Origin of the sequence: Endozoicomonas sp. ALE010, assembly GCF_049310165.1 — a bacterium.
Lineage (GTDB): Bacteria > Pseudomonadota > Gammaproteobacteria > Pseudomonadales > Endozoicomonadaceae > Endozoicomonas.
In genome coordinates this window covers 57672-173014 of sequence record NZ_JBLYNV010000001.1, presented here as the reverse complement: position 1 = coordinate 173014, position 115343 = coordinate 57672, and the positions used below count along the sequence as shown (strand labels likewise).

At 48.5% G+C, this 115343-nt stretch carries 90 protein-coding genes, 4 tRNA genes and 1 pseudogene (2 of these 95 cut by a window edge); 64 read left to right on the top strand and 31 right to left on the bottom strand.

Going from position 1 to position 115343, the window contains the following annotated elements; genetic code table 11:
• The 3 genes from ACO6UY_RS00575 to ppsR all read right to left on the bottom strand — a co-directional run.
• Positions 1-981, bottom strand: the 5' portion of a protein-coding gene (locus tag ACO6UY_RS00575) for a hypothetical protein (protein WP_422488785.1). It extends 966 nt beyond the left edge of the window; 981 of the gene's 1947 nt are visible here — the first part of the coding sequence; the start codon lies at positions 979-981; its stop codon lies off the left edge, out of view.
• A 260-nt stretch (positions 982-1241) separates the two neighbouring features.
• Complete coding sequence (locus tag ACO6UY_RS00570; RefSeq protein ID WP_422488783.1) at positions 1242-4202, bottom strand: hypothetical protein; 2961 nt, start codon at positions 4200-4202, stop codon at positions 1242-1244.
• A gap of 553 nt (positions 4203-4755) precedes the next feature.
• Positions 4756-5577 carry a posphoenolpyruvate synthetase regulatory kinase/phosphorylase PpsR gene (ppsR, locus tag ACO6UY_RS00565; protein ID WP_269674394.1) on the bottom strand — a complete coding sequence of 274 codons (822 nt, stop codon included), beginning with the start codon at positions 5575-5577 and terminating at the stop codon, positions 4756-4758.
• Positions 5578-5867: 290 nt separating this feature from the next.
• On the opposite strand from ppsR, the gene ppsA reads away from it, so the two are divergent.
• Entirely contained in the window at positions 5868-8255 is a 2388-nt protein-coding gene (gene ppsA, locus ACO6UY_RS00560) for a phosphoenolpyruvate synthase (protein WP_422444976.1), read from the top strand.
• Here the strand turns inward: ppsA and ACO6UY_RS00555 are convergent.
• Both ACO6UY_RS00555 and ACO6UY_RS00550 read right to left on the bottom strand, forming a co-directional pair.
• The gene (locus ACO6UY_RS00555; RefSeq protein ID WP_422444974.1) at positions 8240-10372 is read right to left on the bottom strand and encodes a hypothetical protein; all 2133 of its coding nucleotides are present in this window, start codon (positions 10370-10372) and stop codon (positions 8240-8242) included. The genes ppsA and ACO6UY_RS00555 overlap by 16 nt on opposite strands.
• A gap of 346 nt (positions 10373-10718) precedes the next feature.
• Positions 10719-12818 (bottom strand): WD40 repeat domain-containing protein, encoded by a 2100-nt coding sequence (locus ACO6UY_RS00550; RefSeq protein WP_422488782.1) that lies wholly within the window; start codon positions 12816-12818, stop codon positions 10719-10721.
• A 331-nt stretch (positions 12819-13149) separates the two neighbouring features.
• On the opposite strand from ACO6UY_RS00550, the gene rraA reads away from it, so the two are divergent.
• Positions 13150-13629: a ribonuclease E activity regulator RraA gene (gene rraA, locus ACO6UY_RS00545; RefSeq protein WP_269674391.1), complete on the top strand. Its 480-nt coding sequence runs from the start codon at positions 13150-13152 to the stop codon at positions 13627-13629.
• Positions 13630-13944: 315 nt separating this feature from the next.
• Complete coding sequence (gene pykF / locus ACO6UY_RS00540) at positions 13945-15384, top strand: pyruvate kinase PykF (RefSeq protein ID WP_422488780.1); 1440 nt, start codon at positions 13945-13947, stop codon at positions 15382-15384.
• A 133-nt stretch (positions 15385-15517) separates the two neighbouring features.
• Here the strand turns inward: pykF and ACO6UY_RS00535 are convergent, their stop codons facing one another.
• On the bottom strand, positions 15518-16519 hold the full coding sequence (locus ACO6UY_RS00535) for a threonine ammonia-lyase (protein ID WP_422488778.1): 1002 nt from the start codon (positions 16517-16519) through the stop codon (positions 15518-15520).
• Between the two features lie 230 nt (positions 16520-16749).
• On the opposite strand from ACO6UY_RS00535, the gene ACO6UY_RS00530 reads away from it, so the two are divergent.
• Entirely contained in the window at positions 16750-17505 is a 756-nt protein-coding gene (locus tag ACO6UY_RS00530; RefSeq protein ID WP_422459097.1) for a hypothetical protein, read from the top strand.
• Between the two features lie 42 nt (positions 17506-17547).
• On the opposite strand, the gene aceA is transcribed toward ACO6UY_RS00530, so the two are convergent.
• Complete coding sequence (gene aceA / locus ACO6UY_RS00525; RefSeq protein WP_422444963.1) at positions 17548-18864, bottom strand: isocitrate lyase; 1317 nt, start codon at positions 18862-18864, stop codon at positions 17548-17550.
• Positions 18865-19002: 138 nt separating this feature from the next.
• On the opposite strand from aceA, the gene ACO6UY_RS00520 reads away from it, so the two are divergent.
• From ACO6UY_RS00520 to ACO6UY_RS00505, 4 genes are all read left to right on the top strand, one after another.
• Positions 19003-19935, top strand: a complete 933-nt coding sequence (locus ACO6UY_RS00520; protein ID WP_422444961.1) for a LysR family transcriptional regulator — start codon at positions 19003-19005, stop codon at positions 19933-19935.
• Positions 19936-20120: 185 nt separating this feature from the next.
• Entirely contained in the window at positions 20121-20252 is a 132-nt protein-coding gene (locus ACO6UY_RS00515; protein ID WP_269674385.1) for a hypothetical protein, read from the top strand.
• A 171-nt stretch (positions 20253-20423) separates the two neighbouring features.
• A complete protein-coding gene (locus ACO6UY_RS00510; RefSeq protein ID WP_422444959.1) occupies positions 20424-21599 on the top strand; it encodes an alpha-hydroxy acid oxidase in 1176 nt (391 codons plus the stop codon).
• Positions 21600-21757: 158 nt separating this feature from the next.
• Positions 21758-23941 carry a malate synthase G gene (locus ACO6UY_RS00505; protein WP_422444957.1) on the top strand — a complete coding sequence of 728 codons (2184 nt, stop codon included), beginning with the start codon at positions 21758-21760 and terminating at the stop codon, positions 23939-23941.
• 133 nt (positions 23942-24074) lie between these two features.
• Here ACO6UY_RS00505 and purB read toward each other — a convergent pair whose 3' ends face one another.
• The 3 genes from purB to mnmA form a co-directional block, all read right to left on the bottom strand.
• A complete protein-coding gene (purB, locus tag ACO6UY_RS00500) occupies positions 24075-25445 on the bottom strand; it encodes an adenylosuccinate lyase (RefSeq protein ID WP_422444955.1) in 1371 nt (456 codons plus the stop codon).
• Positions 25446-25619: 174 nt separating this feature from the next.
• Complete coding sequence (hflD, locus tag ACO6UY_RS00495) at positions 25620-26231, bottom strand: high frequency lysogenization protein HflD (RefSeq protein WP_422444953.1); 612 nt, start codon at positions 26229-26231, stop codon at positions 25620-25622.
• Between the two features lie 57 nt (positions 26232-26288).
• On the bottom strand, positions 26289-27410 hold the full coding sequence (mnmA, locus tag ACO6UY_RS00490; protein WP_422459101.1) for a tRNA 2-thiouridine(34) synthase MnmA: 1122 nt from the start codon (positions 27408-27410) through the stop codon (positions 26289-26291).
• A gap of 310 nt (positions 27411-27720) precedes the next feature.
• Between mnmA and icd the strand changes: the two genes are divergently transcribed.
• The 3 genes from icd (at position 27721) to clpA (ending at position 32052) form a co-directional block, all read left to right on the top strand.
• Complete coding sequence (icd, locus tag ACO6UY_RS00485) at positions 27721-28977, top strand: NADP-dependent isocitrate dehydrogenase (protein ID WP_422459103.1); 1257 nt, start codon at positions 27721-27723, stop codon at positions 28975-28977.
• Positions 28978-29365: 388 nt separating this feature from the next.
• Positions 29366-29722, top strand: a complete 357-nt coding sequence (clpS, locus tag ACO6UY_RS00480) for an ATP-dependent Clp protease adapter ClpS (RefSeq protein ID WP_101748546.1) — start codon at positions 29366-29368, stop codon at positions 29720-29722.
• A gap of 20 nt (positions 29723-29742) precedes the next feature.
• A complete protein-coding gene (clpA, locus tag ACO6UY_RS00475) occupies positions 29743-32052 on the top strand; it encodes an ATP-dependent Clp protease ATP-binding subunit ClpA (protein WP_422444949.1) in 2310 nt (769 codons plus the stop codon).
• Positions 32053-32089: 37 nt separating this feature from the next.
• Here the strand turns inward: clpA and infA are convergent, their stop codons facing one another.
• The 3 genes from infA to aat all read right to left on the bottom strand — a co-directional run bounded on the left by infA (position 32090) and on the right by aat (position 33834).
• Positions 32090-32308 (bottom strand): translation initiation factor IF-1, encoded by a 219-nt coding sequence (infA, locus tag ACO6UY_RS00470; RefSeq protein ID WP_020583463.1) that lies wholly within the window; start codon positions 32306-32308, stop codon positions 32090-32092.
• A gap of 102 nt (positions 32309-32410) precedes the next feature.
• The gene (locus ACO6UY_RS00465; protein WP_422444946.1) at positions 32411-33118 is read right to left on the bottom strand and encodes an arginyltransferase; all 708 of its coding nucleotides are present in this window, start codon (positions 33116-33118) and stop codon (positions 32411-32413) included.
• Positions 33118-33834, bottom strand: coding sequence for a leucyl/phenylalanyl-tRNA--protein transferase (gene aat, locus ACO6UY_RS00460; protein ID WP_422444944.1), 717 nt, complete (start codon positions 33832-33834; stop codon positions 33118-33120). Before aat ends, ACO6UY_RS00465 begins: the two co-directional genes overlap by 1 nt.
• 374 nt (positions 33835-34208) lie before the next feature.
• Between aat and ACO6UY_RS00455 the strand changes: the two genes are divergently transcribed.
• The gene (locus ACO6UY_RS00455) at positions 34209-34604 is read left to right on the top strand and encodes a hypothetical protein (protein ID WP_066016598.1); all 396 of its coding nucleotides are present in this window, start codon (positions 34209-34211) and stop codon (positions 34602-34604) included.
• A gap of 34 nt (positions 34605-34638) precedes the next feature.
• On the opposite strand, the gene ACO6UY_RS00450 is transcribed toward ACO6UY_RS00455, so the two are convergent.
• Positions 34639-34764, bottom strand: coding sequence for a hypothetical protein (locus tag ACO6UY_RS00450; protein ID WP_422444942.1), 126 nt, complete (start codon positions 34762-34764; stop codon positions 34639-34641).
• 85 nt (positions 34765-34849) lie between these two features.
• Between ACO6UY_RS00450 and ACO6UY_RS00445 the strand changes: the two genes are divergently transcribed.
• Positions 34850-35128 carry a 4a-hydroxytetrahydrobiopterin dehydratase gene (locus ACO6UY_RS00445; protein ID WP_422444940.1) on the top strand — a complete coding sequence of 93 codons (279 nt, stop codon included), beginning with the start codon at positions 34850-34852 and terminating at the stop codon, positions 35126-35128.
• A gap of 528 nt (positions 35129-35656) precedes the next feature.
• Here the strand turns inward: ACO6UY_RS00445 and ACO6UY_RS00440 are convergent.
• Positions 35657-36592 carry a YiiX/YebB-like N1pC/P60 family cysteine hydrolase gene (locus ACO6UY_RS00440; protein WP_422444938.1) on the bottom strand — a complete coding sequence of 312 codons (936 nt, stop codon included), beginning with the start codon at positions 36590-36592 and terminating at the stop codon, positions 35657-35659.
• A 182-nt stretch (positions 36593-36774) separates the two neighbouring features.
• Between ACO6UY_RS00440 and ACO6UY_RS00435 the strand changes: the two genes are divergently transcribed.
• Entirely contained in the window at positions 36775-37368 is a 594-nt protein-coding gene (locus tag ACO6UY_RS00435) for a DUF1285 domain-containing protein (RefSeq protein ID WP_422444936.1), read from the top strand.
• Between the two features lie 22 nt (positions 37369-37390).
• Here ACO6UY_RS00435 and ACO6UY_RS00430 read toward each other — a convergent pair whose 3' ends face one another.
• Positions 37391-39049: an electron transfer flavoprotein-ubiquinone oxidoreductase gene (locus tag ACO6UY_RS00430; RefSeq protein WP_422459169.1), complete on the bottom strand. Its 1659-nt coding sequence runs from the start codon at positions 39047-39049 to the stop codon at positions 37391-37393.
• 427 nt (positions 39050-39476) lie between these two features.
• On the opposite strand from ACO6UY_RS00430, the gene ACO6UY_RS00425 reads away from it, so the two are divergent.
• From ACO6UY_RS00425 to ACO6UY_RS00385, 9 genes are all read left to right on the top strand, one after another.
• Positions 39477-40226 (top strand): electron transfer flavoprotein subunit beta/FixA family protein, encoded by a 750-nt coding sequence (locus ACO6UY_RS00425; RefSeq protein WP_101748524.1) that lies wholly within the window; start codon positions 39477-39479, stop codon positions 40224-40226.
• On the top strand, positions 40226-41155 hold the full coding sequence (locus tag ACO6UY_RS00420) for an electron transfer flavoprotein subunit alpha/FixB family protein (RefSeq protein ID WP_422444930.1): 930 nt from the start codon (positions 40226-40228) through the stop codon (positions 41153-41155). The genes ACO6UY_RS00425 and ACO6UY_RS00420 overlap by 1 nt, the downstream gene beginning before the upstream one ends.
• 159 nt (positions 41156-41314) lie before the next feature.
• The gene (gene uvrY / locus ACO6UY_RS00415; RefSeq protein WP_422444928.1) at positions 41315-41956 is read left to right on the top strand and encodes a UvrY/SirA/GacA family response regulator transcription factor; all 642 of its coding nucleotides are present in this window, start codon (positions 41315-41317) and stop codon (positions 41954-41956) included.
• A gap of 169 nt (positions 41957-42125) precedes the next feature.
• Positions 42126-43970: an excinuclease ABC subunit UvrC gene (gene uvrC / locus ACO6UY_RS00410; RefSeq protein ID WP_422444926.1), complete on the top strand. Its 1845-nt coding sequence runs from the start codon at positions 42126-42128 to the stop codon at positions 43968-43970.
• 155 nt (positions 43971-44125) lie between these two features.
• Positions 44126-44689 carry a CDP-diacylglycerol--glycerol-3-phosphate 3-phosphatidyltransferase gene (gene pgsA, locus ACO6UY_RS00405; protein ID WP_422459173.1) on the top strand — a complete coding sequence of 188 codons (564 nt, stop codon included), beginning with the start codon at positions 44126-44128 and terminating at the stop codon, positions 44687-44689.
• A 140-nt stretch (positions 44690-44829) separates the two neighbouring features.
• A tRNA-Gly gene (locus tag ACO6UY_RS00400) sits at positions 44830-44905 on the top strand.
• Positions 44906-45012: 107 nt separating this feature from the next.
• Positions 45013-45086: transfer RNA gene (locus ACO6UY_RS00395), tRNA-Cys, on the top strand.
• A gap of 60 nt (positions 45087-45146) precedes the next feature.
• Positions 45147-45233: transfer RNA gene (locus ACO6UY_RS00390), tRNA-Leu, on the top strand.
• Positions 45234-45256: 23 nt separating this feature from the next.
• Positions 45257-45330 (top strand) — tRNA-Cys (locus tag ACO6UY_RS00385).
• A gap of 17 nt (positions 45331-45347) precedes the next feature.
• Here the strand turns inward: ACO6UY_RS00385 and ACO6UY_RS00380 are convergent.
• From ACO6UY_RS00380 to ACO6UY_RS00360, 5 genes and pseudogenes are all read right to left on the bottom strand, one after another.
• A complete protein-coding gene (locus ACO6UY_RS00380) occupies positions 45348-45962 on the bottom strand; it encodes a protein DA1 (RefSeq protein WP_422446125.1) in 615 nt (204 codons plus the stop codon).
• Positions 45963-46175: 213 nt separating this feature from the next.
• Positions 46176-46304, bottom strand: a pseudogene (locus ACO6UY_RS00375) (LIM domain-containing protein); the annotation flags it as partial.
• Positions 46305-46476: 172 nt separating this feature from the next.
• A complete protein-coding gene (locus ACO6UY_RS00370) occupies positions 46477-47589 on the bottom strand; it encodes a tyrosine-type recombinase/integrase (RefSeq protein WP_422465389.1) in 1113 nt (370 codons plus the stop codon).
• Entirely contained in the window at positions 47586-48665 is a 1080-nt protein-coding gene (locus ACO6UY_RS00365) for a hypothetical protein (RefSeq protein ID WP_422444920.1), read from the bottom strand. Before ACO6UY_RS00365 ends, ACO6UY_RS00370 begins: the two co-directional genes overlap by 4 nt.
• A 383-nt stretch (positions 48666-49048) precedes the next feature.
• Positions 49049-49378: a MarR family winged helix-turn-helix transcriptional regulator gene (locus ACO6UY_RS00360; protein ID WP_020583484.1), complete on the bottom strand. Its 330-nt coding sequence runs from the start codon at positions 49376-49378 to the stop codon at positions 49049-49051.
• Positions 49379-49950: 572 nt separating this feature from the next.
• Here ACO6UY_RS00360 and xthA point away from each other — a divergent pair.
• From xthA to ACO6UY_RS00330, 6 genes are all read left to right on the top strand, one after another.
• Complete coding sequence (gene xthA / locus ACO6UY_RS00355) at positions 49951-50769, top strand: exodeoxyribonuclease III (protein WP_422444918.1); 819 nt, start codon at positions 49951-49953, stop codon at positions 50767-50769.
• A gap of 148 nt (positions 50770-50917) precedes the next feature.
• Positions 50918-52102, top strand: a complete 1185-nt coding sequence (locus ACO6UY_RS00350; RefSeq protein WP_422444916.1) for a hypothetical protein — start codon at positions 50918-50920, stop codon at positions 52100-52102.
• Positions 52103-52379: 277 nt separating this feature from the next.
• The gene (locus ACO6UY_RS00345) at positions 52380-53489 is read left to right on the top strand and encodes an efflux RND transporter periplasmic adaptor subunit (protein WP_422444914.1); all 1110 of its coding nucleotides are present in this window, start codon (positions 52380-52382) and stop codon (positions 53487-53489) included.
• 6 nt (positions 53490-53495) lie between these two features.
• Positions 53496-56594, top strand: coding sequence for an efflux RND transporter permease subunit (locus tag ACO6UY_RS00340; RefSeq protein ID WP_422444912.1), 3099 nt, complete (start codon positions 53496-53498; stop codon positions 56592-56594).
• Between the two features lie 92 nt (positions 56595-56686).
• Positions 56687-56947 carry an AbrB/MazE/SpoVT family DNA-binding domain-containing protein gene (locus ACO6UY_RS00335; protein WP_269674359.1) on the top strand — a complete coding sequence of 87 codons (261 nt, stop codon included), beginning with the start codon at positions 56687-56689 and terminating at the stop codon, positions 56945-56947.
• Positions 56947-57276, top strand: a complete 330-nt coding sequence (locus ACO6UY_RS00330; protein ID WP_269674358.1) for a type II toxin-antitoxin system PemK/MazF family toxin — start codon at positions 56947-56949, stop codon at positions 57274-57276. Before ACO6UY_RS00335 ends, ACO6UY_RS00330 begins: the two co-directional genes overlap by 1 nt.
• A 45-nt stretch (positions 57277-57321) precedes the next feature.
• Here the strand turns inward: ACO6UY_RS00330 and ACO6UY_RS00325 are convergent, their stop codons facing one another.
• Positions 57322-58119, bottom strand: coding sequence for an MOSC domain-containing protein (locus tag ACO6UY_RS00325; protein ID WP_422444909.1), 798 nt, complete (start codon positions 58117-58119; stop codon positions 57322-57324).
• Positions 58120-58261: 142 nt separating this feature from the next.
• On the opposite strand from ACO6UY_RS00325, the gene ACO6UY_RS00320 reads away from it, so the two are divergent.
• Positions 58262-59092: a TatD family hydrolase gene (locus tag ACO6UY_RS00320; protein ID WP_422488776.1), complete on the top strand. Its 831-nt coding sequence runs from the start codon at positions 58262-58264 to the stop codon at positions 59090-59092.
• On the opposite strand, the gene ACO6UY_RS00315 is transcribed toward ACO6UY_RS00320, so the two are convergent.
• Positions 59049-59933, bottom strand: a complete 885-nt coding sequence (locus tag ACO6UY_RS00315; RefSeq protein WP_422465383.1) for a cation diffusion facilitator family transporter — start codon at positions 59931-59933, stop codon at positions 59049-59051. The genes ACO6UY_RS00320 and ACO6UY_RS00315 overlap by 44 nt on opposite strands.
• Positions 59934-60058: 125 nt before the next feature.
• Positions 60059-60307, bottom strand: a complete 249-nt coding sequence (locus ACO6UY_RS00310; protein ID WP_101748540.1) for a glutaredoxin family protein — start codon at positions 60305-60307, stop codon at positions 60059-60061.
• A 137-nt stretch (positions 60308-60444) separates the two neighbouring features.
• On the opposite strand from ACO6UY_RS00310, the gene ACO6UY_RS00305 reads away from it, so the two are divergent.
• The 7 genes from ACO6UY_RS00305 (at position 60445) to ACO6UY_RS00275 (ending at position 70145) form a co-directional block, all read left to right on the top strand.
• The gene (locus ACO6UY_RS00305) at positions 60445-62412 is read left to right on the top strand and encodes a cation:proton antiporter (protein WP_422488775.1); all 1968 of its coding nucleotides are present in this window, start codon (positions 60445-60447) and stop codon (positions 62410-62412) included.
• Positions 62413-62534: 122 nt separating this feature from the next.
• Positions 62535-64124 (top strand): hypothetical protein, encoded by a 1590-nt coding sequence (locus ACO6UY_RS00300; RefSeq protein WP_422465379.1) that lies wholly within the window; start codon positions 62535-62537, stop codon positions 64122-64124.
• A 431-nt stretch (positions 64125-64555) separates the two neighbouring features.
• The gene (locus ACO6UY_RS00295; protein ID WP_422488773.1) at positions 64556-66121 is read left to right on the top strand and encodes a hypothetical protein; all 1566 of its coding nucleotides are present in this window, start codon (positions 64556-64558) and stop codon (positions 66119-66121) included.
• Positions 66122-66159: 38 nt separating this feature from the next.
• Entirely contained in the window at positions 66160-66399 is a 240-nt protein-coding gene (locus ACO6UY_RS00290) for a DUF2970 domain-containing protein (RefSeq protein ID WP_422444896.1), read from the top strand.
• 318 nt (positions 66400-66717) lie between these two features.
• Positions 66718-68373, top strand: a complete 1656-nt coding sequence (locus ACO6UY_RS00285) for a nitrite/sulfite reductase (protein WP_422488771.1) — start codon at positions 66718-66720, stop codon at positions 68371-68373.
• Entirely contained in the window at positions 68357-68857 is a 501-nt protein-coding gene (locus ACO6UY_RS00280; RefSeq protein ID WP_422444892.1) for a DUF934 domain-containing protein, read from the top strand. The genes ACO6UY_RS00285 and ACO6UY_RS00280 overlap by 17 nt, the downstream gene beginning before the upstream one ends.
• 115 nt (positions 68858-68972) lie before the next feature.
• Positions 68973-70145 (top strand): cation:proton antiporter, encoded by a 1173-nt coding sequence (locus ACO6UY_RS00275; RefSeq protein WP_422446123.1) that lies wholly within the window; start codon positions 68973-68975, stop codon positions 70143-70145.
• 21 nt (positions 70146-70166) lie between these two features.
• On the opposite strand, the gene ACO6UY_RS00270 is transcribed toward ACO6UY_RS00275, so the two are convergent.
• Together ACO6UY_RS00270 and sohB are read right to left on the bottom strand one after the other, a co-directional pair.
• Positions 70167-71420, bottom strand: a complete 1254-nt coding sequence (locus ACO6UY_RS00270) for a hypothetical protein (RefSeq protein ID WP_422488770.1) — start codon at positions 71418-71420, stop codon at positions 70167-70169.
• A gap of 117 nt (positions 71421-71537) precedes the next feature.
• Positions 71538-72587: a protease SohB gene (gene sohB / locus ACO6UY_RS00265; protein ID WP_101745810.1), complete on the bottom strand. Its 1050-nt coding sequence runs from the start codon at positions 72585-72587 to the stop codon at positions 71538-71540.
• Positions 72588-72811: 224 nt separating this feature from the next.
• Between sohB and ACO6UY_RS00260 the strand changes: the two genes are divergently transcribed.
• The 7 genes from ACO6UY_RS00260 to ACO6UY_RS00230 all read left to right on the top strand — a co-directional run bounded on the left by ACO6UY_RS00260 (position 72812) and on the right by ACO6UY_RS00230 (position 79843).
• Positions 72812-73126: an SCP2 sterol-binding domain-containing protein gene (locus tag ACO6UY_RS00260; protein ID WP_422444886.1), complete on the top strand. Its 315-nt coding sequence runs from the start codon at positions 72812-72814 to the stop codon at positions 73124-73126.
• 252 nt (positions 73127-73378) lie between these two features.
• Positions 73379-73903, top strand: coding sequence for a GspH/FimT family pseudopilin (locus tag ACO6UY_RS00255; protein ID WP_422444884.1), 525 nt, complete (start codon positions 73379-73381; stop codon positions 73901-73903).
• Positions 73890-74441, top strand: coding sequence for a type IV pilus modification protein PilV (gene pilV / locus ACO6UY_RS00250; RefSeq protein WP_422444882.1), 552 nt, complete (start codon positions 73890-73892; stop codon positions 74439-74441). The genes ACO6UY_RS00255 and pilV overlap by 14 nt, the downstream gene beginning before the upstream one ends.
• 27 nt (positions 74442-74468) lie before the next feature.
• Entirely contained in the window at positions 74469-75401 is a 933-nt protein-coding gene (locus ACO6UY_RS00245; protein WP_422444880.1) for a PilW family protein, read from the top strand.
• A gap of 6 nt (positions 75402-75407) precedes the next feature.
• Positions 75408-75965, top strand: coding sequence for a hypothetical protein (locus tag ACO6UY_RS00240; RefSeq protein ID WP_422459193.1), 558 nt, complete (start codon positions 75408-75410; stop codon positions 75963-75965).
• 45 nt (positions 75966-76010) lie between these two features.
• The gene (locus ACO6UY_RS00235; protein ID WP_422488768.1) at positions 76011-79424 is read left to right on the top strand and encodes a pilus assembly protein; all 3414 of its coding nucleotides are present in this window, start codon (positions 76011-76013) and stop codon (positions 79422-79424) included.
• A gap of 23 nt (positions 79425-79447) precedes the next feature.
• A complete protein-coding gene (locus ACO6UY_RS00230; RefSeq protein WP_422444874.1) occupies positions 79448-79843 on the top strand; it encodes a type IV pilin protein in 396 nt (131 codons plus the stop codon).
• Between the two features lie 157 nt (positions 79844-80000).
• Here the strand turns inward: ACO6UY_RS00230 and nudC are convergent, their stop codons facing one another.
• Genes nudC through ACO6UY_RS00210 form a run of 4 tightly spaced genes read right to left on the bottom strand, consistent with a single transcriptional unit; the run spans position 80001 to position 82884 of the window.
• Positions 80001-80834, bottom strand: a complete 834-nt coding sequence (gene nudC, locus ACO6UY_RS00225; protein WP_422444872.1) for an NAD(+) diphosphatase — start codon at positions 80832-80834, stop codon at positions 80001-80003.
• Positions 80835-80886: 52 nt separating this feature from the next.
• Positions 80887-81600 (bottom strand): DNA polymerase III subunit epsilon, encoded by a 714-nt coding sequence (dnaQ, locus tag ACO6UY_RS00220; RefSeq protein WP_422444870.1) that lies wholly within the window; start codon positions 81598-81600, stop codon positions 80887-80889.
• 35 nt (positions 81601-81635) lie between these two features.
• The gene (rnhA, locus tag ACO6UY_RS00215) at positions 81636-82076 is read right to left on the bottom strand and encodes a ribonuclease HI (RefSeq protein ID WP_101745800.1); all 441 of its coding nucleotides are present in this window, start codon (positions 82074-82076) and stop codon (positions 81636-81638) included.
• Entirely contained in the window at positions 82060-82884 is an 825-nt protein-coding gene (locus ACO6UY_RS00210) for a methyltransferase domain-containing protein (protein WP_422444868.1), read from the bottom strand. The genes rnhA and ACO6UY_RS00210 overlap by 17 nt, the downstream gene beginning before the upstream one ends.
• Positions 82885-83116: 232 nt before the next feature.
• On the opposite strand from ACO6UY_RS00210, the gene gloB reads away from it, so the two are divergent.
• From gloB to ACO6UY_RS00160, 10 genes are all read left to right on the top strand, one after another.
• Positions 83117-83899 carry a hydroxyacylglutathione hydrolase gene (gene gloB, locus ACO6UY_RS00205; protein WP_422444866.1) on the top strand — a complete coding sequence of 261 codons (783 nt, stop codon included), beginning with the start codon at positions 83117-83119 and terminating at the stop codon, positions 83897-83899.
• A gap of 42 nt (positions 83900-83941) precedes the next feature.
• Positions 83942-85567 (top strand): LysM peptidoglycan-binding domain-containing protein, encoded by a 1626-nt coding sequence (locus ACO6UY_RS00200; protein ID WP_422444864.1) that lies wholly within the window; start codon positions 83942-83944, stop codon positions 85565-85567.
• 119 nt (positions 85568-85686) lie between these two features.
• A complete protein-coding gene (locus tag ACO6UY_RS00195; protein ID WP_422444862.1) occupies positions 85687-87492 on the top strand; it encodes an extracellular solute-binding protein in 1806 nt (601 codons plus the stop codon).
• Positions 87493-87520: 28 nt separating this feature from the next.
• On the top strand, positions 87521-89323 hold the full coding sequence (locus tag ACO6UY_RS00190) for an extracellular solute-binding protein (protein WP_422444860.1): 1803 nt from the start codon (positions 87521-87523) through the stop codon (positions 89321-89323).
• A gap of 119 nt (positions 89324-89442) precedes the next feature.
• Positions 89443-91428 (top strand): extracellular solute-binding protein, encoded by a 1986-nt coding sequence (locus ACO6UY_RS00185; protein WP_422444858.1) that lies wholly within the window; start codon positions 89443-89445, stop codon positions 91426-91428.
• A 12-nt stretch (positions 91429-91440) separates the two neighbouring features.
• On the top strand, positions 91441-92529 hold the full coding sequence (locus ACO6UY_RS00180) for a microcin C ABC transporter permease YejB (RefSeq protein ID WP_422488766.1): 1089 nt from the start codon (positions 91441-91443) through the stop codon (positions 92527-92529).
• Positions 92530-92535: 6 nt separating this feature from the next.
• Positions 92536-93561, top strand: coding sequence for an ABC transporter permease (locus ACO6UY_RS00175; protein ID WP_101745792.1), 1026 nt, complete (start codon positions 92536-92538; stop codon positions 93559-93561).
• A gap of 16 nt (positions 93562-93577) precedes the next feature.
• The gene (locus ACO6UY_RS00170) at positions 93578-95191 is read left to right on the top strand and encodes an ABC transporter ATP-binding protein (protein ID WP_422444853.1); all 1614 of its coding nucleotides are present in this window, start codon (positions 93578-93580) and stop codon (positions 95189-95191) included.
• A gap of 411 nt (positions 95192-95602) precedes the next feature.
• Positions 95603-95926 carry a hypothetical protein gene (locus ACO6UY_RS00165; protein WP_422444851.1) on the top strand — a complete coding sequence of 108 codons (324 nt, stop codon included), beginning with the start codon at positions 95603-95605 and terminating at the stop codon, positions 95924-95926.
• A gap of 47 nt (positions 95927-95973) precedes the next feature.
• Positions 95974-96570, top strand: coding sequence for an RING finger domain-containing protein (locus ACO6UY_RS00160; protein WP_422444849.1), 597 nt, complete (start codon positions 95974-95976; stop codon positions 96568-96570).
• Positions 96571-96611: 41 nt separating this feature from the next.
• On the opposite strand, the gene ACO6UY_RS00155 is transcribed toward ACO6UY_RS00160, so the two are convergent.
• Entirely contained in the window at positions 96612-96923 is a 312-nt protein-coding gene (locus ACO6UY_RS00155; protein ID WP_269674327.1) for an RNA recognition motif domain-containing protein, read from the bottom strand.
• Between the two features lie 247 nt (positions 96924-97170).
• On the opposite strand from ACO6UY_RS00155, the gene ACO6UY_RS00150 reads away from it, so the two are divergent.
• The 10 genes from ACO6UY_RS00150 to ACO6UY_RS00105 all read left to right on the top strand — a co-directional run.
• On the top strand, positions 97171-100338 hold the full coding sequence (locus ACO6UY_RS00150; protein ID WP_422444847.1) for a DUF1601 domain-containing protein: 3168 nt from the start codon (positions 97171-97173) through the stop codon (positions 100336-100338).
• 127 nt (positions 100339-100465) lie between these two features.
• Positions 100466-100948: a hypothetical protein gene (locus tag ACO6UY_RS00145; protein ID WP_422488765.1), complete on the top strand. Its 483-nt coding sequence runs from the start codon at positions 100466-100468 to the stop codon at positions 100946-100948.
• Between the two features lie 77 nt (positions 100949-101025).
• Complete coding sequence (locus ACO6UY_RS00140) at positions 101026-102699, top strand: DUF1601 domain-containing protein (protein WP_422444815.1); 1674 nt, start codon at positions 101026-101028, stop codon at positions 102697-102699.
• Positions 102700-102862: 163 nt separating this feature from the next.
• Positions 102863-105457, top strand: a complete 2595-nt coding sequence (locus tag ACO6UY_RS00135) for a DUF1601 domain-containing protein (RefSeq protein ID WP_422488763.1) — start codon at positions 102863-102865, stop codon at positions 105455-105457.
• 135 nt (positions 105458-105592) lie between these two features.
• Positions 105593-106387 (top strand): hypothetical protein, encoded by a 795-nt coding sequence (locus ACO6UY_RS00130; protein ID WP_422444811.1) that lies wholly within the window; start codon positions 105593-105595, stop codon positions 106385-106387.
• A 39-nt stretch (positions 106388-106426) separates the two neighbouring features.
• Entirely contained in the window at positions 106427-107560 is a 1134-nt protein-coding gene (locus ACO6UY_RS00125) for an RAP domain-containing protein (RefSeq protein WP_422444809.1), read from the top strand.
• Positions 107561-107675: 115 nt separating this feature from the next.
• Positions 107676-110564 (top strand): DUF1601 domain-containing protein, encoded by a 2889-nt coding sequence (locus tag ACO6UY_RS00120; protein ID WP_422488761.1) that lies wholly within the window; start codon positions 107676-107678, stop codon positions 110562-110564.
• A gap of 186 nt (positions 110565-110750) precedes the next feature.
• On the top strand, positions 110751-110915 hold the full coding sequence (locus ACO6UY_RS00115) for a hypothetical protein (protein WP_422459216.1): 165 nt from the start codon (positions 110751-110753) through the stop codon (positions 110913-110915).
• A gap of 226 nt (positions 110916-111141) precedes the next feature.
• Positions 111142-114564, top strand: coding sequence for a DUF1601 domain-containing protein (locus ACO6UY_RS00110; RefSeq protein ID WP_422459218.1), 3423 nt, complete (start codon positions 111142-111144; stop codon positions 114562-114564).
• Between the two features lie 237 nt (positions 114565-114801).
• On the top strand, positions 114802-115343 hold the start of the coding sequence (locus ACO6UY_RS00105) for a DUF1601 domain-containing protein (RefSeq protein ID WP_422459220.1). 3145 nt of this gene lie beyond the right edge of the window; only the first 542 of its 3687 coding nucleotides appear in the window; it begins with the start codon at positions 114802-114804; its stop codon lies beyond the right edge, outside the window.

Sequence of the window (115343 nt, the reverse complement as noted above, 5' to 3'; positions counted from 1 at the left end):
ACGGCTGTCATCACTGAACAACAAGTTACGAATACGGGTTGTAATGCTGCCTTTATTAACCCACTGACCTTCCGCTTCCCGGCCCAGAATGGCAACTTCACGCCAATCGTACGTACAGACCAGTGCGCTGGCATCCGGTGACAGATAGAAGTCATTCATAGGATACAGATAAGCGTCATCCTTCAATATTGTCCTGATTTGAGGAAACACCTCACTGATGGTCAATTGCTGTTGCTCAACCCAGGAGTTATCGTGACATTCATAAACGGACAATAAGTGGTCTTTGCCGATGTATTTGTAGTGCGGTGGTTCTCCCACCAGGCTTTTCGACACCTTCTGTGGGATAAATAAAATATGGTTAGCACGCTGCTGATCAAAATTGCAAATTTCATTGTATTTGATTTCAGCGGACCGGCACCAGTGACCATGACGATCCGGAGTCAGAATATCAATGAACCCCTTCACCCTGATTGCGGCAATCATGCTCAGCTCAAGATCATGATAATGCCCGCTATAGCTATCCAAATACAAGCTCCCAACGGGCTTCAGGGTAAGTGCCGTTGCATCAATAATCTGCTGGCGCGAATGCCGGGTGTAACAGGCATAAAAGGCCGGGCTCAGCTGCACAGGGAAGTGGCGCCTGGAAAATATCGATAACGTCCTGAGGTACTGAAGGAGTTGCCGGTTAGAATGAATGATTGTCTGACACGAATTCTGTTTGTCCTTTGGTAAGGAGAGGAAGTAGCGGACTTCTTCCAGTCCGCAGGCCACCAATCGGCTGGCCACTGCCTTGCATGTTTGGGCGAACGCGCTTATATCTTCAATTGATAAATAGCTGGTGATGTTCTCGAATGGTAACGTCGGCAAGGTAACCCACCAGCGATGGAAGCAGACAGGATCCCGGACTATTTCAGGCCTGATTTCATTACCCACTGCCTGAGTAACAGCAGTCTCAGTATTTAACGGTTTGGCAAGCGGCAATTAATCCCCTCCCATATCCGGGCAAGAGGCCGTATTTATCCTGGCGCATATTGCCCGTTTAGAAGCCTGGTCCGGGAGCTGGCGAATACATCAATGATGACGCATTGACCGATCTCGTTCGGAAGACTGCAAATTGTTGTCAGTTCCGCACCCGGATATACCTTCGATCCGAAGTATAGAGGGTGAATTATGTCTCGCAGTAACAATTCCCGGCCGCAAGAGATGATAAATGCCAACAAAGCGATCATGAGAGATTTAACTCACAAAGAGGTCAGGGCTCCTAAGGCCAGTAGCTTGACGATCACGGCATTCAGAGCAACCAATGGATTTACGCCATATTGAACGCCAAGGTCTGGCTGGTTATCCCATGTAACAAAACCAACGTTGGGAATCAGCTCACGACGTTTCAATATACTGAAATCAGCAATATTGGTACTTTCTGAACAACCCGGATATATGGATTTCGGAATTATGTTTTGTTTTATATCGTTAATGAATCTGGCGTCATGACCACACCAGTAGATGACCTCTCTGACAGCCTGTGACAGCAGCTCATTTTCATCCATGGCCTGATTCACGCACTCTTCTGTGAATTGGGGAAAGGCCTTGTGAAACAGCGTGGTCAGAATTGTCTTTATTTTACGCTCATGATTCAGCATGGACTCCCTGTCGTCAGGATCGAACTGTTGTTGAAAACAGCGGGCATATTGCAATACCAGTCCCTGGGCATTGTTGGCCAGTTCTGAAAATGCCACCTTGGCCCGGTCCTCTGATTGTTCAAAATCAAGAAACTTCTGACATCTTTTGGAGAAAAAGTAATCTTCACCCAGCTCAATCATACTTTTCGTATCACCCGCATTTCGTATGCCTGCGGGACCTGCACTGGGATGTTCTGACGCTTTTTTCCACTGAAGCATCATCCCCTCGAAAGGGGCATCCACATAAGATGAAAGGACATGGTGTTTTCTGCTAGTCATGGAATCACGGTCTGCTGTTATTACTGCTGGAGCATACAATCCGCAACTGAATAAAACACCGCAATCATGGGCAAAGTTACAGAGTCCCGCGAAAATCTGATCCGCCTGTGTTACGGGATCGAGATCGCAGGGGTATAAATGAAAAGGTGAATCTTTGGTTGATTTCAGGTGAAGGCAATAACCTGCCTTGCCTTCAATATCGCGACACTTCTCCCCGGATTTTGACCTTTTGGCTGGAGGCGTAACTGTTGTCGAATCAATTGGCGCATTGCTCCAGTGATATCTGCCGACAACTTGGGGAATCGAGCTTTTCAAGCCATACTGACTGGCTATGGATGCCAACAGGCTGATTTTATTACCCGTTTTTGCCAGCTCTTCCGGTTTTTCCGTATCGCTGAGAAACTCCAGGTAATCCCAGCCATCATCCGTACGCTGAATGGCAAACGTACGTCCGTGCACCTCGGTATATTCTCCCGTTAATGATACTGTCGGGGGCGGCGCTGTCCACTGTTGCGGATTGCCCGGTTTTTTCCAGTCATTATCAAACTGATTTTCCGGTGGTTGATAATCTTTATCCAGTGATAGCAACAACTGCCAAATGTTAGGACTTTCCAAATTATTAAGGGGGTAAACAGTCTGGCGAAATAAGGTTTCCCGCTGTTTTGCACAATCAGGATCAGTTAACCAGTGATTCAGCACATGTATTCGATGGCCGGGAGGGGCAAGGCGTAGAAATGATTCAATGATGTCAAAATGTAATGTTGTGACGACTTTGCTATAGGCTACCAGTAGCTCATCTGATGCTGAGTAGGCCAGTCGCTCATCTATTGGAACCTGACTATGTGGATCCGGCCACAGATCCGGGCGATAACTTTTTTGGCGAGTGGTAAAGGCTGCCTCTTCCTTCCGGTATTCCGGCTCCATTCGAACCAGTGACAGGCCATCGATCAACAGCCAGTCCATGAATTTCATAAAATCATCAGGATGGGTAAGGCCATTACAGCATTTAGCCCTGCTGATCAGGATGTTCCATGCCTCACAATAACGAGGATCTTTCTGTAAAAGCCCCGTAATGTTGGTAGAAATAGTATCATCCAATACCGTAAAAATTTTTGTCGCCCACAGGCTTACATCGCCCAGACGCAAATGTTTGGTATGATCCGGGCCTGACCATTTTTTCGATTCATGATTTCCCTCCTGGTAAATGGACGCTTGCTTCATGGCAAGATGGATAAACGAATGTCCTTTCTTATTGGGAAAAATTGTATCCTTGTACCACTGTAGCCCATCATTATCGGGCAAGGTCCATAAAAATGGAGCTACCCGATTTACTGTATTGATAAATAATCGTTCATTGGTCAATCCAGCCTCTTTGGCCATAAGAAAAGGAGAATTTTTTAAATTAACGGATGCTTCCTTAAACGGCTTGCTGGCGACGGTAATACCCATTCCACATAATAATTCGGTAGATTGATGCAGTCCTCCCAAAAGAGCTGTCATTGCCATCACTTGCTGTTCACGCTGAGAAAATGAACAAATAAGGGTACGGGCTTTATCCGGTGATTGTTGTGCAATGGCTTCAAGAACAAAAAGCAATATTATGCTGTCTTTGTATCTATAAATCTCGCGAAGATTTGAAGTTCGGTGGTTGCTGAACTTATGCCTAAATAAGTCTTCAATCATATCTCTGGCATTACATTTTTGACGGAGGTAATTGAAGAACACCATTAACCTTGTATGTGAAACGGTTGGTATTGATTTAGCGATTGTTTCCTGAAACAGTCCATCATTCATGCGTCGAGTTAAAATCGTCTGGGTAAGAACGTCAAATTGAGGGTCCGCACCAGCGAAAATAGCCTTAACAAATAATAGGTCCGGGCAATACGGGTTGCAGTTGTCTACCAGTTTCATCATTGTATCAAAAGGGAGGTAAACGATAGATTCAGGATTCGGATCCATCCAGGCAGGGCCGTTAATGATGGGAAACCCTTGTTCAATAATATAGGTCAGTACTTTCAGGTTGCTGGTGTTGATCCCTGCCCAAATAGCGATATCCCGAAGTACTCCTTGAATGCCATCCGCTATTATTTTTCTTAATTGAATATCCTTTGAGTAAAAACGTTTACCCACAAGGATTAAGTCCTCATCAATGTATTGCCAGATATTTCTTTTAAGGTTATAGACTTTACCCCTTAAACTGACACCGACGTGTAATTCATCAAGCTGTTGAACAAGTTTCTTCAATTCTTCCTTAACATATTGTTTTTCAACATCTTTTAAGGTGAGCAATGCCTGCAAACCCGTTTGGTTTACCAAGTGAAGGCCAGCGCTGGAAGTCACATTCTGACTGCCTTCGGTGCTTCCTGTAGAACTTCCTGTAAAGCTTCCAGTAGCTTTCGGACCACAAGGTTCAGAATGACTGACTTTGCTGCCAGTAAGGGTAAACAACCTGTTAGAACCTGCTGCACTGGTTTCAGATTCTCCAGTGTTGTCGGAGCCAGAATTGACAGGGTTGAGGTGTACCTCCTTGTCTTCAGTTTGTCGCACTGTCAGAGATTTATAATTTCCTGTCTCGTCGCAATAGCTGGCTTCTGAAGTTAAGTCTGATGCATTAGTCGTATCGGTTTTTATGCCTGTTACATCCACGTTTTCTTCCTCTTGTCAAAGATGCCTTTCCAACCATTCGACAAGGGGAAGGAAAAAAAATTCAATTCCGCGGGCCACAAGGAAAAAATAACTGTTATGCAACAATTTAATTAAGGGCAGTCCTCAGGGCCTGATGAGTTTTGAATGATGGTTATTTCAGCCTTCTTGTCAGATTGGCCTGATCCATGATCCGTGTTGCAATCTCTTCGACAGAAAATTCAGTGGTATCGATATAGCTGATCTGCTCCTGGTTATAGATCTGTTCAACCATCTGTATTTCATATTGACATTGCCTGACTGATGAGTAGCGGCTGTTTGGACGGCGCTCATTTCTGATGCCTGAGAGCCGGGCCGGATTGATGGTCAAACCAAAAAGACGTTCTTTGTGCGGGCGAAGAAAATCAGGCAGCTTGATGCCCTTATCAAAATCATCCTCGGTAATGGGGTAATTGGCGGCATAGATACCAAACTGTAAACCAAGATAGATGCAGGTGGGTGTTTTGCCCGAACGGGAGGCACCCAGCACGATAATATCGGCCTTTTCATAGTGTCGGATGCGGGCACCATCATCATTATCAAGGGCAAACTGCACCGCTTCGATGCGACGGTGATAGCTGGCACTGCTGGTTGTGGAACGCTTCTTGCCAACGGTATACAACGGGTGTGAGCCTAACTCCATCTCCAGGCCGGGAAGGAAGGTAGCAAAGAGGTCAATAATATAAGCCCCGCTGGTGTGCAGCAGTTTGCTGACCTCTTCATTCAACACCGTCATAAAGAGGATAGGTTGAATCACCTCATGCTGATGAGTCTCTTTAATCAGGGTCAGTGCCCGAACGGCTTTTTCGGGGGTATCAATATAGGGCAGGGTGTGGTGACGGAATGTAGGCCCCGAGAACTGGGCCAGCAGACTTTGGCCAAAGGATTCAGCGGTAATGCCAGTACCATCAGAGATAAAAAATACCGATCGCTCCATTTTATCGACTCCAGCAGCATAAATTCAGGGGGTAATAGCTTGAGATCACCTGTTTCTGGTACAGGTAGATCAAAATGATGTGATCCAAAGTAAAAAACTCTTCCAATCAATAACATTTTCAAACAAACTATACCGAAATCTTCCCGGTGAGGTAACCGGTGTCGTCTTATTGGCAGTACTATGACAGCTTTATTTATGGCCCTGGCAGAGTGGAACTCTGACAGCACGGTCGGTGAATTCTCAGCGGTGAAACCCATGGTAATCCTTTGGAGTACAGGCAGGAGAGTGGCTTGAACAGTTCATCTTTACCAGAGTTTGTTGTGGGCCTGGATGCCCTGGGCAATAGTGATGTGGAGAGGGTTGGTGGCAAGAACGCCTCGCTGGGAGAAATGCTCAGCCACCTTGGCAGGGCAGGGGTTCGTGTACCCGGTGGCTTTGCCACCACGGCAGAGGCCTATCGAGACTTTCTGGATGGCTCAGGGTTATATGATCGAATTCATACCCTGCTAGATGAACTGAATATTGATGATATTCAACAGCTCACCCGGGCGGGTGCCAATATTCGTCAATGGATTATGGATGAGCCATTTCGACCGGAATTTGAACAGGCCATTGTCAACAGCTACCGTGAACTCTGTGGTGATCAGGAGGATCTGGCTGTGGCAGTGCGGTCATCGGCAACGGCGGAAGACTTGCCCGATGCCTCCTTTGCCGGGCAGCAGGAAACCTTTCTGAATATCCGTGGTGCACAGAATGTTCTGCGAGCGGTTCGGGAAGTCTTTGCCTCTCTCTTTAATGATCGTGCCATTTCATACCGTGAGCATCAGGGCTTTGACCATCGGGATGTGGCGCTGTCGGCCGGAATTCAGCGGATGGTGCGCAGTGAAACTGGGGCTGCCGGGGTGATGTTTACTCTGGATACCGAGTCGGGTTTCCGCGATGCGGTATTTATCACCTCCTCCTATGGCCTGGGAGAGACCGTGGTTCAGGGGGCAGTAAACCCGGATGAATTTTATGTTTACAAGCCCGCACTTGAAGCAGGGCGCTCTGCCATTCTCAGGCGGAATATGGGCAGCAAGGCGATTCAGATGGTTTACGGTGATGCTCCAGAGACCGGAAGATCGGTGCAAACCGTGGACGTTGACCTTAAAAAGCGCCAGCAGTTCTCCATCAATGATGCCGATGTGCTGGAACTGGCCCGTCAGGCCATGGCCATTGAAGCCCATTACGGCCGACCCATGGACATCGAGTGGGCCAAAGATGGCGATGACCAGCAGCTCTATGTGGTTCAGGCCCGGCCTGAGACAGTACAAAGTCGAACTGAGTCCAGGACGCTGGAACGTTATCGCCTGTTGCAACAGGGTAATGTTCTGGCAGAAGGCCGCAGTATTGGCCAGCGCATTGGTCAGGGGCGTGTCTGTCTGGTGGATGATCTGGCGGATATGGACCGGGTTCAGGATGGCGATGTGCTGGTTACCGATATGACTGATCCGGACTGGGAGCCGGTTATGAAACGGGCTTCAGCCATTGTCACCAACCGGGGTGGGCGTACCTGTCACGCCGCTATTATCGCCCGAGAGCTGGGTATTCCAGCAGTGGTCGGGTGTGGTGACGCTACCCGCCGACTGAAAGATGGTCAGGCGGTAACGGTTTCCTGTGCCGAAGGGGATACCGGCTTTATTTATCAGGGTGAGTTGCCGTTTGAGCACCAGAAGAAAGATCTGGATCAAATGCCTGAGTTGCCCTTCAGGATTATGATGAATGTGGGGAATCCTGACCGGGCTTTCAGTTTCTCCCGACTGCCCAATTCGGGTGTGGGGCTTGCTCGACTGGAATTTATTATCAACAAGATGATCGGTGTTCATCCCAAGGCTTTGCTGAACTATCAAACTAATCCGGACAGCGTCCCCGATGCTGTCAGACAGCAGATTGATGAGCGAATGGCGGGCTACGGCAATCCTGTCGACTTTTACGTTGAAAAACTGGTTGAAGGCGTCGCTTCTATTGCTGCCGCTTTTGCCCCGGAAAAAGTTATTGTCCGACTCTCAGACTTCAAGTCTAACGAATATGCCAACCTGATTGGCGGCAAGATCTATGAGCCCCATGAAGAGAACCCGATGCTGGGCTTTCGTGGCGCTTCCCGCTATATCTCGGAATCCTTCAGGGACTGTTTTGAGCTTGAATGCCGGGCCATGAAGCGGGTCAGGGAGGAGTTCGGTCTGACCAATGTTGAATTGATGGTGCCATTCGTCCGAACGCCGGATGAAGCCCGTCAGGTCATCAACATTATGTCTGACTTTGGACTTCGTCGTGGTGAACATGGCCTGAAGATTATTATGATGTGCGAACTGCCATCCAATGCGCTGCTGGCTGATGAGTTCCTGGAATATTTTGATGGCTTCTCCATTGGTTCCAACGATATGACTCAGCTGGCCCTGGGGCTTGATCGGGATTCCGGCTTGATTGCTCACCTTTTTGATGAGCGTAATGCCGCCGTCAAGCAGTTGTTGTCCATGGCGATTCAGGCCTGTCGCCGACAGGGGAAATACATCGGTATTTGCGGCCAGGGGCCCAGTGATCATCCTGACTTTGCCCGCTGGTTGATGGAAGAGGGTATTAATACCGTTTCCCTGAACCCCGATTCGGTTCTGGAAACCTGGCTCTATCTGGCGGAATGACTTGATAGTCCCTGTGTAGGGTTGTGCAAAGATTGCCCTGGGGGGCTGACAGGAATCTTCCAGAGAAGTACTGTGTCCCCTTTGGGTACCCCCCCGGGGTTCTTTTTGCAGTGGATTATTAAATGACCACCATCGGGGCTAAAATCGGCCACTTTAACGGGATGATCCAGTTTTATCATCTCTCTTTCTGCCCATTTTCCATCATCACCGATACTCCAGAGTTGCACAAAGCCCGGCTTGTCATGATCTTTGTAATCTTTGCCAAAGATCAGGAAATGGTTCTCCCATTTATTAAACTGGGCGCATTTGATCAAATAGGGACCGGGTTTTGTCAATGCCTGTTGTGTCCATTTGCCCTTGTCGTCTCGCCCCATGATGCCGGCGGTACTGTCCTGGCTAACGGAAAATGCCAGACGGCCTGATCGGGAAAATTGGGCAACATCAATTGGTTTTTGATGCTTAACCTCCAGCTGCTCCAGCCATTCATCGTCTGTGTCAAGCCCCTGAATTTTCACAGTGCAATCATGACCGACGGTCAGTACACTGTCTTCCTTAAGATTGAAGTGAGCAATGATAATCCCTCCCTGATGACATGCCCGTGCTTTCTCAATCAGGTTACCTTCCCTGTCATCACCCCAAATGCAAGCGTAATTTGTTTCATTGCCATAGCTCAGGAGCTGTTTTTCTGAACGACTGAAGATAGCTCTGTCACTGCCGGGGTGCTCAAGGATTTGGGGTTTGTTCAGATTGCCTGAACCGCAATCCCAGATTTTAAAAGAGCCACCACCGAAGTCGGCCAGTACTTTGTACCCCGAGGTGCTGAAGGTGGCATTATCACAACTCGGGATCTCTATTTTTTCTACCCAGTCAACATTAGCGTTATAACCGGAAATTTTTGTTTTTCTGGCTAAATCACGGGTAAGTGCAAATGTCGCTGAGGGATTGAAGGAGGCTGAGCAAATACGGTTGGTCCCTCTAACGCCCTGGTTAATTTCTACGGGTTGCTCAGAATGATGGACCTCTCCGACCTGCGACCATTTGCCGTAGGCATCGTGAGCCAGAAAGAAAACCCGGTTATCCAGGAGGACAAGGGCATGGCTCTCATCCCAACTCAACTGACAATCAGAAATTACACGGTCGCAAGCCTTGACAAATACACGAGCAATACAGTTGCGCTGCTCATTAAGGTGCCAGATGGTCGCTTTTTCAACATTGTGAGTCATTAAAAAAGTATTCGTGGGGACGAAGTTCAGTGCTCTTGGCCCACATTGTCTGATCTTTACTGGCTGGTCTAGCAGAGTCCACCGGCTGCCATCCAATCGCAAAACATTGATGCTGCCGGCGCACTGATCGTAGGTCATAATCTTGTCCTGCACCGGGTTGAAGCTTGCCATCACTGGTTCGTAGCCATCTTCAAGTGGCGAGTGCTCAAGCACCCGCGACTCCACCCAATGGCCATCACTATTGAGTGTACTCACCTTGACCTTGCCATCCTCGCTGCAGCAAGTCAGAAGCGTGTTTTCCGACCGGTTAAGCTGGGGAATAATCTGCTGGGCCCCAACCCTGCTCCTGCTGTTCTCCAACCAGTTACCATCCGCGTCTTGTCGCCAGCTTACCAGGCTATGATCTTTCAAACTGTCGCAACCGCTGATGAAGAGGTGCTTACCCGAAGGGCTGAAGTAGGTTTGAACAATATAACAACTGAAGTGGGCCTTCTTTTGGAACGTAAGATAATTGGTCTGGCACTGGAAAATTTCACTCGTCGCCGGGTCAATATTGCCCGGCTCAATACGACTATCGCACTGTATCGTACTGATACCAGGCTGTTGCGATGTGCTGCCTGGTGATAAACGATTCGTGGACAAATGCAGCCCGACAATTTCCAGCTTACGATGCTCAATATCTATATCTATGCTGGTCGTCCATTCGGAGGGTAAATGCTGTTTCAGTCGTTTGAGCGATTGATCCTGACCCTGTTCAGAGGCTTCTCTGATACGTTTATTAAAGTTAGCCACTAACCCGGATATTGGCTTCAGGCCGTTAATTAACGCCTCTTCATCTTTTTTCAAGCCGCTTCCATCTAAACTTGTGAGACAACTCTGCTCTATTGGTTGCATGGTTACTCCTGCCTTATTGGTACATAAGTAGTTAACCAAATGGAATCATATATTTCTGACTAAGTTGTCAGTCACTCTGCGGCGTTGCAACTCCGGTCACATAGCTACGGCTATGCTCCCTACGTTGCGCCTTGCATAGCAACTGCCCACTTAGCCAGAAATATACGATTCCATTTGGCCAACTACTTAGATGGTTTATTTATACGACCATTGATCATTAGCATCCTTTGGGTCTTGGTCTCATCCTGCTATTACCTGTCTAAACATTCAGGAACTGAGCTGTAGATTATTGAATTTGGCAAAAGTTCCTGCTCTAAGGTTTGTTTAAGTAGAACTGGCTATTTTTTCATGCTGAGAGGCTGGCAGGAATCTTCCAGAGTAGCGCGGTAGCACCTCTGGGTAAGGTGGCACTCCCGGAATTATTCTGGCAGTGGATCATTATATGATCACTATCAGGGCTGAATTTGGCAATTTCAACGGGATGAGCCAGTGTTATCAGTTCTTTTTCTGCCCATTTGCCATCATTACCAATGCTCCAGAATTGGACAAAACCCGACTTGTCATGATCTTTGTCACTGCAACCAAAAGTCAGAAAATGGTTATCCAATTTATTAAACAGAGCGCCCTGGATCACATAGCCATCATGCCTTGTTATGGCCTGTAGCGTCCATTCGCTATTATCGTCACGCCCCAGGATGCAGGCGGTGCCGTCCATGCTAACGGTAAAGGCAAGGCGACCGGAGATGGAAAAATCGGCAAAATCGATTCTTTTTTGATGTTGAACCATCAGCTGTCCCTGCCATTTGCCATCTCTGTCAAGCCATTGGACTTTCACAGTGCAATCACGGCTGATGCTCAGCACACTGTCCTCCTGACCATTGAAGCGAGCAAAGTTAATCCCCCTCTGATGACATATCCTTGCTTTCTCAATCAGGTTACCGTCTTCGTCATCACCCCAAATGCAAGCGTAATTCGTCAGATTGCCAAAGCTCAGGAGCAGATTCTCTGAGGGACTGAAACAGGCTCTGTCACTGCCGATGTGCTCAAGGGGCTGACCTTTGTCCAGACGGTTACCGCTATGGCAACCCCAGATTTTAAAAGAGCCTCTGCCGAGTCTGGCCAGTACTTTGCGCCCGGAGATGCTGAAGCTGACAAGATCACAACTCGGAATCTCTCTTTTTTCTACCCATGCACCATTATCGTCATAACCGGAAATTATACATTTCTTAGCTAAATCATGGGTCAGTGCATACTGCCCTGAGTTATTGAGGTAGGCTTTACAAATACGGTTGCAAACATTTTCGTTGCAGTGATTTACTATCTGCGCGGAATGACGAACCTCTCCGACCTGCGACCAGTTGCCGTCGACATCGCGAGCCAGGAAAAAAACCTGGTTGCCCCGGGGGAAGATAAGAGCGTGCTGCTCATCATCACTCATCTGGCAATCTTCAATTGAACTGTCGTAATTTTTTTCAAATTTATTCTCAAGGCAGTTGCTCTGATCATCACATCCCCAGATGGTCACTTTTGTGCCATTGTAAGTTATTAAATAATTATTCGTGGCATTGAATTCCGGTGCTGTTAGCCCAACTTGCCTGATATCCCCCAGCGGGTTTAGCAGGGTCCACTGGCTGTTACCATCCACGTGCAATACGTTGATTTTGCCGGTGAGCGGATTGCAGGACATAATCTTGTCCTGCAACGGACTGAATCTTGCCTTCACCTGCTCATCGCCATCTTCAAGTGGGGGGTGCTCAAGCACCCTCGTTTTTTTCCAATGGTCATAACTATTTAGCGTACTCACATTGAGATGGCCTTCAGGGGTGATACTCAAGAGCGTATTTTCTAACCGGTTGAGCTGGAAAAGAATCTCCTCGGAATCTTCGACCTTACTCCTGCTCTTCTCCGACCAGTTGCCATCGTCACCTTGCCGACAGGTTACCAGGCTATGATCATTCAAACTGTCGCAACCACTGATCAAGAGGGTCTTTCCTGTCGGGCTGAAACAGGCATCAAGAATATAACCACCGAAGCTGGCCATCGTTATGAATTCAAGATTATTGGCCTGGCATTGAAAAATTTCACTCTTCGCTGGGGCAATATTGCCCGGCTCAATACGACTATCGCACTGTATCATCTCGATATCAGGCTGTTGCGATGTGGTATCCGGGGATAAATGATTCGTGGAAAAACTGAGTCCGACAATTTGCTGCATCTTACGATGATCAATATCGGTTTCTGTACTGGTCGTCCATCCGGCTGGTAAATCCTTTTTCAATCGTTTGATTGTGTGATTCTGATCCGTTTTAGAGGCTTCTCTGATACATTTATTAAAGTTAGCCACTAAACCGGATATAGGCTTCAGACCGTCAGCTAACGCATCTTTGTCTTTTTTCAAACCGCTTCCATCTATACTTCTGAGACTACTCTGCGCTATTGGTTGCATGATAACTCCTGCCTGATTGGCTCATAGATGGTTTATTTATACGACCATTGTTAAGTAGCACCTTCTGGATCCTTGTCCCATCCTGCTATTAACTGTCAGAGTATTCAGGAACTGAATTGTAGATTGTTGAGTCTGGTAAAAGTTCCTGCGCTGAGTTTTTAGTTCAGGTTGATAAAACCACTGGGAAAATGCCGAGCGATAGTGGGCATTGCACGTTTATGGTGTGGCATTTAATTGTGCAGAGAAGTAATCCGCATTTCACAGAGGAAAAGCTTTTCTCGGTGTTTTTTTTGGTTATCATGCCAGTCTGAATTGTCATGGGAGAATAATAATGAGTTTTACCACCCCCGATTTGTGTGATGATTTCCCGGGAAGCCTTCAGGTCGTTGACCCGGGTTTTAACAGCTTTGGTGGCAGGGATATTTTTGGTGGCGAAATTGTCACCATTAAATGCCATGAAGATAATTCCAGAGTTCGGGAGCAGGTGTTCAGTGACGGTCACGGTAAAGTGCTGGTTGTTGATGGCGGCGGTTCCCTGAGAAGGGCCTTGTTGGGTGATATGCTGGCAGAACAGGCCGTAAGCAATGGCTGGCAGGGTATTATTGTTTATGGCTGTATTCGTGACGTTGAAGTGATTTCACAACTGCCGCTGGGGGTTCAGGCGCTTGCTGTACACCCGATGAAAACGGATAAAAAAGGGCAGGGAGAGGTCGATATTCCTGTTCGGTTTCATGGCGTGGACTTCATTCCCGGCCATTTCCTGTATGCCGATTTGAACGGGATTGTCGTTTCTGCTGAACGACTGGTTTGATGCCTGGTCCTGTTTCTTTCGATCCTGGCATTGTGGAAGCAGGGCAATCCCAGTCCTTCATAAATAACGAATCTTTCTATAATAAGTCACTGTTTCACAAGCATTTTCATAAGTTATTATGGTTGGTGATTAATTAAACATATTTTCGGAAAATACTGATCTAAAACAACGGATTTATTGTAAAAAGGCCAAGGTTTTCTTTCGTTTTTGCGGTAGTATCCGCACCCACCAAAGTGTCGGGACTTCGTATACCTGACCGTCAATCACACTGGGAGACTCTCGGACTTATGCCCGACAGGCTCCCGGAAATCCCCTATGACGGAGAAAACTCCAGTGAGAAAGACTAAGATCGTCTGTACCATCGGCCCAAAGTCTGAATCCCATGAGATGCTGACCAAACTGGTCGACAATGGCATGAATGTGATGCGACTGAATTTCTCTCATGGTGACTTTGACGAGCATGGTGCCCGTATTGCCCGTCTGCGCGAAGTCATGGCTGAAACCGGTAAGCGTGTTGCCATTCTTCTGGACACAAAAGGCCCTGAAATCCGAACTGTTAAACTGCACAGTGGCGACGACGTCATGCTGAGCGCAGGACAGGAATTTACTCTGACTACCGACACGTCTGTTATTGGTGACAGCACGCGTGTAGCGGTTACCTACGCCGGCCTGACCGATGACCTGAAGCCGGGTAACACGGTTCTGCTGGACGATGGCCTGATTGAACTGACGGTAAAAGAAGTCAAGGCTCAGGAAATCGTCTGTGAAGTCAAGAACAACGGTGAACTGGGTGAAAACAAAGGCGTAAACCTGCCTGGTGTTAAAGTTAACCTGCCAGCCCTGTCAGAAAAGGATAAGGCTGACCTGGTCTTCGGTTGTGAGCAGGGCGTTGATTTTGTAGCGGCTTCCTTTATTCGTAAAGCCAGCGACGTTAACGAGATCCGTGAACTGCTGGATGCCAACGGTGGTAAGGAAATCCAGATCATTTCCAAGATCGAGAACCAGGAAGGCGTTGATAACTTCGACGACATTCTGGCCGTTTCTGATGCCATCATGGTGGCCCGTGGTGACCTGGGTGTAGAAATCCCGGTTGATCAGGTGATCTTTGCTCAGAAGATGATGATCAACAAGTGTAACCATGCCCGTAAGCCGGTTATCACGGCTACCCAGATGCTGGATTCGATGATCAAGAATCCCCGTCCAACCCGTGCAGAAGCCGGTGACGTAGCAAACGCTATTCTGGACGGCACCGATGCCGTTATGCTCTCCGGTGAGAGTGCCAAAGGTAAGTACCCGGCAGAATCTGTGGCGGTTATGGCAACCATCTGTAACAGCACGGATGGCAGCATGGAACTGCGTGTTGAAGAGTTCGATGCCGAGATCGACAATTATCGCAGTATCACCCAGGCGGTTTGCCGTGGTGCGGTCAAGACGGCAGATATTCTGGCTGCCAAGCTGATTATCGTTGCCACTGAGCAGGGTAAGTCTGCACGTTCTCTGCGTAAGTTCTTCCCTAAAGCCCAGATTCTGGCGCTGACCTCTTCCGAGAAGACCGCTAACCAACTCAGTCTGAGCAAAGGGGTGACCACCAGCCTGGTACCACAGCAGGAAAACACCGACGCATTCTACAAGCTGGGTAAAGAGCTGGCGGTGAAGCACAACTTTGTTCAGTCTGGTGATCTGGTTGTCATGGTTTCCGGTGCCCTGGTTGAGTCCGGTACTACCAATACTGCTTCTGTGCACGTGATCGATTAATATCTGAGCTCTTTTTGATTACACCCTCTTGCCTGTCCTTCCCACTGCGGGGGAGGGCTGGCAGGCATTGCTACAGGTTGGATATATTTTCACCAGTTATGCCTGCCCAACGACCAGCCGGTCAATCGGATACTCAGACAGCCTCTAATATTGCAGCGTACTTATCCGGATCAACGTTACCTCCACTGCCAATCGCCACTACGGTTTTATTTTCAAACAGTGCCGGGTTATCCATAATCGCGGCAATGGCCACCGCACCGCTGGGTTCCAGCACCAGGTTCATCTCCTGAAAACCGAGTCTGATGGCGTCATGGGATTTTTGCGGATTGACTGTTATACCCCTGACACCGGTTTGCAGAACGATGTCCAGGTTGGCAATGCCAGGCTCAAGGGCCAGTAAAGCATCACAGTCACACAGGATATGACCTTTGGCTCGAGAGCGCCTGCCGTTTTCAAGGGAAATGCCCATGCCCTGGTAACCATCCACTTCAACGGCCCATACCTGGGTGTTGCTGCCAAACACCAGGCTTGATCCTGCCACCAGGCTGCCACCACCAACGGGGCAGAGAATGTGATCACAGGATTTCCCGGACATCGCCAACTGCTCCTGCAGCTCCAGCGCTACAGATGCCTGGCCAATGATGATCTCGTGGTCATCGAAAGGGTGCAGCAGAACTGCGTCGTGGTCTTTGGCTATTTGCCTGGCCATAGCGCTGGCAGCTTCCTCCCTGGAAGGTTTATTGCATTGGCAGAGAATAATCTCTGCGCCGTAACGTCTGGCATTATTGACTTTTGATTTGGGGGCATCATGGGGCATTACCAGCCTGACCGGTATGTCCAGAAGCTGTCCGGCGGCTGACAGGCCTGCTGCAAAATTTCCTGAAGAATAGGCTGTAACACCTTGTTTTTTCTGGCCATCCGTTAAATTTAACAGTCGGTAGAAGGCCCCCCGGAATTTAAAGGCCCCGGTAATTTGCAGAGACTCGGCTTTGATCAGCACTTCCCCGCTGATCAGTTCACTCAAGACATCGGATTTTAACAGCGGGGTGGTGCGCACATTGTTTCTTATTTGCTGAAAAGCATGGTTTAACTTCAGATAATCAGGAAGCTGGTTAACATTGGGTACTGCTGACATAACCTCAACATCTTTAACTTATTAAAGGCAAACTGGCTTTGGTGCTACCATCGCCTTTAAAAGATAGTCAAGATTGGCTGTGAGGTCTGAAAAGTTCAGTGCCGGGCGGTTTTCCCGGGCACCGGGATAGCGTGGGCTGTGACAGTTATCACTTAAAAATTGAACTTATACATAAAGAACAAGTCTATGTAAATGATGCAGTTATAATAATTATCTAAAGGATTGTGTGAATGTTTCCGAAGATTCCCGGGGTACCAGCCTTCGTATCATCTGAACGGGCTAATCAAGGTTCAGGTGCAAGCAAAGGAAATAGCTCAAAAACAGCAAAGGATTTTTACTCGAAATTCAGTTCGCCTTATGCATATCAACGTGCTGTCTGGATTCTTGATGATATAAAAAACTTCATTAATTCCACACAGTCAACACTCAAAGATGTGCAGGCACTTCGGAGGGCAATACATGAAAGAAATTTTTCACCCTCTGCCATTGGTAAAAAGTTTGTTCCTAAACAACCCTGCACGCCATACGCAGAGCAGCAGACAGCAGAAATCCTTACAGACTTCGATTCTTTCAGGTGCTCCCGATACACAACCCTTGGGGATGGTGCCGCCCTGCGTCGATTAATCAATGCTAAATTTCGGAACAACGAATTATCAAAAAGTGGCACTACTGTTTACCACACTGCACATTCGGAGTCGTCAGACTATCAAAAATTAGTGGAGAACTATGATAAAGCGGTGGATGGCCTGTTTGCTCATCAGGTATCAATACTGACCAACAATCTGGCGCATAAACTTACTATTTCCAGTGCTGAGCTTGAGAGTATCCAGCGTAAAAGTAACAAGTCAGCGAAAGTCAGGTCACTTCTCGATACGTTAATAACGCCCAGTAAGCTCAGGAAGTCACAGGAAAAAACAGCTCTCAGTTTTAAGAGTGCGCTAAAGAGAGTGCATCCTGAACTGGCCAGAGATATGTTTCATCGCTAAAAATGAGCCCCGTCATCCATCAGGGGCTCAAGCATTTACGATCTAGAACTGCTCTTCTTCAGTAGAGCCGGTTAATGCTGTTACTGAAGACTGACCACCCTGGATAACCGTTGTCATATCATCAAAATAACCGGTTCCGACTTCCTGTTGGTGGGCAACAAACGTGTAACCTTTTTCCGCAGCACCAAACTCTGGCTCCTGGACCATCTCGACATAATGCTTCATACCTTCGCCCTGGGCGTAGTTATGAGCCAGTTCAAACATGTTGTACCACATGTTATGAATGCCTGCGAGGGTGATGAACTGGTACTTGTAGCCCATATCACTCAGTTCCTGCTGGAATTTGGCGATGGTTTCATCGTCCAGGTTCTTCTTCCAGTTAAAGGAGGGTGAGCAGTTATAAGCCAGCAGCTGATCCGGGTACTCAGCTTTGATCGCTTCTGCAAATTTACGGGCTTCATCCAGGTCTGGAGTGGCGGTTTCACACCACAGCAGATCCGCGTATGGCGCATAGGCAAGACCACGGGCAATTGCCTGATCAATACCGGCCTTAGTCCGGAAGAAACCTTCAGGGGTTCTTTCGCCAGTCAGGAATGCTGCATCGTAAGGATCGCAGTCAGAGGTAATCAGATCAGCAGCGTTGGCATCGGTACGGGCCAGAACAATGGTCGGTACATCGGCAACGTCAGCAGCCAGTCGGGCCGCAATCAACTTCTGAACAGCTTCCTGGGTGGGAACCAGCACCTTGCCGCCCATATGGCCACACTTTTTAACGGAAGCCAGCTGGTCTTCAAAGTGCACTCCGGCAGCACCGGCTTCAATCATGCCCTTCATCAATTCATAGGCGTTCAGTACACCACCAAAGCCTGCCTCTGCGTCCGCCACAATCGGGGCAAACATGTCAACATAGCCTTCATCACCCGCTTGCTTACCGGCTTTCCACTGAATCTGATCAGCACGACGGAAACTGTTGTTGATGCGCTTGACTACTGCCGGCACGGAGTCAACCGGGTACAGAGACTGGTCAGGATACATGGTGCTGGCGGTATTATTATCTGCCGCAACCTGCCAGCCGGAAAGGTAGATCGCTTCAATACCTGCTTTAACCTGTTGTACTGCCTGGCCGCCAGTGAGGGCACCGAGACAGTTGACATAACCTTTTTTAGACTGGTTGCCATACACCAGGTCCCAGAGTTTCTCGGCACCCTGTCTGGCAATGGTGTTTTCGATTTTCACCGAACCTCTCAGACGGACGACGTCTTCTGCACTGTAGGTCCGTTTGACATTTTTCCAGCGTGGGTTCTCCGCCCAGTCCTTTTCAATGCGGGCAATTTCTTCAGAGCGGTTATAGCGAGCCATGTTATTTTCCTCCCCCGGACAGCGAGGTGTAGTTATGCGACTGTTGAAATTCAAACAAATGTTTGATTTACGTCGCACATCCTAAACACCTGAGAAAGATTCTGGTAATTTATAAGAGTTATCTCGGGTATTTATAGAATGAATATTGCACGCGTTGATCTGAATTTGATGGTTTACCTGGATGTTCTGCTCAGGGAGCGCAACGTAACCCGTGCCGCGGAACAGTTGGGAATTACCCAGCCCGCCATGAGTAATGGGCTGCGCAGACTGCGGGAGTTGTTTAATGATCCTCTGTTGATCCGGACCAGCGAGGGGATGACCCCAACAGAGCGTGCACTTGAACTCCAGCCACTGATTCGTGAGGCATTACTGGCCATGGAGAAAACGATTCAGCCAAGAGAGAAGTTTGATCCTGAAACCAGTCAGCGGGTTTTCCGGATCATGGCTTCTGATTATGCTGAATCAACCCTGATCCCTCTGGTGTTGAAGCAGGTTCGCTCACTGGCTCCGAATGTGACGCTGGATGTCCTGACGCCCAGTGATGTGAGCTTTCATGACGTGGAGCAAGGTTGGGTGGATATGGCCATTAACCGTTTTGACAGTCTGCCTCAGTCGTTTTATCAGTCGCGGATCTGGCAGGATGATTTTTCCTGTGTGATGAGCAGGGAAAACCCGATACTGACTGATTTTACCCTGGACACCTATCTTCAATCCCAGCATATCTGGGCCAGCAAAACCGGAATGGGGATTGGCGTAGGGGTTAATCCTGAGGATGTACAGCGACTGGGCTGGGTCGATGAAGCGCTCGCCGCTGTTGGCAAAAAACGTAAAATCAGTGTTTTTACCCGTCATTATCAGGTGGCGATGCTGTTGTCTGTCCAGAATGATCTGATCGCTACGCTTCCCAGTCGGCTTGCAGATATTGAACGATTCAGTACCAGGCTCGCTGTCGTCAGGCCCCCGTTTGAAATTCCATCATTTGACCTGTCCATGGCCTGGAGCCCTTTGCTGCATCACGACTCTGCCCATCAGTGGCTGAGGCAGATTATTAAATCCGTGGCGGGAAAGTGACCTTGTCGTTTGTTTTCACACAGGCCAACAAATAACACCATAAACTAACAGTCGCGACTGTTATTCTTTGTTTATCTGTGTTCTAATTTGCCTGCTTTCGCTGATTTGCGCGAAACAGAAGAGGAAAATAAGACATTATCCTCCGTTAAAGAACTACAAAATCAGTTGGATTATTGGAGATAAAAATGGATTGGCTGAGTGATCTGGAAGCAGAGCATGCACTGTTTGATGTTGCCGAAGAGTGCAAGGAATTTATCGCCGAGTCATACTACTTGTTAATCTCTGAGCAGCAGCAGGGTGTTGTCCTGGACGACTGATTGACCAGAGCAGACGTTATTGAAAAAGCCCTTTTCTTTTTCCCAAAAGAAAAGGGCTTTCTTTTTTCCCTTCACAGAATTTGAAGCCGGACCAGACAGAACTCCCGGATTTTGCACATTTGTTTTTGCCCGCTAGATTTAACAGACTCCTACAAAATTTGGGCAGATCCTATGTTTGCCGCTCACTCCAATCTTGCACAAATATGCTCTATTCATGACTTACAGGCTCTGGCCAGAAAACGTGTGCCAAAAATGTTCTATGACTACGTAGACTCAGGTGCCTGGTCTGAAAGGACTTATGACAGTAATCACTCTGACTTTAACCATTTACTGTTTCGACAGCGGGTTGGGGTGGATGTAGCCCAGAGAAGTACCGCATCTCTTATGGCGCAGACTCCGGTGACAATGCCGGTGGCGCTGGCTCCTGTTGGGTTGGCAGGGATGCAGTATCCTGATGGTGAGATTCTGGCTGCCAGGGCTGCAGAAGCATTTGGTATTCCCTTTGCACTGTCCAGCTTGAGTATTTGTTCAATTGAAGACGTTGCCCGGCAGACCCATCAACCTTTCTGGTTTCAGTTGTATGTATTTAAAGACCGGGATTTTACCCTGCAACTGATGGAACGAGCCAGAAAGGCAGGTTGTAAAACACTGGTTGTCACCATGGATCTGCCCATCATGGGGCAAAGGCATAAAGATGTTAAAAACAGGCTTTCAGCCCCGCCCCGGATAACCGCCACATCGCTGATTCAGTTCCTTAATCGCCCGGTCTGGTGTTTGAAGATGGCTTTCTCATCACATCATACTTTCGGGAATATTGTCGGTCACGCAAAAGGAGTCAACAATCTGAGCTCTCTTGCCATGTGGACATCAGAGCAGCTGGATGCCTCATTAAGCTGGAACGATATACAGTGGATTCGTGATCACTGGGATGGTTATTTGATCATTAAGGGAATACTGAATGCCGAAGACTTATATCGCACCATTGATGCAGGTGCCCAGGCCGTGGTGGTCTCTAACCATGGTGGACGCCAACTGGATGGTGCTCCGTCAACCATCAGAACTGTGGCAGGTCTTGTAAAAGCGGCAAACCAGCAGGTTGATGTGTTGCTGGATAGTGGTGTGCGCAGTGGCCAGGATGTACTGAAGGCGATTGCGCTTGGCGCTCAGGGGGTTCTTGTTGGGCGAGCCTTTGCTTATGGGCTGGGGGCTGCCGGTGAAGCTGGTGTAAACCGTGCTCTGGAGATCATTTATAAAGAGCTTGAGTCCACCATGGCACTGATTGGCGAGACGAAAATCTCCAGCCTGGGCGCTCATAATTTGATTATTCCCGATCAATTTTCCATTTAACAGCCACCATTCACAGGATAAATAGCCGTCATTGCGGGCGTTAATTGGACATACCTTCTCGCTTCGATAACATTGACAGTTGGATTGTTGTGCTTGTACATGGTTGCAGCATAATGTATACGTCAGTTGCATAATAATGATCAGGAAGTGAGGTTGAAATGACTGAACGCATCCAGAAAGGCGGCCTGCAAATCGCCCCGGTACTCCATGATTTACTGGTAAATGACATTGTTCCGGGAACTGGTGTGGACCCGGAGAAGTTCTGGCTGTCCCTCGAAGCGTTGGTTAATGACCTCGCCCCTGAAAACAAAGCGCTTCTGGCTCGTCGGGATGAACTTCAGCAGAAGATTGATGCATGGCACCAGCAAAACCGTTATACCGAAGAAACTAAGTCTGAGTACAGGTCTTTCCTTGAGGAAACAGGATATCTGCTGCCTGAAGGGGATGACTTTGCCATCTCCACCAGCAAGGTCGACAGCGAAATAGCTCGTCAGGCAGGGCCCCAGCTGGTAGTTCCTGTTATGAATGCCCGCTTTGCCTTGAATGCAGCCAATGCCCGCTGGGGCAGCCTGTATGATGCGCTGTATGGAACGGACGCTATTCCGGACAGCGAAGGAGCAGAAAAGGGCAAAGGGTATAACCCGGTTCGTGGCAGAAAAGTGATTGAGTTTGGTCGTGAATTGCTGGATACCGCGGCTCCACTGGCTTCCGGTAGCCACAAAGACGCCGTTCGCTATCAGGTGTTGGAGAACAGTCTGGCCATTTCACTTGAGGATGGTTCAATCACATCCCTGAAAGAGCCGGAAAAGTTCTGTGGCTATACCGGAACACCTGAAAAGCCCGACTCAATACTGTTGAAAAATAATGAGTTACACATTGATATTCAGATGGATCCTGAAGGTGTGATCGGCAGGGATGACGCTGCGGATGTACAGGATCTGATCGTTGAGGCTGCCATTACCACCATAATGGACTGCGAAGATTCCGTGGCGGCAGTGGATGCAGACGACAAGGCCCTGGTCTATCGCAACTGGCTTGGACTGATGAAAGGTGATCTGGAAGATACTTTCGTTAAAGGTGGCAAGCCGGTGACCCGAAAGCTGAGTTCTGACCGGATTTACACGGCACCAGACGGCAGTGAGCTGATCTTGCCCGGCAGAAGCCTGATGTTTGTCCGAAATGTCGGTCACCTGATGACCAATGATGCCATTCTTGATGCTCAGGGTAATGAAATACCGGAGGGCATTATGGATGGTATGTTCACCTCCCTGATTGCCATCCACGACCTGAAGAAAAAAGCAGGTAATCAGCAGAACTCCCGGGAAGGCAGCATTTATATCGTCAAGCCCAAGATGCATGGTCCCGAAGAAGTCGCCTTTACCTGCAAGCTGTTTTCACGTATCGAAGCGGCGCTTGATCTACCTGCCAACACCTTGAAGGTGGGCATTATGGATGAAGAGCGCAGAACTTCCATAAACCTGAAAGCGTGTATCCGTGAGGCCAGAGATCGTATTGTCTTTATCAACACCGGTTTCCTGGACCGTACCGGGGATGAAATACACACCAGTATGGAAGCCGGACCTGTTATTCCCAAAGGGGAGATGAAGCAGTCGACCTGGATCCAGGCCTATGAAGATCAGAATGTTGATATTGGTCTCCATACAGGACTGCCCGGCAAAGCCCAGATTGGTAAAGGCATGTGGGCAATGCCGGATGAGATGGCCAAAATGATGGAGCAGAAGATTGCTCACCCCCTGTCAGGGGCCAACACCGCCTGGGTGCCGTCTCCCAATGGCGCAACACTTCATGCCGTTCATTATCACAGAGTTAATGTTCTGGCCCGTCAGGAAGCGCTATCCCGTCGTCAACAAGCCAGTGTTGATGACATTCTGCAAATTCCGGTAATGACCGATCCGGGTAAATTATCCGCAGAGTTGATCCAGAAAGAGCTGGACAATAACGCCCAGGGCATTCTTGGCTATGTGGTGCGCTGGATTGACCAGGGTGTTGGCTGTTCCAAGGTTCCGGATATCAACGACGTTGGTCTGATGGAAGACCGTGCCACGCTGCGCATTTCCAGTCAGCACATTGCCAACTGGCTTCGTCATGATATCTGTTCAGAAGCGCAGGTAATGGCAACCATGAAGCGTATGGCTGTGATTGTAGACCGACAGAATGCCGCTGATACCGCTTACCGGCCCATGGCACCAGACTTTGATAAGAGTATTGCCTTTGCTGCGGCCTGCGACCTGGTTTTCAGGGGTTGTGAGCAGCCTAACGGTTATACCGAGCCTGTACTTCATCAACGGCGGAAAGAGTTTAAAGCGGCTGGTTTGGCTTAAAGACTGGCTGCCCGGGCGAATAAAAACGCTCTCAATCAACCGGTTAGCTGGTTAATTGAGAGCGTTTTCTCTATTGGGTCAACGATTCTCCCTGATCTTCTTTAACATTATTTTTGATGACTATTTGTCAGTGTTAAATAGCCAGAGCCTGCTCTACCGCATTACCAACATAGGTGGCTGGTGTCAGCGCTTTTAGCTCGGCCTTTACATTGGCAGGAAGCTCCAGACCATCAATAAACGTTGCCAGAGTCGCTTTGGTAATGCCTTCCTGACCACGGGTCAGTGCTTTCAGCTTTTCATAAGGCTGTTCGATACCATAGCGGCGCATGACGGTTTGAATGGGTTCTGCCAGCACTTCCCAGGCGTTATCAAGGTCTTGCTGAAGACGGGCAGGGGAGGCTTCCAGCTTGCCAATGCCTTTCAGGGTCGCCGCGTATGCAATCAGACTCTGACCCAGACCAACGCCCATATTGCGCAGCACGGTGGAGTCCGTCAGATCGCGCTGCCAGCGGGACACCGGCAGTTTGGCAGCAAGATGCTGCATAATGGCGTTGGCGATGCCCAGGTTACCTTCAGAGTTTTCAAAATCAATCGGGTTGACTTTGTGGGGCATGGTGGAAGAGCCTACCTCACCGGCAACCGTCTTCTGCTTGAAATACCCCAGAGAGATATAGCCCCAGACATCCCGGTCAAAGTCGATCAGAATGGTGTTGAAACGACAGATGGCATCATAAAGCTCAGCAATGTAGTCGTGGGGTTCGATTTGGGTGGTGTAGGGGTTCCACTCCAGACCCAGACTGGTAACAAACTGCTCGGCATGTTCAGCCCAGTCCACTTCCGGGTAGGCCGACAGGTGGGCATTGTAGTTGCCGACAGCACCATTGATTTTTCCCATGGGGACAATGCTTTCGATGTGTTTCAGCTGACGCTTCAGGCGGTAAGCCACATTGGCCATCTCTTTGCCCAGGGTGGTCGGGGAGGCGGTCTGGCCGTGGGTTCTGGACAGCATGGGCTGGTCGGCATGGGTCCTGGCCAGCTGTTCAATGGCTGTGATGATGTTACGCATCTCAGGCAGCACGGCTTCGCTCATACCGGTTTTCAGCATCAGGCCATGGGCGAGGTTATTGATATCTTCCGATGTGCAGGCAAAATGGACAAACTCACTGATCGCTGACAGCTCATCATTACCCTGAAAGCGCTCTTTGATCAGGTATTCCACCGCTTTCACATCGTGGTTGGTGGTGCGCTCAATCTCTTTCACCCGCTCAGCTTCGGCCATGGAGAAACTACTGACCAGACTGTTCAGCAACTGGCTGGCTGGTTCAGACAGTGCCGGAACCTCGGTAATGGCAGAATGGCTGGCCAGAGATTGCAACCAGTGAACCTCCACCGCAACCCGAAAGCGGATCAGTCCATATTCACTGAAAATGGTTCTGAGGGATTGGGTCTTATCACCATAACGTCCATCAATGGGAGAGACGGCGGTCAGTGCATTCAGCTCCATGTTTTATGCCTTAAGCTCGGGGGAAAAGGGCGCATGATAACGGATCCCTCTGTCAGATTCTAATCATTGGCCGGTTGGCCTGAAGCAGAATGCTGATCAGGAGGGAGATCACAGGCAGTTTTCCGATGCAGTGGATGGGTCAGGCACCGGGAAGTGCCCTTTGAAATTCAGCTATTACAGTCGCTTGAGGCCATCAAGTAACTTGCTTCGGCTGATGAACAGGTGCCAGCGACTGCCACCACACTGACGCCAGAGGGCGGCAGAGCGGATACCGGCTAGCAGGATGGCTCTGATCCGGTTAGCGTTAACCGGGTTCTGCAGGTGACGCATATCGCCAGCCACCTGTATCCGGGTTTTAAAGGTGCTGATGGTATCCAGGTAGATGCTGGCCAGGCTGGCAATCACATTGTCATGCAGCATGCCAAAATGTTCGACCTGTTCTTTGGTTCTGTTGAGACGCTCACCGATGGTGTTCAGCATCTTCCGGTTACGACTCAGCTTTTTCTCAATGTGAATCAGGGCCAGGGCATAGCGGATAACATCCCCCTGAATCGCGGAGCTGTCCCTGCTTAACACGGACTCCAGGGTTTTTCGCCCCTTGGACAGACCATTGAAACCACCGTAAACTTGGGAGACATCATCCGGTGAGGTGACAAAAATACTGTGGATGGATGGGGTCAGAGCCTCTTCACTCCATTGCCCGGTCCTGGCCAGCTTGTCTACCAACTCTGCGGCCTGGAACACGCCAGATAATGCCGCCGCCTGGTCCTTTGTAGAATATCGCACCAATCTTCTTCTCTGGGATTTCCGTTGTCGTTGATAAGATTTTCAGGTTCGTGAAGGTCAAGCTGACGCTTGTGTTCGTGTTTCAATAACACCGCCGCCAAGGCAAACATTCTCACCATAAAGGTCATCATAAAAGACCACCGACTGGCCCGGGGTAACTGCCCGTTGCGGCTGATCAAAGATAACCCGGTAATCACCGCTGGCTTCCTGGGTAAGCGTGCAATCCTGATCCTGCTGGCGATAACGCACTTTTGCCTTGAGCTGACAGGGCATCTGTGGCGCTTTTCCTGAAACCCAGTCGATGTGCGAGCAGGTCAGGCTATCTGAGAAGAGCAGGGGGTGATCCTTGCCCTGGCCAGCGATTAGCACATTTCTTTCAAGGTCTTTATCAAGTACATACCAGGGCGCTTCATCGGCATTTTTCAGTCCGCCGATCCCAAGCCCCTGTCTCTGGCCAATGGTGTGGTACATCAAACCCGAGTGTTCACCAATCACCTTGCCATCTTCCGTTTCAATAACGCCAGGTTGTGCTGGCAGGTACTGCTGCAAAAAGTCCTTGAATCGGCGCTCGCCGATGAAGCAGATGCCGGTGCTGTCCTTTTTGTTATGGGTGATCAGACCGTGCTCTTCGGCAATGCGTCGAACTTCAGTTTTTTCCAGGTCACCGACCGGAAAGAGAGTGCGGGCAATCTGTTGTTCGCTTACCGCATGGAGGAAGTAGGTTTGATCTTTACTGTTATCAACCCCTTTCACCAGATAGCTATGACCATCACGATCCACACGACGGCAGTAATGCCCCATCGCTATGTAATCGCTGCCGAGGGTGAATGCGTAATCCAGAAAGGCTTTGAACTTGATCTCTTTATTGCACAGGATATCCGGATTCGGAGTTCTGCCGTTTTTGTATTCATTGAGAAAATGTTCGAAAACATTATCCCAGTATTCAGCGGCAAAATTGGCTTTATGTAAATGAATGCCAAGTTTGTCACAGACGGCCTGGGCATCGGCCAGATCGGTCATTGCGGTGCAGTATTCAGACCCGTCATCTTCCTCCCAGTTCTTCATAAAAAGTCCTTCCACCTGGTAGCCCTGCTGTTGCAGAAGCAAAGCGGATACGGACGAGTCAACACCGCCGGACATGCCAACAATCACTTTGGTTTGGGAGGGATGTTTTATCACTGGGGTATACTGCCACCTGTCAAAAATAGCTGGCCATTTTACCTTTCCCGCTAAATAAGCGCCATACCGATGGAAATTTATAGTGGTAAACGCAGATGCCGGTTTCGCTTTTGTAACAAAACTTCGTTTATTCCTGGCTAAGGATGGTATATGGTATACGCGTTTTTGTGCGGTCAGCTTGCCGTTGTCAGCAGTGCTTTTATCCTGCTGACACTGCTGTTGGATATGGCTGCATGCTTTAAATAACGACAAGAAGCGTTGAACCAGTCTTTGATCTGGCTAAACCGATGATTAGAGAACGGAGTTGATAATGGGATACCAAAAGATCAAGGTGCCTGCCAACGGTGACAAAATCACTGTCAACGAGGACCTCTCCCTGAATGTTCCCGATACCCCTGTCATACCTTATATTGAAGGTGACGGTATTGGTGCTGACGTTTCACCAGCAATGCTGAAAGTTGTTGATGCTGCTGTGAAGAATGCCTACAAAGGGCAGCGCAAAATCGAGTGGATGGAGGTTTTCTGCGGTGAGAAGGCTACTCAGGTTTACGACGATAACACCTGGCTTCCGGAAGAAACACTTGAGGCTCTCAAAGAGTATGTTGTCAGCATTAAAGGCCCACTGACAACGCCGGTTGGTGGTGGTATTCGCTCGCTGAACGTGGCTCTTCGTCAGGAGTTGGATCTGTTTGCCTGCATTCGTCCTGTGCGCTGGTTCAAGGGTGTGCCAAGCCCGGTAAAAGAGCCGGAAAAAACGGATATGGTGATCTTCCGTGAAAACTCGGAAGATATCTATGCAGGTATCGAGTGGCAGGCTGGCAGTGCTGAAGCCGAAAAGCTGATCAACTTCCTGCGCAATGACATGGGCGTTACCAAAATCCGGTTTGAGCAAGATTGTGGTATTGGGGTCAAGCCTGTTTCAAAAGAGGGCACCGAACGTCTGGTGAAGCAGGCAATTCAGTTTGCCATCGATAACAACCGTAAATCCGTTACCCTGGTTCACAAGGGTAATATCATGAAGTTTACGGAAGGTGCCTTCAAGGATTGGGGCTATCAGACAGCTGTTGAATACTTTGGCGGCCAGCCTCTGGATGGTGGTCCATGGCATACTGTCAAAAACCCGAATACCGGTGAAGATATTGTTATCAAGGATGTGATTGCTGACGCTTTCCTGCAACAGATTCTCCTGCGCCCGGCAGAGTATGATGTCATTGCCACCCTGAACCTGAATGGTGACTACATTTCTGATGCGCTTGCTGCCCAGGTAGGTGGTATCGGTATTGCTCCTGGTGCCAATATCGGTGCGCCAACGGCCGTTTTTGAAGCCACCCACGGTACTGCTCCAAAGTATGCAGGCCAGGATAAGGTAAACCCGGGTTCCGTCATTCTTTCTGCTGAAATGATGCTTCGACACCTGGGTTGGAGTGAGGCGGCAGATCTCATTATCAAGGGTATGGATGGTGCTATCGGTGCCAAGACCGTTACCTATGATTTTGAGCGACTGATGGAGGGTGCAACGTTAGTCAAGTGCTCAGAGTTTGCCGATGAAATAATTAACCACATGTAAGTTTTCAGTTAACTTTTCATCAGTTAAAGCCGGAAATTCATTTCCGGCTTTAATATTTTATCCCCCCTTTTTTTATTGTACTTTCCACGTTTATCTCCTGTTGTTGTGAGTCGCCCGATCAATTTTCGAAAGTCGGTCATTGTGATTTGCTCCAGTATCTTTAGAATGAGAAGAGAAATCCTGGCAAATTTGTCAATTTCTTAGTAGGTGTGCACTAATTTATCTTCTGTCATCAAATGTCTGTAAACCGTGCCGATCAGTATTTTGTGCTCGTTGTTTTTATGATTAGCTTTTATGATTGGCAGTAGTAAATACTTGCGGTGCCCTGAGTGTGCTGTTGGTTACCAGACAGTTAAGTTACAAATCGAAGGTTGGCAGTCATAAAACCATGAGTAATCTCGAACTGTTTCGTCTAAGCTTGCAAAAAGAGGGAGAGGAACAGGAAGGTGATCTGAGCGTTGCAGTCGTTCCGGAAAAAACCAGACTGGCTCCCCCTCCCATGTATCAGGTCTTGCTCCTGAATGATGATTTTACACCAATGGATTTTGTTGTTGAGGTACTGGAGAAGTTTTTCAGTATGCCAGAAGGGAAGGCGACTCAAATTATGCTGATGGTACATACCCAGGGAAAAGCCGTTTGTGGTGTATACAGCAAGGATGTCGCGGAAACCAAGGCTCAGCAGGTTAATGAATATTCCAGAGAAAACGACCATCCCCTGCTGTGCAAGACAGAAAAGGCCGATTAGCGTTTTCAAGGTTACACCATATGCTTAACAAAGACCTCGAAGCAACACTGAATAATGCATTTAAAGACGCCCGCGATAATCGTCATGAATTTATGACGGTTGAGCATCTTTTACTTGCTTTGCTTGATAATGAATCCGCAGCCAGAGTCCTGGTTTCCTGCGGAATTGATCTTCATAAACTTCGCCAGGACCTCACTGAGTTTGTCAGCTCAACGACCCCATTAATCCCCGGCGATGACCATGAGCGTGAAACGCAGCCAACACTTGGCTTTCAGCGAGTACTGCAGCGTGCTGTTTTTCATGTGCAAAGCTCCGGTAAAAAGGAAGTGACCGGTGCTAATGTACTGGTCGCTATTTTCAGTGAGCAGGAAAGCCAGGCTGTCTACTTCCTGAAGCAACAAGATGTGGCCCGCATAGACGTTGTTAATTTTATTGCCCACGGAATATCCAAGACGCCGGGTCAGGAGCTCGAAGAGCTTGGTCATGATCTGTCTGATGATATGGAGCCGGAGAGCAACAGTGGTGGCAGCAGCAAGAACCCCCTCAAACTGTATGCCACTGATCTGAATGATCAGGCGCGTCTTGGCAGAATTGATCCCCTGGTTGGTCGGGCTGAAGAAGTAGAGCGGGTCTGCCAGATTCTTACCCGTCGCCGGAAAAACAACCCTTTGCTGGTTGGCGAGGCCGGGGTAGGGAAAACGGCCATTGCTGAAGGCCTGGCCCGTCGGATTGTTGATGGTGACGTGCCTGAGGTTTTGTCCAAGGCTGTTGTTTACTCCCTTGACCTGGGTTCGCTTCTGGCCGGGACCAAGTATCGTGGTGATTTTGAAAAGCGTTTCAAGCAGTTACTGAGTGAACTCAAGAAACTGGATCATGCGATTCTCTTTATCGATGAAATTCATACCATCATTGGTGCAGGTGCAGCTTCTGGCGGAGTGATGGATGCCTCAAACCTTCTGAAGCCAATGCTGACTTCCGGCGAGCTGCGCTGTATCGGTTCTACCACATTCCAGGAGTTTCGTGGGATCTTTGAAAAAGATCGGGCACTGGCAAGAAGATTCCAGAAAGTGGATATTGTCGAACCCAACGTTGAAGACACCTTCCAGATACTGCTGGGACTGAAGAAGAAATTCGAAGAGCATCATGCTATCAAGTATCAGGATGAAGCCCTGAAAGCGGCGGCCGAACTGGCAGACCGCTACATTAATGATCGTCATATGCCCGATAAAGCCATTGATGTTATTGATGAAGCAGGGGCGTATCAGCGGCTTCAGCCTGAGTCCGAACGGAAAAAAGTTATTGATGTCGATGATGTGGAAAGGATTGTCGCCAAGATGGCCAGGATTCCGCCAAAGTCTGTCTCTTCCTCTGACAAGGAATTGCTTGGCAAGCTTGAGCGCAATCTGAAAATGGTGGTGTTCGGACAGGACGAGGCGATCACTTCATTATCCACTGCTATCAAGCTTTCAAGAGCAGGCCTCAAGGCACCTGAAAAACCCGTTGGCTCCTTCCTGTTTTCCGGACCAACCGGTGTCGGCAAAACAGAAGTTTGTCGCCAACTGGCAAAGGCCCTGGGTATTGAGCTCGTGCGCTTTGATATGTCTGAGTATATGGAAGCCCACACTGTCTCACGCCTTATAGGGGCACCCCCGGGTTATGTCGGGTTTGACCAGGGCGGTCTGTTAACAGAGGCCATCAATAAAACGCCGCACTGTGTGCTGTTGCTCGATGAAATAGAGAAAGGCCACTCCGATGTGTTTAACCTGTTACTGCAGGTTATGGATCATGGCACCCTGACGGACAACAATGGTCGTAAGGCTGATTTCAGAAATGTGATTCTGATCATGACCACCAATGCCGGTGCTGAAAACATGACCAGAAGCTCCATGGGCTTTCTTGAGCAGGATCATACCACTGACGGCAATGAGGCCATTAAGAAAACCTTCACGCCTGAATTCAGAAATCGTCTGGACGCCATTATTCCTTTTGCCTCACTCAATGATGAAATTATCAAGCATGTGGTTGATAAATTCCTCACTGAGCTCCAGGCTCAGCTGGATGAGAGGCGCGTGCAGCTGGATGTTGATGACAAGGCTCGCAGCTGGCTGGCGGAGAAAGGGTTTGATCGCCAGATGGGTGCAAGGCCTATGGGGCGGGTTATTCAGGAACACTTGAAAAAGCCCATGGCGGAACAGATTCTGTTCGGAAAGCTTGCCGAGCATGGTGGTAATGTAAAAGTAACCGTTCGCAAGGGAGAGTTGTACCTCAAGTTTGAGGCAGCGAAAAGCCGTGCTTCCGATCTGGAGGCAATTGATGGTGGGGCAGGTTAGAAGACAGCGGGTAGGTGCTCAGGGGTGAGCACCGCTGTTAGCGAGAACGGTAAGTGATACGGCCTTTCGTCAGGTCGTATGGCGTCAGTTCTACCTTTACCCGGTCGCCAGTCAGAATGCGGATGTAGTTCTTGCGCATTTTTCCGGAGATGTGCGCGGTAACAACATGGCCATTTTCCAGTTCTACACGAAACATCGTATTAGGAAGGGTGTCAATAACGACACCCTCCATTTCCAGACTCTCTTCTTTTGCCATTAAATAACTACCTCAAAGGGGTTGGTACGGCTTGGTTAAATTTGTTGGGCATTCTGCCTGAAAACAATTGGTAAAGCAAAGCACCCTTTACTGTCAGTCGTATTATTTCAGTTGTCGCCATTCCTGACTGACATAAAGCTCCAGAGGGCGGTATTCGATTTTGTAATTCATTTTCTGGCATTTCCGGATCCAATAACCCAGATGGAGATAGGGTAGCCCGAGTTTTCTGGCATGATCGATAAGCCATAAAATACAATATCGACCAGGGCTGCGTTGTGAGCAATCCGGATCGTAGAAGGTGTAAATTGCGGAAAGACTGCTGCGTAAATGATCTACCACCGATACTGCAAGCAGTTGTCCGTCCAGACGGAACTCATAAAATGCGGTAAATTCGGTGCTTTCAACCAGAAAAGAGGTGTACTGGTCAATCGTTGCAGGATACATATCACCATCCTGGTGGCATTGATTGATATACTTTTCATAGAGCAGATAATGCTCATCCTGAAAGTCTGCAGACACCTTGGCAACCCTGAGTGCAGAGTTGCGATTCCAGGTCTTTCGCTGCGTTCTTCTCATTTGAAAGGCATCTACAGGGATTCTTGCCGGTATGCAGGCCCTGCAGCGGTTGCAGTGTGGGCGGTAAATATGCTGGCCACTTCGTCGAAACCCAACGTCGGCAAGATCACTGCACAACTCTTTGTTCAGCGGAATTTCCGGATCCATAAATAGTGTGGTTGCCTGCTCCTCTGGCAGGTAACTGCATTCATGGGGTTGTGTGGCATAAAATTTGATATTTTTGTACTGGCTCATTATCGAAGGTCATTCCATTGCCATTCCTGTTTCCAGTCTGAACAGGAAGGTGTCTGTGAGCAATAGCGGTCCAAATAATCTACAAATCTGGATCTTGAAATCAATTTTGCCCCAAGAGAGTCCAAATGGTCTGAATAGACCTGACAATCAATCAGTTCAAACTGCCAGGCTAAAAGTTGTTCAGAAAGGGCTGCCATGGCGATTTTGGAAGTATTGCTCTCTCGGCTGAACATGGATTCCGCGAAAAAAATTCGCCCTTGAGCTACCCCATAAAGCCCTCCAACCAGCCTGTCTTCTTGCCAGACCTCAACAGAGTGTGCATGCCCGGCATCATGCAAAGCTGTGTAGGCGTCAATCATCTCATCGGTAATCCAGGTTCCTTCTGAGTCCCTGCGGATACTTGAGCAGGCCGTTATAACCGCTGCAAAGTCGTCATCAAAAGTAACCCGGTAGAGCTCTTTTCGCAGCAGCTTGCGTAATGATCTGGATAAATACAGCTCTCCCGGTTTCAACACCATTCGTGGGGAGGGTGACCACCATAAAATAGGATCGCCCTCATTAAACCAGGGAAAAATGCCTTGCTGGTAAGCCATTACCAAAGTGTCCACCGCAAGATTGCCCCCAATAGCCAAAAGCCCGTCCGGCTGTTTAAGCGCATGCTCAAGGGGAGGAAAGCTGATAACATGGTCCGGCAAAAGTGTTATTGTCTCAGGCATTGTCTAACGTGTTGTTTTATCAAGCTGTTGAGTGCATTGGTGCAGTATCAGGATTACTGCTCCCATCAGAATACCCTATAACCCGGGCTTAGCCCATGAATTTGCAAGTTGGCCATGTATGGCTGCAATTTGGTAAAAAATTCCCTAGACAGGCAAAGTTATCTGTTCATTTTTCAGATAAGCCTTTCAATATGTCTTTTTATGTATTAGACTCCGCCACCTAGTCTACTGATATTCTGCTTTTAACCAGCCGCTTAATGAAGAATAACTCATATCTTCTTAATATTTCTCTCGCTTCAGTGCGTAACTCTCGCGCTGGTGGAAGCTTTTTATTAATTCCTATCTTATAAAACTCCCCGGAGGTAATCGAATCTATGGGTACCCTGAGCATGGGCGGAAGCATTGATACAAGCAGTGAAATGGATATCATTGAACAGCAACGCCTGGCAGCTCTTATTGAAATTACAGAGCAACACAATCGGGAAGTAAGCCAGCTCAAATCGCGCCTGGAAACTGCCGAGAAGAAAGCTGAAAAAGCTGCTGCCCAGCTGAAAAACATGGAAAATGAACTGAAAGATCTGAGAGCCAGCAATCCTGATCGAATGAAGAAGCAGATCAAGCGTCTTCAGGAACAGAATCGCACGCTTACTGGTGAAAACAGTGGTCTGAAAACCAAACAAAAGCAGCTTACCCAGCAGCTGAATACCGCAACTCAGGAGCTTGAGCAGCTGAAGTCTGAAGAGGCTGAAGCAGAAACTGAGAAGGCGTAATTCCTAACCTGGATTACTGGTGACTCCTGGCAGTTCAGTAGGCATCCGGCAACCGCTTACCCCGTGCTTTGGGTTGTTGCCGGTAAGGCACCGCAAGCTTCTTGCAGGTATAGACTGCCTCGCAGGGTCTGTGCACTTTCTCCACAGCATGACCAGACAATTTGCATACCTGCATTTCTGATGCCATCCCCTTATATTTGAATTAGACTGAATTTCGGTTTTTATTCAATAACAGGAGTGCACGTATGAATGACTGGGTTTCCTGTCAGTATGACAGCATTGATCATATTGAAAAATCCTTCGACTTTAAAAAATACTCTCGAGCTTTGGCATTCTGTAACGCCATTGCCTGTCTGGCCGAATCTCATGTCCACCATCCGCGAATTGTTATTGAGTGGGGCAAGGTAACTATTGCCTGGGGAACCCATCAATCCGATGAGGGCAGTGGCGTGCTGGCTATTGATCGGGCATTGGCACAGCGTTGCGATACTTTATATGAACAGATGAATACCCCTGTTTCCTGATTCTTATAGCTCTGGGTATTCTGCCCAGAGTTCGCTCCGTCTCAGTTCATGAATCGGTGCCTGTGTCCTCATGTTTTGAGAGTGGTTCTCCTTGCTTAAAATCACACGCCCAAATGGCGAGTGTGAGCCGTGAGCTATTGATTTCTTTGAATTTCTCTTAATATTATAAAATGATCTTAATCTTCAATGGACGTATTTTGATTCTGAATCATACTTACGATGCTGGTTTGATCGACTTCCCCCTACGAACAGATCAGTCTAGGTCAGTAATGACCTTGGTACTTGGATTGTGTACCTATGTTTCACTCCTAATGGTCTTAGCCCGTGTCTTCTTCCCCCAGAAGCGCGGGTTTCTTTTTGGTTGCCTTTTATGTTTCAGCTCTTGATCCTCGTGGCTCTTAAAGATCTTTAGTTGGTCAGGCGAAGAGTAAGTTGGCCGTGTCTACTTTTGTCTGCATGAACGGCTTTTCGTTTGTTATGCATCAAAAACCTGGAAAATGATTAAATGGCAGCATGCGCCTGGAGTGATCAGTGAGTTGAAACAGAGCCGCTCTCACCACTGTTTTTCTTATCAGGAGAGAGGGGAGCCGCATCACCCAAAACCTCATGATCCACAGTGCTTTCTTTCTGTAGCTGCTCAATTTGCTGGGAAGACATATAAAAATCCGCTTCTCGACCCTCCAGAACCCGCTGACCATGCCAGGGCAATAGTCGATAATCTGCGTGATGACTGTAATCGAGAAATGGATACTTGATAATCTGAAAGTAGGGGGAGTAATCAAAGTCACGGGGCGTGCACAGCTTTGGATTTCGTTGAAAGAGTTGTACGCCGGCATCGCCATCGTGTTTAACCAGGGGCAGGATGGGAAAGTGGATAAAACTAAAAGCTTCAGCAATCATGGTTGAGCAGACGGTTTTTGTTTCCTGACCCGGAGAATGCTGAAATAACGAGGAGCCAAGTCTTCTGGGCAGGAAAGAGTAGGGGAAGAAGAACCGGGCAAGATCAAGAATCTGCCTGACATTGTAATCCATACCCAGGCGGCTGGTTGCGTAGTGTATGACTTTCTGGCTGTCACTGTAGCTCAGACCTTTAGGTCGGCATATCCGCAAATGCTCCCCTTCATAGTTTTTCAGGGGCTGGATGGCGGTACCGATTCCCAGTTCACTCTCAATAATCAGTTGTTCATCAGGGGAGCCGCCATAGGATTCACTGACAATCTGGCGAATTCTGTCATCCTCAATGTCGTGTAGTCGGCCAAGGTAGAGCATGGCATGGGACCAGGGGCTTTGAGTTGTTTGCTTAATAACCCGGCTGACTCTGGATCTTCCTTCAACCAACAGAACATCGCAGGGCTTAATTTCATGCCTGACACGTTCAAAATCACACAGGGGGCTTGTTCTTTCCTGAACGTTGTGGCTTAGCCAGTCTGTAAGGCATCCCGCAACCATTTTGAAGAGTTCCATACTCCAGTCCTGAGCCAATCTTTATTTCTTTATGTTAGCATTGGTTATTCTTGACATTATGAATTGAGATAAAATTGACATTTTTTCATGAGTACATCTGCTTGATGGCAAGCACCCTGAAAAACATCAAAAAGCTGTTATTACCAAATAAGGCATAATAATGGGCTGAATAGCCAGCAAGCATGGGAGTATGCTTTGTGAACAATGGATCAAAGCCGGAAAATATTGTGGCAAATCTGCAGTTTTTGAATAAGAAAAAAGGATTGCCTCCTGTACACAGTTGGAACCCTCCTTTCTGTGGTGATATTGATATGCGCATCAGTCGGGATGGCCGTTGGCACTACAATGGCTCCCCCATTGGCAGGGAATCAATGGTGAAGCTGTTTGCTTCAGTTCTCAGGCATGATGATGATGGCCATTACTACCTGGTTACTCCGGTAGAAAAAGTAAGAATCCAGGTGGATGATGCGCCATTTGTCGCGGTTTCTGCAGAGGTTCGTGATGGTGCGAATGGTCCTGAATACCTTTTTACCACCAATGTTGGTGATGAGGTAGTGCTAAGCAATGAACACGATCTGAAAATGATCAAAAGTATGAAAACCGGAGAATTCGTGCCTTATATCCGGGTTAGAGATCGACTGGATGCATTGGTAAATCGCAATGTGTTTTACCAGTTAGTGGCAGAGGCCGTTGAAACCCGGGTGACTGAGGGGATAGAGTTAAGCATTCGCAGTCAGGGGCAAAACTATTCCCTGGGAGTTGTTGAGGGTGGCTGAGCCACCCTCATTGCAGGAAAACTCACATGTTTGGATAATTCGGGCCGCCAGCACCTTCCGGGGCAATCCAGGTGATATTCTGAGCGGGATCCTTGATGTCACAGGTCTTACAGTGAACGCAGTTCTGGCTGTTGATCTGAAACCGGTTTTCTCCGCTATTCTCGTCCACCACAATCTCATAAACCCCGGCAGGGCAGTACCTTTGTGCTGGCTCATTATAAGCCGGAAGGTTTTGCTTAAGCGGAATGGTTGCGTCTTTAAGCTTCAGGTGACAAGGCTGATCCTCCTCGTGATTGGTATTCGAGAGGAACACTGAACTCAACCGGTCAAAGGTGATCACACCATCAGGTTTTGGATAGTTGATGGGGCTGGACTCTGCCGCTGGCTTGAGCTGGGCGTAATCCGCAGTGGTATCGTGCAGGGTGAATGGCAATTTGCCATTGAAAATATTGAGGTCTGCAAAGGCAAAGGCAGCACCAAAGATGTTACCAAATTTATGCATGGCCGGACCGAAGTTCCGCTGTTGATGCAGTTCTTTATAAAGCCAGGACGCTTTGAATGCCTCATCAAAGGATTCCAGTTTATTGCCGCCCTCAGAGCCTGCACTCACCGACTTGAACACTTCTTCTGCCGCAATCATGCCGGACTTCATGGCGGTATGGGAGCCTTTTATTTTGGCACCATTCATGGTTCCAGCGTCACAACCAATCAAGAGTCCGCCCGGAAAAGTCATCTCAGGTAATGACTGTGGCCCACCTTTGGCCAGTGCTCTTGCACCATAGGAAACCCGTTTTCCACCTTCCAGGTATTGTTTGATAACAGGGCTCTTTTTGAACCTCTGGAACTCTTCAAAGGGGCTAAGATGCGGATTTGAATAGCTCAAATCGGTAATAAGGCCCAGTACTACCTGATTATTCTCCAGATGGTAGAGGAATCCGCCACCGGTAGACCCGCTTTCAGCCAGTGGCCAGCCGGCAGTATGAACCACCAGGCCCTGTTGATGCTTCTCGGGTGCGATATCCCACAGCTCTTTAATGCCGATGCCGTAATGTTGAGGATCACGCCCTTCATCCAGCTTAAAATGGCTGATAAGTTGCTTGCCCAAATGCCCGCGGCATCCTTCGGAAAAGAGTGTGTATTTGGCGTGCAGCTCCATACCTGGCATAAAGCTGTCTTTCTCGTCACCGGAAGCTGAAATCCCCATATCTCCGGTGGCAATGCCCCTGACACTGCCATCGTCGTTAAACAGCACTTCCTGGGCGGGGAATCCCGGGAAAATTTCCACCCCAAGTGACTCGGCCTGCTCCGCCAGCCAGCGGGTGAGATTGCCGAGACTGATGATGTAATTGCCTTCATTGTGCATGGTTTTAGGCACAAACAGGTTGGGTACTTTTATGGATTTTTCTTCAGAACGAAGTACATAAATATCATCGGATGACACTGGAGTATTTAACGGCGCACCCAGCTCTTTCCAATTGGGAAACAACTCATTAAGCGCCGTTGGTTCAAAAACTGCCCCCGAGATGATATGAGCGCCAACTTCGGAGCCTTTCTCAACAACGCAGACACTGAGTTCTTTGTCCTGCTCCTGAGACAATTGCATCAGCCGACAGGCGGCTGACAAGCCGGAAGGGCCTGCACCCACGATAACGACATCAAATGCCATGGATTCGCGTTCCATGATGAGCTTCCTCCCTGTCGGAGTGTTATTTTCAGAACGGTATTCAAACAACTGTTTGAAATTGTTTGGCATTATACTCAGTGTTTCCCTAAATGGACAACACGTCATTAGTTATTAATACCTATACACAGCAATGTTCCGGCTGCTGAACAGCTGCTATCTTGTCCTCCACAGCTATTCTACAACCAGCAGGATCAGGTGTATTTCCGGTAATGCATAGTAACAGACACCTGTCTTAAATAAGAATATCTGAGTGAACTGACTGAAACATACGTTTGAACCCTTATTGACGTACTGGTAGACTGCGCTCCAGCAGATGTGTGAACACAGGTTGCTGAATGATAATAAAATTTGTCTGTCCGGTTGTTCGTTATCTGCTCGACAATTCAAGACCTAGCCAATAACGAGAAGGGAAGGCTGCGAACTCATGAAAATATTAGTAGCCGTCAAAAGAGTCATTGACTATAACGTCAAGGTTCGAGTGAAGGCGGATAACACTGACGTCGATCTCACCAACGTCAAAATGGCAATCAACCCTTTCTGTGAAATTGCTGTTGAAGAAGCAGTAAGACTCAAAGAGAAAGGTGTCGCTACAGAAATCGTTGCCGTATCCCTTGGTGCCAAAGAGTGCCAGGAGCAGATACGAACAGCGCTGGCTCTTGGTGCAGACCGAGGCATTCAGGTTCAGACTGATCAGCCCCTGGGTTCCCTGGCAGTTGCCAAACTGCTAAAGGCCATTGTGGATGAAGAAAAGCCTGACCTTGTTCTTCTGGGTAAACAATCCATCGATAGTGACAATGGCCAGACCGGTCAGATGCTTGCGGCACTTGCCGGTATGTCTCAGGCAACCTACGCCTCAGAAGTCAATGTTGACGGTGATAACGTTAATGTTACCCGTGAAGTGGACGGCGGTTTACAGACGTTAAGCCTGAAGCTGCCCGCAGTGATTACCACGGATTTGCGTCTGAATGAGCCGCGTTACGCATCACTGCCCAATATTATGAAAGCCAAGCGTAAGCCTCTGGATGTCAAATCACCAGAAGATCTCGGTGTAGCAGTGTCGTCTACTTTAACGACGATCAAAGTAGAACCACCGGCTGAACGACAGGCGGGTATCAAGGTGGCCAGCGTGGATGAGCTGGTAGAAAAATTAAAAAATGAGGCGAAGGTGATCTAATGGCCATATTAGTCGTTGCTGATCATGATAACAGCACGCTCGGAGCGGGAACGCTGAACACGGTTGCAGCTGCCACCGCAATCGGGGGAGAGATTCACCTGCTGGTTGCAGGGTCCGGGTGTAGCGGAGTTGCAGAGCAGGCCTCTGCTGTAGCGGGTGTATCAAAAGTCTTGCTGGCCGAGAATGCTGCACTGGAAAACCGACTGGCTGAAAATGTCAGCCTGCTGGTTGCTGAACTGGGCAAGGATTACTCTCACGTACTGGCATCCACCTCAACCGATGCCAGAAATATGATGCCACGGGTGGCAGCTTTACTGGATGTTGATCAGATATCTGACATCATCCGTGTGGAAAGCGAAGATACCTTTGCTCGTCCGATCTACGCCGGTAATGCCATTGCCACGGTTCAGTCCAGTGCATCTATCAAGGTTATTACCGTTCGGAACACAGGTTTTGACCCGGTTTCTGCGGAAGGTGGATCTGCCAGTGTAGAAACCGTCGCCAGCAGTCATGATGCGGGAGTGTCGAGCTTTGTCAGCGAAGAGCTGGCTCAGTCTGACCGTCCTGAGCTGGCGGCTGCGGACATCATTGTGTCCGGTGGTCGTGGCATGGGTAATGGAGAGAACTTCGAGTTACTTTACAAAGTAGCGGACAAGCTTGGCGCTGCAGTCGGTGCTTCCCGTGCTGCCGTGGATGCAGGCTATGTACCCAATGACATGCAGGTCGGACAAACCGGTAAGATTGTTGCTCCCAAGCTGTACGTCGCCGTTGGTATCTCCGGAGCCATTCAGCATCTGGCTGGAATGAAGGACAGTAAAGTCATTGTTGCTATCAACAAAGATGAAGAAGCGCCCATATTCCAGGTTGCAGACTATAGTCTGGTAGCAGACCTGTTTGAAGCTATTCCGGAACTTGAAGGCAAGCTCTGATCAATAGGGCAGCTGCCTTTTAAAAAAAATACCACTTTCTTTGAAAGTGGTATTTTTCTACTGGTTTTATGCCTTTTTTTTCTCCCGGGGTTTTAAGCCCCATCAACTCTGTGCATAATCTTTCACAATAAAACGATAAGAAACATACCGGAGTAGATTTTGATACGAGTTCTGGTTGCGGATGATCATGATTTGGTGAGAACTGGAATTTCTCGCATGTTAGCTGATGTTGAGGGTATTGAAATTGTAGCCCAGGCTGTCAGCGGTGAAGATGCTATCAGCCTTTATCGGGAACTCACTCCGGATGTCACGTTAATGGATGTCAGAATGCCCGGCATTGGCGGGCTCGAAGCCACCCGGAAAATCTGCCAGATCAACCCTCATGCAAAAATCATTGCCGTAACCGTCTGTATGGATGACCCATTTCCCACCAGGCTGCTTGAAGCCGGCGCGTCAGGTTACGTCACCAAAAGTTCAAATATTACCGAAATGGTTACAGCCATTCGCACGGTATTTACCGGAAAGAAATACATTTCCCCGGAAATTGCCCAGCAAATGGCTTTGAAAGCTATAGAGCCAGACAGCGCGTCACCCTTCAATCAGCTCTCTCATCGCGAAATGCAAATAGCTCTTATGATTGTTAATTGCGAGAAAGTACAGACCATATCCGATAAGTTATGCCTTAGTCCCAAAACGGTGAATAGCTATCGCTACCGGATGTTTGAAAAGCTGAATATCACCAGTGATGTCGAGCTGACACACCTGGCTATTCGCCATGACCTGGTAGATACCATAGAGTGAACGCTGCCTTACAGGCTCTGATGAACCTCTTGTTGAGTTCCTTTCGCTACTCCCGGTGCTGATGCCCGAAAATCCTGTTACCTGTACTGAAAAATGCAGGCTTATTCGTTTCTACCGCGCTGTGAAGATATAATGAGCAGGTGATTTGATAACCGTTGTCTGGTGGTTCATGACAGGTAGTGAAGAAAGCAAAAAGTTTGATCACAAATCATTTCTGGAAAAGGTGTCGAGCCGTCCGGGGGTCTATGATATGCGTGATCACAGTGGCAAAACACTCTATATCGGTAAAGCGAAAAATCTTAAAAATCGTCTCTCAAGCTACTTCCGGGCAACCGGCCTTACCACCAAAACCATGGCTTTGGTAAGCAAGATTGCTGATATTCAACTGACGATTACCCACACTGAAACTGAGGCGCTGCTGCTTGAGCAAAACCTGATAAAAGACAGAAAGCCACCCTACAACATTTTGCTGAGGGACGATAAGTCATACCCCTATATCTATATTTCCGGAGATGATGATTTCCCCAGGATGGACTCCTGTCGTGGACGTAAACGACAGAAAGGCCAGTATTTTGGGCCTTACCCCAGTAGCGGAGCGGTTCGGGAAAGCCTGCACCTGCTGCAGAAGATTTTTAAGATACGTCAGTGTACTGACATCTATTTCAACAATAGAACCCGGCCCTGCCTGCAATATCAAATCAACCGTTGCAAGGCCCCCTGTGTTGGCCTGGTCTCAAAAGAAGAGTACCAGCAGGATCTTGAGGATACCCGGCAATTCCTGGATGGCAAAAACCAGCAGTTAATTCGTTCGCTGATAAAGCGCATGGAAGATGCTGCGGAATCCCTGGATTTTGAAGAGGCGGCGGCAACCCGGGATAAAATCAACCACCTCCGGGCTGTTCAGGAACAGCAGACGGTGACCAAATCGGCCGGTGATATTGATGTGATCGGGTTTGCCCAAATGGGTGGCAATACCTGTTTTGACGTGCTCTTTGTTCGTTCTGGCAGGTTGCTTGGCCATAAATATTACTTTCCTGATTTTAAGCTGGAAGCTGAACGGTCTGATTACCTGGAAGATTTTATGGCCCAGTTCTATGTCAGGCTGTTTGCCAGTCGTGATTTTCCCGAGGAGATCGTGGTTCCGTTTGAGCTGGCCGGTGCAGATACTATTGAGGACGCGATCCAGGCTGTTTCTGGCAAGAAAATCAAGATCAAGGACAAGGTACGTTCTGAACGGCACGATTGGTTAGGCCTGGCCAATAAAAATGCGCAGCAGAATCTTGAAAGTCACCTGGCGAGCAAGAGCCATTTAAACCAGCGATACGCACAACTTAAGGGTTTACTGGACATTGAGCAACCCATCCTGCGTATGGAGTGTTTCGATATCAGCCATACCATGGGGGAGGCAACTGTTGCATCCTGTGTGGTATTTGGTCCGGAAGGGCCGGTGTTCAGTGAATACCGTCGTTACAATATAACTGGTATAGAGCCCGGGGATGATTATGCCGCCATGGCGATGGCTCTTGATAAGCGTTATCAGAAACTGGCGGAGGCAAATGCAGGGGAGGGGGTCAGGCCGGATCTTATCATTATTGATGGGGGTAAGGGGCAGTTAGGAAAGGCGTCGGAGGTGATGACCAGGCTGCAATTGCCAATTCCCCTGCTTGGGGTTGCCAAGGGAGTAACCCGAAAGCCCGGGCTTGAAACACTGATTTACCAGGATCAGGAGCTCAACCCCGAAGGTGCTGACGCAGCATTGCTGTTGATACAACAGATCCGGGATGAAGCACACCGCTTTGCCATCACCGGGCATCGACAGCGCAGGCAAAAGGCCAGAAACCGTTCCGTGCTGGAAGATATTCCGGGTATTGGCAGCAAAAGGCGATCAGCTCTATTGAAGTTTTTTGGTGGTCGTGAAGGCGTGAGTGGTGCAACCATCGAAGAATTGAAGAAAGTTGAGGGTATCAGTCTGAAGCTGGCGCAGCAGATACATGAATATTTTCATAATGACTAGCACCGAAGAGCAGGACTGTGTACCGTACGCCCTGCTTTGATTTCTGGGATCATCCCGAAAGAGTAAGGCGATATGTCAAACCGTCCCAATAACGTCCCAAGGCTGCCAGCTGAATGCTTTATGGCCTTACAGCACAAGGGCTTAATTAAGTAGTTATGAACGTCCCGAATTTTCTAACACTAACACGAATTGTTCTGGTCCCATTTCTCGTCGTTATTTTTTATCTCCCATTTGAGTGGAGTTACCTTGCCTGTGCTGGAATATTTGCTTTCGCTGCCGCAACGGACTGGTTTGATGGGTATCTTGCCCGTCGGCTCAATCAGACAACCCCTTTCGGGGCATTCTTTGATCCGGTTGCTGATAAAATAATGGTTGCCACGGCGCTGTGCCTGCTGATTGATGAGTTTCGTGCCTTCTGGATGACGGTGCCGGCTCTGATCATTATTGGTCGGGAGATCGTCATCTCGGCCCTGAGAGAGTGGATGGCTGAACTGGGTAAGCGGACCAGTGTTGCCGTGAGCATGATCGGTAAGGCGAAAACCATGGCTCAAATGGCAGCCATTACCTTACTGCTATTATCACCAGTGCCTGTTGATTCCTGGATTGGTTTAATTGGTATTGTTCTGCTGTACCTTTCAGCAATTCTGACACTATGGTCCATGTATATTTATCTGAAGGCTGCCTGGCCAGATCTTTCTCCGTTCAATAAGCCTGACTGATGTGACGGAAAGCGGTTGACATCAAAGCAAAAAAACCTAAAATACGCTTCGTGTTCGGGCGCTGGCAGACAGTTAGCCAAAGTCGTTTAGCACTGGTTCTTGATTATCGATTGCCGATTGTTGATTATCAAAAAAAGTGTGCGGGAATAGCTCAGTTGGTAGAGCGCAACCTTGCCAAGGTTGAGGTCGCGAGTTCGAACCTCGTTTCCCGCTCCAATTATTCCGTTTATGTGATTCAATTGCATAAATACGAGCACGATACATTGATGCTTTCAATGTTCAGGTTTGTTCTTGCAGCAAGAACAAACCAGGCTCAAGGTTCTGGCGAGTTAGCAAAGCGGTTATGCAGTGGACTGCAACTCCATTTAGACCGGTTCGACTCCGGTACTCGCCTCCAGAATAAAATTGCAGGCAGAGCCTGTTTTTTTATGCTTTTACTCTGTACTATTCAAGTACTGCCCGAGTGGTGAAATTGGTAGACACAAGGGACTTAAAATCCCTCGATCGCAAGATCGTGCCGGTTCGAGTCCGGCCTCGGGCACCACCCATATTTCTTCTTTTGAGAAGGGCGAGTTAGCAAAGCGGTTATGCAGTGGACTGCAACTCCATTTAGACCGGTTCGACTCCGGTACTCGCCTCCATTTCTTTTTCCCTTCTGTTAAAAAAAGAAAGAGCTCCAGCGACCGGGGAATTTCTTTTTATCCCTGATAAATTCCAGAAGTGTGGTCAGTGGCATGTGCTTCAATGACTCTCTGGCCTCCCGAAACCCATCGCCATAAATTGGGTCAGCACTTTGCTCTAGCTGCTTTTTTCTGAATTCAGCATCTTTGGTATTAAGGTTTTTTAACCAGATATACTCCATTAATACGCACATTCCTTCCTCTACCTTCAGTGGCAGATTTTCATAATAATTGTAAAAAAACCAGGCATGGGTGAGTTCATGAATCATGACGGTTCGGAAATGTTCTTCCGGCAGATTGATCTGGATTAAAATGCAGTCAAAATTTCTGGCTAATATCTGTCCTTTCCGGTGGGTTGTTGTGGTTCGGGTAACTCCCAGAATGGGGTGATTATCATGAAAGTCGTGATGACTGGCGTCATTTAGCTCATCGCGGCCGCAGAGTTTTACAGGCGTCTGTGTCGAGTTCAGGCTAAGTCCAACCGATGCCAGGGCTGAGCGCATTTCAATAGCAATGCGGTCGGCGCGCTCCTGGGTGGAAACGCCATTGAGGCTGCATTTGTTGCAGATAACAACCCCGTCGGGATACTGCATACCGCCATTGGTGAGATTGTCACAAACAAGCCGGCTGCAGCTGGAACACTCCGGATGCCCATCATGGTTATTGCAAAAAGCATTGCCCCAGAAATCCACAAAGTAGTTTCTGGTGAGAGGGTTCCGACAGACAGAGCAGAGTGGGGCGGTCTGCTTTTGGGCACAAACCGGGTGCCAGGCCATTTTATCAAGTTCTACATAGTTTCCCTTGACGGGCTTTCTGCAACTCGGACACCTCAGGCAGTCAGGATGAAAGGCCTGGTTCCGGAATACGACAAAAGCCTTTCCTGCAAATGGCTTCCTGCAGCCACTGCACCTGAAACACCCCGGGTGCCAGCGCATGCCCATTGCCTTAACGCATTGGCCCTTGAGTGGTTTTTTACAGCCCTGGCAATAGTTCATGACCTTCCCTGATGTATGAGTAATCAGTCCCCAGACCATTTACGGAAGAATTCCTCCTTTATTACTGGTAAAAACAATTCTTCATGGTGATATGGTCTTCTTTTCAGCGTAATCAGATATGATGATCGGCAGCCATCTTTTTCAGTCTACTTGCTTCTGCATGGTAGTACTGGCTTGTGGTATTGATTGAATCATGACCTGCAAATATAGCAAGGTCTTCGATATCCATTGTTCGAGCCAGGTGCGTCAGTGCTGTGTGGCGCAGCGTGTGAAATGGCAGCCCCTGTAATCTGTGCCTGATATCCGGTGAGGCCTTGCTCTGGCAATTTTCCATAAAGGATCGCCACCAGAATCGAAGCCCCCGGGCTGAAAGCGGGGTGATCAGCCCCCCGGTTTTGCGTGTTTTTGGTGCCAGGGGAAAAGGGTCTCCGTACAGGCCTGAGAATCCATTCATGCGCCTGTATTCAATGATTTGCTGTTGAAGCACTCTATTCAGGGGGACCTGCCTTCTTTTTCTGCCCTTACCCAAAACACTGAGATAAAAACCGTTGTCATTATCGGGGTGTATATCTGAACAGGTATGCCCGGTCAGCTCAGATTCCCGTAAAGCCAGCCCATAACTTAAAGAGAGGATAAGGCGGGTTCGGGCTGATTCCATTCGTTCTCTTTCGGTGCCCATTGGCAGGCTTGCCAGACACTCTTTAATAAATTGCCACTCATTATCATAAAAATATCGGATGATGGTGTTGCCCCGGGCTACCTTTTCACCCGAACGAATAAGTGATGCGGCTGGATTGCCAGCGGTATAGCGATTTTTCTCCAGAAAAGAGAAAAAAGAGGACAGTACATCAATAACTTGATCGGTGCTTTTTCCTGGCTTGATGGGGGATCTGAACATAATTCTCTCCGGCTGACCGGGAAGAATGCCAGGCATCAGCCAGCGCGGAGGTAAGTTCTGGATAAAGCCGACATAGGCTTGCAGGTGCTTAAGGCGCACATATTTATACCCAATTCCTAATTCAAAGTACAAAAACGCTGTCAGCCTGGTTATTTCTCGCTCATAACGGCGCAGGGTCTCTTCTGAGCGGGCTCCGGACTTGTTCAGAAAAAGCACCATTGCTTCACCATCATTGCCCGCTCCCATCATATTGTCATTTGTACCATGATGAGCGGGCAGGGCGGGGAGGGCATTCAGGAAAACAGAAGGGTGAATCGGCTGGCTCACTGCGTTACCTCAGGAGTATCGGTTTTTTTAGACAACGCTTTTTCAAAGGCCTCGGCAATACCGCGGGCTCTTTCAAGTTCAAGTCGAAGAGTGCTGATTTCATCAAGTCGCTCTTCTGTTTCCAGCAGCCGACTCTCCAGCTTTTCTTTATCTGATATTGCGGTCCTGTATTGCTCTTGCATCATATTGGATTCCCTGGCTCCCGCCAGAAGGTTGCGCACTGCACCTAATAAATTGCCCTGATCGCTGTCCAGCAGCACCATAAGCTGATTGGCAAGCTGAACCGTGGCTTCTGTCTTGCCTTTCTCTGAAGACAGATTATTTCTTTCTTCGCAAACCTGAATATATGCCTTCGATTTGCTGTCCAATCGGCTTTGCAGCTCCAGATTGTGTTTTTTTAATTCCTGCTGTTCCTGGAGTTGGTTGCTTATCTTCTTTTCCAATCCCTGCTTTAACCTTCGCTCATCATCGACCACGCCAATCCAGTGATTCAGTTGCTCCTGGCTCCGTTGGTCCATCTGTTTTTCCAGGTTGCTGATGGCTTGAAGATGAAGGGCTTTTTGCTCAGCAGCCGCAGATTGCAGTTGTTCAGTTTGTCTCTGTTCTGATTTCAGCAGTGATTCCAGTTCTTTCAGGTCCTGGTTTCTCTGCTGCAAACTGAGCCTCGTTGTCTCCAGCTCTGTACTGATATGCTGAACCTGATCCTGGAGTTCAGAGTTGCTGCGGGACAGTTGACTATTCTTTTCCAGCAGTTGATTCAGGCTTTCCTTTAGCTCATCGATCTCCTGGTTAGCGGCCTCTGCAAAATCCCGCTGCTCTTCGGATAACTGGTGCTTCCATTGGGCAATTCCTCTTTTCAGGCCTCTGACCAGATCCTCCGGCAATTCAAGCGCTTCGGCTTCGCCCAGAGCGCCTAAATATCGCCATTCATTGTAATAAGGCAGCACGGTCTGCTTCCCCATTTTTCCGATGCGGGCGACTTTGTCGGCGTTAATTCTCTCACCTTTCTCTTTCAAGTCATCAAGGATGCTGAAAATGTGCTGCCTTCTGACTTTGTCCTGCTCTGAGTTCTTCATATTCGCTGTAGTATCCCAAAATATAGAACCAATAATACCGGTATTGTAATACCAGTATTATCAGTCTCACAATATAAAACTTTACTGCCGGTAACTGAACTTACCGGCAGTAACTTGTATTTGATAGCGGATATGGGTAGCAATAGGCAGAGGGCAGAGCCTGTTGGTGATTTATTGGGTAATTCGACGTGTCGGTGCGTCCCTAAGACGAAACCGGTTTACTTTAGGAAATAAGAGAGGAAGGTCCGGGTTCAGCCCCAAAATGCCGAAGAAAAATGAGAAGTGGATATAGTGAGGATAAGAATAGAGGAGGGTTAGGGCCCTAAAGAGTAACTTCTACAATACTCCCACAACCGTGTAGAGCCCTGGTGATACTGGCTTGTTCATTTCAGATATCGAGCTTTCTGCTTGATTTTTTCCACCAGTTTTTTGCCTTTGGCCGTCAGGGTCAGCTTGAAATAGCGACCATCATCTTCGTGCTGGACCTTTTTGATCAGACCGAGGCCAGGCCTGTCGTGCCGTCCTTCACCCAGACGTTTCACGCTGACCGCGATATCACTTGGGGTACCACAGGTGAGCTTTTCAGCATTGACAAGATCTGTAATGGTTTCCCCGGGGTTTTCTGCAACCACGAGGAGAATTTGCCATTGGATAACCGTCAGTGGTTGTTCCTGCATCAACTGGGTTAATTTGATAAGACCTTTTAAAGTCATTGGCAGTTACCTTTCTCTAGTTAGTTATGAGGTTTGTTGTGGACTAGTAGCGTCGTTTACTTTCCATGCTATTAGGCTTAAGCCTAGTCTGTACAACTGTTACGGCGACTGCTATACCAGAGTAAATGTTAGACAGTTTTCTACTGTTATAGCAAGTTTCCGTTCACAGTCGTTAAACATTTCGGCAATGAGTAACAAAACTGTTACGTTAGGAAACAAACGCTCAGAGGGCGATCCTTTCAGTCATGGAGCATCCGGATCGTCATTCAGCCCGCCAATTATTACGACTGAAGGCGGATAGAGCTCAATGACGTCTAATGAGCAGTGTCTCCTTAATATTGGTAAAGTGTTAGACAACGATTTTTGGAAAAAATTCTCTAAAAAAATACATTACGCATATTTTGTCGTGAATAAAGCCCATGACAGGTGTTTTTTTTCTGAGAGACAGTGTTTATATCGATGATATTAATGTTCGCATAATATATATTATGTTAAATTAGTGATATTGGTTACATCCTCTCGATGGCAACACCCAGACAACCCTGAACCTGCCCTAAGGTGATGATAAAACGATGAAAATAGTCAGTTTTAATGTAAATGGTGTGAGGGCGCGCTTGCATCAACTCTCCCGGGTAATTGATGACCATAGTCCTGATCTGATAGGCCTTCAGGAGATTAAAGTATCTGATCAAGACTTCCCGGTGAAAGCCATTGAGGATCTGGGCTACAGCGTCTTGTATCATGGCCAGAAAACCCATTACGGCGTTGCATTACTCAGTAAGACGCCTGCAGTGAGTGTTCAAAAAGGATTCCCTACGGACCTGCCTGACGCCCAGCGTCGCGTTATCATTGGCGACTATGAGTTGAACGGGCAAATGTTGAGAGTCATTAATGGCTATTTCCCTCAGGGAGAAAATCGCAGCCACGAGACCAAATTTGCCGATAAAACCAGGTTTTACAATGATCTGCAGACTTATCTGCAAAACTCCTGTTCCCCCTCCTCCAATATTCTCGTGATTGGTGACTTTAATATCTCTCATACAGACCTGGACATTGGCATTGGTCCCACTAATGCCAGACGATGGCTAAGAACCGGCAAATGCAGCTTTTTGCCAGAAGAACGGGAATGGTTTGACCGACTGCTTGGCTGGGGGCTAACTGATTGTTTCAGGAAGCTATATCCTGATGAAGACAATCTCTTCAGCTGGTTTGATTACCGTAGCCGTGGGTTTGAGAGTGAGCCAAAGCGTGGCTTGAGAATAGATTCTATTCTTGCAACCAACTCTTTAATGCAGATATGCCAATCCATTTTTATGGATTATAAAATCAGAGCCATGGAAAAGCCCTCTGATCATGCCCCCGTCATCGCTGAATTTTCTGAGTTAATATAAATTCTTTTTTATAAGATATTGATAATCTTTACTCTATTTATCATGTGATAATCATTCGTATTTGCATCTTTGCAAAGCCTGACTATTCTAACTCCATTCAATAACAAATGATTGGGATATAAATATGACCGCTTTGCAAAAAAGCAGAATGCTTTTTATCATTCTCTTTGCTTCTCTTCCCGGGTATTGTCTGGCAGGACTGGATGACGGTGTAAAAAAGCATGAAATATCATTAAATTATCTGGGTAAGGGAACATTTAAAGGTCATATTTGTGTGCAATGCTCTGACCAAAATAATGCTTGTGAGTCTGTCCTGGAATTTGAACAGGATGGTGATTTTCCATACCTGCCCTCTTTAGCAGAAATGAAGTTTCAGGGGCACTTTCAAAGAGATCTAAATGACTTATCAGAGCTTGGTTCAATCACCGTACAAAAAGACAGCAGGGAAACCAAAATTCCGTTAGGTATTGATTATGATGAACTGTCGCTTGGTGATAAAGACAATCCGACCACCAGGGCTGTGATTGCGCATCTACACCCGTCCTTATTCCATCATGCCAAAAAAGAATTAGACAACATTACCGAGGCTGCGGACTACCTGACGGGTACAACCAGGAACTCTCAAACCCTGCACTTATTTAAGCCGGAACCACACAACCTTTCATTCAAAGATTCAGAGAACCTTGCAAGCGCTGTCCATGACGATTTTATGGTGCTGGATATTGGTGAAAGTTACTCGATGGTCCTTATATTCAACCAGGAAAACATTCCGGAATTTATCTACGTACTTGATCGCTGGAAACTGTACAGAGATCCAATATTCAAAACCATCATCGGCTATGGTGATCTGGTTGGCCTGGTGTTGCACGGCATGGACTTTATCAAATACAGCGGCTCATTGCTGGGCATAACAAGCCATGGTCATCATCATTCACACTTTGCCTTTTTGAAAAATCTTGCCGGTTCTGTTGGTATTGGGCCGACGGCGTATCATACCTTGACCAGTCTGATAAGTTCCGGTTTCCATATTGCCGAGATAATTGACCATAGCCATGGTGTCAGTGAGTTTATCAGTGGTGGTCAGAAGCACTACCATGATCACCATCATGGTGCATGGGAAAACCTCTTTGGTCACATGCATTTAGCGCATACAGTTGTGGAAATGATTGCCGAGCCTTCTCTTGCCCATGGGCTTCAAACGGTTTTAACCTTTGCCAGCTTTGGCTATCACCATGTGCCACATCATTATTATGAACACCCAATGTCGGATGTTCTTCGTCCGGTAATATATTCCCGGGGTCAATCTACTCCTGATGCTAAAACCGTGAACTAACGCATTCCATTTACTCAGAACTCTGATCACTTCAGAAATGGTGGTCAGATTCTCCCTTTTCCTTTCATCACCTGGTTGAACTATAAGAAACTGGTCGTATTTCCTATGGGATATTGCGAGAACTCCGGATCTTATGGATACTAATACGCGTCCGGCGTTGTACTTTTTATAAATGATTCTTATCTAATGCTTCGGTAACTCGCCGGATAGACGATGAAATACGTCAGGGCAATGACTGCCAGCTCAGAATAAAAATATGATACTGGGGTAAACAAGAGTGCAAAAGTTAGTCAATGTGAACGGCTCATGGTTAGCCGCCAGTGTTATAGCGGTTGGCATTGGTATCTACCTGCTGACTGCGGATGTCGTTAATATTAACGACGCTGAAAAAGTCAGCCCGCCTTCCAGGGATAGTCAGGAAAATACGGTTATTCCCGTTGTCCAGGCCTCTCACTTTGAGCAATCACCGGTCAATCGCACACTGACACTTTATGGCACCACGGAAACTGACCGGACCGTCACAGTCAGTGCTGAACTGGCAGCCCGGGTTATTAATATCAGTGCTGAACGTGGTCAGCTGATGGCATCGGGCGACGAAATTATCCGGCTACGTGAAGGCAGTCTGAAGGCTCAACTGAAGTCTGCTGAAGCTCGTGTCAGACAAGCTGAGCAGGATTACCAGTCAGCCCTTATGCTGCAAAAGAAAAAACACATTGCTGATAATCAGATTACTCAGCTAGAGGCTTCCCTGGCTGAGGCGCTGTCGCAAAAAGAGCAGCTCCAGACGCACTGGGACAATACCCTGATTAAGGCCCCTGTTTCCGGCATTCTTAACAAGCGCTATGTGGAAATTGGTGACTTTATTGATAAAGGAAAACCGGTGGCTGAAATTCTCGACCTTGACCCACTGGTGGTCCATGTCGATGTTCCCCAGAATCACATTAATTATTTTACCTCCGGCCAGAAAGCGGTTGTCCGGTTTCTCGACGGAGCAACCAGCGAAGCCACTATTCGCTTTATTGATCGACAGGCTGATCCATCAACCCGGACATTTTCTGTTGAGCTAACCATCCCGAACCCTGATATGAAAGTTCCCGCAGGCCTCAGCGTTGAAGCCGACCTGTTGATGGAAGCAGTTATGGCACTGGAAATAAGTCCTGCATGGCTTGCGTTGAGTGAAGAAGGCGAACCGGGGATTAAATGGGTGACAACGGGCAATCGGGTCGAGTTCACCCCCGTCGATGTCGTCAAGTCGGAAAGTGACCGCCTCTGGGTGACAGGCATTCCCGAACAGGCCAGGGTCATTACCCGTGGTCAGGGCTTTGTTCGGTCCGGTGATCAGGTTGATGTCATCAACCCTGATGTTTCTCTGGTTGCCGGGGAGTAATGGCCAATGCAAAGTCTGATTGCTGCATCACTCATGCGGACCCGTACGGTCATGATGCTGCTGGCGTTAATCCTGATGACCGGGCTGGCCAGCTATCTTACGATTCCCAGGGAGTCGAACCCTGATATCACGATTCCAGTCATTTATATCTCCGTATCACACGAAGGCATCTCGCCGGAAGATGCCGAACGGCTGCTGGTACTTCCCCTGGAGAATGAACTCAGGGCGATAGAAGGTGTAAAGGAACTCAAAGCCACTGCATCCCAGTCCCATGCCTCCATTACCCTGGAGTTTATCGCCGGACTGGATACGGATGAGGTCCTTGCAGACGTCAGGGATAAGGTTAACCTTGCCAAAAGTAAGCTGCCACAGGATACCGATGAGCCCATTATCAACCAGATTTCCTTTGCCAGTATGCAACCGGTGATTACGGCGGTACTGTCTGGCAATTTGCCCGAGCGCGCACTGGTGAGAATCGCCCGGGAACTTAAGGATGTGCTGGAATCCAGAAAGCAGATTCTGGAGGTGGATATCGCTGGTGATCGGGAGGAAGTGGTTGACGTTATTATTGATCCACTCAAGCTGGAAAGTTACGGGCTGGTGCCTGCGGATGTGATCAATCTGGTCTCCCGGAACAACCAGCTGGTTGCTGCCGGCAACCTGGACAATGGTAAGGGACGGTTCTCGGTCAAGGTCCCTGCTGTCTACAAAACCGTGGCTGATATCCTCTCCCAACCCGTCAAGGCGGACGGTGATCGGGTAATTACTTTTGGTGATATTGCCAGCGTTCTCAGTACCTTCAAGGACGGTGGCGGTTACGCCAGAATGAACGGCAACAACAGTATCGCCCTGGAAATCAAAAAGCGCCCCGGGGAAAACATTATTGAAACTGTGATGCTGGCCAAAGCCATTATTGCTGAAGGCCAGAAACTGGCACCGAAAACCCTGAAGGTTGACTATGTGGGTGATCAGTCAGTGGATGTGGTGGATATGGTCAACGACCTGCAGAACAGCGTTCTGGCGGCCATCACTCTGGTGGTAACGGTGATTGTCGGGGCGCTGGGCCTGCGCAGCGCCGTGTTGGCAGCCATCGCCATTCCCGGCTCTTTTCTGACCGGTATTCTGATCATCGCCATGATGGGCTTAACCATTAATATGGTGGTTCTGATCTCGCTGATGATCGCCGTTGGCATGCTGGTTGATGGTGCCATTGTGGTCACTGAATATGCTGACCGGAAAATGAGTGAAGGGGTTGCCCGCAGGCAGGCCTATCAGGAAGCCTCGTTACGCATGGCATGGCCAATCATCGCGTCCACAGCCACTACACTTGCGGCCTTTTTCCCGCTGATGTTCTGGCCGGGCATTATGGGTGAGATGATGAAGTACCTGCCATTAACCCTGATTGCTACCCTCTCCGCATCTCTGGTGATGGCGCTGATTTTTATCCCTACCATCGGTTCCCTGATTGGTAAGCCCAGAAAACTCAGTGAGCTGGAAAAAAGGTCCATCGCCGAAGCGGAAACGGGGGATTTAAACAATGTTCCAGGTTGGGCCGGTGTGTATATACGCACGTTGTCCAAAGCAATCCAGCACCCTTTAAAAATATTGTTCTCTGGCATGGCGATGGTGGTGGCTATTTACTTTGCCTTTATCAGTTTTGGCAAAGGCATTGAGTTCTTTCCTGATGTTGACACCAATAACATCATGATCAAGGTGCGCGTGAACTCCAGCAACCTGTCCATAGATGAAAAGGATGAGATTCTGCGACGGGTAGAAGCGATCCTGTTGCAACAGCCAGAATTAAAAACGCTGTATGCCCGAACCGGTGATAACCAGGAAGTGGGGACCATCCGCCTGAATATGGTGGACTGGAAATATCGCCGCAAAGCAGCCCTGGTGGCAGAAGAGATTAATGAGAAACTTGCCCATTTCGCCGGTCTCGACATCACCGTTGAACGAAGAAAAGATGGCCCTCCCCAGGGTAAACCCCTGGAATTGGTGGTCAGTGCCAAAGACCTTGATGTCCTCCACGAGACCGTGGGCAAAGTCAGAACGATTCTGACCGGCATTGATGGCTTTACCAATCTGGAAGACGACGGCCCTACTTCCGGCTATGAATGGCGCATCGATGTAGACCGTGCCGGAGCTGCCCGCTATGGTGCCGATGTCAGCAGTGCCGGTGGTCTGGTACGGATGGTGACCTCGGGTTTAACGGTGGGCGGTTACCGTCCGGATGACAGCAGTGATGAAGTGGATATTCGTATTCGTTTTCCTGAGTCAGACCGCCACCTGGAGAGCATTGATCAGCTCCGGCTGATGACCCCGGCGGGCCTGGTCCCCATCAACAACTTCACGACCCGGGAGATTGCCCCCAAGGTTGACAGTATCAAGCATCTGGATGGTAAACGAACCGTCAAGGTCAGTGCCAACCTGGCCGAAGACATTCTGCTCAATGACCTGCTGCCCGAGTTGCAGGCGCAGCTTGATGCATTGGAGGTGCCACAGGAAGTCAGCTTTACCATCAAAGGACAGAATGAAGATCAGCAGGAAAGCGGTCAGTTCCTGATCAAGGCATTTGCGGTTGCCCTGTTTGTGATGGCCATGATTCTGGTGACTCAGTTCAACAGCTTCTACCAGGCATTCCTGATTATGTCAGCGGTGGTACTGTCTACCGGAGGTGTGTTGTTTGGCTTGCTTCTGGCTGGAAAACCCTTTGGCATTGTGATGTGCGGTATTGGGGTTATTTCCCTGGCGGGTATCGTGGTCAACAATAATATTGTGCTGATTGATACCTACAATGTGTTACGCAAACAGGGTATGAAGGCTGAAGAAGCGATTCTTCGCACCGGTGCCCAGCGTCTGCGACCGGTGATGTTGACCACTGTCACTACTATTTTGGGTCTGATGCCAATGGTGCTCTCCACCAATATTGATCTGTTCAACCATCGACTTGAGATTGGCGGCCCAACTGCCCAGTGGTGGCATCAGCTATCAACGTCCATTGCCGGGGGATTGGCCTTTGCCACTCTGCTGACACTGATTCTGACGCCCTGCCTTCTGGTGATCGCAGGTCGTAGGCAAGATAGAAGGATGGCACAGAAATGATCTTCAAGAAGGAGCGAAAGGTATATACATTTGTTGACACTTTTCTGACTACTATCTAGTATCTACATAGATAGATACTAAAAAGGTTTTACATGGAAACTGAAATCAAGCGATGGGGTAATAGCGCGGCTGTGCGATTACCCGCTAAGGTTCTCGCCAAAGCTGGCCTTGAGGTAAATAGCAGTATCAAGATTGAAGCACTTGATGGTGAGATCGTTATCAAACCTGCCAGCTCCCATAAAGAGTACACAATGGACGAACTGCTATCAGCCAGTCCTGCCAGTGCCTTCATTCTGGATGAAGAAGACCGGGAATGGCTCAATGATGCACCAAAGGGAGAGGAGCTTCTGTAATGGCGTATATTCCCGAGCGTGGCGATGTGATCTGGGTTGACTTTGATCCAACGCGAGGCGTGGAAATACAGAAGACTCGGCCTGCACTGGTTTTATCTCCAAAAGCATTTAACCAGAAGACAAAGCTGGTTCTGGTAGCACCTGTCACCTCCACTGCCCGTGGTCATGCCTTTGAAGTTTCAATAGCGGGCAATCAGGTTTCCGGGGTTGTAGTGTGCCAGCAGGTCCGGACGGTAGATTACCAGGCAAGACACATAAAAAAGGTGGAAAGGGCTTCAAAATCGGTCGTTGATGAGGCTTTGGCAAAGGTCAGGGCTATTGTGGCCTGACGAAAAAAGACATCAGGCAATAGCATCTGCTATTACCTGAATAACTCAATATTCCAGAATCGTAACCTTATCGCCTATCCGGATAATACCTTCCTGGTCCGGAATAAGGTTCTGGCCAAAGATAACCCCCATTTCCGTTCGACGATATTGCGCCAGCGTAAATAGTGGTTCCCTCCCCTCTTTCTGTCCGGTTTCAGGGTTGACGGTGGTCATCACACACCGTGAACAGGGTTTGGCTACCCGAAATGTGATCTCTCCTACCCTGATCACTGACCAGGTGTCTTCTTCATAGGGTTGTTGACCACTGATAACAATATTGGGCCGGAAGCGAGACATCGGCACTGCATCAGTCAGGCGTTGATTCAAATCAGCCAGAGATGCTTCATTGGTGAGCAGGAAAGGAAAACCATCGGCAAAACTGGTGTGATCCTCTGGTCGGGAGTATCTGGCATCGGTTGGTCTGATTGATCGTTCCGGCTGATAAAACAGCCTGCATTTTATAGCCAGGAAATCGCTGAACCACCGGGCAGCAGCATCCCCGGCATCCAGTGCCTGACAATCGTCTTTCCAAACCGTTACTGTGGAAGAGCAAGCGCCCTCCTCCGGTATCGCTACATAGAGGTTCTCGACCGCTGGCCGGGTAATCAGTAATCCCCCATCAACAATGGATGTGACCACGGTTGCCAGCTCTGGATATTGCCGTTGAGTGATAAACTTGCCATGTTCATCCGTCAGCAGCCAGCGGCGATCATGCTCAAAACCTCTTCGAGTGACATGGGCGCTTTCCAGGGGTATTCCCCTGGTTGATTTGATTGGGTAGATCGCCAGCCCGGTGACTTGCATCCGCCATTGCTCCTGTAAATTTTTTAGACTGAAAATATTAGCGCCTAAGGATACGGCTATTGCCTGTTGATGAGAACCTTGTTTATAAGAAGAATCAACAGCAAAATATCCGGCAAACATACGGGTTATAACGGGATTCTCAATGACACAGCAGCTGGTGGATATAGGCGTTAACCTCAGTGATAAGGCTTTTGACCAGGATCGTGATGGAGTTGTCAGCCGTGCTGTTGAGCACGGTGTTACTACCATGATCCTCACCGGTACTTCTTTGACAGAGTCACAGAAGGTACTGGGGCTGGCCAGAAAATATTCAGAACACTGCTTTTGTACCGCCGGTATCCATCCGCATGGAGCCAAAGATGCCAATACCCAGACCTTTAAAGAGCTGAAAGCCTTATACAGTGAACCAGTGGTGGTGGCCGTTGGCGAAACCGGTTTGGATTTTAACCGTGACTTTTCCCCACGGCCTGTCCAGGAGAAAGTATTTAAGCGTCAGTTAGAGCTGGCTATTGAGTCTGGCCTGCCACTGTTTTGCCATGAGCGGGATGCTTCAGAGCGCTTTGCGGATATCATCAGAAACTACCGGGATCAGGTCAGCAAGCTGGTTGTACACTGCTTCACAGCCGATAAGAAAGCCCTGTATCGATATTTGGACCTGGACTGCCATATTGGCATTACCGGTTGGATCTGTGATGAACGACGGGGAACCCATCTTCACCCGCTGATGAAGGATATTCCTGTAAACCGATTGATGGTGGAAACTGATTCACCATGGTTGCTGCCAAGAACATTGGCGAAAAAGCCGAAAAACCGGAGAAATGAACCGGCCTTTCTCTTTGAGGTTGTGCAAATGATTGCCACGCACACCGGGCAATCCCCGGAAGAGGCTGCCCGGAAAACCAGGGCAACATCACTGGAATTCTTTAATCTCACGGCTCCTCATCATGACCTTCAGGGTCAAGATGGACAATAACATCCGCTTCGGGCAGGTATTCAAGCACTGCTCGCTTGGCCTGAACGCCGAGATCGTGGGCATAGATCAGCGGCGTATGTGGTTCAAGATCCAGATGCATCTGAATAAACGGGGTTGAGCCGGACATCCGGGTTTTGACGTCATGAATACCCAGAACACCGTCAACCGAGAGGGCCCGTTTCTCAATTTCCTGAAGTTCTTCCTCAGGCAGAGCCTTGTCCATCAACTGCTCGATGGATTCCCAGGCAAGACTCCTGACACTGAACAACATATAACCGCCAATCAGCAGGGCAAGAACATTATCTACCTGGTGATAGCCATAGCTGGTGCCAATCAGCGCAGCCAGCACCGCAATATTGGTCAGAAGATCGACCTGATAATGCAGTGAGTCCGATTTTATAGCCGCTGAGTTGGTTTTTCGGATGACATAGCGCTGTATGGATAACAGGATCAGTGTGGCAATGATGGAGAAGACCATCACCATAATACCGGCGCTTTCATTTTCCAGCATCACGTCCTCACCGGTTATCCGGTCAAGCGTGTTAAGCACCAGAACAATGGCCGAACCACCAATAAAGGCTGACTGAGCCAGAACGGCAAGCTGCTCAGCCTTGCCATGGCCAAAGTGATGGTCTTCATCCGCTGGCGCAATGGCAATCCTGACGGCAAATAATGTGATCAGGGAGGCCAGAATGTCCATGGTGGAATCCAGCAAGGTAGCCAGCAGGCTCATGGAGCCGGTCATAAACCAGGCAATAAGTTTGGCAATGATCAGCAGGCTTGCCGTTGCCACTGAGGCATAGGTTGCCAGTTTGAGGAGGCGGTTTTTGTCGTCAGACACGTTCTTTCCAGTGTTACTGTCATTAAGCCCGGACGATGCCATCCTGGCACGCGATTCTCGTCTTTGAGCCAGAGCGTAGTTAATCATGCGATCCCTGCCAATTAACAACCGTCGATATTGCTATCCTATCCTGAAACGGGGGTTATCAGCCACTGATTCAACGCCTCAAGGGTAAATGGCCAGCCAAGTTCCCTGCCCTCTGCTGACGCGATGACCGGAATCCGGACACCATAACGATCAACCAGACGATCATCCTCACTGATCTCGACAGCTACCCATCGGCAAACCTGCTGCTTTTGCAGAAAATTGAGCATTTGTTCAGCTTGTTCACACAGGTGACATCCGGACGTGGTATATAAAGTCAGTTGAATCATAAACTATTCCCTAAAAAGGGTGTCTATCATAGCGATAATATAACCGTAGAGTTAGTAAAGATTACGTAGATATAACTACAATATGATGTTTTTGCTTATACTCTCTCTGGGCATTAATAAATTCAGCTGGCGATCCCATGGACTTTACATTTTTCAATCAACTCATGCTTATTCTGGCTCTGTCAGCCGTCACTATTGCCTTTTTCAAGCGATTTCAACTGCCGGAAAGCCTGGGTTATTTATTTGTCGGCATCATTCTTGGGCCAACAACTTCCGGACTGATACAGCCGGACTTTGATATTGCCCTGCTGGCCGAGATCGGGGTGGTTTTCCTGCTGTTTACCTTAGGCCTGGAATTCTCCATGAAAACCATTATGGCCATGAAAAAAGAGGTATTTGGCCTGGGTGGGTTGCAGGTACTCCTGACAGGCGTCGGCATTTTTGGCGTTCTGATCGCTTTTGATTTTGCCGTACTCACATCCTTTGTCTGTGCATCGGCACTGGCGCTCTCCTCCACCGCGATTGTCTCCAAGGAACTCACCCAGAGTAACGAAATACGTTCCCGCCAGGGGCAGCTGGCCATCGGTGTCCTGCTATTTCAGGATATTGCCGCCGTTGTCTTTCTGATTATGATTCCTGCCCTGATCGGTGGAGGCAGTGACTCCATCGCTTCCTCCCTCGGATTTGCCTTTGCCGAAGGGGTTGTGTTTGTGGTGATCATGCTGGCCATTGGCAAATGGGTTCTACCCCTTATTTTTCACGAAGTTGCCAAGGCCAGGTCTGAAGAACTGTTTGTTCTTATGGCATTGGTTATTGCCCTGATGGCCGCCTGGCTCTCTCACGCAATGGATTTATCCATGGCGCTGGGCGGTTTTGTGGCAGGCATGATGATGGGTGAGAGCCACTACAAACACCAGGTTGAAGCTGATATCAAACCCTTTCGGGATGTGCTCCTCGGGCTGTTTTTCGTATCCGTTGGCTTAATGCTGGATATGGATGTGCTGGTCACTTTCTGGAAAGAGATTCTACTGGGTACGGTAGCATTGATCGTCTTTAAGTTTCTGGTGATCTACACCCTGACCAGAACCTTTGCCGAGAGCAAAAATATCTCCCTCAGAACCAGCCTGTCACTGGCACAGGGTGGCGAGTTCTGTTTCGCCCTGGTTGCCCTGGCATCGCAATATGGTGAGAGTGGCGGCAACCTGACTTCCGTTGTACTCGCGATTACCATCTTATCGATGATCATTGCGCCGCTTCTGATCAGAAACAGCAATGCCATCGTTAAACTGGTCAAGTTCGATAAATCCGAACAGAGTATTCATCGGATAAAAGAAGAGGAAGTCCGCAAGCAAACTGCCCATATACACCACCATACCCTGATCTGTGGTTATGGCCGTGTCGGGCAAACCATTGCCCGCTTTTTGACCCAGGAAAACAAAGCATACGTTGCCATTGATGATGACCCTATTCATGTACATGAAGCGGGTCTTGCCGGTGATCCGGTCTTCTTTGGGGACTGCAGGAAGTTAGAGCTGCTGATGGCGGTTGGACTGGAGCGGGCAAGTCAGGTGGTTATCTGTATCGACCGCCCCGAAAATGCGCTTAAAATCCTACAGGCTGTTCGACAGCAATCGCCCGAGGTTCCCGTTCTTGTTCGCACGCGGGATGACAGTCAGTCAGACGCATTGAAAAAGGCCGGGGCAACGGTGGTTATTCCAGAGGTGCTCGAGTCCAGCCTGGTCATTGTCAAGCATGCCCTATTGATGCTGGGCATGAACCCTATCCGTGTTCGTCAAAGAGTCCATGAAGCCAGAACCAAAGGGTATGAAATCCTCAACGGCTTTTATCCGGGCATTAGTGATTACCTGCTGGAGAATGATACGAAAACCTATCGCCACGCCGTTGCCCTGGGCAAAAAATGTGCGGCAGATCAGAAAACCATTGAGTCTCTTGATTTTAAAGGTACAGACGTTTCAATTGTCGAGGTCCGTCGAGATAATATGGTGCTGCAACCACAAGTCGGAATGATTTTAAATGCCGGTGATATTGTGGTTTTGACTGGAAGCAATAGCGATATTTCTCACATTGAGAAACTTTTTCACTAATTTATTGCCTAACAATAAGCAAACAACAATTATAATCGTCGGATTATTTCAGGCTCCTGGCCTGAAATAGTTAACCTTAGATTGAAATGGCAATGGAGTGCCTCCCATTCAGGATGGTAGGTATGCCAAGAATAATTGTGTCCAATGACCGTTTCCAGACTCTTCGATTTGCCGGGTTAATATCCTTGATTTTCTTATTGTGTAACGCCTCACTGGCTTATGCATCCCATCAAAATGAAGTTTACCTGTTATCACCAGACAGTCATTCTGATTTAGAAATAGTAGCTTCAGAACAGCAGGAAATCACGATTGCCATCGATACCAAAGGTCTTAAGAAAGATCTTCAGGGTAACATTCCTGTACAAATTATTTTGGAAAATGAGAGCCTGTTATTTGAAAATGGTGAGCAGCAGATATTATGGCATGATCAAATCAGCGCACTGAAAAAAGAAAGTAACAAAAGAGTTAATACAGATGAGCTGATTTATTTAACACTCACGCCAGGCCAAAGTCATGTTGACAAGATTATAAAAATAAGAATAAGAAAAGAGAAAGATCTTTCCAGGTTGTCAGCCCTTGCTGCATTTTTCCCTCAAATGATTCCTGTTATCTTCATGGATGAAGTTACATTCGGTCCAAAGCCCGTTATTTTCTACGAAGCACTCATGAGATGGAATTATAAGCTATTGGGAGGTGATCTTGTTAAATCGATTCGAAATCTTGTTCTGAGCCAAACGTTTGGTAACCAAAAATCCCTGGCAACGCAATGTTCAGCAGATTTTATTGAAGGGTTCCTGCTTTTTGAAGCTGCCAATTATGGAGAGACTTCGGCATCGTCCAGAACCAAAAGCCAAACCATCCGGGCATATGTTATGAGCGCCCCCTTCAAGAGGCTGATGGACTGTATCTCAAACACAGTGGCATCAGCACTGTTTGACATCCAGAAAAATCACATCGGTGACGAGTGGCAATATTTGCAAGGACAGAACAAAGAGTCGATCAATGGCCTGGCAAAAATAATGGTCGGCTATAGTTTTAATACCTTTGCTTTTGAGGCGGGAGACTTCTTTAAGTTACTAAAGCAAACCATTGGTTTTTCTAATGCAATTGAGGATCTTGCGTTACAGAATGAACTGGACCGGTCAATTGTTAAAGCCACTCAGCTTACTCTTCAGGCAGGGTACGAAGATTTCTTTAAGGGCCAACTCAAATCTCATAGTTTTAATGAGAGCTACGCTCTGCCAATGGCCTCGGGTGCAGGGGTTATTGAAATCCTGTTGAGGCTGTATGCCCAACAGGGCATGGCAGGGCGGGACCAGACCCATCAGGTTCATTCATTGACCAAGCGGGCCGAAGCAATAGGAGTATCCATCAATAAAGCCCTGGCACTACCGGAATTATCTGAACTTCAACTACTGACACTTGGTGTCGCAATACCTGCTGTCATTTATGGTGCATTTAAATTAACTACTGGATCTGATGTTTCATCTCCGTTGTTTAAACTATTTGATGCCACTTATGAAGGAATGGTACTTGGTGCTGCCACGCATTTATTGTCACCTGTTCTTCAGAGATATGGTATTTGGGCAGCAAACACTGTACAAAAGCCAATTCTTCAATTTATGGAGGCAGAGCCTGGAAGCTGGTCAGAATATTTTCTGGCAGATACGATTCGTTACCGTATAGATGTGGTTACTGAAAGTCAGCAGTAAAAAAAACTGATTTTGATAATAGATATAAATCTTTATTAATCCATTTATGGGAATGCAAAGGGAATAAAAACAAATTTTGTATCTCAATTAATTATGATTAAAAAATATTAGATTCGTTTAAAATATTTGAAAATTCGTCTCTACAACAGAGATAACAACTTTAAACAATATTATTCCAGATTTTTCTGTGGCAAAGGAGAGCCTGTCTACTTAGGTGGTAAATAATGGCTTTTCTATTATCCTTCAAATCCAGAAAAAAACCTGAAACATTTAAATCAGATACGACTGTTTATTATCCCCTGCCCCTGCTGTCACTCATATCTGAGTTATTTAACAGTAAAATCTTTCTGATATTTTTTGTCTTCTCAGTTTTCCCTGTTAATTCTTTTGCTGTTAATATTTCGAAGCTATCTCCCGGCAATAACAACTCTGTGGAGATTACAGTCAAAGACAACACACCACTTCAACTGGAAATTGATACCGAGATATTAAAAGAACAAATTTACGGTAAAATACCCATACGACTTCAATCAGAACATGATCAGGCTTTTTTCAGTTCAGGAAACGCAGAGTCAAATAAAATGTATTGGCATGACAAGGAAGCTTCTGTTGTTGATAATGGGAAAATCCAGCGTGCAAATAATGATCGGTTTATTAATCTAACACTGAATACCACGGATGAAATGGTGGGTAAAAAAGTAAAAATCATACTTGAGAAAGAGGAGAACCTGTCCAGGGTAGCAGCTGTGGGTGCTTTTGTTCCTCAGGTGGTCCCCATTATTGCCATGAACATGGTAACCTGGCAGCCACACTCATTCTGGCAAAATCTTTTACGCTGGAATTATTTACTTCTGGGTATTGATGTTATTCATTCAATCCGGAATCTTGTCCAGAATCAGGTGTTTACGGATACTGACTCTCTCTTTGCCCAGTGCGCTGCGGATTTTGTTGAAGGCTTTACCGCATATTCATTACTGGCGAATCATGGCGAAAAGGTGCTCGGCGACCCGGACAGACCAGTAGCGGCGGCAGTAAACACCGGAAAAATTGAAAAAAACGTAATAGAGACGAGTAGGACAGAAACTTTCAGACTATTCATGAGGACAACACCCACCAATCGAATGCTTAACTGCATGTCTTCCGTTGTTGGCAGTTCACTGAAGACACTACATAACGAAGGTCGTTTGCATCAGGTCTTTGGGAAATGGCCCATGCTCCATAGCCTGAATGATGAAACAATTGACGGTATCGCCATGCTGATGGTCGGGTATGGCCTGAATATGATTGGCAACGTTCCCGGAGGTGCGCTGTCTTTAATTCGAAGAGACCTGGGCTTCGAACATTTGCCTGAGCTTGCCGGTGATTTTAACAACTCGATAAAGACCAGTATTCAACACACCATTCACAATGGCTATATGACGTACTTTAAAGGCAGGGGGTGGGATGCAACGTCAGCTTATGCTCTTGCCTCAGGAGCCGGGTTGCTGGAAATCGGGTATCGTTTTTACCAGTTAAATGAAATGATACCGGCAGGCCAGGATGAACGCCTGAGCCTTTCAGGTTCAGACGACACAAGCCTGATCACCAACCTGCAGCATCAGATAACCTCTATTGGTGAGCGGGCGGAGGCGATAACTTCATCAGGATATCAACTGATCCCTCTGCCCGAAAACATCAGAGGCTATGTAGTTCCTGTAGCAGCAGCAACCATTCTCCCGATAGCAACCTATTACGCCATGAATGGGGTATTGAATTATTACACTACCGGTGGTTTGAATATTGCCTTGCAAAGAGCAGTGACATCCGCAACCAATGGCCTGGTTCTCGGTGCAATGGCTTATGTGTTACTGCCCTATGTCAAGGATCTGGGGGCCAGAGGTACCCAAATGCTGGCTGATCAACTGGTATCATGGACAGATGCTGATAACGATAGCTGGATCGGCTACTTTGCAGCCAGAGATACCCATTACCGGATCAGGGTTATCGTCCTCAATTAGTCTTACCTGTTTGCCAACTGAATTAACAAGATCATAATATGTTCATGTTAACAGTTGATAAAGAGAGTTGGCTGATGTCAGAAAGAAAAGGGACAGGCATTAAATCAGTGGTGTTGAGTGCGCTGTCTGCTGCATTCGGTGTTCAGAAAAGGGCGAATCTGGAAAGGGATTTCCAGCAGGGAAAGCCAGCGCACTACATCATCGCTGGTATCGCCGGAACCGTACTGTTTGTTTTGATACTTTTATTTGTGGTGTATGTCGTCACTCAAAACACTTAAGCTTTTACTGAGAACTGACCCAGTATACCGCCGTCGCAACAACCAGCATTATCAATGCAACAGCCGCAATGGCATCAATTGTACTGTCTTTCATTATTTATCTCCTTGATACTGTCAAAATGGCACATATTGTCTCAACTCATTTAAATTAGCGAAACCCTGACCAACCATCAACTTATTGCACCCCTTTGATTTATTACTTTTTAGCCTACTTTTATTAATAAATAATAGTTTTACTTATAAGTAAAAATCAGTATTCTTCCTCTGTCCCAGGTTTCTGACCTGTTCCCTGGATGTGGCTAATCAGACGAACAATTCATGTATAAATACGATGATTACGACCAGCAGATAGTCGATGAGAGAGTCCTGCAGTTCAGGGACCAGACTCGTCGTTTTCTCGCTGGTGAGTTGCCAGAAGATGAATTCCTGCCTCTTCGTCTTCAGAATGGGCTTTATGTACAGCGCTTTGCCCCCATGCTGCGCATTGCGATTCCCTATGGCATGGTGAGCAGTACACAGATGCGTAAACTGGCCTACATTGCCAGACGTTACGATAAAGGGTATGTCCACTTTACCACCCGGCAGAACCTTCAGTTGAACTGGCCAAGGCTGGAAGAAGTACCGGAAATTCTGGAAGAACTGGCCTCTGTCGAAATGCATGCTATTCAGACCAGCGGCAACTGTATCCGCAATACCACAACAGACCAGTTTGCTGGTGTAGCGCACGATGAGATTATTGATCCCCGCCCCTGGTGTGAAATTATCCGGCAATGGTCCACTTTCCATCCGGAGTTCGCTTATCTTCCCAGAAAATTCAAGATAGCGGTTTGTGGCAGTGAACAGGATCGGGCAGCAACACAGGTGCATGATATCGGCATTCATGCTTTCTTAAATGAAAATAATGATGTTCGATTTAAAATCCTGGCTGGTGGTGGTCTTGGGAGAACACCCATGGTGGGCTCCGTTATCAAACCATCCCTTGAGCCAGAGCACCTCCTGAGTTATCTGGATGCAGTACTGAGAGTTTATAACCGTTATGGACGGCGGGATAACAAGTACAAGGCCCGAATCAAAATTCTGGTGAAGGCGCTGACACCTGAGGTTTTTGCCAAGAAGGTTGAAAGCGAGTGGTCTCACCTGAAAGAAACAGACGCCAGGCTTCCCCAACAGGAGATGGATCGGGTTCAATCTTTTTTTACTGAGCCTGACTACGAAAAGCTGACCAATATCGACTTCACTGATCTGGCTTTATCCGCCGAACCGGATTTTCAACTGTGGCTCAGACGAAATGTCCATCCCCATAAAAAGCCGGGGTATAGTGCTGTCACCCTGACTCTGAAGGCAACGGCTGATGCTCCGGGAGATGCCAGTGCCGAGCAACTGGAAGCTATCTCAGACCTTGCTGACCAGTTCAGTTTTGGTGAGCTCAGAGTGAGCCACGAGCAGAATCTGATTTTTGCTGATGTTCCCCAAAGCCGACTTCACGAGCTCTGGTTGACACTGAAACCACTGAACCTGGCAACACCTAACCAGGGTCTGCTTACCGATATGATCTGCTGCCCGGGAGGCGACTTCTGTGCACTGGCTAATGCCCGCTCCATTCCGTTGGCAGAAAGCATTCAGCGACGGTTTGATGATATGGATTTCCTCCATGATATTGGCGAGCTGGATCTGAACATTTCCGGTTGTATGAACGCCTGTGGTCATCACCATGTCGGTCATATCGGCATTCTCGGTGTTGATCGTAAAGGTGAAGAGTATTACCAGGTTCAGGTCGGTGGTGCATCCGGGCATGACGCTTCTCTGGGAAAGATCCTCGGACCCTCCTTTAAAATGGATGAAGTGCCGGACATCATCGATAAGATCCTGAAGACCTACGTCGAACTCCGCACTCCGGAAGAGCGTTTTATCGATACCTGTCGACGGGTTGGTGTGCAGCCATTCAAGGAGAAGGTTTATGCCAAAGCTGCTTAAGGATCAGCAAATCAGAAATGATGACTTTCAGATTCTGCAGCAGGATCCGGAAGAGCCCGTATTACCTGATGGCAATGTGCTCTTCCATGTGTCGTCAATTGATCAGGCTGTGAAAGCCAATGGCCTGCATAAAGGTCAGGTTGGCATCTGGTTTGACAGTGACGACGAACCTGAAACGGTGGCCAATGCCCTGAACCAGTTTGAAGTCATCGCCGTTAACTTTCCCAGGTTTATGGATGGTCGTGGCTACTCTCTGGCCCGTTTGCTTCGGGAACGCTTTCATTACCGAGGGGACATTAGAGCCATAGGCGACATTCTTGTGGATCAGCTCTATTACCTCAAGCGCTGTGGATTCAGTAGTTTCAGATTAAGGGAAGATCAGAATCCGGATTACGCCCTGGCCGCTCTGACCACATTTAGTACGGACTATCAAACCGCTGCCGATAAATTACCCCCTGTGTATCGGTTGAGGCATCAGCTCTAACCACAGTTTGGAATCTCTTTCTTATTTGGAAGAGATTTTCCCCTTCTTCTGCACGAAAACCAAACTGTTGGTTATACTGTCCTTTCCATAAATAATCCAAGAATGAGCCTGAATGATGGAAAGCGGTTCCCTGCTCTTCTCTTTTTTTCTGATTTTCACCGGGGCAGCGATTCTCGCCACCGGAGCCTTGTTCACACGTCAGCCCCTGCTGGTAGCCTATATAGCCCTCGGTGCCATACTCGGTCCGTTTGGACTGGAAGTGGTTAATGACACCAATCTGCTCAATGATATTGCCCATGTTGGCATCATCTTTTTGCTGTTCCTTCTCGGGCTGGACATGCAACCAAGTCACCTTGCCCATCTGCTCAGGAAAACGGCTACCGTTGGCCTACTGAGCTCATTTCTCTTTGCCCTGACGGGCTATGGACTCGGGTTGACATTTGGTCTTCCCCAGAACGAGGCGATCATCATTGGAGCAACCATGATGTTTTCCAGCACAATCATCGGCATTAAACTTTTGCCAACCACCGTGCTGCATCACAGACATACCGGTGAGATCATGGTCAGCCTGCTGCTTCTGCAGGATTTGATGGCCATTATTGCGCTCCTGCTGCTTTATAACCTGAATCCGTCGCATAGTGCCAACTACAACGAACTCATCATGGCCTTTATTGCCCTGCCAGCCTTGATCTTCACCGCTATTATGCTGGTTAAATACCTGCTGCTGCCATTGATGGTCCGCTTTGACCGTTTTCATGAATATCTGTTTTTGATGGCCCTGGGCTGGTGTCTTGGCTTTGCGGAGTTAGCTCATAGCCTGAACCTCTCCTATGAAATTGGTGCCTTTATTGCCGGTATCAGTATTGCCACCAGTCCAATCGCCCAATATATAGCCATCAATCTTAAACCGTTACGAGATTTTTTCCTGGTGCTGTTCTTCTTTTCTATCGGAGCCAGCTTCAATCTTGACTTGATTGGCCAGGTACTTTTCCCGGCAACGGTGATGACTGGGGCTGTTATCCTGATCAAGCCGGTGGTTTTTGGTTTTCTGCTGCGCAAGGTCAGTGAGAATCGGTCCACAGCCTGGGAAGTCGGCTTTCGATTAGGTCAGACCAGTGAGTTTTCAATACTGATAGCGGCTTTTGCCAGCGGACAGAATCTGATTGGTGAGATTTCAGCGCATATTATCCAGGCAACAGCGATACTCTCACTGCTGGTATCTTCCTACATCGTCGTATTCCGCTTTGAATCCCCTATTGCCCTGTCAGAACGCTTGAGAAGGGATTAACACGGATATGGAGCAGAATAATTAATTCCGCGCCATCTGCCGTCCCATAAAGTGTGGGCCATCAATCACCAGGAGAATTTTTCTGCGGGGAACCAGGCTACTGTCATAAGCATCAAGCCAATCAATGGATCGACCATGTTTATCGACAGCAAGAGTCACATTGTTATTAATATCTATGACAATGACTGGCATTTTGGCAACCTGTGCCAGAAAAAAAGTATCTATATGGTCTGAAAAACATCCCGGAGCGGCTATTTCGTCAAGTCCATTAGTTATGGAGGTATTGCCAGCGTCATAACCAACATCACCTTGTAATCTCGCATAGGCTCGTGCCTCGATGGGTGAAAAATTGCTGTTGCCATCTGGATAGCGCTGCTGCCATTCTCTTGCAAAACGGGCAACCTGTTGTCGAAGATCTGTTGCATCTCTGGCTATTTCCGGGCACTGGTGGGCTGCTGAATCGTACAGGCAATTACCGTCTCGACTACTTCGATAAATAGTTTCCCCATGCTGCCTCAACAAAGCATCCACATTTGTTTCCTGCATCTGTATACATTCCTCTGGCCCCACTATTTTATAAGCTGGTGGCGGCTCAAAAGGGTCTTCTACAACGAATTCCGGTAGTGGCGTGTAGGCCGGGGGAGGCTCGGCAGGAAGGGGATTTGATGTTACTGGAGGCACATGCGCGGCCGCAGTCCCTGCTGAAGCAGGAGGCTCAGCAAAGGCGGAGTATGGAGGTGGTGCCGATGGCACATAAGAAGCATAATTTGCAAACCTTGGCGGGTCTACATAAGGAGCAGTGGATGGGGTCGCTGCCGATGGTGGAACATACGAAGCAGTGGATGGCGTCGGTGGCGATGGAGGAGCATAGGAAGCAGTGGATGGCGGCGGTGACGATGGTGGAATATATGAAGCAGTGGATGGAGATGGCTGAATGGGAGCTTCAGGACTAACTGTATCCGCTGAGATAGGCTCTGGCGACTGTATATCAGGTGGTGTCGTTGTGCTGTTTCCACCCCTATGGTGGTAAAAATACCCAATGACACACACCCCAAGTACTGCAGTTACAGCACCAGCGGCAATAATCGCAGCCAGGGGGCTGGCAAACAAAGAAACAGCCAGGCCCGCAAGCCCTCCTAAAGCTAAAACGGCCACCCCGGCAACTGCCCGAACGGTTCTGGACTGCGTCCAATGCTTAGTCTCACCGACATTATTGTCATTATGCGACTGATTATGATGGTAACCAGTCGCTACTGATGCTTCAACAGGGTTCATTATTATTGTCCATTTGAATAACTGATAGAACATTTGACTGCTATTTAGATCTATAGTTCAAATTTAATCAGCTCAGATAAGAACAAAAATGATGAATACCTGAAGAACCGGGTGCTGCTAAGAAAAGAAGCGACTGGTGTTAAACCGTCCCCACCACTTCATTAAGGTGTTATCCAGGGCTGACTCAGCCGCCATCCCCAGTTTGTCGGCAACGCCTTTTTTCATTACATACTCAACCTGTACCAGAACAACCTCATCGACCCTCCGGTAGATATACTCATCACTGGTGCTGATCTCATCAATAAGGTTGAGCGTCAGGGCTTTCTGACCATACCAGATTTCACCGGTTGAAACCTGATCAATATCAACAACTTCCCGCTCGGTCTTGACAAAATCCTTGAATAGCAGATGTGTATCTTCCATATCCTGGATAAATTTCTGCCGTCCTTTTTCGGTATTTTGCCCAAGAACGGTCAAAGTGCGCTTGAACTCACCGGCAGTGTGTAACTCAATATCCACATCATGCTTTTTCAAAAGACGGTGAACATTGGGCAACTGTGCCATTACGCCAATAGAGCCCAGTACCGCAAAAGGTGCTGCAACAATATGATTGGCAACACAGGCCATCATATAGCCACCACTGGCAGCCACTTTATCGACGGTGACCGTCAACTTAATTCCTTTATCGCGGATTCGCTTCAGCTGGGATGCAGCCAAACCATAGGAATGAACCAGACCGCCACCACTTTCCAGCCGGATCACCACTTCGTCCCGCTCTTTATCTGCGAGAGAAAGAACTGCCGTAATCTCTTCCCTCAGCGATTTGACCGCTGAGGCTTTAATATCGCCATGAAAATCCAGTATGAAAACTCTTGGTTTACCCTCTTCCTCACACTCTTTATTTTTTTTGGCTTTTTTCTCCAGCTTCGCCTTTTCCTTCTGCTCTTTGGCTTCTTTTTTCAGCTCAGCCTTATCCAGCAAGGCATGTTTCAAATCCGCCTGAAGGTGCTCGTAGTGTTCATTAAGACGAGTAATCTCAAGATGTCCCTTGTGCATTTTTCTGGCTTTCTGACCTATTGCTGTCACCAGAGCCACTAAAATCACCACACCACCAATCAGGGTAAACGTTTTGGCCAAAAACAAAATAAAGTCTGCCAGATACTCCAAAGGGACCTCCTTAGAAAGGCTTGTGAGTTCCAATATCAAAATGGCCTATATGATAACTGATTTATCATTGGCGGGGACTATAAAAAAGTGATGGGTGCCGGAAATTTTTACCGCCAGAGATTCATACAAGCGTTTGAATTTCGTTGACACATTCGGCTAATACTCATACCATTCGCTTTGTCTAACCAGAAATGCTTAATGTTAAGAAGAAGGATAAAGAAAATATGAGCACTCCTGCCGAAATCATTGAGTCCATGAAAAGCCGCTTTAATACCGATGCAGCTGCGGGCGTCGATGAGATTTTCCAGTTTGATATTGAAGATGCTGATGCCTACCATCTGATCATTAAAGATGGGTCTCTGGATATTGTTGCTGGCACCCATGACGACCCAAGCGTAACACTGATTATGGACAGTGAAACCATGTCCGGTGTGATGTCAGGAGAAATTGATGGCATGCAGGCGTTTATGATGGGTAAGTTGCGTGCTGAAGGAAACATGATGCTGGCTACCAAGCTTGGTGCCTATTTTCCTAACTAATAGACGACTGTCTGTTAACTGTTTGTGAAAAAAAGTTGTCTCCTGATAGATCATCACAAAAAGCCAGCCCTGGATAATTTCACGGTTGGCTTTTTTATTGTCGAAACCCTCTCATATCGGGAAATTAATTGCCATTTATCCAAAAATAGCTACCGTTTATCTCGAATGACGTGAGAAATCAGGTGAGAAAAGATATACAATCACTGACTTTTAATAATAACAATAACGCCATCAGCACCATCGATGAAAAAAATGGATGAAAAGATAAGAGAGTTCATACCTGAAAATTCTGCTGGCTTTACTTTGGTAGAATTGATCATCACCCTGACCGTTCTAAGTATTCTGTCGTCTATTGCCTATCCCTCCCTTACCGAGAGTATTGCCAATAATCGGGTCCGCAGTCATGCTGAAGAGATACAGAGTATCCTGGCATTTGCCCGCTCAGAAGCGATCACCCGTGGTACTGATGTTATTATCTCACCGGATAATGGCTGGGCTGGAAATAATGGCACGGTAACCGCCAATGGTGTCAACATAATGCAACTCCCTCCCCTTTCCGGTACCGCGATCAATTCGACTGCCGCACAGTTCAGTTTTGATGCACGGGGGCTTTTCACCGGTGCCAATGTTGTTATCAATGATGCCAAAGCTTCTCATACTGCAACATTGAGTATTGATGGTGGTGGCGCTACATCACTATTGATAACTGGAAAGGTTCAGGAACAGCTTGAGACAGATACCGGCAATGCCCAGGAAACAAGTGATGAACAGAAATAACGGCTTTACCATGATTGAAGTGCTGGTGGCCATGATCATCATATCAGTGGGATTGTTAGGCATTGCCGGTCTCGTGGTTGAGTCACGAAAGAATATTGTTGAAGTACAACAACGATCCATTGCCTTACAACTGGCTGAGGATCTGTTAGCCCGTATTAATGCCAATAATTCCGGGCTGGCCAGCTACAACGGCGATATTGCTGCCGCACCAGCCCTGCCAGCAACCCTGTGCGACGGGGCGAATTCTAACTGTACACCCGCGCAAACAGCCGCCTTTGACCTCTGGCAGTGGGGAGCGGCTCTCTTTGGTAATGAGGTGCAGACTGCTGCAGACACAGGAGCAGGTGGTCTCATTTCACCACGGGCATGCATCAACATCAATAATACCGATGTGACCCTGACGATTGTCTGGCGGGGAAAATTTACCCGCCCCGATACCAGGGCAGCGGTTACCTGCGGAGACGCAGATGCAGGCTATCGCTCCACAGTGGATAATGATCTTCGTCGGGTCATGGTGATACAAACCACCATCGGTTAGGTGCAGTACATGGATGTGAGGAAAGTCATGATAAAAAACCCGCGGGCCATTGCCAGTGATAAAAGACAACAGGGGTTTACCCTGGTTGAACTGATGGTCGCTGTCACCCTTTCGCTATTTCTGCTGGCTGGTGTGGCCGTTCTCTATCTCAACACCTTTACCGCCCAGCGTGACAGCAGTGCCATGATTACTCTCAATGATAATGCCCGCACAGCACTGGCCATCATCTCCCGCGACCTTCGCTCTGCAGGGTATATCAATGGCTTGCCGCCAGAGAGCATCAATCAAAATGGCCTGGCGGTTAGCGATGATTGCACTGGCATTGCTGCAGCCCTGACCCCTTCCCCCGCATTTATGGCCGGACGGGCCAGTAACGATATTTTCGGCTGCGCTGCCGGGCAGCCCGGAGACTATACCGCCAATGATGGCCTCCCTTCTGACTGGCTGCTGTTCCGGGGAGCAATTGGCGAAGTGGTTACCAATCCAGTGGCAGACACCAACTACCTGGTCGCCAATACTCAGGAAGGCCACCTTTTCCGTTCTGCCAATGCCCCGTTAATTTCCGCTGACCAGGAGATTCGGGAATATCAGTTCAGCCTGTTTTATCTTCGGGATAATCAGCTGAGGCTGACCCGTCTTGTCAATGACGCCCTGGTTGAAACCACACTGGCCAACAATATCGAAGCCATGCGCGTATTTCTGGGCATTGATGATAATGGCGATGGTCAGGTAAACCGCTATCAGGGAACACCGGCCAACACTAATAACTGGACAGAGCAACAATGGAATGACGTACAAAGCATCAAACTTTACCTGCTGGCCACTACCGATCAAATCAATGCCTTTGAAGATTTTCGCACCTACCAGATGGGCGACATTACTGTTCAGCCCAATGGCGATAACCGCAATCGTCGTTTAGCCAGTACCACCATCTTTCTCTATAACCAGACCTATCGGTGACCGGGGATGACACAGTTCAAAGCAAAACAGGGCGGTATGATTCTGATGGTTTCCCTGTTGTTTCTGATGATGCTGACCACTATTGCTGTCACACTGGTAAACCAGTCCAGCCGGTCACCGCGCATGATCGCCAATGCGGAAATAAAGCTGATTACGTTCAACCAGGCACAGGCAACGCTCAACCAGATTGCTGTTATGGGCATGGACAGTTTTGACCGGGGCATCTGTGGGGCGGACCAGGCTCCCTATAACCCATACGACCCTGACGATACCATGGACGAGCCAGAGAAATTGGCACATACCTGTGGTGCCAACAATACAGCGCCCAGCCCAAGCATTCACTATCAGGCTTCCAGCCAGACGTTACCCCGCAGCGAGAATGCCAGTGGCGTTGGTAAGTACAGCGTTGAGTTTTACCAGATTCAAACGAACAGTGCACAGTCAGGCATAGCCACCTCCCTGGCCATGAACACCTATAAAGTAATGTTGGGTGAACAGGGTGGTTCAGCAACCGGGGATTGGAATGTCAATGTCGGCAATATAGTGGCAACGGCAAGCCCATAGAAACAGCCAGGGGCCGTACCAGAAAGTTCTGGTTTCAACATAAACATGAATAACAAATTTGGTCGTATAATGTGGCATAGAGTGATTTTACAAGGCATTAAATCTGCGGCACTTGTCGCTGTACTTTTGCAGTATCAACTTGCTGCCCATGCTGACGATACGGAACTGTTTACTGGTGCCAATATTAACAATAATGCCAGGCCCCAGGTGATGATCTTGTTAGATACATCCGGGAGTATGGACTATGATGCCCCTTCTATCCCCAAACGCCCCTATAACCCATCAATTATTTATGGTGGTAGCCGAAATCCCAGTAGCCGCTACACCATTTACTGGAATTACGAGTTATTAGTTGATGGCAGCCCATGTACTCCAGTTTATTTTTTCGGAACATCCGGAACAGTTGTTGGCGCAACCTGCCCTGGCAATTACCTTAACTGGTATAATCAGACTGAATTCCAACCTCCCGGAACCCGGATTAACCTGGCAGTTAATGCAATTACCGATCTTATCAATAATAACCCCGGAGTAGACTTCGGCCTTGCTGCTTTTCTGAATGGCCGTGATCGGGGCAGAGGGGGCTATATCAGACGCCGAATAAGTCCGGATAGCAGCAATATTCTGAATGACCTGAATTATATTGATCCAGAAGGCGGAACACCTCTTTGTGGTGCCTACTACGAAGTCCTTAACTTTTTTATGGGGCGGGAATTATATCGAGGACAACTGACCGGCAGCCGGGACACCAGTGTAGAACAAATCCCTGGAAGCCGATACAAAACCACCAGTGAATATGGCGATATTCCAGTGGTTAAACCCTGTCAAAACCTGTACATCATATACGTAACCGATGGAGAGCCGAGTGCTGAGTTTGCGGTAAATAGCAGAGTCAAATCTGATAATCGGTTGCTGATCGATGGCCTGACACCCATTACCAGCTGTGATAATTATGCTGATAACAGTGGTGGGTTAAGTGAAAATTGTCTGCCAAAGCTTGCCGAATATCTGGCAAAGCCAGGACCAGGTGGACTTGATGGTAATATTGCTACCGGAAATCAAAAAGCATTTACCTACACCATTGGTTTTGCGACAGATCAGCCTCTGTTACGCGAGACCGCAGATAAAGGAAACGGAGTCTGCTATACAACCGTTGGCAGCAATATAGACGCTGACACCGGGTGTGTGGTCGTAAACGATATCGCTTCAGCATTCCAGGGTGCCCTGGGAGAAATTCTCCAGCAAACCAGCACCTTCGTTTCTCCTGCAGTTGCCGTAAATACATTCAAGCGAACTGAGTCGCTGGACAATGCTTACTATGCCATGTTCCTCCCAACCGACTCCGCTCGATGGAAAGGCAATCTGAAAAAATTGAAAATCTATAAGGATGACTCAAGTCCTGCCTGTACAGATTTGGATGATCACGTGCCAGGTACCGTGATTGATCGGCGATGTGATGTGGCACTGGATGATGGCAGCAATCGGATTGCCGATGGCCGTAGCACGTATTGGGGAACTGTTGATGATGGTAGTGATGTGGCCAGTGGGGGATTAGGGGCAACCCTTCTAAACTCAAGGGGGACGTTTTATACCAATTTGGTTAATGCTCAAAATCAGGAGTCAATTGGCTCACTGGATAATATTGATACGAGCCGTTTTAATCTTGACGGTAATGAGAGCTTCACCGCTACAGATCTGATTAACTGGGTCAAAGGACTGGACAGCAGTGGCAATACGCTGGACTGGGTTCTGGGTGATATTCTTCATTCAAGACCAGTAACTCTGAATTATGGCGATACTGATGGCAGCGGCACTGAGTACAGTGAAAATAATCCCGATATACGACTGGCTTTTGGCACCAACTATGGCGTCCTGCATTTTATTGAGGATCAGGGGAATAACGTGGTTGAGAACTGGTCATTCTTTGCCGGAGAAACCGCCGGTAACGCAGCAAAGCTCTATGAAAACCGTGATGATGCAGGCCACCCCTACGGGCTTGATGGCCAGATAAGCGTGATCCGCCTTGACTATAACAAAGACGGCAATATCAAACATACCGATGGTGATCGCATGATCCTCTATTTCGGCATGCGCCGGGGTGGCAGCAGTTACTATGCCATTGACGTTTCCAATCCGGATGGCACTCCTACCCTGCTTTGGCGGATTGACCATACCATGCCCGGATTTACCGAGCTTGGCCAAAGCTGGTCAACACCGGTACCTGTTATTTTGCCGGGCCATCGGGAGTTGGTGACGACCACCGAAGGCAAGGTAACGACCAGCTCAATCAACTATAAATATGCTCTTGCCTTTGGTGCCGGTTATGACTCAACCAATGATGATGATCGCCAGGGTGAAGATTTTATCGACGCAGCGGGTGACTCTCATAAAGTCAGGAAATATTCACAAAATGGCCGGGGCCTGTTCTTCGTTGACGCTTCGTCAGGGTCATTAATCCAATCGTTTACTGCCCCTGACGCCATTGATACAGCAAACCCGATACAGTACGAAAGCAGTGATCTGAAATGGAGTGTGGTGGCATCCCCCGCACCCATGGACAGTAATGGTGACGGCCTTACAGACCGGGTCTACTTTGCAGATACCGGTGGCAATGTTTTCAGAATTGATATCGGTAAGGCTTATCCTGATGCCAATGCTCCCGATGTTGAAACTGCCCTGTGGTCCATGATCAAGCTGGCAGAGCTTGGGGCAGATGAGACAGATATACGCCCATCTCCGGATAGTATCGACGATCGTCGTTTTATGTACCAACCGGAGCTGGTGAGAACCACTTACCGGGGACGTGCATATGATGCGGTAGTACTGGGCAGTGGTAACCGGGCCAACCCCATGGCCACTTCAAATACTGACCGTTACTACGTTATCCGTGATACCAATATTTTCTATAACCGCTTTGGCAGTTGTAATGACTGCACAACACCACCCAACGTTATTTCCCATAGCAGTCTGTACGATGCCAGCCGTAACCTTATCCAGCAGGGTACTGATCAGCAAACCGCTAATGGCTTGTCGCTACTGGATAGCAGTAACGGCTGGTATATCAACCTTTCCGCTTCGGGGGAAAAGACAACCACCACCGGCGATGTTTACAGCGGTCAGTTGCTCTACAGCACCTACGCTCCCTCCTCTGCCCCGGGGGCCAACATCTGCACACCCAGTATCGGTTCCAGCCGCTTTTATGTGGTGGACCTTCACACTGCTTCGGCGATTCGGGACGTAGACAATGATAATGATAAAGAGATACATGACCGGTTTTCCTTATTTTCCGTTGTAGGGATGCCCGGTGATGCCACTATTGTCTCCCTCGGTAAAGACAATGGCTCCCTCGATAAAGACAGAGTCCCCCTCGGTAAAGACAGGAACCTGATCGATTTGAATACCGGATACAGCGGTGCTGTCAATGAAGTCGGTATGCATCGCAGTGGCTGGATAGAACAATAGCAATACATCAGGAGTAAAATAACATGGGAAAAGCCTCAGGCTTTACGCTTATCGAGCTAATTATCGCCGTTGTTATTGTTGGCATACTGGCCTCTATTGCTGTGCCAAGTTACCAAAACGCTATCCAGAATGGTCGGCGTGCCGAAGGACAGACAGCACTGCTGGACATTGCCGGAAGACAGGAGCAGTTTTTCCTTGATAACCATCAATATACCGCTGATTTAAGAAATCTTGGCCTGGGAGCCAATCCATTTATATCAGACGATGGCTGGTATTCAATCAGTGCTGCCTGTGGCGGTAACGGAGATTTTTTCGCCTGTTCCGACGGCTTTGTGCTGATTGCAACCCCACAGGGAGGTCAGGTACCTGATGGCGGCCTGGTCCTCGACTCTTTAGGTAATAGGTTCGGTAATTGGTAAGGCTAAAGAAATCGAAATTGGTCTGAAATCCCCTCTTGTTAGGCAAAGATCTCCGCTATTCTCGGTGATCTTTCTGGCGTTTCATCCTTTCTCAATGATTAACTTTGCCACAAATATTTCAGGTTTCTTATAAGTATTTAAATATGATTGGATAATATCAAACAAATAAATCCACCAGCTTTCTGGCTATAGTAAAACCCGGTGGCAGCTCTGGCGGATTATCCCGATGAAACCAGCCGGCAAAGCTGAGTTCCTTTTCTTCGAGGACAATTTCACCACTTGTGTACTCCCCATGAAACCCCATCATTAATGAATGGGGAAAGGGCCAGCTCTGACTGAAACAGTAATGGAGTTTGCCCAGCGTAAGGCCTGTTTCCTCAAGTACCTCACGATGCACAGCCTCTTCGGCACTCTCCCCGGGCTCGACAAAACCCGCCACCAGCGTATGCATGGTTGACGCTTTACCATGGCGATGATGTCGAACCAGAAGCATTTCTTCCCCCCGGATCACCAGGACAATGACACAGGGAGAAATCCTCGGATAGGCATGGTGCTCACATTGGGCACAAGCCATTGCCCACTCTCCGACTTTTTCCTGCATCTGATGACCACAACAGCCACAAAAGGCATGTTCCCTGCGTGAAGTCAGGATCTGCAGGCCATGGCTAAGGAAACTATAAACCGTTGAGTCTGACTCAGACAGTAAGGCCCTGATGCTTATAGTACCTGTTTCAACGGTGAGACTTGTGAGTTCAACAATCCCTGCTGCCTTGCCATGAAAATAGCCGGTGACTATCGCCTGTTGTTTGATTGCCAGCTGAAACTTGTCGAGACTGTACCAGAGGAAGTTTTCTCCGGTGCTTTCGTCATTTAAAACAACCTGTCCTTCAAACAGTACCAGCCAGCACTGGCCAATCAGTTCAGGTTGCAGGCCTTGCAAAGGTGAATAGTTCACATCCATCACATCGGTAAGATCATGATCCAGTGGCAAAGTAAACTCCTTGATTCCTTTCCATACCCTGAAGACACATTAAAATTATGAACTAATCGTTAGCAAGCCACAGGCAGTTACCCGACTGTTTTTGAATCTGTTCCAGCTTGTTTTGATGGTTTTGCAACTCAGTATCACTGACAGAGATGACTCGCAGCGCAGGCCTGCCTGCAGCCAGTCGCCGGATAATACTGCCCTCTTCCGAATCACCAGCACCATCCTCACTGCTGCCAAGGGAAAGAGCCGTCTGCCCGCCGGTCATGGCAAGGTAGACTTCCGCCAGAATCTCAGAGTCCAGCAAAGCGCCATGCAGGGTTCGGGAAGAGTTATCAATGAAATACCGCTTACATAAAGCATCCAGATTATTTTTCTGGCCCGGATGTTTTTTTCTGGCAAGGGCCAGAGTATCAAGCACACCACAGCAGCCTTCTACATTGGGGAACCCCCGGCGTAACAGGGAAAACTCATGGTTGATAAAACCAACATCAAACGCTGCGTTATGAATAACCAGCTCGGCTCCGCGAATAAACTCGAGAAATTCATCGGCAATGGCACTGAACACCGGCTTATCGGCCAGAAACTCATTGGTAATGCCGTGAACTTCGATGGCTTCCTGCTCTACCACCCGCTGCGGGTTGATATAGGCATGGTAATGGTTACCGGTGAGTTTCCGGTCAATCATCTCCACGCAGCCTATTTCAATAACCCGGTGCCCTTGTTTAGGGTCAATACCGGTGGTTTCTGTATCAAGAATAATCTGTCGCATAGTTAACGGTTCTCAAATATTGGCCAGAAGACTGTCTACTTTTTGAAAGCTTCCGCACCCTTACAGGCCAGCCGGTCAGCAATTTCATTTTCCCGATGACCGGCATGGCCTTTGATCCATCGCCAATCGATATCGTGTCGTTGATTCTGTTGGTCCAGCAGCTGCCAGAGATCCTGATTTTTCACTGGCTGACCCGCCGCTGTTTTCCAGTTTTTCCGTTTCCAGCCGGTCATCCATTCGGTGATACCTTTACGGACATACTGGGAGTCGGTAGTAAGAATTATTGAACAGGGCCGTTTCAGAGCCTTCAGCCCTTCTATCGCCGCCATAAGTTCCATCCGGTTATTGGTGGTTTCGGGTTCACCGCCAAATAGCTCTTTCTCTACAGTGCCGTAACGAAGTAACACACCCCAGCCACCGGGCCCGGGGTTTCCTTTACAGGCACCATCGGTAAAAATTTCAACTGTCTGACTCAAAAGAACTCCAGTCTTTGTTTACTTTCACGGAACTGGTTCTACCAGCACTGGGGCGGGTCAATGGCTGACCGACAAAACGCCTGCGCACATCGGACCACACCTTTCTTACCGGGGTCAGCCCGGGGGTTTCCCGGGTGGCAATCATCATATAAAAGCCACCGACCGGCAGCTGGAGTTGTTCCAGCCTTTGTTCAATCAGATCACCACGCAAACCAGTAAAGAAACGTTTCAGCGGTTGAACATAGCCACCATAAACGATTCTTTCCACATTGAAATTGAGCAGGGCAAGCCAGTCTTTCAACCTTGACGGCGAAATAAAGTGCGCATCCCTGAGAAGACGACGCTGACCTGGTACACACCACCGGGCAATATTGGTCATGCTGTAAGGGTTGAAGCCAATAATTATCAGCTTACCGTCCGGTATAATGGTATTCGCCGCCTCACTGAGCAAGCGATGCGGGCTGTCCACAATTTCCAGCGTGTGTTGCAACAGAACAAGATCCAGGCTTCCCGGTAACACTGGCCAGTAATGGGGATCAGCCATCACCTGTGGTCTCGGGCAATCGGCAAGATGACTGGAACCGAGGATAAACTGCCTTCTTACCGGACTGCTGAACATCAGATCTTTATGCCAGGAGGCAGAGTATTGCCCCGCATGGAAACCAAAGATGGTACCTAACTCTCTTTCCAGCAGACTTTTTTCATAGTCAACCAGTAACCTTCCTGAGTCGGTATCCAGCCAGCGACGCAAGCCTCCAATACGGTCAGAGAAACTGCTTTTGGTCCTTTTCTGAAATGGTCGAATCATGCAAATTATTGTACCAATAAATATCCCAGAGACTTTTCATCATCAGGTCTGTTCATGTTAACCTCGTTAAGATCGAGTTTATACAGAAAATATTATTCTATGACATCAGCAGATATCGGCTATAACATCTTCAACCGGACAACCTCATAGCACATACAGGCTCAAAACTGATCTTCCCTGTGCAGCAGTATCAACGATGATCACAGGGATGAAAGAAAGGACATTCAAGGCGATGCTGATTATATCTCCGATACCCGCATTTAATGACAACTACATCTGGATATTTCATTCACCGGATAGCCGGGATGTTTTTGTGGTTGATCCCGGTGATGCCAGGCCAGTTGAACAGGCACTGAATCATCATGGACTCAATCTGGTGGGTATTCTCATTACCCACCACCACTTTGATCATATTGGCGGAGTCGCTGAACTGACCCGCAACAGAAATATTCCGGTTTACGGTCCTGATAACCCGGACATCAAGGGAATCACTCACCCTTTGCGTGATAATGATACGGTTGAGCTCAGCACCTGCCAGTTTAAAATTCTGGCCACTCCCGGCCACACACTGGACCATATTGCTTACTTTACCGATTCCGGCGAGGATGAAAATCCAGCGCTTTTTTGTGGAGACACTCTATTTGTTGGTGGTTGCGGCCGATTATTTGAAGGGACGGCAGAACAGATGTACAGCAGTCTGTCCCGTCTGGCTTCACTCCCTGGCCATACACGGATTTACTGTGCCCATGAATACACCCAGGCCAATCTTGAGTTTGCCCGAGCAGTGGAGCCAAATAACCGGAAGCTACAGGAACAGGTTATGCAAGTCGCTGAGTTGCGCTCTGAAAACCGGCCTACCGTGCCCTCAACCCTGAGAAAGGAATTGGACACAAATCCGTTCCTCAGATCAGACCAACCGGAAGTTATTCAAGCCGCCTCTGACAGGGATCCGTCCTCAAGTGCCAGCCCAATCGACGTTCTAAGGGTAATCCGAGCATGGAAGGATAATTTTTGATAGTGGTAAAATAATGAACTGATAATACTCAGAACCCTATATATGACCAAAGCCCCCTACTTAACAGGCCAGCGATTTACTTTTGGCCCTCCCCGACGGACTCTGCCAACGCTGGCCCTTTCGCTGTTTCTGACGGGTTGTCAGCTGGTGAGTAACTCGCCCTCATCTTCGGCATCCACGGTCAAGAAAGAAACCAGGCCTATTGTTGAAAAGCCTTCTGTGGAAAAAGCGGAGGTCACAACACCGGAGAAGATAACGCCTGAAAAAAAAGAACCGGTGATCATCGACGACCTGTGGGTTCGCATTCAGTCAGGTCTGGCAATGGATCTTGACCAGAATAACCCGCGAATTCAGGCTGAACTGAACTGGTATAAACGTCACAAGTCTTACTTCAGCCAGATTTCCAAACGTTCAGAGCCCTATCTCTATTTTATTGTCAAAGAAGCGGAAGCGAGAAATGTTCCCCTTGAACTGGCACTGATGCCCATTGTAGAGAGTAGCTTCGATCCTTTCGCATACTCTCATGCAGGTGCTTCAGGGCTCTGGCAGTTTATGCCGGCAACGGGTAAACACTACGGCCTCCATCAGAACTGGTGGTATGACGGTCGCCGGGATGTGGTACATTCTACCCGTGCAGCACTGGACTATATGCAAACCCTGTACAACAGGTTTGGCGACTGGGAGCTGGCACTGGCAGCGTTTAACTCTGGCCCCGGCCGGGTACAGCGGGCTGTTCGGAAAAACAAAAAGCTCGGTAAATCTACCCGTTTCTGGGCACTTGACCTTCCCAGAGAAACCACGGCCTATGTGCCGAAACTGATCGCTCTTGGCAAAGTGGTTCGAAACCCATCCAAACATGGCGTCCAGTTGAACAAAATTCCCAATAAGCCCTACTTCGCCAAGGTAGATACCAGTGGTCAGCTGGATATGGCCAAGGCAGCCAAACTGTCAGGGGTCGAATTGGAAGAACTCTACCGACTCAACCCCGGGCTGAACCGCTGGTCAACGCCACCGGAGGGGCCTCACCACCTGGTAGTTCCAGTCTCTCATGCTGAACATTTCCGGACTCAGTTGGCAAACCTGCCGCCGGAGAAACGGGTAAAATGGGATCGCTACACAGTGAGTTCGGGTGACACCCTGAGCACCATTGCCATGAAATACCGGACCAGTGTCAATGTCATTACCGAGGCCAATAAACTCAGCGGAACCATTATCCGTATTGGTCAGGGCCTGATGATCCCGGTAGCGGCGAAAACAGCAGAAAGTTACACACTCAGTGCTGGCCAGCGCCTTGCAGCAAAGCAAGATCGTTCGGTGAATGGCCGTTACAAAGTTGAGTATCTGGTAAAGTCTGGCGACAGCTTCTGGACCATTGCCCAAAAGTATGAGGTTGGTGTTAACGAGCTGGCTCGTTGGAACAATATGTCTCCCAAAGATACGCTGCGAATTAATCAGAAGCTGGTGGTCTGGAAGAAACAGGATTCACAAAATGCGGTTGTGAGAAAGGTACACTACAAAGTCCGTTCCGGTGACTCCCTGGCCAAAATTGCCTCAAAGTTTAATGTGAATGTCGCCCAGATCAGAGATTGGAACAGCGATATGAGTGGCAAATTTATTCACCCCGGCCAGCAGGTCACATTATTTGTCAATGTAACCCGCAACTTCTGACTCCCCCACCTTTCCGGCAGATGCTATCCTGATAGCTTTGTGCTGGAAGGTCCTGAGCTTTGATCATCTCTCCCAAAAATAAGATAAGTCTTTAAACAACAGACATCGGGATTACGGCTATGGGGTTTACCGTCTTCAGATTAACAACACCGCTGATCATCTGTGTCTTGAGTATCAGTCCAATGCTGTCCGCTGCCGACCAGAACAGCAGGTTAAGACACGCCATCAGCCTTTATGGTGAGCCCGGGTATGCTGAGAGCTTCCGGCACTTTAACTATGTTAATCCCGATGCACCAAAAGGTGGTGAGCTGAAACAGGGCGTTATTGGTCATTTTGACAGTCTTGTCCCCTATATAGATCGTGGCACAGCCGCGGCTGGCAGTTATATGATGTATGACACACTACTGGCCAGATCCTGGGATGAGCCCCTGACCAAATACGGCCTGATTGCCGAGCGCATTGAACTTGCCCCTGATAATACCTGGGTAGCCTTTGCCATAAACTCTGCGGCCAGATTCCATGATGGCCAACCCGTCACAGCTTATGATGTTAAGTTCAGTTTTGACCTGCTCCGGGAAAAAGGGTCAACGTTTTACAAGCAGTTCTATCAGGATGTCGAGAAGGTAGAAGCCACCAGCAGCCACAGAGTGCTTTTTGTGTTCAGGCACAGCAATAACCGGGAACTGCCATTGATTCTGGGGCAAATGCCCATTCTTCCCAAACACTATTGGGCAAACCGTGACTTCTCTTCTCCCGGCATGGAGATTCCTGTCAGCAGTGGCCCCTATAAACCCATTAAAATAGAGCCCGGCCGCTCAATAACCTTTGCCAGGGTCGACAACTACTGGGGGAAAGATCTGCCCGTTAACCGGGGAAGACACAATTTTGACCGCATTCAATACGAATATTATCGAAACAGCCATGTCCTTTTAGAAGCTCTGCAGAAAGGAGAATACGATCTCAAAACCATCAGCGACCCTCGCGTCTGGCACGACCAGATACGGGATGAAGCACTGAAAAAAAACCAATTAATTCGCACATCTTTAAGCAATCATAACCCGCAGACCTTAACCATCACCTACAACGCCAGAAGAGAGATTCTATCAGAGCCGGGGGTCAGAGAAGCGCTGGGATACGCCATCGAATTTGACTGGATCAATCGACACCTATTCCATGGTATGTACCATCGGGCAGACAGCGTTTTTGCCGGGACAGAACTGGGAGCTTCGGGAAAACCCTCAGAACAGGAAACAGAATTGCTCTCAGTATGGAAACATGAAATTCCGAAACAAGCATTGGATCAGGCATGGACTCCACCGGGGAATGAGCCCGGGATGACCCGCCGGGATCGCAAAAGAAAAGCGCTATCCCTGCTAAAGCAGAGCGGCTGGACCATCAACAGCAACCAGCTGGTGAACCAGAACGGCAAACCGCTGGAGCTTGAAATCCTGTTATCCTCTTCTGAAGAGGAACGGATCTTTATTCCAGTACAAAAGACACTGGAAAGCATGGGGATCAGACTGACTATAAGAACCGTAGACGCTGCCCAATATGTTGAAAGGCTCAGAAACCAGGACTTTGATATGGTTCTGTACACCTTTCCCCACACGCCCTCTCCCGGCACAGAACAGGCCAGCTTATGGGGTTCAGCGACCGTTGACCAGCACGGCTCCAGAAATATTGCCGGTATCAAGCTGAAATCCATTGATAGCCTTACGGAGAAAATACCCCGGGCCAACTCCCGGGAGGAACTGCTAACGCTGGTCAAATCCATGGATAGAATCATTCTCTGGAACCACTATGTACTGCCCCTGTGGTACCAGCCCCACTGGCTGATAGTCCACAAACAGCAACTGAAGTACCCGAAAAATCCTGCGCCCTATGCACTGGATTTGAGTACCTGGTGGTATCAGAAAAACCAATAAGTGTGGCTAATTGCAAGGAACTCGCTGGATGACTGACTTTTTGAAAAATGGATTTCTATTTATCAGTCTTATTTACTCTGTGCATGCTTTCGCAAACCCTGCTGATAAAAATTCAACGATAGCTCATGGACTGAGCTTTCATAACTCGCTGCAATATCCAGAAAATTTTACCCACTTTGGCTATGCCAACCCCGATGCTCCCAAAGGCGGCACTCTGAGAAAAGGCGTTGTCGGCAGTTTTGATACGTTTAATACGTTTGCCCCAAAAGGCATCTGGGCGGATGGCAGCTACTTTCTTTATGACCCGTTAATGGTCAAGGCCGGTGATGAACCCTATTCAGTCTATGGCCTGATCGCCCGGCAAATTGAGTATCCCGATGATTTTCGATGGGTCATATACCATCTGAATCCCCATGCGCGGTTTCATGATGGACACGCGATTACCTCAGAAGATGTTGTCTATACCTTTCAATCACTGAAGAAACGAGGCCCACCTCACTACAGGCATCTTTATGGAATCATTGAGAATGTCGAGTCACTATCGCCTACGTCCGTTCGTTTCAGTTTTTCTGAGCCACCAGCCAAAAGTCTGATTCTTCGACTTTCGCAACTCAGGGTGCTGCCAGCGCACTACTGGCAGCAGCCAGAGCGTGATCTCTTCAAGGCGACACTGAAGCCCCCACTGTCCAGTGGACCTTTCCGGGTAAAAGAGTTCAGCCCCGGACGCTTTGTTACCTATGAACGTGTTACGGATTATTGGGCAGCTGACCTGGCCGTCAACAAAGGTCGACATAATTTTGATCTTATCAGAACCGACTACTACCGGGATGATGGCATTGCCCTTGAGGCCTTTAAAAAAGGAGAGTACGACCTCCGTATTGATGCCAATCCCCGAAGCTGGTCACAGGCGTATAAACCAACGCAGACAGGCAAAGCAAAATTCATTCAGGAAAAAATAAACAACAAAAGTCTGGGCATGCGAGCGTTTGTATTCAATCTGAGAAAACCGGTTTTTGCCAGCCGAACAGTCAGAAAAGCCATTTCCCAGGCGCTGGATTTCAACTGGATGAATCAACACCTGTTTTTTGGTATGTATTATCAGGCCTACAGTCTTTTCTCTAATTCAGACCTTGCCGCGGATGGGCCTCCTTCTGAAAAAGAAAAGGCGTTACTGGCTCCCTGGCAGGATGAGCTTCCTGATAAGCTGTTTACCGCCCGCTGGGAGCCGGTTCACACAGACGGTTCAGGCAACTGGCGAAACAACAAGACACTGGCCTTCCAATGGTTGAAAGAGGCAGGTTATCGCTACGACAACAAAACTCTTGTTGATCCCCATGGTCAACCACTGAAGTTTGAAATTCTGTTAACTGACCCTGAACATGAACGCTTTGTGATTCCATTCGTCCGCAATCTCAGTGAACTGGGTATTGCCGCCAGCATCAATACCGTAGATGCCTCGCGGTACATCAATCGGATCCGCACGTTTGATTTTGATATGATCATTCACGGCTTTTACCCTGGCATTACCCCCGGTACCGAATTGAAAAATTTCTGGGGCAGCGCCAGCGCAGACAGTGACGCGGGACAAAACCTTTCCGGCATTAAACTCGACTCGCTGGACCGTATGATTGATAACGCCATCATGGCAACAACCCGTGAAGAGCTGACTCTTTACACCCGGGCCATTGACCGGATTGTACTCTGGCACTATGCAGTCATTCCTCAATGGTACCTCCCCTATTGGCCGATGGTTTACTGGCCGGGACTGCAACACCCTGAGCTTGCCCCGCCTTTTGACAATGGCTTAAGCACCTGGTGGCGGGAATATTGATATAAGTCCAGCCTGACGGGTACTTAACAACCATCCATGGTTCAGTCTATATTAGAACGATTACTTATATACAAGACTGCACAGAGATTTTTCAACACTAACGGTTGCTTATGATGGTCATGAATTCTGGTTATCTTACACTTGCAGCGCTGACCCTTGGGGTAACTCTCTCTTATTCCGGCGGGTCATCAGCCACTGCCTCTGGAAATACCACCGGGTCAGAGCACGAGGTCATCGCTAAAACGTCACTGGTGCTGCACGGTGAAGCGAAATATGGCAGCAAACCCTTTACGCACTTTGATTATGTCAATCCGGAGGCCCCCAAAGGCGGCAGTATTCGTATGGCTGCCAGTGGTACCTTTGACAGCCTCAATCCATACACCAACAAAGGAACCCCGGTTAGCGGTATCGCGCTTATTTATGACACATTGATGACCCAGAGCCGTGATGAGCCTTTCTCCCTCTATCCACTCATCGCCGAGTCCGCAGAAAAAGCCCCTGATAACAGCAGCATTACCTTTAACCTGAACCCCGACGCCCGTTTCCATGATGGTCAGCGGATCACTGCTGACGATGTAAAATACACCTTTGAACTGCTGACCCGTCTGGGACACCCTTTCTACCGCAGTTACTATTCCGATGTGGACACCGTCACCGTGCTTGCTGATCGTCGGGTGAAATTCACATTCAAACATAGCAATAACCCTGAACTGCCTTTTATTCTGTCAGAGCTGCCTGTGCTCCCTAAACATCACTGGGAACTGGATGAAAATGATTTTTCCTCTGCCTCACTGCAAATCCCCCTTGGCAGTGGCCCCTATCAGGTTAAAAGTGTTGATGGCGGCCGGAGCATTGCCTATCAGCGGGTCAAGGATTACTGGGCCAAAGACTTACCCGTTAACAGGGGCCGATATAATTTTGATGAGGTCAGTTACGACTACTACCGGGACGAACATGTCGCCCTGCAGGCACTGAAAGCGGGCGAATATGACCTGCGCTATGAAAATATTGCCAAAAACTGGGCCACTGCCTACGACGTGCCCCCGGTTCACAACGGCGAACTGATTCTGGCCACCATCCCTACCCGAAACCCTGCGCCTATCCAGGGCTTTGCCTTCAACCTGCGACGGGACTTCCTGCAGGATCCCCTGGTCCGAAAAGCCATGGGCTATGCCATGGATTTCGAATGGCTGAATCGTAACCTTTTCCATGACAGCTACCTTCGTTCGACGAGCTATTTTGGCAATTCAGGCATGGAAGCCACCGGCATTCCTGAGGGGGATGAACTGAAACTCCTTGAGCCCTGGCGCAAGCAGTTACCGGCAGAACTCTTTACCACACCCTATAGCGTTCCGGTGACTAATGGTTCCGGCAATATCCGGCCGCAACTGAAAAAAGCACTGCGGCTATTGAAAAAAGCAGGGTGGACCCTTGAGAACAACAAGCTGGTCAATAACAATGGCCAACCCCTGGAGGTTGAGTTACTGCTCGGACAACCCTCTCTTGAGCGGGTAGCGCTGCCTTTCAAGAAAAATCTGGAACAAATGGGTATTGAACTGAAGATCCGAACCGTTGATATCTCCCAATACATCAACCGTATTCGTGACTTTGACTATGACATGATCGTTGCCGGCTATGGCCAATCGGCCTCTCCGGGTAATGAGCAGACGGGGTTCTGGGGCAGTAAAGCGGCAGACACCAAAGGCAGCCGTAACTACATGGGAATCAAAGATCCGGTAGTGGATGCCATGATTGACCATGTGATTGATGCCACCAGCAGAGAGGAGCTTACCACTGCAGTAAAAGCGCTGGACCGGGTGCTGTTGTGGGGTGAGTACCTGATTCCCCAGTGGTACTACCCTTATGACCGAATCGCCCATTCCAGCCGATTAATCAGGCCAGAATCAGAACCTTTGTACAGTACCGACATTTATACCTGGTGGATCGACAATCAACCGGATGCAACAACCCATTCATCCCGGAACACTGGCGATGCCAGCGAACCCGCCGGTAACGCTGAAAACGACCGTTCATGGTTATACTCAGCACTGATATTGCTGGGCCTTATTCCTGTCTGGATTTATCGCCGCAGAAAAAACCGTTAACAGGAACCCTCCATGAGCAGCTATATTTTGCGCCGACTTGCCCTGATGATCCCGACCCTGTTCGGAATCATGCTGGTGAACTTTGTTATCATTCAGGCCGCCCCCGGCGGCCCGGTGGAACAGATGATTGCCAAACTTGAGGGTTTTGAAGTCAACGCCATCAGCCGAATCGGAGGCTCCGGTAATGCCGAAGTCCAACAGATGAGTCTGGATGAGAGCGGTGAATATCGCGGTCGCAGAGGTCTTGACCCGGAACTGATCAAGGATATCGAGCAACTGTACGGCTTTGATAAGCCAGCCCATGAGCGGTTTGTGCAGATGATCAAAAACTACCTGACCTTTGATTTTGGCGACTCGTTTTTCCGCGATGCCAAAGTAGTGGACCTGATTAAGGAGAAACTGCCGGTCTCGATTTCACTGGGCCTGTGGAGCACCCTGATCATCTACCTGATCTCCATTCCGCTGGGTATTCGCAAGGCATTGAAACACGGCAGCCGGTTCGATATCTGGTCAAGCGCTGTGATCACCACGGGTTATGCGATTCCGAGCTTTCTTCTGGCCATTCTGTTAATCGTGCTGTTTGCCGGTGGCAGTTACTGGAACGTTTTCCCACTGCGAGGGCTGGTATCAGACAACTTCGAGGAATTAAGTTTTATGGGTCAGATACGGGACTATATCTGGCACATGATACTGCCCATTATCTGTATGGTCATCAGTGGTTTTGCCACACTGACCATGCTGACCAAGAATTCATTCCTGGATGAAATCCATAAACAGTATGTGCAAACCGCAAGGGCCAAAGGACTGGATGACCGTAAAGTCCTGTACGGCCATATCTTCCGTAATGCCATGTTGCTGGTGATTTCCGGCTTCCCTGCGGCATTAATTGGCATCCTGTTTACCAGCTCCTTGCTGATTGAAATCATTTTTTCTCTGGATGGGCTCGGACTGCTTGGCTATGAAGCGGCCATCAACCGGGATTATCCCGTGGTGTTTGGCTCTCTTTATATCTTCACCCTGCTGGGTATGCTGATCAAACTCCTCGGCGATCTCACCTATGTCGTCGTGGACCCCCGTATTGATTTCGAAGCCAGGGACTGACGTGGAATGACAAGGTTCAAACTTAATCCGCTCAACCAGCGCCGCTGGCAGAATTTCAAGCAGAATCGCCGGGGCTATATTTCGCTCTGGCTATTCAGCATTCTCTTCGTCATAACCCTGCTGGCAGAGGTGGTGGCTAACGATAAGCCGCTGCTGCTCTGGTACGATGGCAGCCCCTATTTCCCGACCCTGGTTACCTATCCGGAAACCACCTTTGGCGGAGAGTTTGAACTGGAAATGGACTACCGACAGGAATTTGCCCAAGAACTGGTCGAGCCCAAAGGATGGATGCTCTGGCCGCCCATTCGCTACAGTTACGACACCATAAATTACGCCCGTATTGCCCCCGCCCACCCTTCCCTTGACAACTGGCTGGGCACCGATGACCAGGGGCGTGATGTGCTGGCCCGGGTGATTTACGGCTTCCGCATTTCGGTACTTTTCGGTTTGGCACTGACCTTTTTCAGTACCATCATCGGTGTTGCGGTTGGCGCTCTGCAGGGCTTTTACGGCGGCAAAATCGATTTATTCGGACAGCGTTTTATTGAAATCTGGTCGGGCATGCCCAATCTCTACCTGTTGATCATCCTTGCCAGTTTTGTCGAGCCGGGGTTCTGGTGGCTGCTGGGTATTATGCTGTTATTCCAGTGGATGGCACTGGTGGATGTGGTGCGTGCCGAGTTTCTCCGGGGCAGAAACCTGGAGTATGTTCGGGCCGCCAGGGCCCTGGGGATGACCAATGGGCGTCTGATGTTCCGCCATATTTTACCCAATGCCATGATCGCCACGGTCACGTTTATGCCCTTTATTCTGACCGGAGCCATTACCACCCTGACCTCCCTTGATTTCCTGGGTTTCGGCCTGCCGGCTGGCTCCCCTTCCCTTGGTGAGTTGATTGCTCAGGGCAAAAACAACCTTCAGGCACCCTGGCTGGGAATTACCGCATTTCTGGTCATGTCCATTATGCTCACGTTACTGGTGTTTATCGGTGAAGCGTGCCGGGATGCGTTGGACCCGAGAAAATACTATTAAAGAGAACCGAACATTTATGGATAAGCCATTATTGGCCATTAACAATCTCCGGATTGGTTTTCAACAGGGTGAGCACCGTGTTGAAGCCGTTAAAGGTGTGTCGTTCTCTGTCAATGCCGGAGAAACCGTTGGCCTGGTTGGAGAGTCCGGATCCGGCAAGTCCATCACTGCCCTGAGCATCCTGCAACTGCTTCCCGAAAACGCCCATTGCTCTGGTGCAATAGCGTTTGCCGATGAGGCCCTGCTGGATTTGTCCAAATCACAAATGCGCAAAATTCGTGGCCATAAGATCAGTATGATCTTTCAGGAGCCGATGACAGCGCTCAATCCACTGCATACCATCGAAAAGCAGATAGGCGAAGTACTGGCTATACACCTTGGCCTGCAAAACTCAGAAGCAACGGCTAAGACACTGGAACTGCTGGAACTGGTGGGTATCCGTGATGCCAGGAACCGTTTAAAGGCCTATCCCCATGAGCTGTCCGGTGGACAGCGACAACGGGCCATGATTGCCATGGCCCTCGCCTGTGAACCAACACTGCTGATTGCCGATGAACCAACCACCGCCCTGGATGTAACCGTGCAACGACAAATTCTCAGTCTGCTGGCGGACCTTCAGCAGAAACTGGGTATGGCCATTCTGTTTATCAGTCACGACCTTAATCTGATACGCCATGTGTCGGATCGAATCTGCGTGATGAAAAACGGTGACATTGTTGAGCAGGGCGTCACCGAATCCGTGTTCACAGCGCCCCAACACCCCTACACCATCGACCTGCTCAATGCCGAACCTGACGGAGAACCTGAACCACTGAACGAACACCCCACGCCGCTGGTCACTGGTGAAAAGATCAAAGTCTGGTTCCCGATCAAAAAAGGCTTTTTCAAAAAAACCGTAGGCCATGTTAAGGCAGTCACTGATTTATCGCTCACCATTCACCAGGGCGAAACCCTGGGTATTGTTGGTGAGTCCGGTTCCGGTAAAACAACCCTGGGCATGGCCCTGTTGAAACTGCAGACGTCAGAGGGCCTGATCAGGTTTGAAGATACCCGTATCGACACGATGAACCAGGACCAGTTCCGGCCACTGCGACGGGAAATGCAGATCGTGTTTCAGGATCCCTTTGGCAGTCTCAGCCCACGCATGACGGTTGCTGATATTGTTGGTGAAGGCCTTGATATTCATAAACTGGCCACTGAAGCCAATCGTGATGAACAGATCATCGCTGCCTTGGAGGATGTGGGCCTTGACCCGGAGTATCGTCACCGTTACCCACATGAGTTTTCCGGCGGCCAGCGCCAGCGTATCTCCATTGCCAGGGCTCTGGTGCTGAAACCCAGACTGATGGTGCTGGACGAGCCAACGTCTGCGCTGGACAGAACCGTTCAATCCCAGATCATCGATTTACTGCGCAACCTGCAGAAAAAATACCACCTCAGTTACATTTTTATCAGCCACGACCTGGCGGTGGTGAAAGCCATGAGTCATCGAATTGTCGTGATGCAGGGGGGAAAGATTGTCGAACAGGGAACTACCCGACAGATTTTTAACCAGCCTGTAGAAGCCTATACACGAGAGTTAATCAGTGCTGCTTTTGAATCACAGAAAAGCGCTCAGGAGGCTGACTGAGAATAGACTTCCCTGTTTATTGGCCGAATTTTAGGCGGACCCCCTTAAGAGTACTCTTCATAGTTCCCGGTCCCCATAGGGAACCAAAACCAGATACAGATGTCAGCAGATACAATACCAGATGTCAGAAATTGAAACAGTGAGTTTTTTTATATGGGTGTTACAGACGGCGTTGACTGTTTAATCTGTCACGATTCAGCACAATGCAGCCCCTTCAAACTAACGTGTAGACATACTTTTGGCAGATCGTGCATGCAGAGATGGATGGCAAGTTCTGGCCAGAGAAACTGCCTGATATGTACAAGACAATTAACTGATGATGAAGTAGAACAGATAAACTATATCCCGTTGTATGACCGAGTGGTAAATATTTCGATAAAAGCTATCCCAATCTTTGGCAGAACTGCTTCAATGTATCTCGGTAGTTTGTACGCAGGCTTTGCCGCTGGCGTGGTTCTTAACGGGTCCTTGAATCCTGCCTCATTGATTGCAATTGCTGCAAATACTGCCGTGTTTATTCCTGTGGCTGCTATCGGGGCTCTCGGGGCTGCTGCTGATGCCCCCATAGGTTTTGTTACTGCTGCCGGGGCTGCTGCCGGGGCTTGTGGTGGGGTTGCGTTTAATCATACTGCAGCTGCTTGTGGCGTGCTCAATCTTTCTGATACTGCGGTTTGTCTCGGGGGGGCTGCCATGGGAGCTGCCCTGGCTCATTTGGCGTATGAGGAAAGAGAGTGACCAGATAAAGATGTCAGCATTTGAGGATGAAACTGTGAGGCTTTCATATGGATGCTGTTGACGATGTTGCATGTTTAATATGTTATGATTCTGAAAAATGCAGCCCCTTCAAACTAACATGCGGACATGCCTTTGGTAGATCATGCATGCAGGGATGGATTGAAAGTTCTGGCCAAAAGAACTGTCTGTTATGTACAAAACAATTAACTGATGATGAAGTAAAACGGATAAAATGTATCCCATTGTATGACCGGGCAGTAAATATTTTGATAAAAGCTATCCCAATCTTTGGCAAAACTGCTCTGTATTATTTCAGCATCTCCGGTATCGGCACTGCCCTTAACGTAATTCGTGATGGTTTTTTTAAACCGTCCCAGGTTGTTGCCACTGCTGCGGCGGTTGCTACGTTTTTTCCCACTGCTACTATCGGGACTCTTGCAGCTGTTGCTGGTGTTCCCCTACGTTATGCCACAGCCGCCGGGGCTGCTGCCGGGGCTTGTACGGTGGCTATGGTTGATCAAGCTCGAGCTGCCGCCGCTCCTTATCCTTATCACGCAATGTTTCCTTCTGCTGCTGCGGTTTGTATCTGGGGGGCTGCCCTAGGATGTGTCGCAACTGGTATAGCATATTGCGCAAAAAAGTGAGCACATTTCCGCAAAGCTTAAAGCACTTTCAGATTAAACCTTTAGCGGTTAAAGTTGTTATTAAAAGACCTTGGTTGTCTTTTGGCTGAATCTCGCTGACCAGATTCCTTCTGTCGAGCGTCATTTACTCTTAATGGCCGCCCGGCTACTTCTTTGCCATCCATAGTTCTGGCGGCTTCAGCTTCCGTTTCTTTTTCAAAGGTGATGAATGCAAAGCCCCTTGAGCGCCCAGTCTCCCGATCCCTCATCAGTTTGATATCTTCAATGACACCAAATGATTCGAAAGCCTGTTCAAGGTCTTCTTCAACGGCGGTATACGCCAGGTTACCAATGTATAAAGTCCTTTTTTGCATGGAAAACTCTGGTTTTTCTCTAGGTTGAACGCAAGTCCTTGCGTAGAAAAGCAGTATCAACATCAAGATCAACAAAATGTAACAATCATCAGATTGTCATATCACACTGTTGTTGTCCACTTGCTTATCGGCAGATTCATGTTGATCATTAACGGATTCAGGAATTATAGACATTTCACTAAAATGAACTTATGAACAGAACAGCAGTCTGCTTTTTTATATTCTCATGAATTAATGAAATATAATTATGGACAGAAGCTCTGCTGGTATCAGTGGTAGATACGCAAGACCAGATAATGATTACAGACAACCGGATGACCATGCCGCTTCTTTAAGGCGTGGTCGGTATAGACATGCCACGGTCAGCCAGAGGGATAGTACCCCGCGCACTAAACCGTGGCGTCATAAATATTACCGTTCTTCTGCCGTATGCCCTTCTCAACACCTGCAGTGCCGTTCAGTAGACCCTGTTCAAGATTTCAATGACCTCATCAAACAGGAAAGAATGGCTGGTCTGTTGAGTAAATCGAATCGTTTCGGTCACCGCTATGATGGGAGAAATCACGGTCAATATGCCAGTTCAATAAAAAAATACACGTTAGCTGCTAAAAGACCGTTAAATCGAGCGGAACAAAGCCAGCTGATACGTTTGCTGCAAAATTTTATCGCAACCCGGAGTTGGAATTGGCGAAGCCTGACAACAACGCTTCATTCATTCACTTCAGCCGGTGTTTTTACCCTTCATAACCCCATGGATGAACGTATTAAACTTACTCAAGCCAACATATTGTCAACGCTATTTGATGCAATAAAATTTAACTGCAATCTGCAACCTGAATCCGGGGATATTGATACCCAGGAAATCGCCAACCTGCTGTGGGCCATGGCAAAACTGGTGGACAATGGGCAGGGACGAACACCAGGGCTCAAAGAGGCCGCGGCTGCGCTATTGCCCCACGTGAAAGCACAGACAGCTCAATTTAAACCACAGGAAATCGCCAACCTGCTATGGGCCATGGCGAAACTGGGGGACAACGGCCTGGAGTGGGTACCAGGGCTGAAAGAGGCCGTAACCGCGCTGTTGCCTCAGGTGAGCGAACAGAAAGACCAATTTATTCCTCAGCATATCGCCAACCTGTTGTGGGCCATGGCAAAACTGGTGGACAACGGGCTGGAGCAATCACCACGACTCAAAAAGTCCGTAGCCAAGCTGTTGCCACAGGTGAACGCACAGAAAGACCAATTTATTCCTCAGAACATCGCCAACCTGCTGTGGGCCATGGCGAAACTGGTGGACAACGGGCTGGAGCAATCATCAGGCCTCATAGAGGCCGTGGACGTTCTGTTGCCCCACGTGAACGCACAGAAAGCCAACTTTAAAACCCAGGAAATCGCCATACTACTGTGGGTCATGGCGAAACTGATGGACAACGGACCGGAGCGGAAACCAGAGCTCAACCAGGCCGTGGCCGTGCTGTTGCCTTTCGTGAACACACAGAAAGACCAATTTACTCCTAACCAGGTCGCCTGTCTGCTCTGGGCCATGGTGAAACTGCTGGACTATGGGCTGGAGCAGTCGCCAAGGCTCAGAGAAACCTTAGCCGCGCTGTTGCCCTGCGTGAACGCACAGAAAGACCAATTCAATGCCCATGGTATCAGCAACCTGCTGTGGGCCATGGCGAAACTCGTTGACAACGGCCACGAGCAGACACCAGAACTCAAAAAGACGGTGGCCGCACTTTTGCCCTGCGTAAACGCTCAGAAAGACCAACTTAATGCCCAGGGTATCAGCAACCTGCTGTGGGCCTTGGCAAAATTAGTGGATAACGGCCTGGAACAGACACCAGGGCTCAACGCGGCCTTGGCCAGGCTGTTGCCCCACGTGAACACACATAAAGCTCACTTTAAAACACAGGGGATCACCAACCTGCTGTGGGCCATGGCGAAACTGTTGGACAACGGGCTGGAGCTGACACCAGTGTTCAACGAGGCCCTGGCCGCGCTGTTGCCACACGTGAACGCACAGAAAGATCAATTTAATGCCCAGGGTATAGCCAACCTGTTGTGGGCCATGGCGAAACTGGTCGGCAGTGGGCAAGAGCGGACACCAGAACTCAACGAGGCCGTGGCCGTGCTGTTGCCCCATGTGAACACACAGAAAGACCAATTTATTCCTCAGCATATTGCCAACCTGCTGTGGTCCATGGCGAAACTGTTGGACAACGGGCAGGAGCGGACACCAGAGCTCAATGAGGCCGTGGCCGTGCTGTTGCCCCATGTGAACGCACAGAAAGACCAATTTACAGCTCAGCATATCGCCAACCTGCTGTGGGCAATGGCCAAACTTTTGGACAACAGGCAGGAGCAGACACCAGAGTTCAACGAAGCCGTGGCCGCGCTGTTGACCTGCGTGATCGCACAAAAGGCTAACCTTCACCCACTGGGTATTGCCAACCTGCTGTGGGCCATGGCAAAACTGGTGGACAACAAACAGGAGCCGAGATCAGTGCTCACAGAGGCCGTGGTCACGCTGATACCCTATGTAAACCAACAGAAAGATCAATTTATTCCCATGCATATTGCCAACCTGCTGTGGGCCATGGCAAAACTGGGTGAGCTTATCGAGCTGAACGTGTTTACCTCTACGTTTGAATCTCTTGTCCAGAGAATCAGTAACAACCCGACGCTCTCTCAGCAAGGGATATTGATATCTCTCTGGGGAGTAATGGTGTCCTGTGCCAGATTATCTTTGGTGGCCAGTGTCAATAAACAAGATGTGCTTGAAAAACATCTGGCTGTCCTGTTTTCTCGTCTGGAAAATACATCCCCGGATGATGAAGAGGATCAAACCATCATTTCCATGGCCGCCAAGTGGCTCGGGAAACCCTGCCCGTTCGTCCTCGATTACCAGACAACCAGGTCAAGACCTCAAGCCGAGTTCCGCGATAAACTCAAATCATCCATTCCCTCTTTGAAGATTGAAGAAGAAAAGTGTCTGAACTCATTACCTCCGGTTGATCTCTTACTGCCAGATCACAACATGGTTATCGAAATTCAGGGACCGGCTCATTACGTAAGTGGTGATTTCAAAACCAGGAATGGTTCGACTCTGCTGAAAATTGCGCTGCTGCAAAAAGCAGGATTTGAGGTTATTGAAATCCCGGTTAACGAGCTTTTGGACAAAAGGTTAATAAAACGACGTATTGAACAAATAAAGTCCAGAATACACATCCCGGTACACGGGCATGACGCTGTATCACTTAAAAGAGGGTGGACAGATAACGCATACGTTGCTGCCGATAAAGATTGGCACCCCTCAGATTACTGTTACTTAACCGCCGAAGAAAATTCACAAGAGCAAAGAGACCACCCAGAAAGTAAAAAGAAAAAACAACCAGTATACCAATTCAATTAAAAAATACACGTCAGCGTCTAAAAGACCGTTAAATCGAACTGAACAAAGCCAGCTGATATGTCTGCTGAAAAATTTTACCGCAACACGGCGTTGGAGTTGGCGAAGCCTGACGACAACATTTCATTCATTGACTTCAGCAGGTGTTTTTACCCCTCATAAACCCATGGATGACCTGTTTCATCGCCTGCAAAATACATCTCCGGATAATGAAGAGGATCAATCCGTCATTGCCATGGCCGCCAGATGGCTTGGGAGACCTTGCCCGTTCGTCCTCCATTACCAGACAACCAGGTCAAAACCTCAAGCCGGGTTCCGGAATCAACTCCAATCACCCATTCCCTCTTTGAAGATTGAAGAAGGAAAGTGTCTGAATTCATTACCTCCGGTTGACCTGTTACTGCCAGATCACAACATGGTGATTGAAATTCAGGGACCGTCTCATTACGTGAGTGGTGATTACAAAACCAGGAATGGATCGACTCTGCTGAAAAAAGCAGGATTAGAGGTCATTGAAATCCCAGTCAACCGGTTTTGCAGCCAGTATTTAATGAAACTATGCATTAATCAAATAAAGACCAGGTTAGACATACCACCACAGGATCGTCTATAGACAATTTTAGCAAAATGAACTTCTGAACAGAACCGCAGTCTGCGTTTTATATTCTCATGAATTAATGAAATATAATTATGAATAGAAGCTCTGCTGGTATCAGTCGTAGATACGCAAGACCCGGTAATGATGACATCCAACCGGATAACCGGGCTGCTTGTTCAAGGCGCGCGCAATATAGACAGAGTACAGTCAGACTGTGGGATAATCCCCCCCGCTCTACCCCGGGGCGTAATGAATTTTACCATTCTTCTGGCGCATGCTCTCCTCAACATCTACAGCGTCGTTCAGTAAACCCCGCTCAAGATTTTATTAACCTTATCAAACAGGAAATAATGGCTGGTCTGAACAGTAGATCTGAGCGTTTCGGTCATCGCTATGATGGGAGAGATCACGGTCAATATGCCAATTCAATTAAAAGATACACGTCAGCTGCTAAAAGACCGTTAAATCGGGCTGAACAAAACCAGCTGATAGGATTACTGCAAAATTTTACAATAACACGGCGATGGGGTTGGCGAAGCCTGACGACAACAATTAATTCATTGACTTCAGCGGGTGTTTTTACCCCCCATAATCCCATGGATAAGCAGGTCACGCTTACTCAAGCTGCCTTACTGTCCAATCTGCTTGATGCAATAATATTCAAGTGCCACCAAAAATCCCAAGCCCGGGATATTGATGCCCGGGGAATCGTCAACCTTCTTTGGGCCATGGCGAAGCTGGTGGACAACGGGCAGAAGCAGACACCAGAGTTCAACGACACAGTGGCCGCGTTGTTGCCCCATATTCACGAACAGACAGACCAATTTATTCCTCAGCATATCGCCAACCTGCTGTGGGCCATGGCAAAGCTGGTGGACAACGGGCAGGAGTGGACACCGGCGCTCAACAAGGCGGTGACCACGCTGTTGCCCCACGTGAAAGCACAGAAAGCTAACTTTCAACCACAGGGTATCGCCAACCTGTTGTGGGCCATGGCAAAACTGGTGGAGAACGGGCAGGAGCAGACATCAGGGCTCAAAGAAGCCGTGGCCGCGCTGTTGTCCCTCGTGAAGGCACAGAAAGCTAACTTTAAACCACAGGGTATCACCAACCTGCTGTGGGCCATGGCGAAACTGATGGACAACGAGCATTGGACAGCAAAGCTTAAAGAAGCTGTGGCCGTACTATTACCTTACGTGAACGCACAAAAAGACCAGTTTACTCCTCAGCATATCGCCAACCTGCTGTGGGCCATGGCAAAACTGGTGGACAACGGGCAGGAGCTGATATCAGAGCTCAAAAAGGCCATGGCAGCGCTGTTGCCCCACGTAAAAGCACATAAAGACCACTTTACTCCTCAGCATATCGCCAACCTGATGTGGGCCCTGGAGAAACTGGGTGAGCTCGTTGAGCTGAATGTGGTTACATCCACGTTTGAAACGCTTGTCTGCATCAGTGAAAACTCACAGTTCTCTCAGCAAACGATAATGATGTCCCTCTGGGGAGTGATGGTATGTTGTACCAGGTTGTCTCTGGTCGCCAATGCCAATAAAAATCACGTGCTTGAAAAGCACATGGGTGACCTGTTTACTCGCGTGCAAAATACATCCCAATATAATGAAGAGGATCAACGCAGCATTGCCATGGCCGCCAATTGGCTTGGCAGAGCATGTCCGGTCGTCCCCCATTACCAGACAATCATTTCAAAACCTCAATCCGACTTCCGCAATCAACTCCAATCAGGATTCAATAAAACTATGTATTGATCAAATAAAGACCAGGCTAGGAGGCTGACCGAGAATAGCGCCCGCAGCGAGGATGCCAGAAAATGGAAAAAGGAAGCAAAATTATAAACTTTTAAGCAAAATGAACTTCTGAACAGAACCGCAGTCTGCTTTTTATATTTTCATGAATTGATGAAATATAATTATGGATAGAAGCTCTGCTGGTATCAGTGGTAAATACGCAAGACCAGGTAATGATGACATCCAGTCGGATAACCGGGCTGCTTCTTCAAGGCGCGCTCAATATAGACAGAGTACTGTCAGACAGTGGGATAATCCCCCCCGCTCTACCCCGAAGCGTAATGAATTTTACCATTCTTCTGCCGCATGCTCTTCTCAACATCTACAGCGTCGTTCAGTAAACCCTGCGCAAGATTTTAATGCCCTCATTAAACAGGAAATAATGGATGATCTGGTGAGTAAATCAGATCATTTCGGTCATCGCTATGATGGGAGAAATCACGGTCAATATGCCAGTTCAATTAAAAAATACACGTCAGCTGCTAAAAGACCGTTAAATCGAGCTGAACAAAGCCAGCTGATACGTCTGCTGCAAAATTTCACCGCAACACGGAGCTGGAATTGGCGAAGCCTGACGACCACACTTCATTCATTTACTTCAGCAGGTGTTTTTACCCTTCATAAACCCATGAATGAGCGTATTAAACTTACTCAAGCTCACTTATTGTCAACCCTGCTTAATGCAATAACATTTAAGTGCAACCAAAAACCTGAAGCCAGGAATATTGATGCCAGGGGAATCGCCAACCTGCTATGGGCCATCGCGAAACTGTTGGACAACGGGCAGGAGCTGACACCAGGGCTCAAACAGGCCGTGGCCGCGCTGTTGTCCCATGTGAGCGTAAAGAAAGACCAATTTATTCCTCAGCATATCGCTAACCTGCTGTGGGCCATGGCGAAACTGGTGGACAACGGGCAAGAGTGGACACCAGAGCTCAAAGAGGCCCTGGCTGCGTTGTGGCCCCAAGTGAATGCACAGAAAGCTAACTTTAACCCACAAGAAATCGCCAACCTGCTGTGGGCTATGGCGAAACTGATAGACACCGGGCTGGAGCAGACACCAGAGCTCAACGAAGCCGTGGCCACGCTGTTGCCCCGCGTGAATGCGCAGAAAGGTAACTTTAAACCACAGCACATCGCCAACCTGCTGTGGGCCATGGCGAAACTGGTGATCAACGGTCAGGAGCAGACACCAGAGCTCAAAGAAGCAGTGGCCGCGCTGTTGCCCCATGTAAATGCACAGAAAAACCAGTTTCTTCCTCAGCATATCGCCAACCTGCTGTGGGCCATGGCGAAACTGGTGGACAACGGGGAGTGGACACCAGAGCTTCTTAAAGAAGCTCTGGCCTCACTGTTACTCCAAGTGAACGTACTACATCAAACTGACTTTAAACCACGGGAAATCGCCAGCCTGCTGTGGGCCATAGCGAAGCTAGTGGAGAATGGGCAGGCGCGGACACCAGGGCTCAAAGAGGCTGTGGCTGCTCTGTTACCGTGCATGAACGCACAGAAAGACCAATTTAATCCTCAGAATTTCACCAACCTGCTGTGGGCCTTGGCGAAACTGGTGGAAAGCGGGCAGGAGCGGATACCAGAGTTCAATGAGACCCTGGCCGCGCTGTTACCCCAGGTGAACGTACAGAAAGACCAATTTAATGCCCAGGGTATCGCCAACCTGTTGTGGGCCATGGCAAAACTGGTGGAGAACGGGCAGGAGCAGACACCAGAGCTCAAAGCAGCCGTGGGCGCGCTGTTGTCCCTCGTGAAGGCACAGAAAGCTAACTTTAAACCACAGGGTATTGCCAACCTGCTGTGGGCCATGGCGAAACTGGTGGACAACGGAGAGTGGGCACCAGAGCTTCTTAAAGAAGCTCTGGCCTCACTGTTACTCCACGTGAACGTTCAGCAAGCTGACTTTAAACCGCAGGAAATCGCCAACCTGATGTGGGCCATGGCAAAACTGGTGGACAACGGGCAGGAGCAGACAACAGGGCTCAAGCAGGCCGTGGCCGAGCTGTTGCCCCACGTAAACGCACAGAAAGACCACTTTATTCCTCAGCATATTGCCAACCTGATGTGGGCACTGGCGAAACTGGGTGAGCTCATTGAGCTGAACGTGGTTACATCCACGCTCGAAACGCTTGTCTGCAAAATCAGTGGAAACTCTCAGCTCTCTCAGCAAGCGATATTGATGTCTCTCTGGGGAGTAATGGTATGCTGTGCCAGGTTGTCTCTGGTCTCCCATGCCAATAAACATCACGTGCTTGAAAAACACATGGATGACCTGTTTACTCGCCTGCAAAATACATCCCGGGATAATGAAGAGGAACAACGCAGCATTGCCATGGCCGCAAGCTGGCTTGGCAGAGCGTGTCCGGTCGTTCCCCATTACCAGACAATCATTTCAAAAACTCAATCCGACTTCCGCAATCAACTCCAATCATGTATTCCCTCTTTGAAGATTGAAGAAGAAAAGAGTCTGAACTCATTACCTCCGGTGGACCTGCTACTGCCAGATCACAATATTGTGATTGAGATTCAGGGATCGTCCCACTACGTGGGTGGTGATTTCAAAACCAGGAATGGTTCAACTCTGCTGAAAAATGCACTGCTGCAAAAATCAGGATTTGAGGTCATTGAAATCCCGGTTAAAATGCTTGGGAATCAGGATTCAATAAAACTATGTATTGATCAAATAAAGACCAGGCTAGGAGGCTGACCGTGAATAGCGCCCGCAGCGAGGATGCCAGAAAATGGAAAAAGGAAGCAAAATTATAAACTTTTCAGCAAAATTAACTTCTGAACAGAACCGCAGTCTGCTTTTTATATTCTCATGAATTGATGAAATATAATTATGGATAGAAGCACTGCTGGTATCAGCGGTAAATACGCAAGATCAAGCAATGATCACAACCGACCGGATGATCATGCCGCTTCTTCAAGGCATGGGCAATACAGACAGGGTACAGTCAGACGACGGGATCATTCCTCCCGTACTACCCCGGGGCGCAATGAATTTTGCCACTCGTCTGGCGCACGCCCCTCTCCATATCTAATACACCGTTCAATAAACCCTGCTGAAGATTTTAGCGCCCTCACCAAACAGGAAATAATGGATGATCTGGTGAGTAAATCGAATCATTTCGGTCACCGCTATGATGGGAGAAATCATGGGCAATATGCCAGTTCAATTAAAAGATACACGTCAGCGTCAAAAAGACCGTTAAATCCAGCGGAACAAAGCCAGCTGATACGTTTGCTAAAACATTTTACAGTCACCCAGAGCTGGAATTGGCGAAGCCTGACGACAACACTTTATTCATTTACTTCAGCGGGTGTTTTTACCCCTCATAAACCCATGGGTGAGCGCGTTAAGCTTACTCAAGCTGTCTTATTGTCAACGCTACTTGATACAATCACATTCAAGTGCAACCAAAAACCTCAAGCATGGGATATTGATGCCCAGGGAATCGCCAACCTGCTGTGGGCCATGGCAAAACTGGTGGACAACGGGCAGCAATGGACACCAGGGCTCAAAGAAGCTGTGGCAGCGCTGTTACCCCTCGTGAACTCAGAGAAAAACCAGTTTATTCCTCAGCATATCGCCAACCTGCTGTGGGCCTTGGCGAAACTTGTGGGCCACGGGTAAGAGTGGACACCAGGGTTCAACGGGGCCCTGTTCGCACTGTTGCCTCACGTTAACGCACAAAAGAACCAATTTAATGCCCAGGGCATCGCCAATCTGCTCTGGGCCATGGCAAAACTGGTGGACAACGGGCAGGAGTGGGCACCAGGGCTCAAAGAAACTGTGGCCGCACTGTTGCCTCAGGTGAACATACAGAAAGACCAATTTAATGCCCAGGCTATCGCCAACCTGCTGTGGGCCATGGCGAAACTGGTGGACAACAGACAGGAGCGGACTCCAGAAATCAACGAAGCCGTGGCCTCGCTGCTGTCCCTGGTAAACGCAAAGAAAGCTGACTTTAAACCACAGGAAATCGCCAACCTGCTGTGGGCCATGGCCAAACTCGGTGAGTTCGTTGTGCTGAACATGGCTACCTCTACGTTCGAATCCCTTGTCTACCAAATCAGTTACAACCCTCAGTTCTCTCACCATGCCATATTGATGTCTCTCTGGGGAGTAATGGTATGCTGTGCCAGGTTGGCTCTGGACTCTAATACCAATAGAAATTATGTGCTTGAAAAGCATATGGATGACCTGTTTACTCGCCTGGAAAATATATCCCCGGTCAATGAAGAGGATCGATCCATCCTTGCCATGGCCGCATGTTGGCTTGGAAAACCATGTCCGGTCACCCCTCATTACCAGACAACCACTTCAAAATATCAGACCATCTTCCGCAATCAACTCCAATCTCGCATTCCCTTTTTGAAGATTGAAGAAGAAAAGAGTCTGCATTCATTACCTCCGGTTGATCTGCTACTGCCAGATCACAACATTATTATTGAAGTTCAGGGACCCTCTCATTACGTCAGCGGTGACTTCAAAACCCGGAATGGTTCAACTCTGCTTAAAATCGCACTGCTGAGAAAATCAGGATTTGAGGTCATTGAAATCCCGGTTAACGGGTTTTGGAACAAAGGTTTAATGAATAGATGTATTGATCAAATAAAGACCAGGGTAGACACCCCGGCACAAGGTCATGGCACTGTATCATTTAACATCGGGTGGACAGAAGAGGCCAACGTTGCTGCCAATAAAGGACGGCAATGCTCAGATCACTCTTACTTAAAGGCCGAAGAACATTTAGAACAGCACACACGCAAACCAAAAAGAAAAAGGAAGAGAAAAAAAAGGTAATAACCTCTTCCCTTTCATTATGGTTCCTGAACCATGTTCACATTCGAGCAAAATGAACTTCTGAACAGAATCGCAGTCTGCTTTTTATATTCTCATGAATTAATGAAATATAATTATGGATAGAAGCACTGCTGGTATCCGTGGTAAATACGCAAGGTCAGGTAATGAATATCACCAACCGGATAACCATGCCGCTTCTTCAAGGCATGGGCAATACAGACAGGGTACAGTCAGACGGCGGGTTCATTCTTCCCGCACTACCCCGGGGCGTAACGAATCTTGCCATTCTTATGACGCACGCTCTTCTCAATATTTACAGTGCCGTTCAGTACACCCTGCTCCAGATTTTAATGCCCTCATTAAACAGGAAATAATGGATGATCTGCTGAAAAAATCGGATCGTTTCGGTTATCGCTATGATGGGAGGAATCACGGGCAATATGCCAGTTCCATTAAAAAATACGCATTAGCTGTTAAACGACCGTTAAATCGAGCTGAACAAAGCCAGCTGCTACGTTTGCTGCAACACTTTACCGCAGTACGCAGCTGGAATTGGCTAAGCCTGTCGACAACACTTCATTCATTGACTTCAGCAGGTGTTTTTACCACTTATAGACCCATGGATGAGCGCGTCAGGCTTACTCAAGCGAACATATTGTCAACGCTATTTGATGCAATAATATTCAAGTGCCATCAAACATCTGAAGCCAGGTATATTGATACTCAGGGAATTACCAACCTGCTGTGGGCCATGGCGAAAATGGTGGACTTGGGGCAGGATCAGACACCAGAGCTGAAACAGGCCGTGGCCGCGCTATTGTCCCTTGTAAACGCCCGGAAAACCAATTTTAATCCACAGGAAGTCGCCAATCTGCTGTGGGCCATGGCGAAACTGGCGGACAAAGGGCAGAAGCAGACACCAGGACTCAAAGAAGCCCTGGCTACCCTGTTGCCCCATGTAAACGCACAGAAGGCTAACTTTAAACCACAGGAAATCGCCAACATACTCTGGGCCATGGCCAAACTGGTGGACGGCGGCCAGCAGCAGACACCAGCGTTGAAACAGGCTTTAGCTGCGCTGTTACCCCACATAAATGCATCGAAAGATAACTTCAAACCACGGGATATCGCCATCCTGCTGTGGGCCATGGCGAAACTGGTGGACAACGGGCATAAGCAGACACCGGAACTCAACGAGGCCCTGGCTGCGCTGTTGCCTCATGTGAACGCACTGAAAGACCAATTTGATGCCCAGGGTATCGCCAACCTGGTGTGGGCCATGGCGAAACTGGTGGACAACGGGCAGGAATGGACACCAGAACTCGAAGAGGCTCTGGCCGCGCTATTGCCCCGCGTGAACGCGCGCAAAGCTAACTTTACTCAACAGGAAATCGCCAATCTGCTGTGGGCCATGGCAAAACTGGTGAACAACGGACTGGAGCGGACGCCAGAGTTCAAAATGACCGTGGTCGCGCTGCTGCCCCTCGTGAGCGCACATAAAGACCAATTTATTCCTCAACATATCGCCAACCTGCTGTGGGCCATAGCGAAACTGGTGGACAATGAGCAGGAGCGAACACCTGCGCTCAATAAGGCCGTGGTCGTGCTGTTCCCCCAAGTGAGCGCACAGAGAGACCAATTTATTCCTCAGCATATCGTCAATCTGCTCTGGGCCATGGCGAAACTGGTAGACAACGAACAGGAGCGTACACCGGGGCTTGGAGAGGCTGTGATCGCGCTGTTGCCCCTCGTGAACGCACAGAAAGCTAACTTTAAAACACAGGAAATGGTCAACCTGATGTGGTCCATTGCCAAACTGGTTGACAATGGGCAAAAGCGTACACCAGAACTCAACAAGGCTGTGGCTGCGCTGCTGCCCCGCGTGAACGTACAGAAAGACTATTTTACTGCCCATAGTATCGCCAACCTGCTATGGGCCCTGGCAAAACTGATGGACAACGGGCAGGACATGACCTCAGTGCTAAAAGACGCCGTAGCCGCGCTGTTGCCCCACGTCAACGCACAGAAAGCTAACTTTAAACCACAGGGTATCGCCAACCTGCTGTGGGCCCTGGCGAAGCTGGTGGATAACGGACAGGAGCGATCATCAGAATTCAATGAGGTCGTAGCCGCGTTGTTGCCCCTCGTGAACGCACAAAAAGCTAACTTTAATCCCCAGGCTATTGCCAACCTGCTGTGGGCCATGGCAAAACTGGTGGAACACGGGCAGGAGCAGACACCAGAGTTCAACAAGGCCGTGGCCGTTCTGTTACTCCTCGTGAACACACAGAAAGACCAATTTACTCCTCAGCATATCGCCAACCTGCTGTGGGCCATGGCGAAACTGGGTGAGTTCGTTGAGCTGAACGTGGCTATGGCCACGTTTGAGCCTCTTGTCCACCGAATCAGTAAAAACCCTCATGTCTCTCTCAAGGCAATATTGATGTCTCTCTGGGGAGTAATGGTATGCTGTGCCAGGTTGTTTCTGGTCTCTAATGCCAATAAAAATAATGTGTTTGAAAAGCACATGGATGACCTGTTTACTCGCCTGAAAAATACATCCCCGGACAATGATGAGGATAAACGCGTCATTGCCATGGCCGCAAGTTGGCTCGGGAGACCCTGTCCGGTTACCCCCCATTACCGGATAGTCGTTTCACAACCTCAAACCGGCTTTCGCGAACAACTCCAATCACGCATTCCCTCTTTGAAGATTGAAGAAGAAAAGTGTCTGAACTCATTGCCTCCGGTTGACCTGCTACTGCCGGATTACAACATGGTTATTGAAATTCAGGGACCAACTCATTACGTGAGTGGTGATTTCAACACCAGGAATGGTTCGACTCTGCTTAAAATCGCCCTGCTGCAAAAATCAGGATTTGAGGTCATTGAAATCCCGGTTAACCAGCTTTGGAACCTGGATTCAATGAAACTGTGTATTGATCGCATAAAGACCAGGGTAGACATCCGGGCACAAGGGCATGGTTCTGTATCAATTACTTAACCCGGATATTTCATCAGTATGAACTTCTGAACAGAGCAGCAGTCTGCTTTTTATATTTTCATGAATTAATGAAATGAATTTTACCCTTCTTCTGCCGCATACTCTTCTCAATATCTGCTGCGCCGTTCAGTAAACCCTGCTCAAGATTTTAATGCTCTCACCAAACAGGAAATAATAGATGACCTGGTGAGTCAATCGGAGCGTGTCGGTCATCGCTATGATGGGAGAAATCACTGTCTGTATGCCAATTCAATTAAACAATACACGTCAGCTGCTAAAAGACCGTTAAACCAGGCGGAACAAAGCCTGCTGATACGTTTTCTACAAAATTTGAGGCTTATGATAACATAAGCCTATTCTCGGTCAGCCTCCTAGAGGGACATGGCTCAGTATCACTTATTTAAAAGCGGGGTAAAGATGAGCTATGTATAACTGTCGATAAAGGATGGCAACACTGTAACTTAACCGCCGAAAAACATTCAGCAGAGCAAAGAGACAAACCAAAAAGTAAAAAATGAACTTCTGAACCGAACAGCAGTCTGTTTTTTATATTTCCATGAATTAATGAAATGTAATTATGGATAGAAGCTCTGCTGGTATCAGTGGTCAACACGCAAGATCCGATAAAAATTACAATCAGTCGAATGACCATGCTGCTTCTTCAAGGCATGGGCGATATAGACATGCCACAGTCAGACAATGGGATAATCCCCCCCGGTCTACCACAGGGCGTAATGAATTTTACTGTTCTACCGGCACACGCTCTTCTCAATATCTACAGTACCGTTCAGTAAACACTGCCCAGGATTTTAATGCTCTCATCAAACAAGAAATAATGGCTGGTCTGGTGAGTACATCTGGTCGTTTCGGTCATTCCTATGATGGGAGAAATCACAGTCAATATGCCAGTTCAATTAAAAAATACACGTCAGCTGCTAAAAGACCACTAAATCAAGCGGAACAAGGCAAGCTGATAAGTTTTCTGCAAAATTTTACAGCAACACGGAGCTGGAGTTGGCGAAGCCTGTCAACAACACTTCATTCATTGACTTCAGCGGGTGTTTTTACCCCTCATAAACCCATGGATGAGCGTGTAAAGCTTACCCAAGCTGCCTTATTGTCAACGCTACTTGATGCAATAGTATTCAAGTGCCATCAAAAACCTGAAGCCAGGGATATTGATGCTCAGGGAATCGCCAACCTGCTGTGGGCCATGGCAAAACTGGTGAGCAATGGGCAAGAGTGGACATCAGGGCTCAAAAAGGCCCTGGCTGCGCTGTTGCCCCACGTGAACGCACAGAAAGACCAATTTATTCCTCAGCATATCGTCAACCTGCTGTGGGCCATGGCAAAGCTGGTGGACAACGGACAGAAGCGGACACCAGAGCTCAAAGAGGCCGTGGCCGCGCTGTTGCCCCAAGTGAACGCACAGCAGGACCACTTTAATGCTCAGGGCATTGCCAACCTGCTGTGGGCCATGGCGAAACTTGTGGGAAATGGACAGGAGCGGACACCAGGGCTCAAAGAGGGTGTGGCAGCGCTGTTGCCCCACGTGAACGCACAGAAGGACCGATTTAATGCTCAGGGCATTGTCAACCTGCTGTGGGCCATGGCGAAACTTGTGGACAACGGGCAGGAGCGGACATCAGGGCTCAACGAGGCCGTGGCCGCGCTGTTGCCCCACGTGAACACACAGAAAGCTCACTTTAAACCACAGGAAATCACCAACCTGCTATGGGCCATGGCGAAACTGGTAGACAACGGACAGGAGCGGACACCAGAGCTCAAAAAGGCCGTGTCCGCTCTGTTGCCCCAGGTGAACGTACAAACAGCTAACTTTAAACCCCAGGAAATCGCCAACCTGCTGTGGGCCATGGCGAAACTGGTCGACAACGGGCAGGAGCGAACACCAGAACTCGAAGAGGCCGTGGCCGCGCTTTTGCGCTACGTGAACGCACAGAAAGACCAATTTAATGCCCAGAGTATCGCCAACCTGCTATGGGCTATGGCGAAACTGGTGGACAACGGACAGGAGCAGACACCAGAGTTCAACGAGAACATGGCCGCGCTGTTGCCCCGCATCAACGCACAGAAAGACCAATTTATCCCTCAGCATATCGCCAACCTGCTGTGGGCCATGGCGAAACTGGTGGACAACGGGCAGGAGCGGACACCAGAGCTCAACGAGGCCGTGGCCGCGCTGTTGCCCTACGTGAACGCACACAAAGACCAATTTATTCCACAGCATATCGCCAACCTGCTGTGGGCCATGGCAAAACTGGTGAGCAATGGGCAAGAGTGGACATCAGGGCTCAAAGAGGCCCTGGCTGCGCTGTTACCCCACGTGAACGCTCAGAAAGACCAATTTATTCCTCAGCATATCGTCAACCTGCTGTGGGCTATGGCGAAACTGGTGGACAACGGACAGAAGCAGACACCAGAGTTCAGCGAGGCCGTGGCCGCACTGTTACCCCACATAAACGCACAGAAGGACCAATTTAATGCTCAGGGTATCGCCAACCTGCTGTGGGCCATGACGAAACTGGTGGACAACGGCCAGGAGTGGATACCAGGGCTCAGCGAGGCCGTAGCCGCGCTGTTGCCCCAAGTGAATGCACAGAAAGCTAACTTTAATCCACAGGAAATCGCCAACCTGCTGTGGGCCATGGCGAAACAGGTAGACAACGGGCTGGAGCAGACGCCAGAGCTCAAAGAGGCTGTGGCCGCGTTATTGCTCCTCGTGAACGTACAGAAAGCTAACTTTAAATCACAGGAAATCGCCAGCCTGCTTTGGGCCATGGCGAAACTGGTGGACAACGGCCAGGAGCAGACACCCGAGCTCAACGAGGCCGTGGCCGTACTGTTACCCCACGTGAACTCACAGAAAGACCAATTTATTCCTCAGCATATCGCCATCCTGCTATGGGCCATGGCGAAACTCGTGGACAACGGACAGGAGCGGACATCAGGGCTCAAAGAGGCTGTTGCCGCGTTGTTACCCTACGTGAACGTACAGACAGCTAACTTTAAACCACAGGAAATCGCCAACCTGCTGTGGGCCATGGCGAAACTGGTGGACAACGGTCAGGAGCGGACACCAGGGTTTAACGAGGCCGTGACCGCGCTGTTGCCCCAAGTGAACGCACAGAAAGACCAATTTACTCCTCAGCATATCGCCAACCTGCTGTGGGCCACGGCAAAACTGGGCGAGCTCGTTGAGCTGAACGTGGTTACCTCCACGTTCGAATCGCTTGTCCGCCGAATCAGTAAAAACCCTCAGCTCTCTCAGCAAGCGATATTGATGTCTATCTGGGGAGTAATGGTCTGCTGTGCCAGGTTATCTCTAGACTCCAATACCAATAATAACGTGCTTGAAAAACACATGGATGACCTGTTTAATCGCCTGGAAAATACCTTCCCAGACAATGAAGAGGATCAACGCATCATTGCCATGGCCGCAAGTTGGCTTGGCAGAGCGTACCCGATCATCCTCCACTACGAGACCATCATTTCAAAACCGCAATCCGACTTCCGCAATCAACTGCAATCAAGTATTCCTTTTTTGAAGATTGAAGAAGAAAAGAGTCTGAACTCATTACCGCCGGTTGACCTGCTACTGCCAGATCACAAGATGGTTATTGAAGTTCAGGGACCGTCCCATTACGTAAGTGGCGATTTCAACACCAGGAATGGTTCGACTCTGCTTAAAATCGCACTGCTGCAAAAAGCAGGATTTGAGGTCATTGAAATCCCGGTTAACCAGCTTTATAACCAGGATTCAATAAAACGATATATTGATCACATAAAGACCAGAGTAGACACCCCGCCGAGGGGGCATGGCTCTGGATCACTTAAAAGAGCTTGGGCAGATGAGGCATACGTGACCGCCGATAAAAGATGGCAGCCCGCAGATCACTGTGACTTGACCGCCGAAGAACATTTAGAAGAGCAAGCATGCAATCCCAAAAGTAGAAAAAGGAAGAGAACAAACAGCCAGTAATCTTCTCCCTTCATCATGACTCAAGAACCGTTTTCACATTTCAGGAAAGGAATGCCGGTGTGGAACCCATGTGTTCTAACAATCTTCCTCCGGATGATTTGAAAATAACGGATTGCTGACATCAGGAGTAGTTGTGCTCTCTCAACCGGTTACGTCTATCGCTATTTCAGCAAAATGAACTTCTGAACAGAACAGCAGTCTGTTTTTTATATTTTCATGAATTGATGAAATGTAATTATGGATAGAAGCTCTGCTGGTATCAGTGGTAAATACGCAAGATCCGATAACGATTACAACCAGCCGAATGACCATCCCGGATATTCAAGGCGTGGGCGATATAGAGATGCCACAGTCAGACGATGGCATAATCCCCCACGCACCACACCGAGGCATAATGGATTTTACCATTCTTCTGGTGCATACACTTCTCAATATCTACAGAGCCGTTCAGTAAGCCCTGCTCAAGATTTTAATGCTCTCATCAAACAGGAAATAATGGATGGTTTGCTGAGTAGATCGGCTCGTTTCGGTCATCGCTATGATGGGAGAAATCACGGTCTATATGCCAATTCAGTCAAACAATACACGTCAGCTGCTAAAAGACCGTTAAACCAGGCGGAACAAAGCCAGCTGATAGGTTTTCTGGAAAATTTTACCGCAGCACGGAGCTGGAATTGGCGAAGCCTGACAACAACACTTCATGCATTTACTTCAGCGGGTGTTTTTACCCCTCATAGCCCCATGGATGAGGGTGTTAAGCATACTCAAGCTACCTTATT

Bases quoted from the DNA above. Each gene is read 5' to 3' on its own strand.
- ACO6UY_RS00520 (WP_422444961.1), top strand. From the start codon at position 19,003: ATGAATATTGCACGCGTTGATCTGAATTTGATGGTTTACCTGGATGTT.
- ACO6UY_RS00175 (WP_101745792.1), top strand. From the start codon at position 92,536: ATGACAAGGTTCAAACTTAATCCGCTCAACCAGCGCCGCTGGCAGAAT.
- ACO6UY_RS00190 (WP_422444860.1), top strand. From the start codon at position 87,521: ATGACTGACTTTTTGAAAAATGGATTTCTATTTATCAGTCTTATTTAC.
- gloB (WP_422444866.1), top strand. From the start codon at position 83,117: ATGCTGATTATATCTCCGATACCCGCATTTAATGACAACTACATCTGG.
- ACO6UY_RS00430 (WP_422459169.1), bottom strand. From the start codon at position 39,049: ATGGAACGCGAATCCATGGCATTTGATGTCGTTATCGTGGGTGCAGGC.
- ACO6UY_RS00165 (WP_422444851.1), top strand. From the start codon at position 95,603: ATGTATCTCGGTAGTTTGTACGCAGGCTTTGCCGCTGGCGTGGTTCTT.
- ACO6UY_RS00455 (WP_066016598.1), top strand. From the start codon at position 34,209: ATGGGTACCCTGAGCATGGGCGGAAGCATTGATACAAGCAGTGAAATG.
- ACO6UY_RS00380 (WP_422446125.1), bottom strand. From the start codon at position 45,962: ATGCAGTATCCCGACGGGGTTGTTATCTGCAACAAATGCAGCCTCAAT.
- ACO6UY_RS00340 (WP_422444912.1), top strand. From the start codon at position 53,496: ATGCAAAGTCTGATTGCTGCATCACTCATGCGGACCCGTACGGTCATG.
- ACO6UY_RS00290 (WP_422444896.1), top strand. From the start codon at position 66,160: ATGTTCATGTTAACAGTTGATAAAGAGAGTTGGCTGATGTCAGAAAGA.
- ACO6UY_RS00550 (WP_422488782.1), bottom strand. From the start codon at position 12,818: ATGCAACCAATAGCGCAGAGTAGTCTCAGAAGTATAGATGGAAGCGGT.
- ACO6UY_RS00530 (WP_422459097.1), top strand. From the start codon at position 16,750: ATGTTTCCGAAGATTCCCGGGGTACCAGCCTTCGTATCATCTGAACGG.
- ACO6UY_RS00135 (WP_422488763.1), top strand. From the start codon at position 102,863: ATGGATAGAAGCTCTGCTGGTATCAGTGGTAAATACGCAAGACCAGGT.
- ACO6UY_RS00440 (WP_422444938.1), bottom strand. From the start codon at position 36,592: ATGGAACTCTTCAAAATGGTTGCGGGATGCCTTACAGACTGGCTAAGC.
- ACO6UY_RS00280 (WP_422444892.1), top strand. From the start codon at position 68,357: ATGCCAAAGCTGCTTAAGGATCAGCAAATCAGAAATGATGACTTTCAG.
- ACO6UY_RS00235 (WP_422488768.1), top strand. From the start codon at position 76,011: ATGAATAACAAATTTGGTCGTATAATGTGGCATAGAGTGATTTTACAA.
- ACO6UY_RS00160 (WP_422444849.1), top strand. From the start codon at position 95,974: ATGGATGCTGTTGACGATGTTGCATGTTTAATATGTTATGATTCTGAA.
- infA (WP_020583463.1), bottom strand. From the start codon at position 32,308: ATGGCAAAAGAAGAGAGTCTGGAAATGGAGGGTGTCGTTATTGACACC.
- ACO6UY_RS00425 (WP_101748524.1), top strand. From the start codon at position 39,477: ATGAAAATATTAGTAGCCGTCAAAAGAGTCATTGACTATAACGTCAAG.
- icd (WP_422459103.1), top strand. From the start codon at position 27,721: ATGGGATACCAAAAGATCAAGGTGCCTGCCAACGGTGACAAAATCACT.
- ACO6UY_RS00200 (WP_422444864.1), top strand. From the start codon at position 83,942: ATGACCAAAGCCCCCTACTTAACAGGCCAGCGATTTACTTTTGGCCCT.
- ACO6UY_RS00155 (WP_269674327.1), bottom strand. From the start codon at position 96,923: ATGCAAAAAAGGACTTTATACATTGGTAACCTGGCGTATACCGCCGTT.
- clpS (WP_101748546.1), top strand. From the start codon at position 29,366: ATGAGTAATCTCGAACTGTTTCGTCTAAGCTTGCAAAAAGAGGGAGAG.
- ACO6UY_RS00140 (WP_422444815.1), top strand. From the start codon at position 101,026: ATGAATAGAAGCTCTGCTGGTATCAGTCGTAGATACGCAAGACCCGGT.
- ACO6UY_RS00120 (WP_422488761.1), top strand. From the start codon at position 107,676: ATGGATAGAAGCACTGCTGGTATCCGTGGTAAATACGCAAGGTCAGGT.
- pgsA (WP_422459173.1), top strand. From the start codon at position 44,126: ATGAACGTCCCGAATTTTCTAACACTAACACGAATTGTTCTGGTCCCA.
- ACO6UY_RS00170 (WP_422444853.1), top strand. From the start codon at position 93,578: ATGGATAAGCCATTATTGGCCATTAACAATCTCCGGATTGGTTTTCAA.
- ACO6UY_RS00365 (WP_422444920.1), bottom strand. From the start codon at position 48,665: ATGAAGAACTCAGAGCAGGACAAAGTCAGAAGGCAGCACATTTTCAGC.
- ACO6UY_RS00210 (WP_422444868.1), bottom strand. From the start codon at position 82,884: ATGATTCGACCATTTCAGAAAAGGACCAAAAGCAGTTTCTCTGACCGT.
- ACO6UY_RS00300 (WP_422465379.1), top strand. From the start codon at position 62,535: ATGCCAAGAATAATTGTGTCCAATGACCGTTTCCAGACTCTTCGATTT.
- ACO6UY_RS00510 (WP_422444959.1), top strand. From the start codon at position 20,424: ATGTTTGCCGCTCACTCCAATCTTGCACAAATATGCTCTATTCATGAC.
- ACO6UY_RS00505 (WP_422444957.1), top strand. From the start codon at position 21,758: ATGACTGAACGCATCCAGAAAGGCGGCCTGCAAATCGCCCCGGTACTC.
- ACO6UY_RS00350 (WP_422444916.1), top strand. From the start codon at position 50,918: ATGCTTTTTATCATTCTCTTTGCTTCTCTTCCCGGGTATTGTCTGGCA.
- ACO6UY_RS00515 (WP_269674385.1), top strand. From the start codon at position 20,121: ATGGATTGGCTGAGTGATCTGGAAGCAGAGCATGCACTGTTTGATGTT.
- aat (WP_422444944.1), bottom strand. From the start codon at position 33,834: ATGCCTGAGACAATAACACTTTTGCCGGACCATGTTATCAGCTTTCCT.
- ACO6UY_RS00185 (WP_422444858.1), top strand. From the start codon at position 89,443: ATGAATTCTGGTTATCTTACACTTGCAGCGCTGACCCTTGGGGTAACT.
- uvrC (WP_422444926.1), top strand. From the start codon at position 42,126: ATGACAGGTAGTGAAGAAAGCAAAAAGTTTGATCACAAATCATTTCTG.
- clpA (WP_422444949.1), top strand. From the start codon at position 29,743: ATGCTTAACAAAGACCTCGAAGCAACACTGAATAATGCATTTAAAGAC.
- xthA (WP_422444918.1), top strand. From the start codon at position 49,951: ATGAAAATAGTCAGTTTTAATGTAAATGGTGTGAGGGCGCGCTTGCAT.
- ACO6UY_RS00335 (WP_269674359.1), top strand. From the start codon at position 56,687: ATGGAAACTGAAATCAAGCGATGGGGTAATAGCGCGGCTGTGCGATTA.
- ACO6UY_RS00325 (WP_422444909.1), bottom strand. From the start codon at position 58,119: ATGCAAGTCACCGGGCTGGCGATCTACCCAATCAAATCAACCAGGGGA.
- ACO6UY_RS00240 (WP_422459193.1), top strand. From the start codon at position 75,408: ATGACACAGTTCAAAGCAAAACAGGGCGGTATGATTCTGATGGTTTCC.
- ACO6UY_RS00195 (WP_422444862.1), top strand. From the start codon at position 85,687: ATGGGGTTTACCGTCTTCAGATTAACAACACCGCTGATCATCTGTGTC.
- dnaQ (WP_422444870.1), bottom strand. From the start codon at position 81,600: ATGCGACAGATTATTCTTGATACAGAAACCACCGGTATTGACCCTAAA.
- ACO6UY_RS00555 (WP_422444974.1), bottom strand. From the start codon at position 10,372: ATGCAACCAATAGAGCAGAGTTGTCTCACAAGTTTAGATGGAAGCGGC.
- ACO6UY_RS00275 (WP_422446123.1), top strand. From the start codon at position 68,973: ATGGAAAGCGGTTCCCTGCTCTTCTCTTTTTTTCTGATTTTCACCGGG.
- ACO6UY_RS00110 (WP_422459218.1), top strand. From the start codon at position 111,142: ATGGATAGAAGCTCTGCTGGTATCAGTGGTCAACACGCAAGATCCGAT.
- ACO6UY_RS00245 (WP_422444880.1), top strand. From the start codon at position 74,469: ATGATAAAAAACCCGCGGGCCATTGCCAGTGATAAAAGACAACAGGGG.
- ppsR (WP_269674394.1), bottom strand. From the start codon at position 5,577: ATGGAGCGATCGGTATTTTTTATCTCTGATGGTACTGGCATTACCGCT.
- ACO6UY_RS00330 (WP_269674358.1), top strand. From the start codon at position 56,947: ATGGCGTATATTCCCGAGCGTGGCGATGTGATCTGGGTTGACTTTGAT.
- rraA (WP_269674391.1), top strand. From the start codon at position 13,150: ATGAGTTTTACCACCCCCGATTTGTGTGATGATTTCCCGGGAAGCCTT.
- ACO6UY_RS00420 (WP_422444930.1), top strand. From the start codon at position 40,226: ATGGCCATATTAGTCGTTGCTGATCATGATAACAGCACGCTCGGAGCG.
- ACO6UY_RS00260 (WP_422444886.1), top strand. From the start codon at position 72,812: ATGAGCACTCCTGCCGAAATCATTGAGTCCATGAAAAGCCGCTTTAAT.
- ACO6UY_RS00305 (WP_422488775.1), top strand. From the start codon at position 60,445: ATGGACTTTACATTTTTCAATCAACTCATGCTTATTCTGGCTCTGTCA.
- ACO6UY_RS00435 (WP_422444936.1), top strand. From the start codon at position 36,775: ATGGGAGTATGCTTTGTGAACAATGGATCAAAGCCGGAAAATATTGTG.
- ACO6UY_RS00465 (WP_422444946.1), bottom strand. From the start codon at position 33,118: ATGAGCCAGTACAAAAATATCAAATTTTATGCCACACAACCCCATGAA.
- ACO6UY_RS00320 (WP_422488776.1), top strand. From the start codon at position 58,262: ATGACACAGCAGCTGGTGGATATAGGCGTTAACCTCAGTGATAAGGCT.
- ACO6UY_RS00310 (WP_101748540.1), bottom strand. From the start codon at position 60,307: ATGATTCAACTGACTTTATATACCACGTCCGGATGTCACCTGTGTGAA.
- ACO6UY_RS00285 (WP_422488771.1), top strand. From the start codon at position 66,718: ATGTATAAATACGATGATTACGACCAGCAGATAGTCGATGAGAGAGTC.
- ACO6UY_RS00180 (WP_422488766.1), top strand. From the start codon at position 91,441: ATGAGCAGCTATATTTTGCGCCGACTTGCCCTGATGATCCCGACCCTG.
- ACO6UY_RS00150 (WP_422444847.1), top strand. From the start codon at position 97,171: ATGGACAGAAGCTCTGCTGGTATCAGTGGTAGATACGCAAGACCAGAT.
- ACO6UY_RS00360 (WP_020583484.1), bottom strand. From the start codon at position 49,378: ATGACTTTAAAAGGTCTTATCAAATTAACCCAGTTGATGCAGGAACAA.
- ACO6UY_RS00535 (WP_422488778.1), bottom strand. From the start codon at position 16,519: ATGTCAGCAGTACCCAATGTTAACCAGCTTCCTGATTATCTGAAGTTA.
- aceA (WP_422444963.1), bottom strand. From the start codon at position 18,864: ATGGCTCGCTATAACCGCTCTGAAGAAATTGCCCGCATTGAAAAGGAC.
- pykF (WP_422488780.1), top strand. From the start codon at position 13,945: ATGACGGAGAAAACTCCAGTGAGAAAGACTAAGATCGTCTGTACCATC.
- ACO6UY_RS00255 (WP_422444884.1), top strand. From the start codon at position 73,379: ATGGATGAAAAGATAAGAGAGTTCATACCTGAAAATTCTGCTGGCTTT.
- ACO6UY_RS00445 (WP_422444940.1), top strand. From the start codon at position 34,850: ATGAATGACTGGGTTTCCTGTCAGTATGACAGCATTGATCATATTGAA.
- ACO6UY_RS00270 (WP_422488770.1), bottom strand. From the start codon at position 71,420: ATGAACCCTGTTGAAGCATCAGTAGCGACTGGTTACCATCATAATCAG.
- ACO6UY_RS00130 (WP_422444811.1), top strand. From the start codon at position 105,593: ATGGATAGAAGCACTGCTGGTATCAGCGGTAAATACGCAAGATCAAGC.
- pilV (WP_422444882.1), top strand. From the start codon at position 73,890: ATGAACAGAAATAACGGCTTTACCATGATTGAAGTGCTGGTGGCCATG.
- ACO6UY_RS00230 (WP_422444874.1), top strand. From the start codon at position 79,448: ATGGGAAAAGCCTCAGGCTTTACGCTTATCGAGCTAATTATCGCCGTT.
- purB (WP_422444955.1), bottom strand. From the start codon at position 25,445: ATGGAGCTGAATGCACTGACCGCCGTCTCTCCCATTGATGGACGTTAT.